The organism is Desulfosporosinus acidiphilus SJ4, from assembly GCF_000255115.2.
Classification (GTDB): Bacteria; Bacillota; Desulfitobacteriia; order Desulfitobacteriales; family Desulfitobacteriaceae; genus Desulfosporosinus; species Desulfosporosinus acidiphilus.
The window spans coordinates 749,728-865,070 of record NC_018068.1 but is presented as its reverse complement, the minus strand read 5'-3'; the positions used below and the strand labels follow the sequence as shown (position 1 = coordinate 865,070).

Below are 115,343 nucleotides of genomic sequence, written 5' to 3'. Positions count from 1 at the left end.
CTAACCTTTTTTTGATAAACTCGTTGATGCCTTCAATCTCACTGACTTCAATATATTTATCAGAACTGATTTTCATTTCCAAGGTTTTGGTATTTTTGTTTAAAACTACAGCTTCTACAATTGCAGTCTTGAGGTTGCCCCTTGTTTCATAATCGCTAAAAATTTCATTAATTGTCTTCATATCTATAACTCCTAATTTTCAACAGAAAATAGTCAGTGTAAATCAAAAAAAGATTGTTCATCAATCTCCAGTGAACTCGTTCAGCTAAAGCTGAACATCGGGGACCGCTCCCACTTATAGAAGTGTGAGTCTCACGATTGGATGAAAACGAATAATTGCCGCCTAAATACAGGATCGACAAGTGAACTAAATTACTCTCAGAATAATATTATACCAGTTGTTAGTGTTCTTTTCACCATCCAGAGCACTCTTGCCTACAGTCTTAAGACTACCTGTCTTTAGTCTATATCAATTCCTCTTAAGATATTGCATTGAAGGATTTTTCCACTTTTCCAAGGGCTTTGTCCAAAAATTTAAGGGACATTTCAGCCCTTCGCTAACTTTGTCCCTTAGATGGTCTTCAATATTCCAGCTATTCTTTCGCTAAGACTTTAATGAATATCTCGGCAATTCCCGGATCAAATTGTGTACCAGAGTTTTTCTCAATTTCTGCTAGGGCTTCTTCCTTGCTCAGAGCATTTCGATAAACCCTTTCACTAATCATAGCATCAAAGCTATCAGCAAGTGCAATAATTCTTGAAATCATCGGAATATTTTCGCCCATTAATCCCCTTGGGTAACCCTTACCATCCCAGCGTTCATGATGTGCCAAAATGCAATCCGCCAAATCTGACATTTCCTTTGAAGTACTTAATATTCTATAGCCAATCTCGGGGTGTCTCTTGATCTGGTCCCATTCAGTCTCTGTAGGTCTTCCGGGTTTGTTTAAGATACTTTCTTCGATGGCAATTTTTCCTATGTCATGAAGGAGGCCGGCGGCTTTTAGTTTACCGACTTCAGATTCAGAAAGGTTTAACTCCCTTCCAAGCATTTGACAAATTTGACTGACCCTTTTGGAATGTTGTTCCTCTCTTGGATTCTTTTCGTGCAGGGTATTAATAATTGTATTTATTAAATTACCCATCATTCCATTATTGGCAAGGACTTTATGTTTGTACATAGCATCTTCAGCTCTTTTTAGAACTTCGTGGATATTTACATTATTCTCCTCTTTGGTTTCCAAGCCAAAGGACATGCTCACCTGTATTGTGTTAATTTTTATCTTGGCAAACCGGTCATTAATCCTTTGGACGACCTGTTCGGCCTCTTCTTTTTTGGTTTTGGGAAGAAGGATAACAAATTCATCGCCTCCCCAACGAGCGACGATGTCATCTGCCTTACAAGACCTTTGGATGGCTTCTGCCGATTTCTTTAAAAGCTCATCCCCTTTATCGTGTCCAAAAGCATCATTAATGACTTTAAGGCCATTCACATCCCCAATAATAATTGAAAGGGGAAGATCTCCATTGATATCCAAGCGTTTGATTTCTTCTTCATAAAATCTTCGGTTATAAAGGCCCGTTAAAACATCATGATAACTTAAATAGTGATTTTCTTCTTCCCTTCTTTTGCGGTCAGTTATGTCGATCCCTACCCCGGCAAAATATTGCTTCCCATCAATAAAAATTGAACCGGCAGTAAAGTACATCGGTATTTTAGTCCCGTCCTTTTTCTGAAGATTTGCTTCAGCCTCGCCAAACCCGAACCGATTCGCCCTTTTGATTCCTTTGGCCACGGATGTTTGACTTGCTTTGTCTCCTTTATACCAATCTAATAACTTCATATGAGCCAACTCTTCAGAAGAATAGCCTGTCATTTCTTCATGTTGCCTGTTCCATCTCACTAAGTTGCTATTCTCATCGTAGAGGTATATCATCCCTGGAGCGCTGTTAAATAAGGCATCAGTTAATACCTTTTCCTTCTTCAGCTCATTCTCTGCCATGGTCTTCTCCATGATTTCTTCTTCCAAGATGGCATTCAATTCCTGAAGTTTTCTTGTACGTTCTCCGACCTTTCTTTCCAGTTCCTCATTTAATTTGAGAACTTCCTCCTCGGCCTTTTTGCGTTTGGCAATTTCCTCCTCCAGAATCGTATTTATTTCCTCTAACTCAGCATTATTGTCTTCAAGGGTCTGAACAGTCTCCTGCAGTTGTAGAGTTCTTTCTTCTATCTTTAATTCAAGATCATGATTAAGGTTTTTGATTTCCGTTTCAAAAATCTTCCGCCGGCCGATTTCCTGGATTAGTAAGAGATTTTGAGCCGCGTACATCGAAAGCTGATTGGCATGAAAGAAAAGGAAACGACAAATATTTTCAAACTGAAGTTTGGACATGCGTTTTACATCTTTTAGAGCATCCATAGACACTTCAGGTTTGACGCCAATTTCATCCGTGTATTTCATGAGATCTTCCATTGCTGCGTCCTCGTCAAGTACCTGACCTATCAGCCAATTAGCAATATGAATTCCGTCAACAATAATACTTGCTCCTGCATCAAGAAGACCTCCGCTCGAACACCGCCGTATTTTAGGCCCATCTTTTTGAGGACTTCCCATCATTGAATCTGATTTTCGACAATTGTTCAGTCCTTTTTCAGTGCTTCTTATAGCCAGACACAAGTTGCAAAAGCCACTTGGTTCCGTTATAGGTGTTCCATCAGGCTCAGTTATGAGTGAGGCCACACCAGTCGCCGCAGAAAACAAATCCTGAAGCTTCTGAATTTCGCGCAGGTCAAAGAGATTTGACAATTTATAAATGTTATGATCACAAGAAATAAATGGTTGAGCCATCTCCTTCACCTATCCTTATTTCATTAGTCGATTACATGTCAAACAGATCAAAGGACTAAGAAAGCAGTGAATCCAAGCGCTCTTTGTTCTAAGTTTTTTCACTTTATATTTCAATAAATTCGTTCTCATAAATTCCTGTTAGCAAAAGCGCATCAAAACTATATCGCTTATCTCTTCAACAAATAATTCTATCTTTCCTTTTATTTTAACAAATTATTTTAGAAATTTTTATATTAAGACAAATCATAATAACTTTTTCCTTTATAGGGCACTTTAGTATAAGAACAAAAACTTCAAGGAATGGATTAACCAAAAGGGTTAAAGATGATTTTTCAATCTCTTTAACCCTTTTGTAAATTTTGTCCCCAGATTCTTTTTTGAAAGCTCAAATATCAACTGTGACTTTCGTCAAGTCTAACGGTATGTTCCGGCAGCAGACATAGAGCGCCTAAGCACGCAAGATTTGAGAAAAGGAGCGGTCCGAGCAGTGGATTGCGATAGAGAATTCTTGCCCAGACTATACCCTGAGTTCCAGCCAAATCTCCAAAAACATGAAACCCAAAGCCTAATAAACCTACAAACAAATTAAAGGCCAAAACGGATAGGAGTATAGAGGTTTCGGTGTTGGTAAGTTGGGAAAAGGCTGCATAGAAACAAGCAATGGTGGCAAGCGAACCCGTTACTATGGGAATCAGGGTGTATCCCGGAATAAAAGCTAACCGAGCGTGATCTAAAAACGCAGCCAAAACCGCACCCAAAAAACCCAAACCAACCAGGACTAACAATTTAGAACGCCGAGATGGCCCTCGATAACGTTCACTTACCAAAGCGTAACTGGAAATCCCGGCAAAAGCTATAGGAGCCGCTACCGGAGATCCTTCAACCAATAGCTGATAAAGACTTTCACGATTGAAAGTGGCATTGCCTAAGATGTGAAAAATTGTACCCAAAACGCCAACGCAGACACCCAGCCACATCACAATTCTAAAGACTCGACTCACAAGATTATTAGATTTTAGGATGAGTTGAGTAAAAATCACTAAAACTGCCAGCGGCGTATAGATCAAGGGAATGAGCTCCCAGCGAAAAAAGTCGTTTTGCGAATGGGCAATTAAAACATCCACGCCTGTCAGTAAAAAGTTGATACCCATCATGCCAAGCAAGAGAGGAGTTTTATTGATAGAAGCTATCCGGATGAGACGATTCATCATTCTCAAATCCTCCTAGTGCTTTGCTTTTAAGGCGTCCGCTTTTGATTGCAGATCTACTAAGGCTTTCTCTTGCTCATAGATTCCATTCCAGTTTACATAGTCAGCTCCTCCCATGACAGCCCCGAATCTTGCTCTGCGGCCTTCATGATGCCACAATTCGAAATACTCAAAGTCGATGGGTGTGCCAAAAGGTTTAGTACCCAACAGTCCTGAGTTGCGCAGATCTTGGACAATTGATTTGCCCTTTTCAATATTCTGATTGCTAAGGGCAATGTTTTTTTCCGCCTTACTCATGACATCATCAATGAACGGTTGGGTGTGACAATTGAGGCATACCGAGTTCATTATCTGCTCGTGCGCTGCTCCGTCCTTGCGAACCGAAGCGATTTCAGGCGTCAGATTCCATTTAAGACGTTGACCGACGTCGTGTGTTCCTGGAACACTGCCAAAGGCCGACATATGACAGGTGGCACAAGTGGGGGCCGGAAAATCTTTGACCGTCAGGGTTCCTGGCGGAGCGTCCATATTGTATTTTGACTGGTTTGCTTGGTAGTAAGTCCCATGAGCCGATTCATTATAGATTTCAGCCTGAGGATGATCCGGACCTAAATGGCATTGTGCGCAAGTTTCTGGCTTGCGGGCCTGAGCAACATCAAATGTGTGTCTTAGATGACACTTTGTACAATCTCCAAAACTTCCGTCACCGTTCTTTTGACCAACGGCATGGCATACTTCGCAGGACTGTGCACTGGCGTCTTTGCCGATAAGATTATACACTGCATTAGCGTTTCCACCATTAAGTGGTTTGCCATTAGCGTCCAGCAGGTGATATTTAGCCAGTTCTTCGGGAGTAAAATTTTTGGCTCCCTGGACGGCATACCATGATTTGGCCGAATGATTGCTTGCTTCAAATTGTTTGACCTCTGTTGCGTGGCACTGGGCGCAATTATTCGGTGTCGGCTTGGCAATGATAGCCACATTATGATGTTCCGAAGTAAGGCTTTCTTGACCTTTAACGGCTTTGTGACAATCAAGACATAGAACGCCTCGGCCTGAGTGTTGACTGTCATGATATTGTTGAATGATACCCGGGTTTTCTTTTTGATGACATTCAACACATGCTTTGTTTTCTCCTGTAGCCACAACACTTAAAGCCGGCATACTCGTGCTTATTCCTTGTGGTCCGATGACAGAGTGATACACCAGGAATAACAAAGCACAAACTAAGACTGTACCCATCCCCAATAGGATAATCATACGTGATGTTGTTGACTTCATCTTTCTCTAAATCCTCTCCTCCTTATTTTTCATCAGCGACCGCTGACGAAGGATGAACAACCGTTAAAATTTTGTTTATATCTGTACAGTAAAAAATAACATTCTTCCTGGCTAAGCGAATTAAACTTCTATTCCGTGATATGTAATGCTTAAGTATGATATCTTAAGTATGATATCTTCAGTTTGAAATTTAATTCACTTATCAATAGACGATTAACCTTCAGATATAACGCTTATTAAACTCCTGCTCATCCCTAAGACTTAAAAGCTTATCCTATAAATATCACCTCACTCTTTTTGATGTTTAAACATTCGAAATTATTATATCGGAGTATCCATTCATTAAGTTGTGAGATGAATCACAGTTATACCCCATGATTCGAATAAAATGCGAAGTTTACAACTTTTTTAGAGCCTCGAGAACATACCCTTCGGGGACGGTCCTTTTGACTCATTTTTGTATCAAAAGGACCGTCCCCCTTGCACACACACACCCCATTGATTAATGCGCGGAATACAAAATAAACACCCTATTACAGAAAGCCGAACAATCGGGTTTTTCCGTCTGTGAGTGTTTTTAACAAATGATCGTGGGTTGGGATCAAGCCATTAAATTTTAGCTCGATAAAAAATGACTTATAAACGTTTACTAATATTAAAATTGTCGGCAAGTAAAAACCAGTTCTGAGGAAAAGAAGTGTCAAGAACCCAGTAACTTATGCCGCCGATATTATGGTTCTTGACTGTATTAAATTTGGCTTGAGCACTGCGGGGATCTTCAAACCAAACTTGATGATGTCGTCCTTGAGCATCGACATAATTATAGAATGGCGATTCCGAAGGTTGATCATAATGAATTGGAACTCCATACCGGATGGCCTGATGGACTGCATATTGTGGGCTGAAAGTTTCTGCTGATTGGCCTCGAACGTGTGGAAGTGTCCAGTCACGGGCATACGTTTGAAAACCCATAAATATTTTTTTCCGTGGGATTACACTTACAGCATAATCAAGTACACGGTTAATTTGATTTAAGGGAGATATGGCTTGAGGAGGGCCTAAGCGGTAGCCCCACTCATAAGTCATGAGCACAACAAAATCAGCTATCCTGCCATGGGCGGCATAATCATGAGCTTCATATAATAGCCCTCTCTGTTCCGCACTTGTTTTAGGAGCCAGAGCAGTTGAGACAAGATACCCTTCAGGATGCAAATGATTAACGGCATTTTCGACAAACTTGCTGTATAAGTCACGGTCTGTTTGCAAAACATTTTCAAAGTCAATATTCAAAATCTTATAGCCTTTTGTTTTCATGATATTTAGTACATTGGATAAAAGAATAGCTTGAATTCCTTGATCAGAAAGGATGGAATGCGCAACGTTTGAACCCAGAGTTTCTGAACTAAAATTACTGATTGACATCATGGGTACAATTTTTTGAGCATCAGCTTCCTGAATTAATGAACCGTCGTTTAGAGGGGCAAGGCCGCCATCGGACTGAACACCATAGGCAAATGGACAATAATATGTAAGATATTGTCCATAATTTCGCAGCGATTCCACCGTTATATCTCCGGATTGGTAGGAATAGGCATTTACTTCAATAGATGATTTGGACGTTCCAGGTATAATTAAGACCATGCCTGGATAGATGGCATTGGGGTTAGTCATATTATTCATATTCACGATACTTTGAATGGTTACACCGTAATTTCGGGATATTTTCCAAAGACTCTCACCGGATTTAACAATATGGGTTCTAGTAGGTACCGTTAAAACAGTTCCGGGATAAATATGCTCTGGATTCTTGATGTTATTTGCCGCTATTAATGCGGAAACGGTCGTACCTGATTTTTTGGCAATCTTCCAAAGCGTATCACCTGATTTTACGGTGTATGGCTGGGTGGAGGAAGGAATAATTAGGGCGAGTCCGCTCACTAAGTTATGATCTTGCAGGCCATTATACCGCATTAAATTTGTTGTACTTATTCCATAAGTAATTGCAATCCGATCTAAAGTTTCCCCATGCTGTACAACGTGAATTTGCATAGCTATCCTCCAGTTTTTGTACAGCATATGTGCCAATTGGATCTTAGGTGTATTGTTTCGGTATTTTCCGTTATTTAACACGACATCCTTATAGGACCTTTTTCCACTTCACTACCCCCATAACTCAAAAGCTTCATTTTCGATACTCTTCATATCATAAGCATTCATGTCCGCTAAATCGTGCTTCTTCCTGTTTCTATTCATCTAATTATTTTTAATACTTGATTCTTACTCTCTATGGTTTAATATTTGGATAATCTTTAAGCCGAGTTCTAATTCTAAGCGGTTTTGATTATCCTCCAGGTCGAGTCCGGTGACCTCTTTAATCCGTTCTAAACGATAGAGTAAGGTTTTGTAATGAATAAAAAGTGCTTTGGCGGCTTTACTTGAGTTGCCATTATACTCCAAAAAGACTTGCAGGCTCTTTAAAAGTTCCGTTTGATTCTGTTGATCATAGTCAAAAAGTTTTCTAAGCGCTTTTGGTAAAAACTCATCGAGATTATTAGTTTGACCAAATTTACAAAGCATTCGATAGACGCCGAGATCTTGAAACCAAGAAATAGCACCTTCCCCTTGTAGCATTTCTCCGTAAATGAGGGCATCCTGGGCTTCTTTGTAGCTTCTGGGAATTTCTTCGATTTCCGCTGCTTCGTTGCTTATGCCAATCCCAATCATAATTTTTTTCCATCGTTTCTTGGCGTTATTCTGAACTTCCCGTCCGGCCCTCTTAATCTCTTCGATGGTTTGGCTTGAGACTTTTACGGGCCATAAGACAATGATCGAGTCACCTTTATGTCCCAGAATAAAGTCCTTCATTCGCATCCTCATCACGTTCATGATCAAGGACTGTATTTCAGCTTTAATTCCTTGAAAAGCAATTTTATCCTGTTTGATTTTAGTATCAGCTAAACACTCATCCAGATATTTGAGGCTAAACAGTACAACAACAAATGGGTGATTAATGTCCAACTCCAAGAGATTAGCCCTTTCACGAATACCACTGACTTCAATTTCACCGCTGATAAGTTTCTCCACGAAATCATTACTGAATTTTTGTTCTACTTCCCGAACTGCAAAACGCCTGACCATCTCCAGAGTTACAACGGTCGTAGCTTGGTCCAAACAAATAAAATCCATCTCTCGCATAGGCTGATTAATTTCGGTCACAATCAGATAAGCTCTAACCTGACCTAAAGCTTGAATTGGTACAACGACTTGATAAACAGGTTCTTCCTTCAGATCACAGAACTTAATTCGATAAGAATTGAAGTTCTTGCTTAATAAATCTCCTTCATAAAAGGTGGTCATTCCTTCAAAATTATGGAATCTTTCATCCGTTGTATGCAAGCACTTTTTCTGATTGTCAAAAATACTCACTGGATTCTCAATCAATTCCGCTAAAGTCTTCGTAATCTTGGCCAATCCTTCGCATTGAAGAGCTAAGGCGGTAAACCGTTCCTGTATTTCTTTATAATATTTCAGTTCGATAACTTGCTTGTTAAAAAGCATCTCCATAGCCGGATACATAATATCAACATAGCGAACATTGCCTTCCAATTCAATGATAGGCAAATCGACCTCATCAGCGGTCTCTAGGATTTCCGACGGAATCTTGTCAACGAAGCGGCGAATTTTAATCGCCAGAGCACTGACACCTTTAGCTGCGAGATTTTGGATGAATTCACGATAGTTTACCTTTCCTCCCAGGGTAGAATATAAACTAGTAAGGAGCAATTCTCCACCCGCCAGCCAATCGACGATATCCGGGGCCTCCATGATCGTAACCCCTTTAACCGTATTCCTAAGCCCTTGAACACCTGCCACCACTTGTGACGTTCTCAGCGATTCGAGTTTGAGCAACTTTTCTACGGTTATTTCCACGTTCCCCCTCCTGTTGGTAAAATGAATGAAAGGAAGCCGTCTTAGCAGTCGACTTCCTCACAAATATATAACACTTTCTAATTGTTCTCAAATATCGTGCCTTTTTTGAAATTTGATCCTTTAAAGGCGAATTTCATCAGCAGATAGTAAGCAACCCCTGCAACCACGAGGCCAATTATCCACGCGAGGTCTACTTTCAAAAAGGCAGCCCCTGCTCCGATTAGCATTGCCAGGATAGCCGCCGGATTATAGCCGGAAAAGACGCCCTCTTTATTGTACAATTCGCTTATTTCTACTCGTTCTCTTCTTAGAATATAATATTCAATCAGCAAAATAGCTACAATGGGTCCCAAGAATGCAGAATAGATTAGAATGAACATATCCAGACCCTTGGCCGAAGAATCCTGAACAAGCACCCAGGGAAATGCACACAGCCCTAAAAGTCCAGTGATAACCACGGCAATTCTATATTTTAATTTAGTGAACAATTGAATAACATAGGTCGGAGTGACAATATTGGCAACCATGTTTGTAGCAACAGCACCAAGTACAATGAAAGCTGAAACAAATACGGTAATATAAGAATTATCAACGACGATGGCAAAGGCCTTGACAGGATTGGAGATCCCGGTTGCTGATGCCAGCATTGCACCAATGGTAATAACAAAACCGTAGGCAATCAAAATCGGTGAAAAATACAAGAAGCCCCGTTTCCCATCGCTAATACCTGATTTTAACTCTCTCGAATAATCAGCAGCACTTAAAAAGATACCTGCATAATTCCCCAGGAAAACCATAATGAAGGAAAAGAAAGGCAACCCCCATGACCCAGAAGCATGAACCCATTTTTGACTGACAACGCCATTATACTTTGTTACGAGAACACCAAACACATAAACCAAGGCGACCATAATAACTACAGAAGTCAGTGTTTCAACCCATTTAATAGCGTGGAATCCGTACATAGAAAGTACAATTTGCACCAATTGAAGGACAATAAAACAAATGACAACATTATTAAAGGCTCCGCCCGTAATAGCCTTGGCGATTTCGTTCAGGGCTGTACCGCCGATCCAGCTTTGCACACCGTACCAGACAACTGCGGGAATGCCGCGCAAAAGTGAGGTTGCAGTAGCTCCTTTTATACCAAAAGATAATCTTAGCTGCACTACATAGGGAATTCCCGTTCTATAACCAAGTCTGTCGTTTAAAGCGAATACCGTTGAAATAATAGCTATAGCAATAATGGCGGCTGCAAAGGTTTGGAAAATATTCAATGTTGCAGCTCCTGCAACAACTAGGCTTGCTCCAAGTGTCATATTGCCTAAGTTGACACCATCTCCAATCCACATAAACATATAAGGGATTGGGCCTACCATTCTTTCGGTCTGCGATTTCGGATTCAAGGCTACATCAGTATCTGCAGCCGAAGAAACCTGGGTTACGTTTGTTTCGAGGTTCCCTGAATTTGTAGACATTTTAACCTACTCCTCTTCTAAAGCGTTAGCCCTATTTATACGATCATTAAATTATACAAGGGGTTTTAAATGTTTGCCGATAGGTTTAGAAACGACTTTTCCATCTTTAAAAACAGTCTTCCCTCTAAGAATGGTTTGTGAAATTTTTCCGCGGAAAGTACTGCCCACATAAGGACTGACCTTATGTTTATAGAAGAGTTGTTCCGCATGAAGTGTAAACTCCTGATTTAGATCTACAAGTGCAAAGTCCCCGTCAAAACCTATAGCAATTTTTCCTTTGCCAGGAATTTTAAACACCTCATTAACATTTTGTCCTGTTAATTTGGCAATATCAACAAGAGGTACTTTTCGCTCATGATAGCCATGAGTAAGCAGTGACGATAACGTGGTTTGACAGGCGGAGATTCCTCCCCAAACCTTCAAAAACTCTCCGTCTTTCAGCTTGGGATCACAGGGCGAATGGTCGGAAGAGATAAAAGCGAACTCCCCATTTAACAATTTGGCCCACATTTTTGTTTGGTTTTGAGCATCGCGGATTGGAGGCGAACATTTGGCAACAGTCCCCATCCGTTCAACATCGTCATCGGTAAGAATTAGATAATGGCCGATGGTTTCACAGGAAACATCCACCCCTCTGTTCCTGGCCTGTGTTACTAACTCCACCGCTCTTGCAGTGCTTACATGGGCAATAATTAATTTGCAGCCCGTCTCCTCAGCAAAAGAAATCATTCTTGAAACATTTTCGATTTCTGTTATAGGTGAATGCGCTGCAAAATAATCCCGAACCGTTGTTTTATTGTTTGCCAGGGCTCGGGCAGTCAAGGCGCTCACAATCTCTGCGTTTTCACAATGAACCATTAAAGGATAACCGAGCTTGGCTAATTTCTCCATGCCGACCAGAGCCGTATAATCGTCCATCCTCTCAAACTCTTCAATTCCGCTGAAACAGGTAAAGGCCTTAAAACCAACCACACCGCATTCGGCAAGCTCTTCAAGCTTATCCAAGTTTTTGGGCGTAAGACCGCCCCAAAATCCATAGTCGACTAAAGAATCCCTCTGGGCAACAGCGAGCTTATTTTTAAAGTTTTTAGCATCCAACGTACAGGGGGTACAGTTCAGCGGCATATCAAAGTAAGCAACCCCTCCCCCCGCAGCTAAGGCGTTACTTCCGGTGGCAATAGTTTCCCACTCTGTTCTGCCTGGATCATTAAAATGAACATGTCCGTCAGTAGCTCCGGGGAAAACATATTTTCCCGCGGCATCAATCGTTTCCTTTGCCTCGCCGCTTATTTCTTCAGCGATTTCCACAATCTTTTCATCATTAACTGCAACATCTGCTTTCGTCACGCCCTCCGGGCAAACAAGCATCCCCTGCCGAATAATTAAATCAAAGCGCTTGCTCATACTTATCCCCCTCTCCTATTTTAATTTACTGACAAACTCACCAAAGCCTTTGGGCCCGACTATTTTTCCGTCTTTGGCTACCACTTGACCCCTTACAACTGTGCAGACGGGAAGTCCTTTTCCTTTTAAACCGACAAATGCAGAAATTTTATTGACATAATGCAAGGATTCCGGAGTTATTTCCCATTCCTTTTCCGGATCAAGAATAACCAGATCGGCATCAAATCCAACCTCTATTGCACCCTTTTTACCATAAATCCCGCAAACCTTTGCCGGACCTTCACTTAAACTCCGGGCCAGTAAGGTCGGATTATAGCCTCTCTTGACAACACCTTCGCTAAAGACGACCTGCATCACGTTTTGGATACCGCTAATGCCACCCCAGGCCCCGAATATCCCATGCTTTTCTTCACTTTTCTCACTCAATTCGCATGGTGAATGATCAGAAGCAACGCAAGATAAGGTCCCGTTATTGACATATTCCCACATTTCCTCCACAGCCGCCTTTTCCCTTAAAGGTGGCGCACATTTAAACAAACTCCCATTATTAATCACATCTTGGTCGGTAAACGTTAGATAATGTCCGCATGTTTCCGCCGTTACATCAATCCCTTCCTGTTGTGCCTCTTGAATGATTTTGGCAACTCGGGGATGGCTGACATGACAGATATGGGCTTTTGCTCCCAACTCCTTGGCAAGATCAATAATATTTTGGGTTGCTATTAATTCGGCAATAACCGGTCTGGAATTCAAAAAATCCTGCCAATCATTGTTTCCTTTACGTTGTGCTCTCTTCTCTTCCCACTTGATTATGGAATAGTCTTCACAATGAAAAGCGGCACGAGCATCAAAGGCTCTTAAAATTTCCAAAGCTTCTTTAGCTTGACCGATGCTGAGAGATACATAATCGGGAGATACCGGACCGATGAAAGATTTAAAGCCGATACAGCCTTTTTCATCCAGCTCTTTTAATTTATCGAAGTTATAATCAACTAATCCTCCCCAAAAGCAGTAGTCAACATAAGCATTCGCCGACACTGCTTGAATCTTTTTAGCAAAAATTTGAGCATCGGTCATTGCCGGTTCATTCTGCAGAGGCATATCAATGATCGTTGTGATGCCACCAACACCTGCCGCAGCAGTGCCATGAGCATAATCTTCTCTCCACAAGTAGCCAGGATCATTTAAATGAGCATGACTGTCTATCGCCCCTGGAAATATATAAGTTCCTTGAGCATCAATGACTTCTTTCCCTTCTAGGGGATTTCCTGATTCCACAATCGCTGCTATTTTTCCATTATTCACACCTATATTAGCTTCGATAACTCGATCAGTTTTGACGACCTTACCATTTTTTATAACTAGATCAAACATCGTCGAACCCCTCCATTTAACTAATCAAATCAAATAGTTTTATAAATACAATAGTTCATTAGGAAGATTACTCCGGTGGTTGCTAAATACCCCCTCCTTAATGTTGTTAGGTACAGTTTGAATAATGTACTACATCTAGAATATAATGAACATTTACATTTTTCATTATCCTACTATGCTAATCAAAAAGTGTTTTTATTATCCTAATTTACTAAAGACAAAAGTCTAAAAATATTAAAAAATAAAACTAGACTTAACATAAGCCAACCTAAGGAGTGACAAACGTGATTAATAAAGAGCGTCTGCTACATCGTTTAATTGAATTAGGAAAAATAGGAAGGAATCATTCTGGAGGCATAACTCGTCATGCCTTTACGCAGGAAGATAGATTGGCGAAAGACCTCGTTTCGACCTATATGCGAGAGGCAGGCTTGCAGGTGAGAGAAGATGCTGTAGGAAATGTGATTGGCCGCCGGGAAGGACGCAACCCAGATGCACCTATAGTTCTTACCGGCTCCCATATTGACTCTGTCTGCGACGGAGGAATTTACGATGGAGCTCTGGGCTTGCTCGGCGCTATTGAAGTTTTGCAGACACTGAACGAACAACACATTGAGACAGAGCATCCCGTCGAGGTTTATGCATTCAATGACGAAGAAGGTTCTCGTTTCAGTTTTAGCATGTTTGGAAGCAGGGGTGTCATCGGCAACCTAAGAAACAAAGATCTTGAGATGAAGGACAAAAATGGAATTACCGTTGCCGAAGCAATGAAGGCGCAAGGGTATGATCCTGACAAAATCAGCGAAGCAGACCGCTCTCAAGATTCCATCAAAGCATTCATTGAGCTTCACATTGAACAAGGAAAAGTCTTGGAGTCCAAGAACCTTTCGATTGGCATCGTCAGCGGCATTGTCAACGAACTTTGGCTAAAGTGTTCCGTCCTAGGTGAAGCAGGCCATGCAGGAGCTACACCCATGACCTTACGTCATGATGCTTTAGTTGCTGCTGCGGAGATGATTCAAATTGTTGAACGAGAAGCAAAATCCACAGGAACTACGGTAGCTACCGTAGGACGGCTCAATGTACAGCCGGGAGGTATCAACATTATTCCCGGAACCGTTGAATTCACCTTGGACCTCAGGGACACTTCCCAAGAGGTCAGCGATAATGTGGAAATGCGGATTTTTAAGGAGTTTGATAGAATCTGTAACGAAAGAGGTGTTAGTCTTAAAACTGAAATTCTGCAAAGAATTCCGCCTGCACCTTGTGCAGAAGAGTTTCAGGCTGCGGCCGAAAAGGCCTGTGAGACATCAGGACTCCCTTATTTTTCCCTACCCAGCGGAGCAGGTCATGACGCCATGCAGATGGTAAACATCTGCCCTATCGGTATGATTTTTGTACGTTCCAAAGACGGGATAAGTCACAATCCTGCGGAATGGAGCAGTTCGGATGATTGTGCAAAGGGAGTTAAGGTTCTGTACTATACCCTTCTGGATTTAGCAGTTAAAGTTAACTAAAAACATATAAATATTCCTCTTTTAGGGGAGTGGTCAAAACTTATGTTGACCACTCCCTTTATTTAGCCATCTGCCGTCATAATTATTCTTTTTAGTCATCAAAATCGATCTTACCAAGCAGTATGTTTGATTAAGGATCACTGAAATGGGTTGAAGTGATCCATATGGTTAAAATCATCTGAATTGTGTAATTAGGCAAAAACTAAAAGTGCCCCCATTATGCAAAAGATTTTAATAACCTTTCTTCATAACAGGAGCATATTAGTATAGTAGTCTGCTAAATTGTCAATTAAAGTTCGACATCCCTGTTGCAATCCTTGGAATAGATGTAGGTAAAGTTCGTCCTGCCCACACCATAGGCAGCTTGAGCCACATAAGGACCGAACCACATGAAATCATCTTTTTTAATCATAGACCAGTTGTCATCAAGAAGATAACAGCCTTCGCCTTCTAAAATATAGGCACCATGTTCCTGAACATGGGTCTCCACAAAAGGATGACATCCTCCGGGGGCAAAAGAGAGAATATGCATGTTCATGTCAAAATTGCGATCAACAGGAAGCAAATCTTTGATAAAGACGTTTTCCATCTCATCATAGATTTTGTATTCGATGTCATTGACATTTCCATAAAAGATATAAGGCCTCATGCCTTCACAAGGAATGTAGACTTGTTTATACAGAAGAACTTTCATGGGCTTTTCGGACGTATTCTTGAATTCCAGGCCTACTCCTGCCGGCGCATAAATATAGGCGCCATCCACTGCCTTATATTCTTGGCCGTCAACAGTATATCTACCTTCCCCTTCAAGGCAATAAATAAACGTTTCGATATTAGTCTGATTGCCGAATACCTTCGTTGTTCCGCCATTCTTTTCAGCCGTAATAACATATTGAACAAAACTAGCCCCCATTTTAGGTGAAGCGACAATACTGACTCGACAGCCTTCAATCCCCGGGATGACATTATTAACGAGTCCGTCGGGAGGAATCACGGCATATTTACCGTGTTTAACAACTGATCTTGTTGTTAGAATGTCTTTTGGGTAACCCATTTGCGACCACCCTTCCTTTCCTTATCCTCTATTTTTCTTTCTGTTTGCTATATAAAATCACAGCAATATACTCTAAATCGCAGTCCCCAATATTCTCAATGGAATGATAATCTCCGTCATTGCATTTCGTCATATCTCCAGGTCCTAGAATTTGTTCATTTCCGTTATCATTGACGAGGGCTTTCCCTTTCAGAATGTAATATGTTTCAAAATCCCCCACATGTTGATGTTTGCCGATTGATCCCCCTACGGGAATAATACTTACTCCAAAGAGCCTGCCTGTTCGATGGTTATCTTTATTCTCAAGAATATTGATGATTTTTATGGTGCCTTTTCCGCCTTTTAGGTTAGGGCTGTATTCAACCCCCAATTCTTCAGCTTTTTTAATCATAAACAATCCTCCGTTTTAATAAAGAGGTCGCCTGGTCGACCTCTTTATTTGCAATTTTATTCTAACTCATGTATTGTAATAATGCAATCTTTAATTTTGGCTTGAAGCTTTGCTATAATTATTTACAGAGACACTCGGCCAGTCCACTGATAGTACAAGAAAGGCTTGATAAAACAAATGGATAATCTCAACCCTATACATATTCCTGAAAATATGTTGCTGCTGAGAAGAAGGCTCATGCTTTCTCAAACTGAATTCATCCAAAAGTATTTTATGAACCAAGATGATAATAGGCCTCATCTCAGCATATCAAAACTGTCATCACTTGAAAAAAGATCGAGTAAGGACAGTGAATATTACACATCATTACTTGCACAAACCTTTGCTGTGGATCCAAAGTTATTTCAGCTCCCTCCAGATGATTTTGCCAAAAATATTGATGTTTTTCTCAACCCTCAACACTCAGTTCAGGAAAAGGCCTTATCCTACCTCACTCCAATTATTAGAAAACCAAGCCAAGTTGAAACTCTTGCTAATGCCATCAGCAACTTTTTGGAAGATCAAATCCTGGCAGGAGCTTTAAAACCTGGCGATAAGCTTCCCTCAGACCGCAATCTTGCAATCCAATTTAATGTCGGGCGAACTTCCATTCGCGAGGCCTTAAAAGTTTTAAACGTACTTGGACTCATCAATATTCTGCCCGGGCAAGGCACTTTTATTGCCTCAGATAGCTCGGATTTTTTTATGACTCCGCTATCTTGGACATTCTTCTTAGGCGATAAGAATATGGAGCATGTCATCTCAGTACGCAATGTTCTGGAAATTGAATCAGCTCGTCTGGCAGCTATTAATGCAACCCGGGAGGATTTACATGCTCTTAAGAAAATTTATCAAGAATCCAAAACCGCCTATGAAGAAAGCAATTTCCAGCACTTTCTTAATTTAGATCTTGATTTTCATCTTTCAATTGCGCAATGTTCTCATAATCCTATACTTTGTAATTTGCTTCAAACTTCGCGCAAACTCATCAAACATATAAGTAAAAGCGGGATGTTGAACTTAGATAATTTAAATGCCGTCTTTAAGGAACATAGCCTCATTTATGAAAACATCGCCAAGCATAATAATGAAGAAGCTGTTTTAGCGATGAACAACCATTTGGAAAACGCTAAAATAAGATATCGGGTCATTCACAACTGATGTTTTCATCTTATCATCGGGACGGACCAAGCCTTTCGAAACATCCCAGAAGAAAGGTCACAAAACAGTTGTCTGCACCGGAGCCATATAGTCCGGCAGTTCGCAGGCCTTTGAGGAACAGTCCAAGTTTTCGCACCAGAAGATATCTCCGCTTCATACTATGATTCTTACATACTCGGTAACCCTTAAAATAAATGATTATATTTGATTTCTTCAGGTATTAACTATTCCATTATATACTAATGTTATATACTATTGGCATATGCGATATACTAACCAATAACCTATATTAAGAAGGAGAGGTGTCATTTATATGCCTAATCCAAATATCAACCTAACCAATTTTGATTTCCGAGGGCCTAGTCCATTATCACTGTTCTTAGCATTTATCGTTCTGCTTATCGGCGGCTTAATTTGGCTTATAACGGGCTGGATCGGATGGATAGTCATTGGAGCTTTCGTTGCAATTTTAGTTGGTTATGGCGTAAAAGTTGCCAACCAGTGGGAAAAAGCTGTCATTCTTCGTCTCGGTAAATTTAGCCACCTTGCAGGACCAGGTTTATTTTTTGTCATCCCTATAATAGACTCAGTGAGTAACTGGATTGACCACCGTACAATCACTACAACGTTTAAGGCCGAACAAACCTTAACCAAAGATACAGTACCCGTTGACGTTGATGCTGTATTGTTTTGGACAGTTGTAGATGCTAAAAAAGCATCTCTGGAAGTGGCTCAATATAGGGATGCAGTTTTCTGGGCGGCACAAACGGCTTTAAGGGATGTTATAGGCCGTACTAACTTGGCAGAGATGCTTTCAGACAGGGAAAGAATTGATCGAGAACTCAAAGAGGTAATTGATAAGCGTACCGAACCATGGGGTGTTAATGTTAACGCAGTTGAAATTCGAGATGTCGTTTTGCCCTCAGGATTACAAGATGCGATGAGCCGGGAAGCTCAGGCTGAACGCGAACGCCGGGCAAGAATCATCCTGGGAACCGCTGAAACAGAAATTGCCGCTAAATTTGCAGAAGCCGCCAAATCTTATGAAAATAATCCCGTTGCCTTGCATCTACGGGCAATGAACATTTTGTACGAAGGAATCAAGGAAAAAGGTGCTATGGTAATCGTACCTTCTTCCATTGTAGAAACGATGGGCCTTGGGGCAGTAACCGGTTTAACAAGCCTGGCTTCAACTGTCAAACCTCCTAATGAGTGAAAGAAATGTTTAACACGCTCTAACTTTAGAACAAGCAGAATACGACGAAAGGGCATATCAGGAATACTCCGCCACCCGTACATAAACAATTAGTACTTAAAAAAGTTAGAACATAGTTAAACACTGAACATTCCCTATAAAAAGATATCCTATACTCGATATTATCCGGGTATAGGATGTTTTTCTATCTATATTAAGGGGCATGAACGTTCTAGATTTTACACTACTCGTTTTACTGATAATCCCTGCTATTTTTGAAGTAACTTGTTGGTAGTCTTACGATGACTGAAAGACCAACCTTAGAGGTTGGTCTTTTAATGTCCTGCCTAACTATGTTATGATCTAAGACATTGAGAATTTTATATAAACTAAGGGGATTAAGAATGGACAAAAATGATCTGGACAAACTCAGAAAAGAATTTAGGGCAGGCAATGACGGTCTTAAATTAAAGGAAATTTGCAGCGTTTACATCAAAAAAGACAACGCACAAATTCTTGGGGTAGAGACTGAATACTTCGAGCAAATGGACCAATTAAAACAGGAATTTTACCTGAAAGGATTTAAAAAGCTCATTACGGGTCAACTGGACAGTAAAATTTTTGAACTAAGTTTTGCGGATAACAAACTCGGTGAAAATCCCGAGCAGAAGATCCTATTTGAAGCCTTGCATTCGGATTTTAAAGAAGAAATTAGGCACATCGTGAAAAAAATCTTAGACCACAGTGAGTCCTACGAATCGGATTATATGATTTCATTTACCCGTGGCGAATTTTGGATTCCTGCAAAAAATGAAGTGGGCCCGGACGATGAAGCGAAAAACGATGTGGTGAATGTCTTTGAATTTATGATGGGTACAGTCAACCTGGTGACCAGCCCTAAACGAGCTTTAATGTTCGATTTTGAGGAGAAGAACTTTAGAGTCGATATCCCGATGAATGTCTATATCAATGCCGCATCGCCTGAAGAGGGGTTTGTTTTTCCTTCTCTCAGTGATGGATACGCGGATAGCAATAAGGTTATTTATTATACGAAGAAAGATAATCAACCCAGTGAAAGCTTTATTCACCACGTGCTGAATTGTGAAGTTGTCCCAACAGCTCAGGATGACAAAGAACGATTTTTAACAATTATCAAGGATGTTGCAGGAGATCAGGTTGAACCCGAAGTAATTGCCAATGTTTATGAACAGATTAATGAATGCATCACTGATGCCAGTGAAAACGGTGAAATTCCTACTCTTGGCGTCAAAGCAATTGAACAAATACTTGTTAAAAGCGGAATTGAAGATACACATAGATTAGAAAGTTCATTTCTGCAGAATACCGAAAAGACAAATTATGAATTTAAGGCAACCAACCTGCTGCCAAGCAGTAAAGTGATTGAAATAAAAAGCAGTGTCGCACAAATTAAGATTCGCCATGAGGAGCTAAAGCGCATCAAGCAAGTCAAGAAGAATGGGCGACAGTACTTACTCATTGAAATTGATGACCCTGCAATTCTGGAAGGCTTTGAATTAAGTACGGAAGAATTTTAAAACATTCCATTCTCGTTAGAAAGAAGTTTCTCCAATGATAAAAAGCATTGCTGATGCTATAACATAACGGATATACGACGTCAGGAATAATTTCTGTCATTTGACGTGGGTATTTATCAGACACAAACACCCTACGATTGAGTTTATCATAGGGTGTTTGTACTTATTTTCTATTTACGGGTTAATTTAATATGGTTTTCGCCTCAACGGACACCCTCTAAAGAGTGTCCGTTGATTCTCTTTAATAATACATAAAAAACGCCATACCATCAGTGTTTTGCACAGAATCGTTTGTTATGCTTCGCACGTGCAACACTTGTCCTCCGAAGGAACGGGCCTGATTATCGACGACATACGCATAATCCTCCCTTCCGGGATTAACCCAGCCCATGAACATATAGGTATGAGTCATCCCTTGAGTAAAGACAATATCTCCCGGCCTTAAATTCCCGATGTTTGTATCCTTTTTGAATTTTAATTGTGATAATAGATTGCTGAATTGGATGGTATTTGCCATTGAATTGCTTATATTAAAGCCTATTCTTCTCAAGGCTTCAGATTGGAAATAAACGCAGTTATTGCTGGTTATCCCGCCATGGAGTGCCACCGCTCTGTTGTAAACAGACACCTCATTATCTTGACTGAGCATGTAGTTATATAATTTATTTTCTACCGAGGAATGAAAACTACTATAGGGATAACTATATTTATACGTGTTAATATTGAACCAATAGTTTTCATTGGGTAAGGCATAAACAGGTAATCCTTCAAAATTCAATCTGGGGTCAACCGCCGTGATATTAAATAAAGGCGATTCGGCTTGGCCGTTCAACAGATTGGCAACGTTGCTTACGACCTCACTCGGTACCACAACCGGACCACCGAGAGCTGTAATCGTTGGGGCTATACCACTTTTATGCAGCTGTGATAAATACGCAGCAATACGATCAGGCACTAATGGTGTAGTTGGGTCGATCAGCAAAATCGGGTCACCATTTTGGCTTGCTAATACAGTACCAGACAAAGCATCCGGGTAATTTAGGCCTGATGCAATATAGATATTCTTTGGGCTGGCAGCCAATTGGCTATACTCCAGAGAGGCCGTATCAAATCTTGTTTGGCCTGCAAATCGTGTAATTGTACTGGTTTTAGGCAATAGCGATCTGATTTCAGCTTCAACTTCACTGGATACAACTGCAATACCTCCAGAAATATAAACCTGGGTTGGCTGTTTGTTTTTGAGGTAATCCTGTACTCCTTTTGATAAAGCAGACGTTTGCGTCAAGAGAATAGGAGAATTAGTATAACTTGCAAAACTGGCAACGCCTAAGGCATCGGGAAAATTTTCGCCATTGGCAATATAAACTGCACTGCTTGTTGTGTTTAATTCATTGACGGCCAGAAGGTTGGTGTCATACCTATCGTTACCGCCAAGTCGTTTCACACTATAACCTTTGCTCGTTAAATTCGTGTCAAAATCAGGACCGATAACAGCTTGTCCACCGATGATGTATACCGTACCGTTTGCTTGTAAATGAGCACTAATATAATCCAAAGCTTCGGTTGACGTTTGAGTATGAGTATTGACTAATAAGATTGGAGCATTTAAGTTATGAGCCAAGACACTGGCTGATAGTGCATCAGAGAAACCGTTTCCTGAAGCTAAAACAACATTACTAACAGTTTGATTAGAAAACTGGTTGGCAATAGAAGTGGAAGTTTCGTATTGATTTGTACCATAGAGGCGAGGATTGATACTGACATCGGCCAGAGATGGAGCTGCTTGGGTTGAAATCAAGAGCGTCACTAACATAGGTACAATGGTTAAACGAATCAATTTAAAATGCTTCATCTCCGCCTCCTCCTAAGTTATATATTTTTTTGCCCACTTTTACACAAGTGGAGTTTTAGTGTATCACATACTGCAATAACTTTTAACCGCAAAATCTTTCCATATTTGGACACCAAAAAAGATTGGTCCCAATTTTCGTTATTGAAAATCGAGACCTATTTCAAGTTTAGAAAAGTCCTTTGGTTGTGTTAGCTAAGTTTTAAAAGTCTCACCTTATCAGCAAATGCTAAATATTATTGTAAATTTTGTTCCTTTTGCATTTGAATGAAGTTTTATGATTGCGTTATGTTTTTTTACAATGTTATAACATACTGCTAACCCTAGGCCAGTCCCATTCTCTTTAGTTGTAAAGAATGGAGTCCCTATTTTATCTAGAACTTCAGGTTCAATTCCTATACCTTCATCTTGAATTTCTAACATAACGTTATTAGCCTGCTGATAAGTGCTAATAGTTAAATTGCCGCCGTTTGGCATAGCTTCACATCCGTTTTTGGTAATGTTTAGAATGATCTGGCATAATTCCTTTTCGTCTAAAAGAATTTTAGGTATATCCTGTAAATCCATCCTTAAATTCTGTTCAAAAGATAGATTCGCCTCAATTAATGGCGATAATTTCAAAATAATTTCGTTCAATGACTTTTTCTGCAATACAATAACTTTGTCTTTTGCTAATGAAAGGAATTGTTCAATTATTCCATTGGCTCTATCGAGCTCCGAGATCATTAACTCAAAATAATTATATTCTTTTTTATGATGTTCTTTGTTGCCAAGTAATTGTAAGAAACCACGAACCGTAGTCATTGGATTTCTTATTTCGTGTGCCATACCTCCTGCCATTTGTCCAATAAGATTGAATTGCTGAAGTCGATTGACTTCCTTTTGTTTCTGAATTAAATCATTTGATCTTGCTTCAACCATCTCTTCTAGTTTTAATTTATACAATATATCTCTTTGCATCAGTTTCGAAATAGTTGTTGCCATAAAACCTGAGAGTATTGCAATTAAAGTTGAATTAAGTATATGTCCCTGCCTTATTTCCGGGTCATTTTGTGTTATTAATATTAAAATTAGTAATACGGCATACGTTTGGCTATATAAAAAAATTATAAACTTAGGATTCATATAAAGATAACTAGCGATAAAGAAACAACTTAGGACATAAAGGGTAATTTCTCCATGTATTTCTTGGTCTATACTTCCAGAAACATAAGCGCAAAAATTCACAATAAAAATTATAAACGAGTAACTATAAATATTATAAAAAACTTCTTTATCTTTATTTCTTATTGTTTTATATACAAGGAAATAGAATAAAACTCCTACCAATAGGATAATATGGGATTGAAATAAAGCAATATATGCACGTTTATATACCCATTTACCAAATATCTTATTTAAATAATCTGTTAAAAAAAGCAAAACCGAAAGTGTTATTAGTATTAATGAAATATTTCGTACTCTTTCGGCATTTTGGACGCTAAGTTTTTTCATTATTTGCCTTTTTCGTTTCTCTAAAAAATCGTTTATCATTTCATGAGCTATTTCCATTATCTTATGCCCAAATCCCTTCTGGTGATATTGCCCAGCGAAGAAACTATGTAAAATCGCTAATTTTATATTTACTTAATGATATCAATATACTTTTAAAAAATAGAAGCTGCTTTTTTTCGCAGCGTTTAGTATTTTCTATGTATTTAACAATGTTAGTTGAAAAAGCGAGAATTTTTTAATTTTGTCAACCCTTCCAGGATTCTTTCTCAAATTGACATAGCCACTATAATTTACACATTAACATAAATATGTAGAAAAACTAATCTAAATGTGTCGAATCAGTAAATAGTTTTTGTAATAAATAATAATTTTTGGCGGAAAATTCTCGATATATCTGAATTGGCCTCTATTTACTAATAATAACAAGCTCTCCGCCAGTTCGGACCTCTCAGAAACTCTACTTTCAATAGCCAACATCTTATTCCACAGATTAGAAAATAGATTTATAGTTATCCTGAGCATCATGGTTACACCCAGAGTTAAATTAACATCGAAAAAATTGTCATAACGTATGATGATAGCAAATTTGATTCGGTGGCCTGGCTGTCATCAGTTATACCGGAAGGCCCATAGTTTTGCGTCCTTGACTTTCGTCCAAGCTTGCTATTATTGTTACTGTTATTAATTTAGGCCGATCGTTCTATTCTGTTAGTTCTTTCGCCCTAATGTATATTATAATAGTCCAGTTAAAAGTTCTTAGCTAGTAGCAAAAGTCACAAATTTATCGTGCCATTCGCACATAAAAGGTGATATTGGCACTGTTATATTATACACTCGGGCACACGATAAAAGTCATAAAAAAAGAGGCTTCTCAAAAGTTCAGTGAACTCATGGGAAACCTCTAATATTTTGAATCTGGATTCCAACTAGTTTTGAGTTGAGAAGTTATCTAAAGTTAATATTCCTCCCTAACCCCAAATTCTGCAGATTCTACCCATTCTTCGGCACGACTTATATGTGAAATCAGTTGATCAATAATTGAGTAATGCCCTTCCTCTTCCTTTATCAAATACTCAAACAATGATTTCGATTCATCATCTGTTGCTTTGGCTAAATAATCTTGATAAAGATTGATACTATCTTTTTCATTCTTTAATGCTGTCCGATAAACTTCTAGTTGATTAACAATTTGTTTGTTGAGATCAAAGTTATCAAAGACGTTTTTAGCTTTCGACAGTAACTCGCTATCGTTTAACTTATAGGGAAGCTTGTGTTCTTTATTCTGCAGAATCTGGGCATGCATTTTTTCATCTTTAGCTAACATAAGAAATACTATGTCCAACCCATTTTCATGATTGATTTTAGCTTGTTCAGTGTAAAAGGTCTCTCCATCGAGTTCCATTTTGATGGCAAATGTCAAAATATCCATATAGCTCCGCCTCTTTCTCCTTAAATTAAAAATATTCTAGTTGATTTGCCTTATGTCCATTGAATCCGCACTGCTACCGCAGTGGCCGTTTCAAATCTTATTTTTTGAATTATAACAAAGAAAAATTACATTATTATGACATTCTTCTTATATTTATGATTTGTCATTTTAACAGAAAGAGTCCTCTCGCAAGTTCAGTGAACTCATGAGAGGACTCCGTAAGAACACTTAATAATGGCAACTAAATGGTAAAAGCTCTGATCTCTTCAAGTCTGTAATCCTTGCTACGCAAGAGTCTCAGGCCTTTTTACATCATGCCGCCATATCCCAATAGGTAGGAACATCTTTCATTGGGTAGTAAGAAGTGGATTAAATCGAGGAAATTCAAGACTTTTTCTATTTTGAGTTTTATTGGATTGCGTTACCAAAATGTTACCACACTTTGGTTTAATGTGATTCGATGAGTAATCTTCCACCAATAAGGCTAAGCAATAATACCGCACGTCATTTCTTAAGATCATCTCAGTCTCTGCGAAAAAGGCCGCGATCATCCTTAAAATAGGACCCTAAGATCTAATGAGATAACCTTGTATTAATGTCAAAACGCTGGAATAACTTGTCTTTTAACATAGATTTAAAGAGTACTTCATGATCAAGTAATATTAAGAGCTTAAAATACATGTAAATCACTAATACACAAACTTACGAAGGGTGAAATATGTAACAAGGGGTGTGTGCAGATGAACCTCATTAGAAATTGGACAATAAGATCTAAGATTCTATCTATAATTATTCTGACTGGTTTATTTATGATAGGATCGAATATATTGATTTACATAATAATGTTAAAGCAAATATCGAATTGACACAACATATGGGCTGCGCCCCTGAGTTTTCCGCTTTAGATTCTCCCACAAGGGAAAGAAAAAGGGAACTCTATTGTTTCCCTTTCCCCTGTGGCAGAATCCAATTAAGGCGCTCCGGTTGCTCTCCAGCAGAGCCGTTCCCTCCAAAATTGGCAAGAGCCATTTATATTCTAACCAAATTGTTAAACGTAGAGTCTTGTTATTTAGTAAAGCAGGCAACTCTAATACCTACTCAGTTCACACACAACTGTTTCTTCCTTTATACCATGACCTCATTAACTTATTACGTATGTATGACAGCTTAGCCGCTTAATCTAATTTAGGCCAATTCATCCAACCACTGATAATATTCAATTTCCAACTCCCCTACGGTAAACTTATTTCTTGCATCCATTAATTCAGGGTTAGTTTCGCATTTATCAGCATCGCGAAGTAGTACTATTCTGATCGGTGCATCCATCAGTCTTTCCCCCCCAGATGACTCAACAGTATTTCTTAATAATTTTTTCTATACGACTTACACTTAAATGACGGAATAGCCAAGAATTGAATTTGCTTGAAAAAGTAAGCCGAAAGAACCTTTATCAAAAATCAAAAAGCCTCGCTATTACTTCTACGCAGAATTGAGCCATATTATTCTCCTAATTCGAAAAAGACTGCCATAAGGCAGTCTTTCGCTTGTTACCTGGCGATGACCTAATTTCCCAGGGGCTATGCCCCAAGTATGCTCGGCCCTGGAGGTCTTAACTTCCGTGTTCGGTATGGGAACGGGTGGAACCCCTCCGGCATGATCACCAGATCTCTGAGATTTTCAGTTTTCTTTTACAGAACCCTGCTCTCTCAAAACCACATAGAGTCTTCTTTCTAGTTTCGTCTTCTCTTCTTCGGAAACACTGAGCCACGTTCCTATCGTAGTTCAATTAGGTCAAGCCCTCGACCGATTAGTACCGGTCAGCTCCACACCTCACGGTGCTTCCACATCCGGCCTATCAACCTGATCTTCCTTCAGGGGTCTTACCAGCTCTCACTGTGGGAAATCTCATCTTGAGGCCGGTTTCGCGCTTAGATGCTTTCAGCGCTTATCCGATCCGAATATAGCCACCCAGCTGTGCCTCTGGCGAGACAACTGGTACACCAGTGATTCGTCCATCCCGGTCCTCTCGTACTAGGGACAGATCCTCTCAAATTTCCTGCGCCTGCGACGGATAGGGACCGAACTGTCTCACGACGTTCTGAACCCAGCTCACGTACCGCTTTAATGGGCGAACAGCCCAACCCTTGGGACCTACTACAGCCCCAGGATGCGATGAGCCGACATCGAGGTGCCAAACCTCCCCGTCGATATGGACTCTTGGGGGAGATAAGCCTGTTATCCCCAGGGTAGCTTTTATCCGTTGAGCGATGGCCCTTCCACTCGGTACCACCGGATCACTAAGCCCGACTTTCGTCCCTGCTCGACTTGTAGGTCTCGCAGTCAAGCTCCCTTTTGCCTTTACACTCTGCGCGCGATTTCCAACCGCGCTGAGGGAACCTTTGGGCGCCTCCGTTACTCTTTAGGAGGCGACCGCCCCAGTCAAACTGCCCGCCTGATACTGTCCTAATCCCCGATTCAGGGGACCTAGTTAGAACTTCAGTACAAAAAGAGTGGTATCCCACCGGCGACTCCACCAAGGCTGGCGCCCTAGCTTCTCTGTCTCCCACCTATCCTGTACATTTTATACCAAAATCCAATGTCAAGCTGCAGTAAAGCTCCATGGGGTCTTTCTGTCCTGTCGCAGGTAACCCGCATCTTCACGGGTATTACAATTTCGCCGAGTCCCTCGTTGAGACAGTGTCCAGATCGTTACACCTTTCGTGCGGGTCAGAACTTACCTGACAAGGAATTTCGCTACCTTAGGACCGTTATAGTTACGGCCGCCGTTTACTGGGGCTTCAATTCAAAGCTTCGCCTTGCGACTAACCTCTCCTCTTAACCTTCCAGCACCGGGCAGGTGTCAGCCCCTATACTTCTCCTTGCGGATTCGCAGGGACCTGTGTTTTTGTTAAACAGTCGCCTGGACCTTTTCTCTGCGGCTCACCTTGCAGTGAGCGCCCCTTCTCCCGAAGTTACGGGGCCATTTTGCCGAGTTCCTTAACGAGGGTTTTCTCGCGCGCCTTAGGTTTCTCACCCCATCTACCTGTGTCGGTTTGCGGTACGGGCACCCAGTCACTCACTAGAGGATTTTCTTGACAGCTTGGAGTCGGTTACTTCGCTACTATGTTTCGCTCCCCATCACGTCTCAGAGTTATCGCAGGGCGGATTTGCCTACCCTACCTCCTACTCGCTTGGGCGTGCTCGACCAACGGCACGCTTAACCTATCCTTCTGTGTCTCCCCATTGTTAATAACGCTTCTCGGTGGTACTGGAATCTCAACCAGTTGTCCATCACCTACGCCTTTCGGCCTCGGCTTAGGTCCCGACTTACCCTGGGCGGACGAGCCTTCCCCAGGAAACCTTAGATTTTCGGCGGACAAGATTCTCACTTGTCTTTTCGCATACTCATACCGGCATTCTCACTTCTAAACACTCCACCATTCCTTACAGAATGACTTCCCTGCATTTAGAACGCTCCCCTACCCCTGCACGTAAACGTGCAAGCCATAGCTTCGGTGATACACTTGAGCCCCGTTACATTTTCGGCGCAGAACCACTCGACCAGTGAGCTATTACGCACTCTTTAAATGGTGGCTGCTTCTGAGCCAACATCCTGGTTGTCTGTGCAGTTCCACATCCTTTCCCACTTAGTGTATACTTTGGGACCTTAGCTGATGGTCTGGGCTGTTTCCCTTTTGACTATGAATCTTATCACCCACAGTCTGACTCCCAATCTTAACACCATGGCATTCGGAGTTTGATAAGGTTCGGTAACCTGGTAAGGCCCCTAGCCTATTCAGTGCTCTACCGCCATGGTTCATCAATTGAGGCTAGCCCTAAAGCTATTTCGGGGAGAACCAGCTATCTCCGTGTTCGATTGGTATTTCACCCCTACCCACAGCTCATCCCCTGCCTTTTCAACGACAGTGAGTTCGGGCCTCCAGTGGGTTTTACCCCACCTTCACCCTGGCCATGGGTAGATCACACGGTTTCGGGTCTACAGCATGCAACTCGTCGCCCTTTTCAGACTCGCTTTCGCTTCGGCTCCGGCTCTTCGCCTTAACCTCGCTGCATACCGTAACTCGCCGGTTCATTCTACAAAAGGCACGCCACTACACCGAAGTGCTGTGACTGCTTGTAAGCGTACGGTTTCAGGTTCTTTTTCACTCCTCTTCCGAGGTGCTTTTCACCTTTCCCTCACGGTACTGGTTCACTATCGGTCGCTAAGTAGTATTTAGCCTTGGGAGGTGGTCCTCCCTGCTTCCCACGGGGTTTCACGTGTCCCGCGGTACTCAGGATTCCCTCACAGCACTCTGCTCTTTCGCTTACAGGAGTGTTACCTTCTTTGCTCGACCTTTCCAGATCTCTTCAGCTAGAACATTGTGCCTAAAAGAGGGTCCTACAACCCCAATCCCCGAAGGGATTGGTTTGGGCTCTTCCCGTTTCGCTCGCCGCTACTCAGGGAATCGATGATTCTTTCTCTTCCTCCGGGTACTTAGATGTTTCAGTTCCCCGGGTTGTCTTCGGCAGCCTATGTATTCAACTGCAGATCACCGGATATGACTCCGGTGGGGTTGCCCCATTCGGGTATCCACGGATCAAAGCCTGCTTACGACTCCCCGTGGCATTTCGCTGTTAACCGCGCCCTTCTTCGACTCTTAGCGCCTAGGCATCCACCGTACGCCCTTAGTAGCTTGACCTAAAATCTATACTACGTTAGGGTTTCTCAAAACATTCGTTTTATGGATCAATCGATGACTCGATCCATCACATGACACTCGTTTTGAGGTGATGTTTCCTTTGACTTACTAGAAATTATTTCTCTATGCAGTTTTCAAAGAACAGATTATTATTTAATTACTTAAGTCCTTCGACTTAGTGGATTGTTAGTTTAGCATTGCTGCTTAAACTTTCAATCTGTAATTATTGGTAATTTACATTACCTTTGAGATCCCTTTGATGGTCTCTCAAAACTAAACAACAGCTTTGCCAATGAGTTTGCCGATCCCTCGGCTGAGTCTTGCGACTCTTTTTGATCTCTTATTAAAAACTTAAGTATAACCTTCGTTTTCTTCTAAGAGCATCGACCCATAGGATGTTCGTTTAAAGCCTAAGCTCTAAACCGTTCTCCTTAGAAAGGAGGTGATCCAGCCGCACCTTCCGATACGGCTACCTTGTTACGACTTCACCCCAATTATCGGCCCCACCTTCGACGGCTAGCTCCCTTGCGGGTTACCTCACCGGCTTCGGGTGTTGCAGACTTTCGTGGTGTGACGGGCGGTGTGTACAAGGCCCGGGAACGTATTCACCGCAGTATGCTGACCTGCGATTACTAGCGATTCCGACTTCATGCAGGCGAGTTGCAGCCTGCAATCCGAACTGAGACCGGCTTTCTCGGATTGGCTTCACCTCGCGGCTTCGCTTCCGTCTGTACCGGCCATTGTAGCACGTGTGTAGCCCAGGACATAAGGGGCATGATGATTTGACGTCATCCCCACCTTCCTCCGGTTTGTCACCGGCAGTCTATCTAGAGTGCTCAACCTTACTTGTTAGCAACTAAATACAGGGGTTGCGCTCGTTGCGGGACTTAACCCAACATCTCACGACACGAGCTGACGACAACCATGCACCACCTGTCTCTCTGCTCCCCGAAGGGCACCTCCCTATTTCTAGAGAGTTCAGAGGATGTCAAGCCCTGGTAAGGTTCTTCGCGTTGCGTCGAATTAAACCACATGCTCCACCGCTTGTGCGGGCCCCCGTCAATTCCTTTGAGTTTCAACCTTGCGGCCGTACTCCCCAGGCGGAGTGCTTATTGTGTTAACTCCGGCACAGGAGGGGTCGATACCCCCTACACCTAGCACTCATCGTTTACGGCGTGGACTACCAGGGTATCTAATCCTGTTTGCTCCCCACGCTTTCGCGCCTCAGCGTCAGTTACAGTCCAGAAAGTCGCCTTCGCCACTGGTGTTCCTCCACATATCTACGCATTTCACCGCTACACGTGGAATTCCACTTTCCTCTCCTGTCCTCAAGATACCCAGTTTCCGATGCACTCTCAGGGTTGAGCCCTGATCTTTCACACCGGACTTAAATACCCGCCTACGCGCCCTTTACGCCCAATAATTCCGGACAACGCTCGCCCCCTACGTATTACCGCGGCTGCTGGCACGTAGTTAGCCGGGGCTTCCTCCTTAGGTACCGTCATGTCTCCTCCATATTCCTGAAGAGACCGTTCTTCCCTAAAGACAGTACTTTACAATCCGAAGACCTTCATCATACACGCGGCGTTGCTCCGTCAGACTTTCGTCCATTGCGGAAGATTCCCCACTGCTGCCTCCCGTAGGAGTCTGGGCCGTGTCTCAGTCCCAGTGTGGCCGTTCACCCTCTCAGGCCGGCTACTGATCGTCGCCTTGGTAGGCCTTTACCCCACCAACCAGCTAATCAGACGCGGGTCCATCCATAAGCGATAGCATTTTCAGAGGCCATCTTTCCTTAAAAAGCGATGCCGCTTCTTAAGCGTATCCGGTATTAGCCCTCGTTTCCAAGAGTTGTCCCGGTTTTATGGGCAGGTTACCCACGCGTTACTCACCCGTCCGCCACTAAAAACTTCGTAAAGTAAACTTAACGAAATTCTCCGTTCGACTTGCATGTGTTAGGCACGCCGCCAGCGTTCGTCCTGAGCCAGGATCAAACTCTCCAAAAAAGTTATTCAACTTCTTCGTAAGAAGATGATTTCTTGCTCATGATTTCATGATTCTTTTGAAACTCTTGCGAGTTTCTCTCATTGGCTGTCCTTGTTGTTTAGTTTTCAAAGACCATTTCTAGTTTCGGCTGTTTGAGGCCGGAACTGTATCTTAGCATTTTCAACTCTCGTTGTCAATAGCCAACTTTAAACATTTTAATTATTATCTTTAATTAATCGTTTGGCCAAATTTGACCAAAATACATATTAGCATGTTCGACTAATCTTGTCAACAGCTATATTTTAAAGGTTAGAAATCGCTTCGCCGTTTTGGCGCTTAGTTAGAATATCACAAATTAGGTTGTTATGTCTACTGTTAATTTCAACCATAAAATATGTATTAGAAAATATCACAGAACTCAGATAGCCTATGCTGCGCTTATTTCGATATGTTCGACTTCTTCTCTCATCCACTAAATCTTTTCAATTTCTACATAGTAGTTTCAATTGACTTTAGCTGATTAGATAAAGATACTCCCGGCCTTAATTACGAAACAAATATTCTCTATCAGCTCGAAAGGACTTTATCATTTTAATAGAATAAATATGTCCTGTAATAAGGACTCGTAAACCATACATCTTGCTTTCGTCAGAATTTATCTTTTGCATTGAAATTATGTTACCGGAAAGTAATCCGGCCCACATACCAGTACCGGTTGTCTGATTCGGAGTCCACTCGTCGACTTCTATCGTAAATTTTATTACTTGTTTCGAGATTAACGTGCCACTTATTACCCTGATAAGGGGCAGGAAGGGCCACCATCCGGTAACCTCACACACAAGTCACGCTACTCGACCCCCAGCTAGACTTTAAATCAGGGCAACTATTTCTTCTTGAGCTTAGAGGGGGTATTAATTATGCACGATATTATCTCCAATTAATTTCAGTAATTCAGTTGAAACCAAATAAAAAACTACCACTATCAAAGAGATTATAATCTCCTTCATGATTCTTCTGAGACTTTTAAATTTAGCCAGTTTTATAATCAAGAATATGGGTATAGAGAAATAGGTTAGTAAAATGACGCTAAAAATTAGAGCTTTGAATATCATATGGATTACCTCTTTAATAGATGTAACGCATCCCCCCACCTTCCCGTTATCCGATAGGTAAGAACATCCATCCTGCATGACTGCAAGACACCCTACTTTAACCAGCAGATAGGCTTTATATCATGAGTTTACCTTACCTGGAGCCGGTTGAAGCGACCTACGTCTCTGGGAACCCAAGCTTTATGATAATGAACAGTTACGAAAAGGGTTCCCGGCGCGGTTTCTATTTCATCGAAGGTATGGTCAGGGTATACTGCCAGCACCATTGTTACGTGTGATGTACCATAAAATACTGAATTACCTGGCTCTGGGGCCGTGCAGTTTCGGATCAACCTGCCAGTGTCGCTAAAGAATACCTTTTGATTTTCTACCCGCCGATCAAAATAAGGGGTTGACGGATTGTTGCCAACGAAAGCTGCGTCCTATACATTAAAAATATGGCAGAGAGATCCGCAAGAGAAATAATTTTCACCAAGCTAAGTTTATCACAGCGAATATTTCTTCTTGTGTTACAAGGGGGTGCGATGAGCTTGGGTATCAACTCAACGGTAACTCAAGGCAGAGTAAACATCCCGAAATTCCCATCTCACTTATGTTCTAAATAGTAATTAATCAAATCAAGTGATGGTGGTTGTTTCTTCAACTGTCTAAGCATCGTTATTACTTGACCTCGATGGTATGTGGAATGATTAATTACATGAAGCATTTGCTTCCACAATTCTAAAGAATATGGTATCCCTTTGAGATTTTTATAACTTATTTCTTCCATCAAATTCTCTTCTTTTAAAGAGTCCAAATAAGAATTCAACAGTTTCCCAAAATCACTCCATCGTTTACTCAATGCATCAGCCGTGAGAAAATTATTAGCATTTAATAAAGATCTTCCTTGTTCTCCCATCCAGCGTGATAGCCACAATTCTTCGGCTCCTAAAATATGTACCATCGTATCTCTTACTGAACTAAAACTACTTGATAAGTCTCGGATAAACTCTTCATTTTCTAATTGCCTTATCCCATCCAGTAGCTTAAAATTGGCCCAGTCGTCATATTTATAAAGATCAATTAATTGACTCTTACTAATCATTGGATTGCCTCCTCTTAAATTGAAATTCCTTTTTATATAAAACATCCATGTCATCGCATCCCCCAAGCTTCCATTTCAGTGAGCGCCTTTGGATAGGTAAGGACTGCCCGTGGCATTGGCTGTAAGTGGCTCCTTTAGCTAGAAGGCCCACCATCCGGCAACTTCACACACAAGTCACGCCACTTGACCCCCAGTTAGCCTTAATAAAAGCGGCTATAAAAGCGGCTATTTCGCCTTGAAGTTGTGGCGCTGAGGTGCGATGGGCATTGTTATTGAGAACTCAGAACAATAACTAATATCATAAGATAAAACAAAAAAGAGAATAATTCCGCCGATAAAAATAAGAAAAGAATAAATAACACCTTCGTTATCCCCACACACAAAACTCGACAAATGACTGCTGGACGAGCTTTATTAAAGGCGACTTTATAAAGTTAACAGGGCGCAATCAAATGGGGTTTACGCTTCTTGATTCCATAAAATTCCTCACATTCCTGCAAATCTTACCATCTTATTCTAAAAAATTTCAAAAGCCGAAGCGCTAATCATGCCTCGGCAATTTCATATGCCTGATATTAATAATGTCCATCCATGGTATTCAGTGGAGTTCTACTCTTTCTCTTGTTTGTCATATAATTCCTCGTCTTTGTCCTTAGGCAGACTTATCTCATAGTCTGTAACAACTGTAGCAGTGAATCATTGTCTACTTATCCGCTTCTATACTCCCAATTAAAGAGTGCCTTTACAAGCACAATAGTTGAGCAATGTTTTCACCAAGTATTCTATCCTTTACGTAATTATCGTTAGTTACTCTTTCAATTGTTTCCCTGGCCAATAATGGATCACCATAAGGAGCGTCTGAACTAAAAAGCGTTCGTTCCGGTATTTCCTTTATTGCTAGTGAAACAACGAGAATTGAAAACGTTCCGGAGAGATCCAAATATAGATTTCGAATTTCTTTTGCAAGTTTAATTGTTTCCAACCAGTTTGCACCACCTAAATGTCCTAAAATGACTGGTGTCTTAGGATACTTTTTAGCGAGCGCAGCAATGCTTTTAATATCATCCAATGTTAGGGGCGAAAAGGTATGAATCCATAAAGGAAGGTACCCAAATTCCACGTCTGCAGCAAAAACAGGCTCAAGTAAATGCATTTGGCCTGAAGTCAGCGTGAATTCACCAAGGCCTCGAAACTTATTGGCAATAATATTATCCTCGATCCAGCATGCGGTTTGCTCTTGTGATAATCCAAGTTGGACTGACCCAAACCCAATGAACTTAGTTGGATTTTCTGCAATTACCTTCACTTGTTCCTTAATGGACTTGATCCTAGCATCAAGTGGGTTTCTTTTTCCCGATATAATCTCATTGAGAATACCCATTTCCTTTTCAAAAGAATCGAGATCAAATGCAATTTCAGGATGAACTGTCGTTGAAAATAATATGGTTTTTTCTATGCCGGTTTCACTCATCATAGACAATTGCTTTTCTGATGGAAGAATCACATGTTGGTGGCTGTCAATTATCATGGCAGGTTACCGCCCTTTCTAAGAGGTTAAAATTATGTTTCCACGTAATTAGAAATACGTTGATAGAGTTGCAACCGTAACTTTTGTAATATTTCAATCTGATTCTCGACTTCTGCCAATTTTGATTGATAAGCCTTAATAGCCTTTTCACAAAGAGGTTTTTGATCGGATATTGATACAGGGCAATCAATTATATGCGCAATTTCGTTGCTGCTAAGACCCAGCCCTAAATAGAGCTGGATCAGCTTAACTCGGTCCACTGCAGATTCTTGAAAGTCACGATAGCCATTTTCCAATCGCTCTGATCTCAAAATTCCTTTTGCCTCATAATAACGCAAAGAGCGAACACTAACTCCTGTCAGAGCGGATAATTTGCTAATGTTCAATTCAGAGCTACCTCCCTTCTGTATGTCATTATAAAGTATGACATTGATGTGAATGTCAAGTTTTAAATCAGAAAAGTTGCTAGTTCAGGTTTGAAAGTTATTCCAATACCGGAAACGGCTGAGAAAGAATTATTGAATCCGTTATGACTTACTTCTTACAGCTTACTCTTTAATTAATAACTAACCAATCATAAAGCACACCAATTTCAAACTTTCGTTTAAATTGGTGTGCTTCACTTTTAACACTATAATGTCTAAACTCGTTCATTTTAAATTGTTCACTGTACCTCAACATCGTTCGCGCATAAATATTTCCCATCGGGAGTTAAATAACTTATCTGCAAAAGGGGAACGTTATCATCTTTGCCAGGCACAAATACTCTCTCGTGCAAACCATCATCAACTACTTTTTTACCAGTGATGCTGATTGATTTGCCAATCATTCCCCAGTACCAATATTCTTTATCGGGACAGCTTTTTATCCTTGCTCTCACGGCGATCTCCCCTTTGTTTTTGTAACGAGCGTTTATTTTCAAGAAGTGCCGGAAAAAAATCAGCTAAAATATTAGTTTTTTTGGGCGTTCTCTGATTTTTCTATTGTCATCTCTTGATACTTGTCTAAAGCTTCATCCAGTCTTTGGCTTGCAGATATTACCTCTGGATCCGTATAAGATTTGCCCTCTTTTATCTTTATCAAATTCGCTCGTAATTCTTCGATTTGCTTTATCAGATCTGATATCTCAGACATATTTTAATCCTCCGTTATAATACATTTTAACCTAAATCTTTTAATGTACTCTGTGCATTCCGTGAAGAATTTGTTAAACCAAATAATAGCAAAGACCCCTTACAAATAAACGTAAGGAGTCTTTTATGAAGTGAATATATAATTTGCCCGAAAACTATTGTCGTAAATATAATAACTGCCAATTATGAATCTTCAAACTGGCAGTTCACAAAACCCAAAATAACTGTCATCTCTAAAAAAATAAGCTATTTGCTAATTACGCTTTCCATTTGCATTGAGAGTCTTAATGATAAATCAATTGTCATTTGTTTTCGCGTCCTAGCTCCACCGAACATCCGATACATCCAAAATAGTGTCATTCCGATAGAGATAAAGATAAACTCCATTTTTCCGGTAAATATACCAAGAACTAATACAAAAATTACGGCAAGTTCCTAAAAGAAGAAATTAAACAAACTTATTTAAACCAACCACTCCTGGATCTGAGACAAATCGAACACCTACTTGGGGATATGCAATAAAGAGAAGATTTACTTCCACCATATCATACTGGATAGTTATGTAATTGTCCTCCTAGTTAAAGAAGCGACCATTTTTCTGGTTAGGGAGAAATGATCGCTTCTTTTATCATTCTTTTATCAATGATTTAATAGCTTTAGGGTCAAACTTATTAGTTATAATATATGATTTATCAGCGTCCTTGGTATGGTTATCTAACTCAAATATGTCGATGTAACCTTCATCATAGAGAGTTAATCCGAACCTTATAATTCCGTTAGTTTTAATTGCTACCCTATACGGAATAGCCATTCTATCAGGAAGCTCTGTCTCTCTTAACTTCATTTGAGATAAGAAGTTTATAATGGATTCTACTTGGCTTGGGTCTTTTAATTCGACTGTATCGTCTTTAACACTCTTATTAGATGTTCTTATAATTTCGATTGAACTTACTTTCTCCCCATTCAATTTGTCCAATACTGCCGCCTTAAATGTAGTGTTTTTAGGCAAATTAACAGTAATTACCAAAACAACAACAATAGCTAATGTTATTTCATAAACAATCTTATAACCCTTTTTCATAGAGGCCCCCTTTAAAAGATTCTGAATTCACCTTTATTTTACTCCTTGAGTCCGATAAAAGACACTTGCGTTAAGTCCCCTCGTTTAACAAGCGCTAGGGGACTTCTGTTAATTATCATCTCAATCCATGAATTGAAACAATTCCTCTACCGAAACCATAAAAACTTTAGCAATATCCATTGCCATTTTTAACGAAGGATTGTATTTGCCGTTTTCTAAATGCCCAATCGTTTCCCTTCGAACTCCTATCAGTTGGGCAAGTTCCTCTTGTTTCATATTATTTTTTGCCCTATATTCTTTAATTTTTGTTATCAACTTTGGCATATTAATTACCTCGGATATCATAAAAGAGAAAAATTGCGAGATTCAAAATATACATAGCTACAAAAATAAATACTAAATTCAACAAGGAAATTACCACGGACGTCTTAAACCATAAAGCATAAAACATAACTAAGCCAATCGCACACAGTGTAATACTATAAGATAAATTACCCGCCTTTAATTGGTTAAACCTTGCCATTTCATCTCTAGGTTCACAGTCTTTACGATTAGTATAGAAGAGTATGCTAAGAAAAAACACAATAGGTATGAAAGCAATAATCTTAGTCAACATATCGTGTTGACCACGCATTATGATTTCCCCACTAAATAGTATAACTACAGATTGAGATATCGTTCGCATAATAATTTTCTTGCGCAAACTCAATTTAGAGCTCATTTTAGCGCCCTCCTAATGATATATATTTGTAACTTCATGTTATAAATATATATCATTAGGAGGGCTTTGTAAATAACTTATACCGTTTAATCATCCACTAGGAATTCTCACTCTGAGTCCTATAACGAATATTATGACAATAGCACCAATTATTATAGCTCTAGTGCTATTTTTTATTGAGTTTAGGATCTCTATTTCCTACTCCAAAAGCTAATCCATACACCACTCCAAAAGCTATAGCGTTAACAAAACTACTTTTGTATGGAAATAAATTATCTTTTGTCATAAAAAATACAGTCAGAATTCCTATGCTACAGACTAAACCTACAAATTCTTTTCCTTTCGGTATCAAACTCCTAATTTTTAGTCCTAGAAAATAAGCTGTTGCAAAAGAGATTATCACGCTAATTAAATTTATTACAAAAGGCAACTTTCCTCCCCCTTTCTTTATCATTCAGTTGGGTGCTATTATCAGTTAATTTTTAATCCCCAACTAATGTTAACATCAAACGTTTGGCGTGGTTCCGGATCAGGAGCCATATAATCTAAAACGGCTACATAATCTCCTTTTTTATAGATAAATTCCTTAGCTCCGTAATCCTTTCCCCAAATTGTAACGGACTTTTCCTTGTAAAATTGCCACCCGTTCTTAGCGAATTGTTCGTTATAATATTGATAGATTTCAGTCATGGTTAAAGCACTGTTATAATTATTTTCTACTAATGCATGGTCAGATTTATGACCATCTGAAGTTCCGATGAATGTAGCTCCAGGTAGGGGTTCTATCTTATCGAGTTCAACTCTAAGTTCTTTTTGAATTAAAGCTGCTGCTGGGTCTTTAACAGCTTCATCATGAAGCATATAACTCATCCCCACCAATCCTACAATCGTTGAGAAAATAAGATATTTCTTGTAAAAACCCAAAAAACGCAAAATAATCGTCCTCCTACTAAGATTAGGATGATCAAAATTATTCGATATTAAAGGTATTCTTACCTTTATTTTACTTCTTGGGAGAAAAAATAATTTCCTTCTTCGTTTTTACAGATGTATTTTAGGATATTAATATTATTCTTTTTGACACAAATGAAATTTTAGGTTAAAATTGCCTCAAAAGCGCCAGAGCGCCAGAGCCCCAGTGCCTTTTCGCGAGAGTTCAGAGAGCCAGTGCGCCATAAATTTTTAGAGGGCCATAGAGCCCCACATTTTTCTCATAGGGATAAGTGTGGGGTTTTTCTGCTTTTTAGAGCCCCGAATAAAAGAAGGAATGAAAACGTATGACTGGTCACTGTTTTAAGAGAGGTAATTCCTGGACATATGTAATCGACGTTGAAATTAACCCTAAAACAGGCAGACGCAAAAGAACATCAAAAGGAGGGTTCAAAACCAAAAAAGAAGCACAAATTGCTCTAGCAAAGCTTCAATTAGACCTTTCTAACAACACGTATATTGATGAGTCTGATATTATATTTAAGGATTTTGCCCAAGAATGGTTGGATTTGTATCAAAGTTCCGGCAAAGTTAAAATTAGTACTGTCCGAGTACGGACTCTTGAAATAAACAATTTGATGCCCTATTTTGCGCATTGCAAAATGTCCAGCATAACTAAGAAAATGTATCAATATGCACTAAGTGATCTATATAAACGATTTTCGAATACAACCCTTGAGGGAATCCATTCCACCGGCAGAATGATCTTCAAGAAAGCCGTTGAACTTGACATTATCAAAAATGACCCTACTCAATACGCGGTAGTTCCAAAGCGCAAGAAAACGGTTGAAGAACTTGGAGAAGCTAGGGAGACGATTAAGTATCTTGAAAAAGAAGAGCTCGCTCACTATTTGGATAAATGTAAAGAAGTCGGGAAACCTCAGGATTATGAGATTTTTACCTTACTAGCTTATACAGGCATGAGGGTCGGCGAGCTGTGTGCGCTTAAATGGCGTGATATTGATTTTGAAGGATGTACCATCAATATCACAAAGACCTATTATAATCCCGATAATAACACCGTTAAATATCAACTCCTTCACCCAAAACCGAAACTTCAGTTCGTTGTATTGAGCTAGATCCAGAAGTTCTGGCAGATTTAAAAAAGCTAAAATCCTGGCAGAAGGAACTTCGGATGAAGTTTTGCAGCTCTTACCAAGATAAAGATTTCGTTTTCGTCAATTATGATCGATTTGCTGGTTACCCGTTACTTATTAAAACTATTGAGATTCGTATGAGGCAGTTGTTAAAGGCCGCTGGATTTAAGATAACTTTAACACCTCATTCTTTACGTCATACACACACATCTCACCTCGCAGAAGCCGGAGTGGGGCTGGAGGAGATCATGCGGCGGCTCGGTCACAAAAATGACGATACAACTCGATACGTCTATATGCATGTTACCAAGTCCATGAAAAAAGAGTCCTCTCGCAAGTTCAGTGAACTCATGAGAGGACTCCGTAAAAACACTTTATAATTTATGGCAACAAAATGGCAACACAGCTGATCTTCAAAGTCTGGAATCCTTGCTACGCAAGGGTCTCAGGCTTTTTTTACATCATGCCGCCCATTCCACCCATGCCACCCATTCCGCCCATACCAGCCATAGCGCCAGCGCCATTGTCTTTAGCAGGCAGGTCAGACACTAAGCATTCAGTGGTGAGCAGCATAGCAGCGATGGAACCAGCGTTTTGCAGAGCAGAACGTGTAACTTTAGCCGGATCCACAATACCGGCTGCGATCATATCTTCATAAACTTCGGTAACGGCATTGAAACCGGTTCCTCTATTGGAAGAACGAACTTTCTCAACCACAACTGAGCCTTCTTGGCCGGCATTGTTGGCGATTTGACGCAGGGGCTCTTCCAGAGCGCGGCGAATGATCATAACTCCGGTTGCTTCATCGCCGGTGAGTTCAAGTTTGTCTAAAGCGTTGATAGCATCGATTAAGGTTGTTCCGCCGCCGGCAACAATACCTTCTTCAACGGCAGCACGAGTAGCTGCTAAAGCGTCTTCGATGCGAAGTTTCTTTTCTTTCATTTCGGTTTCGGTGGCTGCACCGACTTGAATCACTGCAACACCGCCGGATAATTTTGCCAGACGCTCTTGAAGCTTTTCACGGTCAAAATCCGAAGTGGTTTCATCAATTTGTCTCTTGATTGCTTCAACACGTTTCTTAATGTCTTCCACATTTCCTGAACCTTCCACAATGGTGGATGCTTCTTTGGTAATGCGAACTTGACGTGTGCGGCCAAGCATATCAACGGTTGTGTTTTCCAGTTTTAAGCCGAGATCTTCGGTAATAACGGTTCCGCCGGTAAGTACAGCAATATCTTCTAACATAGCTTTACGACGATCACCAAATCCAGGTGCTTTAACACCAACACAGACAAAGGTTCCTTTTAACTTGTTGACAATAAGGGTGGCTAAAGCTTCCCCATCAATGTCTTCAGCAATAATTAGCAGTTGGCGTCCGGCTTGTACTACTTTTTCAAGGACAGGCAGAATGTCTTGAATGGAGCTGATTTTCTTATCGGTAATTAAGATGTAAGGTTCATTGAGCACGGCTTCCATTTTTTCAGTATCGGTAACCATATAGGCTGAGATGTAACCACGGTCAAATTGCATTCCTTCAACAACTTCCAACTCAGTTGTCATGCCCTTTGCTTCTTCAACAGTGATAACTCCGTCTTTACCTACTTTTTCCATTGCTTCAGCAATCAGACTGCCGATATTTTTATCGCTGGCAGAAATAGAAGCAACTTGGGCAATTGCTTCGCTTGTTTCCACAAGTTTAGCATTTGATTTAATATCTGCAACAACAAGTTCAATGGCTTGCTCAATTCCGCGCTTAATTCCCATAGGATTTGCACCGGCAGCAACATTCTTTAAACCTTCTCTGATAATAGCTTGCGCTAATACTGTTGCGGTTGTTGTTCCATCCCCGGCTACATCATTAGTTTTGGTGGCGACTTCTTTAACAAGCTGAGCACCCATATTTTCGAATGGATCTTCGAGCTCAATGTCACGAGCAATGGTAACACCGTCGTTGGTGATTAAGGGAGATCCGAATTTCTTATCTAATACAACATTACGGCCTTTAGGTCCGAGGGTAACACGAACAGCTTCTGCGAGAGCATTGACACCACGCTCTAAAGCATGTCGAGCATCTTGATTAAAAACGATTTGCTTTGCCACGTTATTCACTCCTTAAATAATTATTACCATTTAATTAAACAAGAATTAATTAGCCAAGAACGGCTAAGATATCTGCTTCTTTTAAAATCAGGTATTCTTCACCATCATACTTAACTTCAGTACCGGCGTACTTGGAATAAATGACTTTATCGCCCGGTTTAACATCAAGGGCAATACGAGTCCCTTTTTCCATTTTGCCAGGTCCTACAGCTACAACTTCGCCTTCTTGCGGTTTTTCTTTTGCCGTATCCGGCATAATGATTCCGCTCTTTGTTTTTTCTTCCATCGGGAGTGCTTTAATAATCACCCGATCTGCGAGAGGTTTAATGTTCATGAAGAAAAGACCCTCCTTAATGTTATTGTTATTTTATAATTTGTTAGCACTCGGCTTTATTGAGTGCTAACAATATCACTATAATAATATGCAAGGGGACAGCGGAAAGCAACCCCCTTATATGGCGTAATTTGCCCTTGTACCTTAATTATATCTCATTTACTCTCATTTTCTATACAAGGCTTTTGATTATATCCGCTAAGGGCCTCTCCCCTAAGCCTTTAAATCACTAAAGTCTATAATTTCCACATTACTACTATTTTATTCATCTATACTTCCAAAATTAGCTTTGCCTGACGCTGAGCAATTTCCTCAAGCATAGGTCCAAGCGCTTCTTCGATTTTCTTGTCTTTTAAGTTAAGAAGGTAGATCTTAGTTTTGCCAATTTTTAAATTACTGTCGAGATGTTCCTTCTCAGTAAGCAGATTTTCCCTTAACAAATAACGAATAAACTCTTTCACTTGAGGAATAGACCGGCCCAGCAGCTCGGACAAGGCTGCCCTTGCCTTTGTTGAAGCAACATAAGGCAAGCGAATTTGCAGAGTTCCGATAATTTGAATTCCGCGAACTAAATCCTTCTCTGGCAGATATTCAGTTTCCGGATTCTCATGATGCACCCATTCCAGGAGATCGTCCCCTTCACAATAGGGCTGTAGAGAATGATGAACACTGCCGCCAACCCCTACAACCTTCACTTCTTTCCCCCAGGCTCTGATTTTGCGTAATAGAGAGAGAAAATCTCCGTCACCTGTAATCAGTAAAAATAGATCAAAGGTTGCTGTCCGGGTAAGCAATATTTCTTGGGCTTCCAGCATCAACTCTAAATCCGCTGCGTTGTGGCGCAATCCCGTACTAGAGTAATTGTTTTTACTAAATACGTGTCTTGTAAAGACATTCGTTTTCTCGAAGGTCGTTTGAGTCCGCCAAAACTCCTCGCGATCAAAATTTGCGTACAAGTAGATGGCTTGTAAATCCATATCATTCTTCTTGGCATAAACCTGAAGATATTGCACTAATTGTTCCGGAGTCAATTCATGGCCTCGTTCAAGTAAACCCGTCCAGATATTTTCGTAATCAACAAACGCAATGGCTTTAATCATTGTTGTCATCACCTTTCAAGCCACGTCTATGATATCATACGCTAAACTCTGGACAAGAGTGACAAGCAGAGCTCTCTATGGAAAACTCGGTAATGCCCGAAGGCCGCGCATCGGCAAAAGAGTCTGATAGTATGCCAAGGGACTTCCACAACTATGTGAAAGCCCCTTGATTCTGAATCTATTCCGGCTTAACGGGAGTCGCACATTCACTGGTTTCACCCTTGAGAATTTGGATACCATGCGGTAAGGATGGGGAAATCACTGAGAAACATTCACGAACCGCCTTAGGACTTCCCGGCATATTTATAATAAGGGTCTGTTTTCTGAGAACAGCCACAGCTCTGCTTAACATCGCCTTGGGGGTCACCTTTAAGCTTTCCTGGCGCATCACTTCTGCTATACCGGGCACTAATCGATCAGCGACTGCTAACGTTGCCTCTGGCGTGACATCGCGGAGAGAAAACCCTGTGCCCCCCGTGGTTAATATCAGATCCAGCTTAATTTCATCCGTCCACAAACGCATGGTACTTTCCAAAAGACGTTGATCATCGGGAAGCACTGTATATTCAGCAACTTCCCATCCCATCTCTTGAACCAACTCTTTAAGAGCAGGACCGGAGAGATCTTCTCGTTCTCCACGGGAACCTTTATCACTTGCCGTTATTATTCCAACCCGAACCATTATTCTATCACCTCAATAGTATCGCCTACTCGAACCACTCCGCCTTCCAGTAAACGAATAAAAATCCCTTCCTTCGGCATCACACAATCTCCGGCTTGATAAAAAATCGCGCATTTCGAGTGACATTCCTTGCCAATTTGCGTTACTTCACCAATACTTGTGGCACCAATTCTTAGCTTTGTTCCAATGGGTAGAGTACATAATTCTAACCCTTCCGTCGTCAAGTTCTCGGCGAAATCTCCCGGACCAACATCTAACCCTTTGTCTTGCATCGTTTTAATACTTTCCATTGCCAGCAAACTGACCATGCGATGCCAATTTCCGCCGTGAGCATCCCCTTCCAGGCCAAAATTCACTTTCAAGATACCTTCACCTATATTTTTTTTGCGCATTCCTTTTCGTTCACTAATACATACAGCAACGATTTTACCCATATATGGCGCCTCATTTCTTTTAGATCGATCTTTCTTACCTTCAATAACAACGAAACCCGTAAGATTGATTAAATCCTTATCCTCTAAATGGATCTTTAAACCATCGTTTAACCATCTTTGATAATTCTCAGTCTCTAATTATTTTCGCAAATATGACCTTGTGCCATCGTTTCGTTTCACGTTTACCGTACATAGTGACCGCTTTTTCCGCCCTGTTTTTCTACCAGATAAATTTCTCCAATGGTCATAGATTTATCAATGGCTTTACACATATCATAGATAGTCAGTGCGGCGACACTGACAGCAGTGAGCGCTTCCATCTCCACTCCTGTTTTTCCTTGAACTTTAACGATGGCCTCAATCTCAACTTCTCCAGGGTCTTTCAAATGAAAGCTTAGTTTTGCCCCGGTAATGCCTAAAGGATGGCACATAGGGATTAGCTGCGAGGTCTGTTTGGCCGCCATGATTCCTGCCACTTGCGCAACTGCTAAGACATCTCCTTTGGCAATACGTCCGGCGCGAATACGTTCTAAGGTATCCTGCTGCATTAAAACATTGCCATGAGCCACGGCAACACGGGAAGTTTCTGCTTTATCACTGATATCGACCATGCGAGCACGGCCTTGTTCATCAAAATGCGTTAAATCCTCCATTTTCTAACCTCCGATTTGGGACATAATGCGATGGCCCTGCAAAGCTTCTTCATTCATACGATGCTCCGCTGGCTTATACCAAACTGCCTGTGCAAAAATATCCAACAGTTCTTGATCTGAACTTCCATTTCGCAATCCTTCAAGTAAATCAATTTCCCGTTCATTATGCAAACAAGGCCTTAGTTTGCCGTCAGGGGTTAAACGTATTCTATTACAAGTATTACAAAAATGTCGGCTCAAAGCACTAATAAACCCTATACTACCCTTATAGTCATCCGGCCGAAAATATTCGGCTGGTCCCCCGCCTGGGACTTCCTTAGTAGGAATATACTGTTTAACTCCTAACAATTCTTTCATTTCTTGGATAGAAACGAAATCACTTCGTCGTTCCGAACTTGTGCCAATGGGCATGAGTTCGATAAAACGGATATGAATCGGATATTGCTTAGCGAGGGTTAAAAAGCCGGGCAATTCTTGTGTATTAAAATCACGAACAACCACAACATTAACTTTTACAGGGTTCAAGCCTGCTTCAAGCGAACGGAAGATGCCCTGAATCACCTTAGAAACATCTCCGCCACGGGTAATCTCGGCAAACCGCTCGGGATTCATTGTATCAAGACTAATATTCACGCGTTGAACTCCCGCCGCTTTTAAACCAAAAGCCATCTCTGGAAGAAGGAGTCCGTTGGTAGTAAGCATTAAATCATCGACCCCAGGAATTTGTGCTCCTTTCCCAAGAAACTCCAGAATACCTTTACGAACTAGAGGTTCTCCCCCGGTAATACGAAAACGATGGAAGCCAAGCTGCGTACTAATCCTCATGATACGGAGGATTTCTTCATAGCTAAGGATATTCTCATGAGGCATCCAAGCTACACCCTCACTTGGCATGCAGTATTTACAACGGAGATTACAACGGTCAGTTATGGAAATCCTCAGATAATTTATTTGCCTGCGAAATTGATCCTGCATAAAATCCCCCTTTTCATGCTGTACCCGTTCATGGTTTTAGAGACACTTAGCCAATCCACACTACAGGAGTATGCATAATGAACTGCGGTGTGGTGAGCAAGCTCGTGAACTTATCGTCCATGAACAGTATCTGCCTTGCACACTTATGCTAGAGGACGAAGACACTGTCTTCGCACGTATTAACCCTTCTTGCGGTATACTGCCAAAAGTTTACTTTCCTCTAGCACAAAAAAACTTGGCCGGCGCAAGTATAGTTTGCGCTGCAATTGCCAAGTTGTTCTTAAATACACGGTCTGTAAATAACCGGGGGATTACTTCCTCCTGTTCAACAGACTCCTTTCCAATAGGAGATATTACAGTTTCCCGCAATACCCGAGTGTCTAAGACACTTGTCTGGTCGCCATAGCCTTGCCTTAGGAAAACCAGCTTCGGAGCATTCAATTGTTAATTAGTTTGTATCGTTGTAACCATTTATTATGTATTCATTCGAGATATGATTTCAAAATTCCTTTATCAATATCCATAAAAACGCTATTATTTCGACATTAAAAAAAGATTTTGGTTTTTCTAAAAATAATGTAAACTAGGAGGTAGAAGGTATGAGGAGGTTGACATGAAAAACGAAATAGTGACTTATACCATATTAAAAGCAAAAGGACTGCAGCTCGAACAGGTTGAAGACTGCGTGGTTCAAGAAATTCCCTTAACTATTCACTTTAATCGAGAAGAAATCGCTACTTTATTATGCTCCCCTTCACAAATTGAAGAACTCACCCTGGGTTTTTTGCTAAATGAAGGTTTTATTCGAGTTCCTGAGGACATTTCTGAAATTCGTCAAGATCCTAAGGACCATTTAGTTTGGGTAGAGGGGAAACCTTGTCTTTTGCAAAAGGAACTAATGACCAAACGTTTTGTATCGGCTTGCTGTGGAAAAAGCCGAGCTTCATTTTGCTTTGCCAACGACGCACTGATGGTAAAGCCTCTTACCTCAAAACACAGTATCACGCTTACAGAAGCCTATGGTTATACCGCTTTTTTGCAGTCTCCCCTTCCGCTTTTTCAAGCAACGGGAGGAATTCATAGCGGCGGTGTGGGGTATCAAGGCCAAGTGGTTTTAACGAGTTATGACATCGGGCGGCATAATGTTTTTGATAAACTTAATGGCAGTGCCTTTCGTTCTGGTTTACAACTGGATAACCATGTTATTTTTTTTAGCGGGCGAGTATCTTCGGAAATTCTTCTTAAAGTCGCCAAAATGAAGGTTCCTATTCTTATTGCCCGCGGAGCGCCAACTGATATGGCTATATCCCAGGCGTCAGCCTTAAACATCACCATTATTGGCTTTGCCCGGGAGCAACGTCTGAATATTTATACTTGTCCTGAGCGAATTATGGTTTAAGGATTTCGGACCAATCCTCAGGAGTATTCACATTGCAAAACACCTGGCTTAAATCAGAAAAACCTTTAAGCTCAATTTCATCCACATATTTGACAGAGTAATCCTGAAACAGATCCCTAATCTTGAGGCGTCCGGCCTCAAGATTTTTTATAATCCCAGGGAGACAGCTCCGATTATAAAAAGCGTGAAGCGGATGAATTACCGGACCGATCCGGGGAACTACTATGTCATAATCCGATGCCCAACGAAACAGAAAACGAATCAGCTCTATTTGCAGAAACGGCATATCACAGGCAACAAAAAAAACAGATTTAAAGGTAGCGGCCTTCAAACCCTGATATAGTCCTGCCAGAGGTCCTTGATCACGTAGTTCATCTTGGATGACGGGGAAATTATATCTCTTGTAAAGTTCCTGATCATTACTGCTAATCAGTACTTCGGAAAATACCGCATCTAAAACTTCTATAGCACGCCCCGCAAGAGGCTTGCCATCATATTCCAGGAAGGCCTTATTCCTTTTCATGCGTGAACTTTTTCCTCCCGCCAATAAAATTCCTGTGGCCTCTAGCTTGGGTTGTGGTCTTTTCATGCCAAGGTCTGTCACTGATTAAAAACCTCCACTTATCTAACCTACTTTTCTAAAGAATCATCATAACGTATGTTTTCATAAATCGGTAATTTAATGAACTCGTTCAGCTAAAGCTGAACATCGGGGCTTCAGATGGGGACTCAATAAGGGTGCTGCCAAGTTCCGGTACAGCCCCACTTAAAAACTGTATAAACTTCATTTTTATTCGTTAAGGAATTAGATTAAAGAGAACTTAGCAGGCGGCAGGTTAATCCCTCTTATGTTAGATAAAGAAAACTTAGCTGGCGCTAAGCCTCTGGCGAAAGCGGCAGGTTAGTTGCACTTATGCCAGAGGACGAAGACACTGTCTTCGCACGTATAAACTCTTCTTGCAGTATTTAACCAAAAGTTATACTTTCTGATAGTAGGACAAAGACACTGTCTTCACACGTATTAGCCTTACTTGCAAAAGGATTTCCTAAACTGCCAGCCCTTTAATACCTTACAATATACTAGTTCAAACTCCTTATGTCACGTAGTAAACCAGACTTAACGTGATCATTGATTCAAAGAGAAAACTTCTAATATGGTCAATCCTTACAAAGAAACAGAGCCTTCGAACATCGAAGACCCTGTTTTCATTCATTTATTAAAGTTTTGAAACCTTTACTCCGCAAACCTTGTACTCATACGTCTTGGTGACTTTATCGTAGGCTCCGTTGGTTAGAACGTTGGTCGGCGACTCCGTATAATGAAGTGTCATAAATATCATACCCAAAGGTACACGTTCTGTTACCTTAACCTTCGTGTTCAGCTCACCCCGACGAGAGGCCACCTTGACAACTTCACCGTCACTTATTCCCAGTTGCTTGGCATCAGCAGGGTTAAGCTCTGCCAACTCTTCCGGAGAGTTTTTAACTAACCCTTCTGAACTTTGAGTAAACACATTGTAAAGGGAAAGTTTCCGCCCCGTACTAAGCAATAATGGGTATTCTGCGTCAGGCTGTTCTTTAGGTGGTTGATTTTCACAGGGAACGAAAAGTCCTTTGCCCCTATTAAATTTTCCTTCATGCAAGAACTTAGTTCCAGGGTGCTCCATACTGGGAACCGGCCATTGCAGTCCTTGGGTACCCAGTCGGGCATAAGAAATACCGGCAAATTGAGGAGTGAGCTGAGCAATTTCATCCATAACCTCTGCCGCGGAAGAATAGGGGAATGGATAACCCATCCGATTGGCAAGTTCACAGATAATTTCCCCATCAGTCTTGGCGTTCCCCAAGGGTTTAATGGCCTGATTAACCATTTGGACCCTGCGCTCTGTATTGGTAACGGTTCCTGTCTTTTCTGCGTAACTTGCCCCCGGCAAAACAACGTCAGCCAGCAGAGCAGTTTCCGATAAGAAAATTTCCTGCACCACAAGGAAATCCAGAGCTTTTAAACCTTTGCGTACATGGTTGGCATCCGCATCCGTCATTACAGGATCTTCACCCATAACATAAAGAGCACGCAGTTGTTTGCTCACTGCAGCCTCAAACATATCCGGAATCATAAAACCAGGATTCGGGTCGAGGGGAACTCCCCAAGCGGCTTCAAATTTAGCCCGAACCTCCGGGTTACTGACTTGCTGATACCCCGGATATACGTTGGGCAGAGCTCCCATATCGCAGGCGCCTTGAACGTTATTTTGCCCGCGCAGCGGATTGACCCCAGTTGATTCCCTGCCTATATTTCCGGTCAGCATAGCAAGGTTTGCTAAACTCATTACATTATCTGTACCGCAAGAGTGTTCTGTAATCCCTAACGTATAGAAAATCTGCGCCCGTTCAGCCGTTGCATACATTCTTGCAGCTTCAACGAGTTGTTCTACCGGCACACCGGTAATCTGACTGGTAAATTCAGGTGTATAGTTCTGAACAGTTTCTTTAAGCTTTTCAAACCCTTCGGTCCGTGTATCAATGAAGGCACGATTTTCCCAGCCATTAGCGATAATAATATTCATAATCCCGTTAATCAGGGCGATATCAGTTCCCGGGCGAAGTCTCAGCCATATATCTGAGCACTCTGCCAAATCAATACAGCGAGGATCGGCAACAATGAGTTTTGCACCCTTGGCCAATGCCTGCTTCATCTTGGTTCCAATTACCGGATGAGCCTCCGTTGCATTTGAACCAATTACGAACATACACTTAGTATTTGGAATCTCATTGATTGAATTTGTCATAGCACCTGATCCGAATGAAGTGGCCAGACCGGCCACAGTGGGAGCGTGTCAGGTCCTGGCGCAGTGATCAACATTATTGGTTCCGATCACCGCGCGCATGAATTTTTGCATTAAATAATTTTCTTCATTGGTACAATGAGCTGAACTCAAGGCTGCCAGTGAATTAGGTCCGTAGGTATCCTTAATTTCACGGAACTTCGAAGCAACCAAATCTAAAGCTTCATCCCAATCCGCTGGAACCAGGACTCCGTCCTTTCTAATCAAAGGTGTTGTTACACGTCTGGAGCTATAAATCATGTCCATCCCAAAACGGCCTTTGACGCAAAGGGCTTTGCCATTGACAGGAGCCTGCGGGTTCGAGGTTACCCCAATAACCTTTCCGTCTTTGACATTTAGGTCAAAGTTGCAGCCCACCCCACAGAAGGGGCATGTGGTTTGAACTTTTGTAATTTCCCAGGGACGACCTTTCCCAACCATTTGTTTTTCGGTCAGTGCACCCACCGGGCAGACTGAGACACAAGAACCGCAGAAATCGCATTCAGACTCCTGCAAAGGAAGATTAAACTCAGGACCCACTTGAGTATTAAAACCACGGAAGGAAAAATCCAACCTGCTTTTCCCTTGGATTTCGGAACAAGCCTTGATACATTTTCCGCATAAGATACATTTATTCGGATCTCTTATAATAAAAGGATTTGCATCATCCACAGGGAGACTACGCTTTTCCCCTTCGAATACCTCACCTTTTACTCCATACTCGTAAGCAAATTCAGCTAACGAACAATTTCCCATTTTTTCGCATGTCATACAGTCTAAGGGATGATTAGCAACCAATAGCTCTAAAATCATTTTGCGGGCTGCCCGGACTTTGGCATTTTGAGTCTCGATTTTCATTCCCTGGGTCGCTTGGGTGACACAAGAAGGAGGAAGATTTCTCATTCCTTCAATTTGAACCACACATAAACGGCAAGCCCCGGCAGGGGTAAGCTCCGGATCATGACACAAAGTTGGAATCGGAATATTATTCATGCGACAGGCTTCAAGCACAGTCGTCCCCTTGGGAACACTGACTTCACGGCCGTCAATAGTAATTGTAAGCCACTCCAAAGTGTTTCACTCCTCTCAGTTTGTCCATCATCTTGAAAGCGCAACTCTGGGTCTATGAACGACTGACAGCCCCAAACTTGCATTTATCCATACAGGTCCCACACTTAATGCACTCATCTTGATTAATGACATAGGGTGTGTTTTTGTCTCCTTTGATACAGCTAACCGGACAGTTCTTAGCACAAAGACTGCATTTTTTACACTTCTCGGCATCAATTGAATAGCTCAGAAGAGCGGAGCAAACGTGTGCCGGACACTTATGCTCTAAGATATGGGCTTCAAACTCATGCCTGAAATATTTGAGAGTTGCCAAGACAGGATTGGGAGCGTTTTGACCTAACCCGCAAAGAGAAGTTTCTTTAATCGTTAAGGCGAGATTCTCCAGAGTATCAAGATCTTCCAGTTTCCCTTTTCCCTTGGTGATTTTATCCAAGATGTCATACATCCGCTTATTTCCCTCACGGCAAGGAGTACATTTCCCGCAAGATTCTTTCTGTGAAAAATTCACAAAGAAGCGGGCAATGTCAACCATACAGGTTGTCTCATCCATGATGACAAGTCCTCCCGAACCCACCATCGCTCCCGCATTGGTCAATGTTTCATAATCTACGGAGAGATCGAGCATGTCTGTAGGCAAACATCCACCTGAAGGGCCTCCGATTTGAACAGCCTTGAACTCTTTGTTGTTCTGGATTCCTCCCCCGATATCGAAAATGATCTCCCGCAGCGTTGTTCCCATGGGGACCTCAACCAGACCTGTATTATTCACTTTTCCTGTGAGAGCGAAAATTTTTGTCCCCTTGCTCTTTTCCGTTCCGAACTGCGCATACCATTCTGCTCCATGACGAATGATGTGCGGAATATTCGACCAGGTTTCCACGTTATTAATATTCGTTGGTTTTCCCCATAAACCACTCACTGCAGGGAACGGCGGGCGAACACGGGGCATTCCGCGCTTACCCTCAATGGAAGCCATAAGAGCTGTTTCTTCACCACAAACGAAGGCTCCAGCCCCGGCAAATACTTTCAAATGGAAATTGAAACCGGAATTAAGAATATTATCTCCCAGGAAACCAGCTTCTTCAGCTTGCTTAATAGCGATTTCCAGGTGTTTAATGGCTAATGGATATTCAGCACGGCAATAAACATACCCCTCATCTACACCCATGGCATAAGCACCAATGAGCATTCCTTCAATGACGGAATGGGGATCACCTTCCAGAACACTCCGATCCATAAAGGCTCCCGGGTCTCCTTCATCAGCATTGCAAATAATATATTTTTTGTCACTGGGCGTTTGTTGGCAGAAGCTCCACTTTAAACCTGTCGGGAAACCTGCACCGCCGCGTCCTCGCAATCCTGATTTTTTAACTTCCTCAATAACATCATTCGGTTTCATCTCTTTGAGCACTTTTTCTAATGCTTTGTAACCCTCTCGAGCCGTGTAATCGCCGATGCGCTGAGGGTCAATAACTCCGCAATTCTTAAGGACAATTCGATGTTGTTTGGCAAAAAACCGTATGTCGGACATTTTAGTAATGGGTTGCTGAGTTTCCGTATCTAACAACAATAGTCGCTCAACACGCTCACCCTTCATAATATCCGAAGCAACAATTTCCGCAATATCTTCTCCTTGAACACGAGTATAAAGAACATGTTGAGGTTCAATAACGAGAGTTGGTCCCTTTTCGCAAAATCCTTGGCACCCGGTGCCGACAATACTAACAGTGTCTTCGAGTCCTTGACGCTTTATTTCGTCTTTTAAAATATCTATGATTGGAAGTGCTCCCGACGAGGCGCAACCCGTTCCGGCACAAACCAGAATCTTTTGATTCTCAGCCATCCCTTTATCCCCCTACTCGTATTTGGCTAATATCCCGGCAATCTTTTCCGGCAGCAATCGCCCATGAACCTCATTATTTATGGATATTACCGGCGCGAGTCCACACGCCCCAATACAGGCCACAATTTCTAAGGTGAAGCGTCCGTCTTCCGTTGTTGCCCCATCTTTAATTTTCAATTCCTTTTCCAGAGTTTCTAAGACTTTGGCTCCTCCGCGGACATGACAGGCCGTTCCCATACAAACATTAATCAGATTACGTCCTACCGGAGTTAAGCGAAATTGAGCATAAAATGTGACCACACCATATATTCTAGCTAACGGTATACGTGTTGCTTTGCTAATGTGTTTTAGAACGTGGGCAGGCAAGTACCCATAGACTTCCTGAGCTGCCTGTAAAATCGGAATCAGAGGTCCCTTTTCACTTCGATGCTTGGCAATAATTTCATCTAATTTGATCTCTTTAGGATCGATAAGATCCTCACACGCAGTGCACAAGTAAATACCCCCTATTACTCCCTAGATTCAAAATGATAAACATTTTTTTCAGTAATTAACATGGTCATTTGAACATCATGCTCAGCCACAGGGACTTCATCAACGACTTGACATTCAAACGCTATGGCAATCCTGGGCACAGTCGGCTTAAGCCGCTCGAAAAAGCGATCATAGAAGCCCCCTCCATATCCCACACGATTTCCCCGGAGATCGAAACCGGCACCAGGCACAAGGATTAAATCAATCTCAGAAGGTTCTATTTCGTCAAGGTTCAATTTAGGCTCTCGTATTCCCCAGCGCCCTGGTTCAAGATCCATTCTAAGATTGCGTACTTCAATTGGCAGAAGCGTCCCTCGAGGCGCACATCGTGGCAAGATAAGTCGTTTCGGCATTGCCAAGGTAATTTCAGCTAAATCCGTTGTCTCTACTTCATCGCGAAAGTTAAGAAAGAGCATAACGGCTTGAGCTCGCTTATACTCAGGCAAAGCTAAAATCTTCTCCTGAATAAGCCGGCTCTTGTGATGTCTCTCTTTCTCCCCCATACCTGCGCGCTGAGCTAAACAGCATTTGCGGCTGATACCTTTTTGTAATAACTTCTCCTCACTCATCTCTAGTACTGCCTTTCGGTAAAATCACATGTTTATTAGAAATATTCGCTCAACAGCGGCAAACTCCTTCTTCCGATTATAATTTTTATTATGTATAGTTAGAATTTTTCAACATCTTTTGTACCGAAATATTTAATCAAATAACTATGACTCAATACTACATGACTTTTTAAAAAAACGATGAATTTCTACATTAATCAGATAATCTTGCGAAACAAGGACAGAATTAAAACTTTTAGCTAAACTAAACCTTTATGTTTTTCTTTAGTTAGAAATTCTTTTCATTGTTTCGAACTTATTTTCATTTTTTCAATTTGCTTAGTCATGTTTTGCTAAAGATTTAAACTTAATTGACACACATCCTTATCCACAGCTTACTAGTCAGCTTTACCGCCTTGTAGGAAAAGTTATCAACACTATCCACAGGGCCTGTGGGTAACTTTATCCGAATTGTCCACGCTAACCACAAATCCCTGAAACCGCTGTCTATAGTTATCTACAGACTTATACACATTATCCACAAATTATCCTTATCCACAACGAGTCGTTACTCAAAAAAGTTAATTTTTAAAAGAATACGAAACAAAGCGAGAAAACCTAACTTCCTCGCTTTGTTTCGTCGAATTCATTTTCATTTAAACCACAATAATGACTATATTGACTTTAAATTTAATCCCGGAACTGCATTCAGCGTCCAAGGAGCAAAATCTCCCTCTAAAAAGTGGTAATAACCCGCCGTAGCAATCATTGCTCCATTGTCGGTGCATAAAATTGGCGAGGGATATACCAGCCGCACCTTCCGTTGCGATAATTCATAGTCAAGTGTTTCCCTTAATAATCGATTGGCTGCCACGCCGCCTGCTAAGAGCAGCGTTTTTACTCCTGTCTGTTCAAGAGCTGTTAAGGCCTTGTGAACTAAAACATCTACCACCGCTTGCTGAAACGATGCAGCCAAATCAGGGACATTCAAAGTTTCCCCCTTCATCCGGGCAGAATTCAAGGTATTTAAAACGGCTGATTTCATTCCGCTAAAACTAAAATCTAAACTTCCGGGTTCCAACATTGCTCGCGGAAACTTAAAAGCTTGTTCATTGCCGCCCCGAGAAGTATTCTGGATCTGCGGCCCTCCCGGATAGCCTAAACCTAAAGCTCGGGCCACTTTATCCAGGGCCTCACCTGCAGCATCGTCCCGAGTATACCCTAAGACACGGTACTTGCCATGATCTTCAAATAAAATTAGATGGGTATGCCCTCCTGATACTAAAAGGGCTGCCAGAGGAAATTTGATGTCGTGGTGTTCAAGAAAGTTTGCGTAGATATGCCCTTCTAAGTGGTTTATCCCCAGCAAGGGTATTCCGGCGGCATAAGCCATAGCCTTGGCACCGGAAACCCCTACTAAAAGAGAACCAACGAGTCCGGGGCCATAGGTTACGGCAATTGCCGTAAGATCTGTAAAACCAACGCCGGCCTCAGCTAAAGTCTGCTCTACAACCGGTTGGATGTGAAGGCTATGTTCCCGGGAGGCGATTTCCGGCACCACACCTCCATACTTCTGATGTGTCTTAATTTGGGAAGAAATAATATGGCTGCGCAGATCGACTCCATCAACTAAAACAGCGGCAGAGGTTTCATCACAGCTCGTTTCAATGCCTAAAATAGTAACCTGCTTCTTCTGGCTCACCGTCATATGTCTTCCTCCCTTCCCAATTCCGCCCACATGATCAGGGCATCTTCGCCGGTATCGGCATAATATCCTTTGCGGACCCCTGCTGCGGCGAAACCCATCCGCTTATATAATTCTTGGGCCGGGTAATTAGAGACGCGTACTTCCAGCGTCATCCGTTCCATGCCTAGCTCCGCCATCTCTTTCATAATAGAGCGCATTAAAAATTCTCCCCATCGCTGGCCGCGATAGTCAGGGGAAATAGCAATGTTGGTAATATGTCCCTCATCAAGAATAAACCATAGACCCATATACCCTATCACTCGCCCATTCAACTCCAAACAACGATACTGGGCATATTCGTTGTCTTTAAGTTCCGCTGCAAAAGCCTGCAAGGACCAAGGCGTTGTAAAGGAGGCATGTTCAATTTCCATAATGGCTTCCAGATCCTCCAAGAGCATCGGACGCACTAATCCTTTATTCATGCGTCTCTCCTTTGCGTGCCCGCTCTTTTTTGGCCCAGTTGACTTCTGCCTCCGAAAAGCGAATATAGTAGGGCTCTACTTTTTCGCCTGCTCCAACTTCTTGCCAGCGTCTCCACACTTCCCGAGCGGCATAGGCACCTCTCGGCAAGCTTATATAATCCGGCATGACCCTTGCTCTTTCGCCCAATACGGCCTCTATTTGTTGTTTTGCCTTTCCGGCAGCATCTCCCACAAAACAAATCGGTCGATTTAGATCTTTTAATTGCTCCAACCATTCTCCGGTTGTCAGGGCTTGGGGAGAGGTTAAACACTCCGCCTCTTCCTTCTCCTTGGTCCAGCAATACCGAGCCGTATACCACTCATTCTTTCGGGCATCCAAAATAGGCACAATGTCTTCCTCTCTGCCCCAGCCGGCCCAGGCGAGAGCATCAAGGGACAGTATCCCTATCAGCGGTAAATTCAAGACTTGTGCTAAACCTTGAGCCGTGGCGATACCAATTCTAATACCGGTAAATGAACCCGGACCTCTTACAACCCCTATGAGTTCCAATTCAGAAAGTTTCCAGTCAGCAGCTGTAAAGAGTTGATCCAGCATGGGTATTATTCTCTCCGAATGGGTCTTCGTGGTGTGCAGAAAACCCTCGGCAATAAGCTTCCCATCTTCGGCTAAGGCAATAGAACTTACTTTCGTGGTTGTATCAATGGTCAAATATTTCATTGGGACCCTCCGAGCTTCTCCCTAGAGTAAATCAAATCCATAATCCGCTGTTCCCAATCATTTTCAGCACTGTGAAAGATAATCTCCCTGGGTTGCTCGCCGCTCCCCAAGATCTTAATGTCCAGACGATTTTCGGGCAAATAATCCTCAGCAATTTCCGGCCATTCAATCAGACAAATGGCATCCTCTGTGAATGACTCCTCAACACCGATAACTTCCGCTTCTTGTGGGTGCTGAAGACGGTAGAGATCCATATGCACTAACCGAATCTTTTTTCCTTGACACTGCCCTTCGTATTCATGAATTAAGGTGAACGTAGGACTGGTCATGGGTCCAGTGACTCCTAACCCTTCACCAATTCCTTGGGCCAAGGCCGTTTTTCCTGCTCCCAAATCTCCAATTAAGGCAAGGACATCACCAGGCAGCAAGCGCTCTCCTAAGCATTTTCCCCAATTTCGAGTTTGTTCAACAGTCTCACTCGTTACTTTACAATCCATCATTGGCTTCAGCTCTCTTCGCTTCCGGGCAGACAAGTTTCCCATCAATAATGACATAGAGAGGACGAGCTGCCAATTGAAAGGGATGCTCACTCCAAACAACTAAATCGGCGTCCTTCCCAACTTCCAAAGAACCGATGCGGTCTGAGACACCGAGAATTTCCGCTGCATTTATAGTAATAGCTCGAAGAGCATCCTCTTTGTCCATCCCGGCCTTATGGGCAAAGGCTGCGCAGAGGGGAAGCTGTTCGATGGGGGTTACCGAGTGATCCGTCATAATTGCGACTTTTACTCCGGCTTTGGCCAGAACCCCCGGCGTTTTAAAGGATTTATCCTTCAACTCAACTTTTGAGCGATTCGTCAAAAGTGGTCCGACTACAGCCGGGTACCCCAATTCGGCAAGTTCTTCGGCAATTTTGTGACCTTCAGTGCAATGTTCAATGACTAAATCAACATCGAACTCACGGGCAATACGAATGGCGGTCATAATATCATCTGCCCGATGGGCATGGGCACGCAAGGGGATTTCTTTCCGGATGACCTTGAGGAGAGTTTCTAAACCCAAATCTCTCTCAGGCAATTTATCCGGATCCTTTTTCCCATCCTCTAGTTTATCCCTATACACCTGGGCATCCACTAAGGCTTGACGCAGGAGTGCTGCTGTTCCCATACGGGTCATGGGCATTTTCTTCTGCTCGCCGTAAACCATTTTAGGATTCTCGCCAAAGGCAATTTTTAACCCGGCGGGATCACGGACAACCATTTTATCTACAATTTTTCCTGCTGTCTTCATGACAACTCCCGTTCCGCCGATAACATTCCCGCTGCCGGGGCCGGTAAATACAGCTGTGACCCCGCCTAATCGAGCATCGCGAAATCCCTCATCTTCAGGATTAATTCCATCGATAGCCCGCATATCCGGAGTCACTGGGTCTGTCATTTCATTAAAGTCCTCACCTTCCCAGCGATAGATCTCCTCTCCAATGCCTACATGGCAATGAGCATCAATCATGCCGGGCAAAACGAGACAACCGGAAGCATCAATAACCTCCGCATCCTCAGGAACATCCAGCACTTCTCCCAGCGCTGCGATTTTTGAGCCCTCAATTAAAATATCACCTGAGAAATCAGGCCCTGCCATCGTATAAATTCGACCGTTCTTTATTAGAAGTTTCCTCATCCTTTTTGCTCCTCCAATTTAATAATAATATCCCAATCAAAACAAATCCCCCGCCAATCCATTGAACCGGAGTAGGAAATTCTCTTAAAAAAATTGCAGCTAAAACAAACGTCATAGGCAATTCAAACGTGCTCAAAATGGCTGCATAATCAGAGCCAAGTCGCTTGATCCCCACTAAAATCATATAGAAGGGAATAATTGAAGCGACAGTCGCCAGCAGAAGACCGACTTCCCAAGTCTTTATATTCTGCCAAGGGATACCCGTAACCTCTCCTTTTGAGACCACGAACAAAGAAACGGCACATACCCATTGGCTATAACACATCGCTGTCAGAGGTGCTACTTCTGCCAAAACAACGTCTCCCACGAGATTGAAAACGGCATAAGCCACGGCAGCGGCCAAGCCTAACAAGATACCGGCCCAATCCATTGTACTTAGACCCGAGAAAACGCCGCTTGCCAGTGTCGTGCCGCCCATGGTCAAGAAGAAGGCAGTCATTTCCTTCTTCCCAATCTTCTTATGCCAAATAAAGGCACCTGCAGCCAAAACTACTGCCGGATAGAGATAAAGCAGAAGTATGGCCACGGAAACTTGCAGAAACATAAGAGCATAGGCATACAACAGGCTTGTTCCCATAGCTCCAACAACACCTTGCAAAGCAAGCCAGTAAAACATCCGACCTGAAATCTTAAAAACTTCCCGTTTAAAGAAGACAACATAACAAAAAAGGATAAGGGATGCTACCCATGACTGCAGAGCAATCACTTGAATCGGTCCAAGTCCAAGCTGATAGGCGTCTTTCAGCAAGATAGACATGCAGGCATAACCTGTCCCCGCCGTCAGGACAGCACCCACTCCCTGCCAATATTGAATTTGAACCTTCCGCACGTTAGCTGACCCTCATTTCTCACGAAGCTGCCCAAAGGCATCTATAGTTTTCCTGATTTATCCGGATTCAACCCAGATATTCAGGCCAGAGACGCATTAGGCAGTAGGTCTCTCATAGAAAGGCTTACCCGCTCTCTCCCCTTATCAATACCCAGAACACGAACTTTTACGATATCTCCAACCGCTACCACTTCCATCGGATGCTTAATATACTTATCACTTAACTGAGAAATATGGACAAGCCCATCGTGCTTAACCCCTATATCAACAAAGGCTCCAAAGTCTACAACATTGCGGACGGTTCCTTCTAAAATCATACCTTCCTTAAGATCCTCTAAATGAGTGACATCCCGCCTCAGCAAGGGACGCGGCAAGTCCTCCCGCGGGTCCCGCCCCGGCCTCTGCAGGGCATCTAAAATATCGCGCACCGTCGGTACCCCGGCACCAAATTCTTCGGCCAACTCACTGAGATCTAGCTTAGCGAGCTTTTGCCGAACGTCAATAAGCAGATCTTTCAAGTCTTGGGGTGTGTGGCCAATCTTTCTTAAAATACTTTCCGCCAATTGATAGGATTCGGGATGAACCGGAGTATTTTCCAGCGGATTGTCTCCATCCGGCAGACGGATAAACCCGGCACATTGAACATAAGTTTGGGCGCCAAGACGTGGTATTTTTTTTAGTTGATCCCGGGATTTAAATTTCCCGTGTTCCTCCCGCCAGGCAACAATGTTTTTAGCCACAGCTGGTTTTAGGCCGGCTACGTATTGGAGCAAGGAAGCTGATGCGGTATTGAGATCAACGCCCACCGCGTTCACACAGGTTTCCACGACCCCATGGAGGGATTCCTCCAACCGTTTAGGCTGAACATCATGTTGATATTGACCCACGCCAACTGCTTTTGGTTCAATCTTAACCAGCTCAGCCAAAGGATCTTGAAGCCGTCTGGCAATGGAGACAGCACTCCGCAGAGAAAGGTCAAACTCAGGGAATTCTTCGCCGGCTAATTTAGAAGCAGAATAGACAGAAGCTCCTGCTTCACTGACCAAAATAAATTCGGAGGCTAACCCCTCTTCCTGAATCATTTCCGCCACAACTTCTTCTGTTTCCCTTGAAGCAGTTCCATTGCCTATGGCAATAATATCTACAGCAAATTCTGCCATCGCCTTTTTTAAGGTTACTTTTGATTCTTCCCTCTGGTTTTTGCCTGAATGAGGATAGATTACTCCTACCTTGAGAAGTTTCCCTGTCTCATCCACCACAGCCCACTTACACCCAGTCCTGAACCCCGGGTCGAGTCCTAAAACTATCTTCCCTCTCACGGGTGGCTGAAGCAGGAGCTGCCGAAGGTTAGCTGCGAATACTTTAATTGCCTGTTCCTCCGCTTGAGCCGAAAGCTCGGCACGTATCTCTCTTTCAATAGAAGGTTGAAGTAAACGTTTATAGGAATCAAGGGCAGCCCTTTGAACATATTCGGCACAAGGTCCCGTCTTAACATAACGAACATCGATAAGTCGTTGGATCGGTTCTATAGGGACATCAATTTTAACGTTCAAAAACTCTTCTATCTCTCCACGATTCAAGGCTAGAATTCGATGGGGCGGAATCTTACGCACCGGCTCGCAGAAGTCATAATACATTTCGTAGGAAGAGCGTTCATTACCCTTCTTAGTCGTGGCTGCAGCCGCCACATCGGCAATTCGCCATGTTTCCTCGCGTATTCGTTTGCGCAAAGCAGCATCATCGGCGATAATTTCGGCGATGATATCCATGGCACCATTCAAGGCATCTTCCACTGTCATAACCTCTAACTCGGGGTTCAGAAACTTCCCTGCCTCCCCTTGAGGGTCAACATGCAGCCCAAGATTTTGAAGGAGCAGCCATAAAGCCAAAGGTTCCAAACCTTTCTCCTTAGCAACAGTGGCCCTTGTTCGGCGTTTTTGTTTATACGGCCGATATAGGTCTTCCACATCCTGAAGTACCGACGCAGCAGTAATTTGCGCAGACAGTTCCTCGGTGAGTTTTCCCTGTTCATCGATGAGGCGCAAAACCTCCACCTTTCTCTGTTCCAAACGGCGCAAATAGTCTAACCGATCTACAATATTACGCAGGACATTTTCATCAAGCTCCCCAGTGACTTCCTTACGGTAACGAGCAATAAAGGGGATCGTATTTCCCCCATCTAATAAGTTGACTGCTTCTTGTACTTGAGTTTGCTTTAACCCAAGTTCTTTAGCAATAACTTGATTGAAATCCAAGACAGTTCCTCCCCAATAATATAAGGCCAAACTTAATTGACTTTAATGTTTTTTATTATACCACTATTTTATCCATCTCATGGAAATTCAACCCAGTCTGTTCTTCAAAAACTCTTGGATACGCCGGACAGCTTCTTCTAAAATGCCGTCTTCTTGAACCATAGCCAGCCGTACATAACCTTCGCCATGATCTCCGAAAGCCCTTCCCGGAACAACAATGACACCCGCTTCCCGTGCTAACTCCCTGGCAAAGGTTACTGAATCCTGCTTCGTCGGAACCTGAGCCCAAATAAACATAGAACCCTGAGGCAGAGGCATTTTCCAGCCTGCACGAGCACACCCCTCTACCAAAATATCTCTTCGTCTCTGATAAGCCCGCCGGTTTTCTTCAATGGAACTCTCGGGTAAACTGAGCGCAGCAGCACCCATCGTCAGGACTGGGCCAAACACTCCATAGTCAATATTGGATTTAAGTTGTGCAAGGGCTCCAATAGCTTCAGAATTTCCCACTGCAAAACCCAAACGCACTCCCGCCAAATTATAGGTCTTAGAAAGAGAATGAAATTCAATACCCACTTCTTTAGCACCGCGAGCTTGCAAAAAGCTTACGGGCCTGAACCCATCAAAAGCCAATTCAGAATAAGCGGCATCGTGGCAAATAAGAAGATTATAGGTTTTGGCAAATTCCACAACCTCTTCGAAGAAAGACAAGGAGGCCACGGCAGCCGTTGGATTATTCGGGTAGTTAAGGAACATAAGTTTGGCTCTTTGGGCCAAGTCCGGATTAATTTCTTGAAGGTTTGGCAAGAAACCATTCTTCTCCAGCAGCGGAATTGCTGCCTTCTCTCCACCTGCCAGTAATAGGCCCGCTGTGTATATAGGATAACCAGGGTCGGGAATTAAAGCCAAATCACCCGGGTCAATATAGGTCAAAAAGATATGTGCCAAACCATCCTGAGAACCCATTAAAGGCAGAACTTCAGAATCCGGATCTAAGTAAACATCAAAACGTTCCCGATACCACTGAGCACAGGCCTTGCGAAATTCCCCCGTCCCGCGGGTCAGAGTATAGCCATATTGCGTATCCTCCAAAACTGCACGGCTGAGAATCTGGCGAAGTTCTTCAGCCGGAGCCCGATCAGGACTTCCAATACTCAGGTTGATTAATGATTTGCCCTCTTGTTCCAGCGTCTTTTTTAAATTGTCCATTTCTGTAAAAACTGAGGCCCCCAGCCCAGATAATCGTTTTGCGGGCATATCATCACTCCATTCTCTCACTTCGTTTACTTCAAATGAAGGTAACTTATTTTCTAATTATAAAAGAGCAAACCCCCATGCCGGTGCCTCACGCAACCATTGTGGGCTTTACCGCCTCTCCATGAAATGAGTTCACTCTCGTGGGCAACTCTTAAAATTCCCAACCTCTTGCTATTGTACCATGTTTATCTTTTTGCGGCGAGAAGACACCCACCTTCTATAAGAAAATGCCCCAGCCGAAAAACAGCGGGGGCATTTAGGAGTCTAATTAGTAAGTCTTTCCACAGCCCGTGTCCTTACACCCTTGTGAGGAGGTTTTTGGGGAATAAACCGTTCAGCAATTGCTGAATAACGGGGCTTCAGATGTGGACTCTACCCCACCTGAAGTTTACGAAGGACCCACCCCCGCTTATAGATGTGTGGGGGTCTCAAAAACCGAATCAAAGCAATCACGTTATTTCTTAATAACTTCAGGCTCACCGTAGTTTACGCCGAAAGTATCTACCGTCACGCTCTTCATCACTTGAGCAGTCAAAGGCTTATTAATCGTCTGGTCTTGCGGGGTATTTACGATTTTATCGACTTCATCCATCCCGCTGGTTACTTTGCCGAAGGCTGCATAATCACCATCCAAACTTGGGGCCGCTGCTACCATAATAAAGAATTGTGAACCCGCGGAATTTGGATCTTGAGTCCTTGCCATGGAAAGAACTCCCCGGGTATGCTTTAAATCATTTTTAAAACCGTTGTTTGTAAATTCTCCTTTAATACTATACCCCGGACCGCCGGTTCCATTACCGCTGGGATCTCCTCCTTGAATCATGAACCCTGGGATAACTCTATGAAAGGTTAAACCATTATAAAAACCCTTTTTCACCAGGGAAATAAAGTTCTTTACCGTGTTGGGCGCAATGTTCGGATAGAGTTCAGCTTTAATAATCCCTCCGTCTGCCATTGTAATGGTCACCAAAGGATTGTTTTTATCCGTTGTTGGCGGCGTAGGTGCAGGAGAAGACGCAGAGTTTGGGGTAGTTTGACTGTTATTTGCCGATCCCTTGGGGGCCGAATTGTTCGTCTGTGTTCCACAGCCAAGAATCACAAAAATCACCATAAGTACACTGAGAAGTAAGCTTAGTCTTTGAACCTTTTTCATGCGAAATCGTCCTCCAAAAATTATTAGCCTTTCTTTTGCCCGCATAAGCTATTCATGCCAGTGAGGCAACTCTTACATAATCCTAGCATATCCTCACGAAAATACCAAATTAGACTTCTAATATATACATCTGCGAAGTTACATTTATGTAGAGAACGAAGACACTGTCATCGCACGTATTAACTCATCTTGAGCATTTAATCGGAGATTATATTTTCCACCCCAAAAAACGCACCGAGCACTAAAGACCTCAAAGGAAGGTAGCTTCGCCCACAAGAGTGAACCCATTTCATGGAGAGGCGGTAATGCCTACAAAGGTTGCGTGAAGCAGCGGAGCCGTGGTCCCCTTTCGCCGTCCGTGGCTTCGGGGACACTCGGCCAATCCACACTGCAGGAGTCTGCGTAATCAGTTGCAGTGTGGCGATAAGCTCGTCCGCTTATCGTCATGGCCAGCGGTTCACATCAGGTACTGCCCTGAAGTTCGACGTAGCTCCCGCGCAACCGAGTGGGCTAGCCTCGGAAACCATTAGTCTAAATTCTTCTTGAATTTCTTCGAAGCAACTGCCAGCAAAATCACGGCGAATAAGCAGAGGGTCAGAGTATCTTGCCAAAGAAACTGTAAACCCACCCCTTTGAGAAAAATACCCCTGACAATCTCTAAAAAATACGTTAAGGGAAGCAAACCGCCCATTAACTGCAGCAGCTTGGGCATAGTCTCTCTCGGAAAGACAAAACCGGATAAAAGAATAGAGGGCAAGATTAAGATAAAGGTCATCTGCATGGCTTGGAGCTGTGTTTTAGAAATACTGGAAATGAGCAGTCCAATAGCCAGAATCGTAAACAAGAAGATTGTCGATAACAGAACAAGCAAAGGAATGCTTCCCACAGGGACAACTCCGAACCAATAGATACCTGTTGCCAAAATCAAGGTCAGCGAAATAAACCCGATCAAAACAAAAGGCAAGAGTTTGCCTAAAAGCAGTTCCAGAGAGCGTATAGGGGTTACCACCAACTGTTCCATAGTACCACGCTCTTTCTCCCGCACAATGGAGAAGGAGGTTAACATAGCAATCACGTTTTGCAGGATCAGACCAATTAAGGCCGGTATATTAAAATTCCTTGATTTCATATCCGGGTTGTACCAGACTCTTGTCTCAACATCCAGGGGCAATGCCGTCCCTCCCGAGTTCCCCATGGCGACCAGCCGTTTGCTTTGTAATTCCAGAGATTTATTCAATCCCAGCATTTGCACTGCCGACGTAACTGCCCGGGCAATCGTTGGATCAGAACCATCAACAAGGACCTGAACCGAGGCCTGCCGTTGCCCCTGTAAATGTCTTCCAAAATCCGGAGGGATAATCACGGCGGCACGAGCTTTGCCGCTGTCTAAATAATTTTCAATCTGCCCATATCCGGAAGCATAATAATCAGGATCCATGTATTGAGTATTCCGTACCGACGCTACAAAATCTCTGCTGTCTTGAGTCTGGGACTGATCCCAAACAACCGTCGGAAGGTGCTCAACGTCAGTATTTACAGCATAACCAAACAAGAGAAGCATACCGAGAGGCATGGCAATAGCCATAATTAAACTGGCTCGATCCCGCAGGATGTGGATGAATTCCTTTTTTAATACTGCTAGAAAACGGGTCCGGGAAAATCTTAGCATCAGCCCTCCCCTCCCTTTCTAGCCGCAATATTGCGAGGATCCTCCGAAGCTTCATGTTCTACATAATAAATAAAAAGGTCATCTAAGCTATCTTTACCTTCTCTCTCCTTCATTTCCTCCGGGGAACCGAAAGCAATCAAACGTCCATAAAATACAAAACCCAGGTAATCACAGGAGGCTGCTTCATCCATATAGTGGGTGCTGACCAAAATAGTCATGCCTTCATGGGCCAACTGACGTATAATATCCCAAAAAATCCGCCGGGAGACAGGATCTACCCCGGCAGTTGGTTCATCCAAAACCAACAATTGGGGATTATGCAGCAAAGCGCAGGCTAAAGCCACTCGCTGCTTCCAACCACCGGAAAGAGAAGAAACTAACTGGGAGGTTCTTTCACGCAGACCAATTCGCTCGATGACCCGATCTTTCTGAGCAGCAGCCTCTTTTCCACGCAAGTTATACACTCCTGCATAAAAATCAAGATTTTCTTTGACGGTTAAATCATCGTAGAGACTAAACTTCTGGGACATATAACCGATTCGCTGCTTAATTTCCTCAGGCTGACTCTTGACATCGTAACCCAGCACTGTCGCCTTCCCGTCAGTGGGAACCAGAACTCCGCATACCATACGAATAGTGGTCGTCTTGCCAGCCCCATTAGGTCCCACAAAGCCCATAATGGCACCATAAGGGATTTGAAACGTAACACCTTGAACAGCCGTATAGGCACCAAATCGCTTACTTAAACCTTGGCAATCGATTGCTAGATTCATCGTTAGTCACTCCTCTAATCCAAGGTTACATCTGCAGGCATCCCAGCCTTCAATTGGTCTTTCCCTTGGGTAATGCTGATTTTGACTGCATAAACGGTGGTTGTCCGTTCTTCCTTAGTCTGGACATCTTTGGGCGTGAATTCAGCCTGAGTACTGATATACTGAATTTGGCCTTTGAACGTTTTATTAGGGTACGAATCCACCGCAATGCCTACCGTCCCGCCTATTTTCACCTTGTTAAGTTTTGCCTCAGGGACGTAAATTTTAATCCATAAATCATTGGGATTGAGAACGGTAATCAGCGTTGTCCCTGGATTAACGACCTGCCCCTGCTCAACTTCCTTATAGAGCACTTGGCCATTGGCCGGACTCGTTATCGTAAGTTTGCTTAGATTTAGTTCCGCCGCTTTGACTGATTGAGCTGCAATATCTACCGCCGCTTTTTGAGCCTGAATTGTCGGCTGAGTATAGCCGGCCTGGGCTTGATCCAAACTGGCCTGAGCCGCATTTACATTGGCTTGAGCCGCATCATACTGAGCCTTGATGGTATCATATTGGTTTTGCTGGGTATCCAAAGCCTGTTTGCTTAGAGCTCCGCTTTTGTATAGTTGTTGGTCATTAGCCAGATTATTTTGGGCCAATTGAAGACTGGGGGCTAAGGCTGCAACATTGTCATTGGCCTGTGCCAATACCGATTCAAGCCGGCGAAGTTCTTCGGCCCGCGTTCCCCCCAGCAAGTCATCGAGTTTGGCCTGGGCCTGAGTTTGTTGACTCTGGGCAGTCTGCAGAGAAATTTTTGCCTGGCTGTCATCAAGCTTAGCTATCACATCTCCGGCCTTGATCATCTGACCTTCCTCTACCTTCAGATCAATGACCTTACCCCCCAGCTCTGGCTGCACCGGGATTTCTGTTCCTTCAATGGTACCGGAATAAACGTCTTGAGTTTTAGAATGATTAAAATATGAATTTCCCCATACTGAACCCGCAATTATCCCTAAAACCACAATAACAGCCAACACTTTTTTCTTCATCGCTATTCCTCCTGACTCCAAGTTTAGGTCTTCCTTTCTTTTGCTGATAAATATCCGCAGGGTTCTTTAACTTCTTTAATTTATTTAATTTGTTTAACGTGTTAATCCATGCAAAAAAAGCTCAGAAATGTGGTCGGCTGCCTCTTCAAGAGTCTTCTCAGGCGCTATATCAGGGAAAAGATAATTGAAAACCCCATAAAACATAGCCATTCCCATAAAACTTCGCATGGTTGGTATGAAGGGCAAGGGCTTGAATATACCTTGAGCGATTCCTTTATCAAACCATGGTTTGATGACCCTCATCCCTGGGCCCAGAATACCTTGAAACAAAGCTTCCCTCACTTCGGAATGATACTGGGCTTCTGCGAACATCAAGCGGAATAACCCGACATTTTCTTGAATCAGTTCTAAGCGATTCCTCAGAAAACTGCGAAAAAAGTCTTCAGGACTGCTATCTCTTTTTTCCTTGTCCAGGACAACCAGACCTTCAATAATTTTCGGCTCCAAAACGGCTGTCAGCAAATCTTTCTTCGTTGCAAAATGCCGGAAGATCGTTCCTTCAGCAACTCCGGCTTGGCGAGCAATCTCTGCAGTAGTAGAACCTTTATAGCCATTTTCAGAAAATACTTTAAGGGCCGCTTGCAGAATATCTTGGCGCCGTTCTTCCACAGTTTTCTTAATGCGAAGGTTTGGGTTTTTACTCATAGTTACTCTCCTTTAGAAATTTAAACGCAACTATACGAAATTTTATATTATTGTCTCCCACCAACGAGCGCTAAAAACACAAAGATAAATTAATTATCTTAATCAATAATGAGTGATTACTCACTTATTTTTAAATATATCTTATCATGTTTACTCTACATGTCAACCAAAAGATAGTTCACTCCAGTCTTAATTTAAGTCTTAATTTAGGTCTTAATTCAGATTTCAATTTTTAAGTCCTAATTTTTTAAGCATATCTTCCAGGGAGACTGTGATGAGTGTGGAGTACAAAATAGAAGTGAAATAGAAATGAGAGTAGAAGTAGACCTAAAAAGTGTGAAACTAAAATATAATTTATAAATATCTAGCATATTGTGAAATAAATCGCTATTATTAAATATAGTGCTGATAAGTGCATTGTTTTGCCTGCCAAACCACTTAAGATGAAGAAAATGATTAAGGATGGTGATACTTACGCTTCGCTATAAAACATTATTAATAAGTCTCCTCTGCTTCCTCTTTCTTGTTAGTTCAACAATCCTGACGGGTTGCTCTGCAACCCCGACCACAAACAATACTGCAGCAAAAAAACCTCAGGCAATCAATGCGTCTTACGTAAGCCGGCCTATTAATATTCCTTCCATTGTCGCCAAGAATCAAAAACTTTTTGAAAAAGAGTTCGCCAAAGACGGGATAAAATTCCAATGGCATGATCTATCAGACCCAAGCAACCAGCTTGAAGCTCTTGCCTCCAAATCCCTTGATTTCGCCAACAGCTTAAACTATGTATCGGTGATTTTGGCAAAAGCCAATGGGAATGACCTTAAAATCATTTCCTCCTATTCCAGATTTCCCAAAGGTATCAGCCTTGTTGTGAACCCACGGGAAAATATTCAAGCCATCCAAGACCTCAAAGGGAAAAAAATTGCCCTGCAAAAAGGAACCATGCTGCATGAAATGCTAATCCGGGCCCTTAATCAGGCAAATTTGAAAGCTCAAGATCTTGAAATCGTTGATATGGATTCTACTGCAGGAGCCGCTGCTCTGGCCGCAGGTCAAGTTGATGCAACAATACTCCCCGAACCTCTCCTGTCCAAAGCTGTCGCTTCCGGCAAGGCTAAAAAAATGATCTCAGCCGAAGGGCTAATTCCAGGCTTATCTGTTATTGCCGTACGCAGTGATTTTGCAGCTGCTTACCCGGACATCGTAAAACGCTATTTAGCCGTTCACAAAGCTTCTCTTGATTGGAGCCAAACCCATCTCGACGAAGCCTTGACTCTTGCTGCCAGTCAAAATAAGATGAAACTGCAAGCAGTCAAGGCTCTTTACCCTGAATTTTCCTTCGACATGAGTCTTGATCAAGTTAAGAGCGACTTGTTAAAATCTGCAGCCTTTTTACAAAGTGAAGGTATGATCAAACCAAACGTAGATCTTAACAAACTTGTGGACGATTTAGTTGATCCGAACTTTCTTCCTGCTAAGTAGAGTCATTATGCCCACAGTCTAGAGGAGTCAACCAGTTATGACGAGATTCTTAAAGAGAACCTATAGGGGTTTGCTGCTACCCCTTGTCCTTATTCTTGTTTGGGAAATACTAAATTACTTGGGCTTGGTTAACGCTTACCTTCTTCCCCCTCCTTCAGGCATTATTGACCGGCTTTTTTCCCTTGCCCATAACGGGGAATTATTAAAAAATTTAAGTGCCAGCTTATATCGCGTTGGCTGCGGTTTTGGTCTGGCGATCTGTCTTGCTCTGCCTTTAGGGTTTTTATTAGGCCTGGCACGTAAAGCCCAGGGATACTTATCTCCCTTCTTAACCTTTTTACAGCAGATACCGGCAATTGCCTGGATACCCATGTTTATTCTTTGGCTGGGCATTGATGAAGCCTCTAAAATAACCATTATTACATACTCCGGCTTTTTTCCCATCTTTTTAAATACCATGCACGGGATCTCTAACACGGACCCTAAGCTGAAAGAAGCGGCTTCCACCTTCGGTCTTTCACCAGGGCAGATTATTATCAGAGTCTATCTTCCTTCTGCTGCGCCTTCCATCTTTATTGGGATGAGGCTTGGTCTCAGCTTTTGTTGGCGTTCCCTGGTAGCTGCTGAGCTTCTGGGGGCTTCCAAAGGAATTGGTTACCTTATTCAGGAGGGACGAGAGCTGGCTCAGCCAGATCTAATGATTGCCGGAGTCTTAGTCATTGGACTCACGGGACTGGTCCTGGATTTTTTCTTTCGGCGTCTCGAGAAAATGATCTTGCCCTGGCGAGAAACATTTGAAGCAGATGAGGTACCCAAATGGCAGCCTTTCTAGAACTCAAGGACATTTGCAAAAATCTTCCAATAGGTCGTGAGCCCGTTCAGGTTTTAAAGAATATTAGCTTCGAGGTTGCCGCGGGCGAACTAGTCTGCATTATCGGCAAAAGCGGTTGTGGAAAGACCACTCTCCTCAAGACTATTGCCGGTCTGGAAAAACAAACTTCGGGACAAATTCTTCTTAGTGGTCAGGCTCTTAACGGCCCCGGGCGGGATCGGGGAATGATATTTCAAGAACCCCGCCTCTTTCCCTGGCTGACCTTAGAGGATAATATTGCTTTCGGTCTTAAAGGACATGTCTCTAAAGCAGCACGTCACAAAACCGTTACCGGCCTCCTGGAAATAGTAGGCCTAAAGGATTATGCCAAGGCTTGGCCCGGCCAATTATCGGGCGGCATGGCTCAAAGAGCCGCTATTGCCCGCGCCCTAGCGGTAGATCCCAAGATTTTATTGTTAGACGAGCCTTTTGCCGCCCTCGATGCTCTGACTCGCTCAAAACTTCAGAAGGATTTTCTTGATCTGTGGCAAAACACCCTTAAAACTTGTATCCACGTTACTCATGATCTGGATGAAGCTTTAACCCTAGGTCAGAGAATTATTATCCTGCACTCAAATCCCGGAAGAATAGTAGACATTATTTCGCTTCCGCTTCCCTATCCCCGCTCTCCGGAGGACCCGGAGCTTAAGTCCGTAAAAAAGCGATTATTATCCTTGTTTGTTGACTAGGCAAAAGGATTAATCATTAGCCACTCTGCCTAAAAGAACCACGAAAGATATAAAAATAATAAACAATTCATTAGATAAAGCAGATCAAAAGATAAAGCAACCAACGAAAGGCTTACGCCATAGTTGGTTGCTTTATTTTATCCATCTAAACTCCGCACCCCTTTACACTGGAGGTACTCCTTCAATTTCTTCGGCGGGGATAGAGCCCCCAATCGAAGCCCCCGGGTTCAGATTCAGCTTTAGATTTAGCATTGGCCGAGCAAGTTTACTGCTTAGGAAGTTCTAAAACGGCACCCCTGTTTCCCGAGGTAACCATACCGGCATAGCGAGCGAGGAAACCTGTCGTTATTTTTGGTTTTCTCGGCACCCATTTTGCTCTGCGCTTTGCCAGTTCATCATCACTAAGCTTAACATCAATTTTATTAGACATTATATCGATCTGGATAATATCCCCATCCTCAATCAGTGCAATGTTGCCTCCAACGGCGGCTTCAGGAGAAACATGACCGATTGCGGCACCTCGTGTTGCGCCACTGAAACGACCGTCGGTAATCAAGGCAACGCTTTCCCCAAGTCCGCTTCCCATAATGGCGGAGGTAGGATTTAACATTTCCCGCATTCCCGGACCGCCCTTAGGACCTTCATAGCGAATCACGACAACATCGCCGGGCACAATTTTGCCGGTAGTAATGGCCGTCATAGCATCTTCTTCACAATCAAAGACTTTGGCAGGGCCTTCATGTTTTAACATATCCGGAGCCACAGCAGAACGTTTTACAACGCAGGAATCAGGAGCCAGGTTTCCTTTTAGGACTGCGATTCCTCCTGTTTGGCTGTAGGGATTCTCAGCAGGTCTAATGACGTTCGTATTTTTATTGAGACAACCGGCAATATTTTCTCCAACGGTTTTCCCAGTACAGGTCATTAAATCTGTTTTGAGCAAACCTAGTTTGTTGACTTCATTCATTACTGCATAAATGCCGCCAGCCTCGTGCAGATCTTCAATGTAGGTATGGCCGGCAGGTGCGAGATGACAGAGATTCGGTGTTTTGTCACTGATTCCATTAGCGATATCCACATTTAATTCAATACCACATTCGTGGGCAATTGCCGGAAGATGCAGCATGCTATTTGTGCTGCAGCCCAGAGCCATATCTAAGGTTAATGCATTTCTAAAGGCATCTTCAGTCATGATATCCCGCGGACGAATATTTTTCTTCAGCAATTCCATAATCTGCATTCCCGCATATTTGGCAAGTTGAATCCTTTCGGAATAAACCGCCGGGATCGTCCCGTTACCTCGAAGACCCATTCCTAAAACTTCCGTTAAGCAGTTCATGCTGTTAGCAGTATACATACCTGAACAGGAACCACACGTAGGGCAAGCCTTATTTTCATATTCCGATAATTTTTCTTTCGTAATTTTTCCGGCTTGGAACTCGCTGACAGCCTCCGAAACGCTGGAAAAACTCGTTTTTTGTCCATCTACAATGCCAGCCAGCATCGGTCCGCCGCTGACAAAGATCGTTGGTATATTCAGCCGTGCTGCAGCCATTAACAAACCGGGAACATTCTTATCGCAGTTGGGAACCATAACCAGAGCGTCAAAGGCATGGGCCAGGGTCATGGCTTCCGTAGAATCGGCAATTAATTCTCTTGTAACGAGGGAATACTTCATGCCTTGATGCCCCATGGCAAGTCCGTCACATACCGCAATTGCCGGAAAAACAAGAGGAGTTCCTCCTGCCATAGCGACACCGATCTTAACTGCATCCACTATTTTGTCTAAATTCATATGCCCAGGAACAATATCATTTTTAGAACTGACAATCCCAATTAAGGGCCTTTCCATTTCCTCATTTGTTAAACCCAAAGCATGAAACAAGGCTCGATGGGGTACAGTAGTGGTTACAGCATCGCTATTCATTTTAAACACCTCTCAAGATAATTTGTATGATAACATTATACATTGCGTGATGTCTTATGTCTATCATCGAAATAATACTTCTTTAATTTTCTTGAGAAACTATCAACGCCTAAACTGCTAATCTTCCAGGAATCCAAACCCTCTCATGGCATGAATGATATGCAGTTTCATGGCAGTCTTTGCCCCTTCCGCATCACGTGCTGATAAAAACTCCATGATCATCCGGTGATCATTTAAAGTATTGCGGATCATTTCTTCATTGCTGTCCGATAAGGGAACCCCTTTATTGATCGCTTGATAAAGGACCGGCATCAGTTGATTCATAAACTCATTATGAGTCGCTTTGGCAATAGACTGGTGAAATGCCTGCTCCACATCCGTTCGATCTTCTTGATTGATGATCTGTTCTTCCACTAACTTTCCATAATACAAAATTCTTTCGAGCTCTTTATCTGTCGCTCTCTTAGCAGCATAATAGGCTGATTGGGGTTCAAATATAAGACGCATTTCATATAGATCTTTAACATCAGGTTTAAAGGAGGAAAGCTCCTTTAGCCCAAAAGCCATGGTTAATTCCCGGTTATCCTTTACATACGTCCCTTTTCCCCGAAATATTTCCAATACATTATGAGCAATTAAGATGCGGATTGCCTCGCGCAAGGTAGTTCGGCTCACTTCTAATCTCGCTGCAAGCTCATTTTCATTGGGAAGTTTATCTCCTGCCGAAAACTTTTTATCAATTGTAATCATTGCCAGTATATCTTCCGCAACATTTTCTGCCAGGCTTCTGCCTTCTCTAACCATATGTCTGCCTCCTTCCAGAAAAATCCCTTCGATTACGGGACAAAATCTTTATAAAAATAGAAATTATCACTATCAGACCGTTAATTGAAATGCTGCCAAGTAAAATCTACCGACAATATACCTATCGGGTCTTCGGCGGCAACCCAGTTTAACTCCGTAGACGCTTCCGGTTTTCTAAAACAAACCAAATTGCTGTAATGCCCAAAAGCACGACATATAGACGGCCTTACATTATGAATGCCGCAAATATCTTTATCGAGATCATAGAAAATGCAGGTTCCAAAATACCGCTGTTGATTTTTCAACTCAAATCGTTTATTTTCCGGCATTAATTTAAGAACTCTTCTTATGGAATCAAGCTCATGTTTTGTAATGGGTACCGGACCGCAGCACAATCCTCTGCACTCTTGACATGGTAGGCTATTCATATCTAAAAAACCACCTAACTATTTCAAATCAAACTTTATTGTTATTAAGGTTATCAATATCATTTTCCATGAAAATCTAAGGCCGGTACCATAAGAAAAGGCACTTTATTAATAATTAAAGAAATAAATATATGACGAATTTCCTTTTTTGTCAATAATAATGAATGTATCCTAACCAGATCGCATTATTTGCATTATTTCTGATTCTCTGATTTCATCCTTTTAAATAATTCCTTAACAGGTATATCGAATACAAATATCGATCGCAAACAATTTTACAATACAGCGATAATTAGCAGGATATTTTCGATATTTGTAGAAAGTAAAATTTAAGTATCATTCCAAGCCAAGACCTTAGATAATAATCAAGGAAGCGCTGCCAAGCTGAAACTGATATCAAGATTTTAGATAATAAAATTAATTGGAGGTATTAAAAGCCATGAGTTTCTCTATCAACAAAAGTGTAACCTATGTCGGAAAAATCGATTGGGAATTAAAAAAGTTTCACGGTGATGAGCTCTCTACTCATCATGGTTCGAGTTACAATTCTTATCTTGTCCGTGATGAAAAGATCGCTCTCATCGATAGTGTTTGGGCACCTTTTGCTAAAGAGTTTGTCTCAAATTTAAAAAAAGAAATCGATTTAAAAACCATTGACTACATCATTATCAATCACGGCGAACCCGATCACAGCGGGGCGTTGCCGGAATTAATGAGGGAAATACCGGATACACCTATCTATTGTACTGCTAATGCCATTAAATCCTTAAAAGGCCAGTACCATCAGGAATGGAATTTCATACCGGTTAAAACAGGTGATAAACTAAGTCTTGGATCAAAAGAATTTATTTTTATTGAGGCAAGAATGCTTCATTGGCCGGACACGATGTTTTCTTACTTAACCGGCGACAATATTCTTTTCAGCAATGACGGCTTTGGTCAGCATCTCGCTTCGGAACACATGTTCAACGACTTAGTTGATCAAGGCGATCTTTATCACGAAGCGCTTAAGTATTATGCCAATATCTTAACTCCCTTTAATTCATTTGTAGAGAAAAAAATTAATGAAATCTTAAGCTTGAATTTGCCTGTTGACATGATCTGCCCAAGTCATGGCGTTATCTGGAGAGATAATCCATTACAAATGGTGAATAAGTACATGGAATGGGCTAAAAATTATCAAGAAAATCAAATCAGTATCATCTACGATACAATGTGGAACAGCACCCGCCAAATGGCAGAAAATATTGCCGCTGGAATTAGACAAAGCGATCCAGACGTTACCGTAAAATTATTTAACTCCAATTCTAATCATACTGACAAAAATGACATCATAACAGAAGTCTTCAAATCCAAGGCTATCCTTGTTGGCTCTCCGACGATCAATAAGGGAATTTCCTATGCTGTGGCTGGAATCCTGGAAATGATTAAAGGACTGGCCTTTAAAAACAAAAAAGCTGCTGCTTTTGGCAGTTATGGCTGGAGCGGAGAGGGAAATAAACTTATCTCCGCTGAATTGGAACACGGCGGATTTGAAATAATCAACGAGGGACTGAAAGTGCTTTGGAACCCCGATGACGAAAGCCTCATTAAATGCCGAGAATTTGGCCAGACCATTGGAGAAGCCCTTAAATAATTAAAAGCGAAAAAGGGGGACGGTCCTTTTGACACATTTTTTGTGTCAAAAAGACCGTCCCCCCATTTTATTGGAACTTAATTGTAATATCCACGATTTCAGGCGTATTTCCCAAGCGAACAGGCGGTCCCCAGGTTCCATAACCTGAGGAAACTATGAGTTGAAAGTTTCCCTTCCTAAGGTAGCCCCAATCGTCTTCAAAAATCCGACGGGTTATTAGACGGATAGGAAATAGCTGCCCGGCATGAGTGTGGCCTGACAACTGTAGGTCAACTCCCTGCCTAACTGGTTCCTCCAATTGAAGCGGCTGATGATCCATGACAATAATAGGCAGGGAATGGTTAACTCCTTGAAGCAACGTCTGTAAATTTTCCCTCTGAGCCCTATTATAACGGGATCCGGAGCGATCATCTCTGCCAACCAGATAAAAACTTCCGTTAATTTCTTGATAGCTGTCTTTCAACACTTGCACACCTGCGGCACTTAAATATTTCATTGCCTCTTCAACATTTCCTCCGATATATTCATGGTTGCCTAATACAGCAAAAGCACCGTAGCGGGATTTTAAGTTTTTAAACGTCTCCATCATTTCTTGCTTATTAACGGCTTCAACATTTTCATCGAAGACATCTCCTGCAAACAACACCAAGTCCGGATTTAATTGGTTGATCATCCCAACCATCTTCGTGAGGTAATTGTTATGGATTATTGTTCCCAGATGGATATCCGAAACCATTACCACATGCAATTGTTTTAAGGGTCCCGCTTTCTTGCCAATCGTAATGTCATAATGATTAACCCGCGGATTCCTGGCATTCCAAGCACCATAACCTACAATTCCAAGCACCAAAATGAAGATCGCCAATCCGAAGCCAGGGTTTATGCCTTGTCTAAGGGGAGCAAGATGAATAAAATGGTTTATGAGACGCAATAGGTCAACTGCCAAAATCATGAACAAAAAGTAGAACATAAAGGCCATCCAATATGCCCCAACAAGGTTTAGCCCTTCGTATACAGCTTGGGGAAGGAACTTTTGCATAGAACGAGCAATTAAATATGACAATGAGATCATGCCAAAGACAATCCAGTAAACTTTTAGAGAACTATATGGGATATAGCTGAATAAAGCCTGCCAGCCGCGCAAACCAATATAGAAATTGATTCCCCCATATACTGCCAAAAATATTACCCCGATTAAAATATAAAATGGATTAGCCATTCGACACTTACCACCCCCGATTTTATAACTATACCACATGGTTGAAATTAAATGAACAAGCACAAAAACCATGTGATTTAATATCTATGCAAACTTGTCTCAGTCATGTTATTATTAGAATAGACTAATTATTAGAAATACAAGGCTCCTTTCCTGCTCTACAACTTCTCGCAATTCTTGACTTCAGAGGCACTTATAATCAACCCTTCTCTCAGTGAAGGGTTTTTACTTTTCAAAAAGCCCGCTCATCGCGTTATGTGACATTGAAATGCTATTCTTGGTACTGTAACGGGGGTCAAAAAATGATTATTCTCTTGGGAGAATCTGTATTAACACGTGAGATCAATACGCAGCTAATGGCCAGAAAACTTGAAGTTGTACGAAGGCAAAATTGGACCGCAGAAACCTGCATATCTTCTCCTCCTGCACTAGTGATTGACGCGAGCCACCCATCTATGAGTACTAAATTCGCTTCTTGTCGGAGTTGGTGCGAGGAAATGAAGATTCCTTATATTCGATTGGAAAGACCTGAAACCAAAATTCCTTCCAGCCCCTTAATTTTTCCCGTTTTTGATTGGGAAGAAGCTTTACTCCGGCTTGAACAACGCATTGAGTTCTTACGCGTTCAAAAAAAACACCTGCTAACGGTTTTCATAACAACGGGAAGCCATCAACTGCAGACGATTACGAAAAGTTCCTTTGCCAACTCAGTGCGCCTTGTGGCCAGAATCTTACCTGACGGACGTTTGGTGCAAAAATGTCAGGAGGCCGGTTTGCACCCCCGGGATATCGTTGCTATGCAAGGACCCTTTTCCAAAGAAATTAACAAAGCCCTCTTTAAGTTTTACGGAGCAGATATCATACTGACCAGAGACAGCGGCCTTGCCGGAGGAACAGACACAAAAATTTCTGCAGCTTTGGAACTTGGATTAGAAATTGTACTTGTTAGAAAAGCTAAAACGAATAATGGATTAACGGTAAACAGTCCTCAAGAATTACTAGCCTGGATAGATCAAAAGTTTTCAGGTACGCCCTCGATGACAATTTAAAACTTAAGTTTAGAAGCATAACCCCAAAACAGGTGCAATAAACCAAAGACGTTGCCATTTCACTACTATAGTGAGTGACAACGTCTTTTTTAATAATTAGGTACAACCCCAAACTTCAATGAATTTAAAATTTAAGCTAGCGGTTTTCTAAATCTTGTTTTCTGCTTTGAAATTCAGCAGAATCGATTTCACCTCGAGCATAACGTTCACGCAAGATATCTATGCCGCTATTGTAATTGCCATATTCTCGAGAATGAACTCTCGATTTGCTGTGGCGAAAGAAATAAACAGCCAAGATAATTATTCCGATTCCAAAAATTAACGGCATAAAGAACCCCATCATTCCAATCCCATAGCCGCCATATCCGCCATATCCATAACCGTTTCCCCAACCGCCCATCATGTGTCCCCAGCCACCCATCATCTGAATTCCTCCTTAAAATGAATTGGTAATAGTTTATAATAGCAGAAAACAGATCCTTTATTTTTTTTCAAGCGAAACAGTCTGTTTGCGTCCCAGCAGAGCTTCTTTACGTTCTAAATATTCTTCACGCTGTATCTCGCCGCGTGCATAGCGTTGATCCAAAATATCTAAAGGACTTTGGCTGTGAGTAAAAGATTTTCCGCTAAACAATACTCCAGAATTCGATTCTCTATAAATCAGATAGATAACAATAATTATGACAATAAAACCAAACATCATCGCAAATCCTCCTTGTCTATTAGACTTAATCTTTAGTAATTAATCCTCTTTCTTTAGTAATAAACCTCTTTAGTAATTTAATGCTTTTTTGTTGATAAGATTATCTTGCCCAATTTTTACCCTTTAACTACCAAGCTGTAGCGGAAAGATCCTCAGCTTTTAGCAATTAATTTTAGTAATTAAGCTTATCTGCCCACCTCCAACTGCAGAATAGATCATTATTTAAAAGACTTTGTACATTTAGTATCTTCATCTGAATTCAGTGTAACCTTCTGATACGATAATCTCATGAAAAACTTATGAATTTCTTGTGAATAACAGGAGGTAGTTTAACTTCGGGTTGTTTCATTTGACAATACCATTATTATGATCTAAACTATTTGAGAGCTGACATTGAGATCGCGTTTAATGACGCATCCAAAAATGGGAAAAATGCCTGTTATGGACCGCAAGTTAATAACTTGTGAGGCAGGTATTTTTCAAAAAATGAGAGGGAAAGCCATGCTTTCCCTCTTATTTTATTTAGCAGAATCCCTTATTTAGTAATTTACTCCTGATTTCTAGCGGCATGCCCCTATGAATCCACTGAATATAGCGCAGCTATTCTTATCAGTTTCTGGCAGGCTTTCAGGATGCCACTGTACTCCGAGACAAAATTTAGCCTCTATCTTTTCTATGCCTTCGATAATACCATCTGTTGCCGCGGCATTCTGTAGAAATCCCGGAGGAACTTCTTTAACGGCTTGGTGATGAAGACTATTAACCTCAATATTCGTTTCTTTCACCAGGGTAAAAAGCAGAGAGTCCTTCCTTAGGTCAATTCTATGCCATGTATTTTGACGCGGTGCAGTTTGTTTATGTTGGATTGATTCAAGATACTGACCTGGAATGTCTTGATATATCTTTCCGCCGGCCGCAACGGCTAAAACCTGAATCCCTCTGCAAATAGCTAAAAGGGGCAGATTTTTCTGCAAAGCATAGTCAGTCAGCAGCAGTTCGCTCAAATCTCTTTCAGGAAAACAAGCTCCAATACCTTGCAGAGGGTCTTCTTTTAAATAAACTGGGGAGATATCCCCTCCTCCGGATAATAATAGTCCGTCAACAAAATCTAATGCCTCTAGGCTCTCTTCCTTGCTTCTAACCGGGGGCAAAATCACCGGGATCCCTCCCGCTTTTCTTATACTGTCAACATAGAGGGCCCGAGGATATGTCTTCAGTTCTTCAGAATAATGTGCAGCAGTAATCCCAATTACCGGTCGTCTTCCCATCATTCTATGCTCCTCTCTAAGAATACAAAAACAGCGTCGGTTAATAGCCGCTACGCTGCCTCGTGTTCAAACTATTTATCTGTGTATGATTAAATATCAGCCAACCCTAGACTAATCTCAATGGCTTGGTCCACCCTAAGCATTACTTCCTCATCAAGAACTGTCACCTTTTCCTTCAGGCGACTTTTATCGATGGTTCGGATTTGTTCGGTAAGAATGACGGAGTCTCTTTCTAAACCGCTACGTCGGGCTCTAACTTCAACATGTGTAGGTAACTTTGCTTTTGCAATTTGTGATGTAATCGCAGCAATGATTGTGGTTGGACTGAATTGATTCCCTATGTCGTTTTGAATCACGAGGACCGGACGAGTTCCTCCCTGTTCTGAGCCGACAACGGGGTTTAGTTCTGCATAATAAATTTCCCCGCGTTTTATGATCATCTCCGACACTCCACCATCGTTTCTTCATAATACTCTAATACTTCTTGTTCTGTTAAGAAAAGTTCTCTGGCAATCGACAAATTGAGTTGCGCCATTTCAAGATATCCTTTGCGCATTTGTTCATGAATTCCTTTTTTGCGACGCTCGTGAAGAATGCTGTTGAGTGCTTCTCGGATAAATTCACTGCGATTGCGTTTTTCCACCGTGACGATTCCGTCCACTTCTGCAAGCAAACTTTCCGGCAAACTGATCATAATCCGCTTACTCTCTGCCACATTAGCACCCCCAAGTCTTTTAGCCAAAGCTATACTCTATTATAGACAATAATACAAAAAAGTGTCAATGAACTTGAAGAGTAAATTAGCTAAATCACCTCTAAAACAGCACTATTTGGGCATGTAAATAATGGTAACTCATAGCGCCAGGCTATTTTTAATGTTTAATCGTTGACTTCATAGATAGTATACCAGTATAGCATGCATGATATACTCATTTTTGTTAGATTTGGATAATCTCTTGAATCTTATGCTTGCTTTAAAAGCTTATTGACCATCGCGTCATGAGCAAGTATTTCTAAATGGTCATCAAGGTCCTGCAAAGGAGTGTCGAAACCGCGCCTTTCTAGAGCAAGTTCTAACAAGAAATCTGTAAGATGGGGATTCTTTGGCAAGAGAGGACCATGCAGATAGGAACCGAAAACATTGCGATACCGGACTCCTTCTACTCTGTCCTGATCATTGTTGCCATGACCCACCAATACTTTCCCCAAGGGGGTAACACCTTCACCGAGATATGTTTTTCCCGAGTGATTTTCGAAACCGACCAACGTTTTAATTTTCCGCTTGGCATACGTCTCCGCAGAATCTTCTATTTCACCCCTCAAAGTGCTTGGGTCTAAATCAACAACAACATTTCCAATTAAACGTTTTGTGCCCGCAATTGTCCACAGGTCCAGAATACCTAATCCGGGGATTTTCTCGCCATTAGCTATTTGGTAGTAATTCCCCAGCATTTGATACCCACCGCAAATTGCTAAAACTACCAGGCCATTTTCAATAGCTGCACGGAGCTCATTTTCCCGACGCATCAAATCTTGGACAAGCAGCCCTTGCTCCCGGTCCGATCCGCCGCCAAGGAAGAGTATGTCAATTGCCGAAATATCCAGATCTTCCCCTAGAGAGACTTTCTGAATTTCTGGTATAATCCCCCGCCAGCGACAACGTGCAGCTAAGGCTAAAATATTTCCCCGATCTCCATAAAGATCAAGCAAATCGGGATATAAATGACAAATCGTCAGCCTCATGTCCTCGCCCCCTCTCCATAGCTTTTATCCTTTATAGCAGCATGGCTTGCGTTCTTTTGCAATTCTTCCAAAACTTCGCGTGTGGAGAAGAGCAGCGTGTATGTAGGCAAAATAAAAACTCTTTCCCCTCCCAGGCGATCTCTTTGCAGCAAATTGAGGGCGGTAGAAACGGTGGGTTCCAGTACAAGCTTTTCCTCTGGAATACCCGCATATTTAAGCCTCAGAGCCATGTCCTCTGCGCGAAGCCCATAACAAATCACCTGTTGAATCTGCTCCTCCCGCAGGCCAAAACGTTCAAAGTCCACATCCCAAAGCCAAGAAATATCCCTTCCATCGGCAGCTAAATCATTAATTCCTATCATCACGCGCACCGGCTTGTCCACGCTAAGAATTGTTTGAATGACTTGATTAAACCCTGTCGGATTTTTTACAAGAGTTAAGGTAACCTCTCCTTCCTTAAGATTAAAACGTTCCATACGTCCGGCTTGGGGAATAAACTCCCGCAAACCTTTTACAATCAGACTATCCTCGACTCCAAGCTGACGAGCCGCTGTCAGAGCTGCCAAAGCATTATAGAGATTATAATAACCTTGTAATGAAGTGGCAAAGTGAGTATTACCCACTTGAAAATTCAGCAAACCATCCTCAGCAAGCACGTTTTGCGCCAAAACAGCAGGCTCCGGACGATGGAATCCGCATCCCTGGCAGCTATAGACTCCTAATTGTCCATAATGAAAAAGCGAATACACAAGTTCCCTGCCACATGCAGGACAAAACTTAGCCTCTCGAGTTTCAGTACTCTCGCGACAACTATCAGGTGTGGATTCTACACCATAATAGCAGGATTGCAGACCATTCGAACCAAACTGAGCCACTAGGGGGTCATCCGCATTCAGTACAAGCAGGGTCTCAGGAGATAATGATTCCTTTACTAAACGTACAGTAGTATCTAATTCACCATATCTATCGAGTTGATCTCGGAAGAAATTAGTGATAATAGCCAAAGTAGGAGTAACTTGATTACAAAACTTAGGCACAGTGGCCTCATCAACTTCCAGCAAAGCTAGTTTTGTACGGGAAGAGCCATTCCAAGAGGTTGTTTGCAGCAGGGCGCCGCTGATACCTGTAACAAGATTTGCCCCTGCCTGATTAAAAGCAAAGGATTTTCCGGCAACTCGTAAAATATTCGCCAAGAGATTAGCTGTCGTTGTTTTACCATTGGTGCCGGTGACTATTGCGATTCCTTCCGAAAAGGAGGCAGATAAATGTTTCATGATATCCGGGTCAATCCATTGGGCAATTTTCCCCGGTAACGTTGTTCCTTTTCTCCCGCTGACTTGCAGCCCTATTGTGATGAGTTTACCCACCCATAAAGCAACCCAAAAACGCCATGTTCGTTTCATAATTACTCCTTTAATTGTTGTCCTATCCATTTTAGCACGCTTATTTGTATTATCAACCAAAATGATGTTTCACCAAACATTTTCAATGAAGCTTATCGCATCTTAGGCTTTGCCTCACTGGAACACTCTAAGTTTCTGTAGCTATGTTCTAAATCAAAAAGAATTTGTAACAAACACAAATGAGTTTGCTGCAAATTCCTAATCCCCAATTCCCGAACATTTTACGATCGGTGTTTTTCCTATAACCATCACGCAAGCATATTCTTTTGAAAGTCCATATCTTGCCCATCCATTCGGGTACCTTTCTGTTAGGTAACTTTTGCATAAGTTTAGTATTATTCTCGGATGGTTTAAAACTCTTTAAAATGCTTTAAAGCCATTTATGCTCTGGTTCACTAACATATCTAATAATGGTCCTAAAACAAAGCTAAGGAAAAGCCGGAATCCTTCCGCTAAAACTAAGGTCACGCCAAAACGCAGGAGAATCCTGCCAAACCGGGATGTGGAGCGCCGTAAGATTCCATCATAATCCAGGACTCCTGCAGCTCCCCAGCCGAGCATCAGACAAACTATAAAAAAAGCATAACTCATGCAAGTCGTCAGATCCAAATAGGCCATGGCACTCCCCCCTTGCCAGAACTTATGAGCCTGCTAAGAATTTTATACCGAAGAATACCTCATTCAGGCAAAAACATTACAGAACTTATTCCTTAGTTTTGTTTTTAACTTGCTTAAGATAATTAACCGGGTCAAAATCCTCCTTAAGCAATTGTTCCTGAAATTCCCGAACGTCTATTTCCTTTTCCATGAGTGCTGAGATTGTCCCGGCACTCTCCACTTTATTCAGAGCAATATACCCTACAATCCGTCCCTCTCGCAGGACCAGCTTGCGATAATCCCGCGGAATCGTGGTATCAATTAGTTCGGTAAACCCCTCTCCCTCGGGTTTTAATATTCCGGCAGTAATCATCGGTAAATCAAAGAAACCGATGGAATTCATCGCAAAGCTGCCGGAATAAGACCGAACTAATCCGCTCATATTCAAACCTGCGTTAAAGCCTTGTTTATAAGCATTGGCCAAGAGAGGAAAGACACGCCACTGTCGATATATAGTGTCATAACCTTCAGCAACGTTCCCTGCCGCATAGACATCCATTACACTGGTTGCCATATGTTCGTTGACAAGAATCCCTCGATTCACTTGAATCTGCGTATCGTTAACTAAATCAATATTGGGATTTACACCAAGGGCAAGCACTACTTGTTCACATTTCAGGGTTGTTCCGTCCTGAAATGCTATACCGGATACTCTCCCTTTCCTTCCTAAAATTTCCTTCACTCTGGTTTGCAGATAAAACTTTATTCCATGATCCTCCAAAGTTTTTTGCACCAAAGCTGCCGCAGGCTCGTCAAGGATTGAGTTTAAAACCTGATTGGCAAGTTCAACAACGGTTACTTCGACTCCGCACTTAATCAGAGCCTCTGCAGCCTTCAATCCAGTAAGGCCTGCGCCGATAACCAGCACGCGTTTCCCCGGTTTTAAGACCTTTTCTAAACCCAGGATGTCATCCCATTTAACGAAAGTATGAACCCCCCTTAGGTCACAGCCGGACATCTCAGGCACAATAGGTTTACCCCCTGTAGCCAGCATCAAGCGATCATAAGGGATCGTTTCCCCCGATTCCAACACGACCGATTTATCTTCAAGTCTTAAGGAGCTGACCCGTTCACCTAACCTCGGAATAATATCCAAACGCTTATAATAATCTTTGGGACGATAGTACATTTTCGTCACCGGCAGCGTCCCCGAAAGATAATAGGAAATCAGAGGCCGGGAATAAGTATGGTAAGACTCATCTGATATTAAGGTAATCTTGCCTTTTGTATCTGCACTGCGAATCCCCTCAACAGTCCCGATAGCTGCCGTCGAATTTCCCACTACAACATAATTCATTCACCCTTCACCCCCTCTTTCCCCCAAAGACTCATCAGTAAAGATGAGTGCCGGTAAATCCTAATCTTCTATTCCTATTAATCAGAATCGACATCTATGCCAGAAAAATAAAATCCCCCAAACCAATTTTAAGTCTGGGGGAGAATTTACGAAACACCTAGGCGGGTTACTCCGCAATATTAATCTATAATTGAGCAATTAGTTTGGCGATTGAGCATTAGTTTGGTCCGCGATCGCCCGGATGTGCGTTGCTAAAACAAAATCCCCTATAGGACGCTTTTACCCATGAGATATTTATCTACTTCCCGGGCCGCAAGCTTACCTTCTTGGATAGCCCAAACAATAAGGCTCTGGCCTCTTCTCATATCCCCTGCCGCAAAAACCTTCTCCACATTGGTTTCAAACACTTCATAGTCCGCTTTTATATTACTCCTGAAATCTCTCTCCAGCTTCAGCTCATTGGGTATGGTGTCTTCCGGACCTAAAAAGCCCATGGCCAGGAGAACTAAATCGGCTTTCCACACTTTTTCGCTGCCAGGAACTTCTTGTGGAATCATTCTTCCGGAAGCATTCTTAACCCAATTAATTTCTACGGTATGAACTTCTTTAACCTCGCCCTGCTCATTACCCACGATTTTCTTAGTGGAGATAAGATAATTTCTCGGATCCCTGCCATAGAGATTAATGGCCTCTTCCTGGCCGTAGTCAACTTTTAATTTTAGCGGCCATTCCGGCCAAGGATTTGTTTCTTCCCTGCGTTTTTCAGGAGGTTCAGGCATAATTTCAAATTGATGCACACTCTTACAGCCATGACGCAGGGAAGTGGCAACACAGTCTGTTCCAGTATCCCCTCCGCCTATAATAATCACATCTTTGTCTTTAGCACTAATATAGCTGCCATCTTTTAACTTAGAATCAAGCAGGCTTTTAGTATTAGCTTTCAAAAAATCCACCGCATAATAAACACCTTTAAGGTCTTTTCCCTCAACCTCAAGTCCTCGCGCTTTAGTCGCTCCGGCACACAAGATAACCGCATCGTAGCCGTTCACCAGTTCCTGTGCAGGTATATCCTTGCCTACCTCAGTATTTAACATGAATTGAATACCTGAAGCTTTCATGAGATCAAGGCGTCTTTCCACAACTTGTTTCTCAAGTTTCATGTTGGGTATTCCGTACATCATCAGTCCGCCGGCTCTGTCACTTCTTTCATAGACGGTTACATCGTGACCTACGGCTTTCAGATAATAGGCTGCCGACAACCCCGCCGGGCCTGAGCCGACTATAGCAATTTTCTTTCCTGTCTTTTGGGCCTTTTTGGGTAGGACCCAGCCTTCAGCGAAAGCTTTTTCAATAATCTCATATTCAATACTGTTAATCGTTACAGGGTCCATAATATAACCTTCCGTACAAGCACCTTCACAGGGGGCCGGGCAGACTCTTGAGGTGAATTCCGGGAAAGGACTGGTTCTAGTCAGCCTTTTATAGGCTTCCTCCCATTGTCCTTTATAAACCAGCTCATTCCACTCAGGAATAAGATTATGCAGGGGGCAGCCTGAAGCCATGCCGTTTAACAGAACTCCGCCCTGACAGAAAGGAACTCCGCAGTTCATACAGCGTGCACCCTGAGTTTTCACAACCTCTGGGTCCTGAGGGAGTCTCATTTCATCCCAATCTAGCATTCTATCTTCAGGAGAACGTTTCTTGGGATTTATTCTTTCAAACTCTAAAAATCCAGTTGCTTTTCCCATTGTAAGTCCCACCTTAATCCTATAGTCCTTTAATTTTTAAAATGCTCTTCGAAGGCCGCCATCAAGGCTTCTTCACCGCTTAAGCCTGTCTTGTGAGCCTTATCAATGTTTTGAAGCATACGTTTATAATCTTTAGGAATTACTTTAGTGAATCTCTGTGAGTAATTCGACCAGTCATTAAGAACTTTCTTACCCAAAGGACTGTCGGTGTATTCAACATGTTTTTCAATCATGTCCTTGATTTCATTCGTTTCTTCAGGAGATTCGATGGTTTCCAATAACACCATTGACTTATTGCAGTATATTTCGTCAAAGTCCAGAATATATGCTACCCCGCCGGACATTCCAGCAGCAAAGTTTCTTCCTGTTTTGCCCAAGATAACGACTTTACCGCCTGTCATATATTCGCAGCCATGATCACCCACACCCTCAACAACTGCTTTGGCTCCACTGTTTCTGACACAGAATCTTTCCCCGGCTATTCCATTGATATAGGCTTCTCCCGAAGTGGCACCATAGAAAGCTACATTGCCGATGAGGATATTTTTTTCCGGCTCAAAGTCAGAACTTCTGGGAGGATAGACGATAATTTTACCGCCGGAAAGTCCTTTTCCCAGATAGTCGTTGGCATCCCCCTCCAACTCTAAAGACATCCCTTTGGGGATAAAGGCTCCGAAACTTTGTCCGGCCGAACCTACGAAAGTCAGCTTGATTGTATCCTCCGGCAGACCATTCTCACCGTATCTCTTAGAGATTTCGCTTCCTACAATAGTTCCAACGACGCGGTCGACATTATCGATCTTTAGTTTGGCCCGGATGGACTTCTGGTTTTCTAAAGCTGGTTTACACATTCTGAGCAGCTTTTTCATATCCATTGATTTTTCCAGCAGATGATTTTGTTTCTGAGAGTTAAACCGTCCGACATCAGCCCCTGCATAAGGTTGATAAAGAATTTGGGACAGATCAAGATTAGAGGCTTTCCAATTTTTAATCGTCTCTTTCGTCTTAAGCCTGTCCGTTCGCCCAACCATTTCATCGACAGTTCTAAAGCCCAGTTTAGCCATTATTTCACGCATTTCTTGGGCGACAAAGCGCATAAAGTTTTCAACATATTCAGGTTTGCCGTTAAAGTTCTTCCTTAAGGTTTTATCTTGGGTAGCTATCCCAACCGGACAGGTGTTAAGGTTGCAAACCCTCATCATGACACACCCTATGGCAATAAGAGGTGTCGTCGAGAAGCCGTATTCTTCAGCACCCAGCATCGCTGCGATGACGACATCCCTGCCCGAGAGTAATTTTCCATCGGTCTCGACAACAACTCTGTCTCTTAGCTTATTGAGCACTAACGTTTGATGAGTCTCAGCGAGCCCAAGTTCCCAGGGAAGACCGGCATTTCTAATACTGGTTCGAGGTGAGGCTCCGGTCCCTCCATCATAGCCGCTGATCAGAATGACATCTGCTTTCCCTTTCGCCACTCCCGCGGCAATGGTTCCTACCCCGACTTCAGAAACAAGCTTGACACTAATCCGTGCTTCTTTGTTGGCATTCTTTAAATCATGGATAAGCTCCGCCAAATCTTCAATGGAATAAATATCATGATGGGGCGGCGGCGAAATAAGATCAACGCCCGGTGTTGAATGGCGGACCTTGGCTATTTCCGGATACACTTTGCGTCCTGGGAGTTGACCGCCTTCTCCGGGTTTTGCTCCTTGAGCCATCTTGATCTGAATTTCTTTGGCATTTACCAAATAGTTGCTGGTTACTCCGAAACGTCCTGAGGCTACTTGTTTGATAGCACTGTTCTTGGAATCGCCATTGGGCATCACCGTAAACCGTTCAAGATCCTCTCCACCTTCACCGGTGTTGCTTTTCCCGCTCAGTCTATTCATGGCAATAGCTAAACACTCGTGAGCCTCTTTACTGATAGAGCCGTAGGACATTGCCCCGGTCTTAAATCGTTTGACAATAGAATCTACGGATTCAACATCTTCGATGGGAATGGTATCTCCCGCATTAATCTTAAAATCGAGGAGGTTTCTTAAGGTATAAATACCCTCCTCGTTAATTTTCCTGGAGAAATCTTTATAAAGAGAGAAATTCCCTTCCCTGCAGGCTTTTTGCAGCATATAGATCGTTTCAGGATTATAAAGATGGATTTCCCCTTCATCCTTGCATTGGAAGTACCCGCCAACTTCAAGGGTATCTGTATAGGGGGAATTTTCAAGATAAGCACTGTCATGGCGCATTTGATTTTCTAAGGCAATTTCCTCCAGACCTATCCCTTCAATTCTTGAAGGAGTCGAGGTAAAGTACTTTTCGATAAGTTCCTTTTTCAGACCTACTGCCTCAAAAATCTGTGCTCCGTGATAACTTCGCATCGTCGATATACCCATCTTGGTGAGTACTTTAAGAATTCCTTTGACAGACGCTTTAATATAGTTCTTTTTAGCTTCTTCGTAGCTCAATCCTTCCAACAAGTCCCTCGCCGCAAGATCCTTCAAAGTCTCATAAGCAAGATAGGGATTGACCGCTGTGACGCCATACCCAATAAGGGCACAGAAATGGTGGACTTCTCTTGGTTCACCTGATTCGAGAACAATTCCAATGTTGGTCCTGATTTCTTTTCTAATCATATGGTGGTGAAGTCCAGAAGAAGCCAAGAGAGCCGGAATCGCAGCGAATTCCTTGGAGACACCCCGGTCAGAGAGAATAATAATATTCGCGCCTTCACTGATTGCCTGATCAGCTTTGCGAAAAACTCTGTCCAAAGCCTTTTCCATAGATTTGGGGCCTCCGGAAACATTATACAGGATCGAAATAGTTACGGATTTCAATTTATCATTGTCCAGATATTTAATCGTATTGAGTTGTTCATTGGTTAAGATGGGATACTCCAGAGCCAAACTGGCGGATTTTCTCTGGTCCGGATCTAATAAATTTCCAGTATCTCCAAGCAGAATACTGCTGGAAGTAATGATCTCTTCTCGTATGCCGTCAATCGGCGGATTGGTGACCTGGGCAAATAACTGTTTGAAATAAAGATACAGCATTTGTGGTTTCTCCGACAGCACTGCCAGCGGGGAATCCATGCCCATAGCTCCAACGGGATCGACACCTTGTATCGCCATAGGTTCGATAGTTTTAATAATATCTTCGAAGGTGTAGCCAAAAGCTTTCTGCAGTTTAATTAAGTCTTCCGCAGTGATTTCTTCTTCGTCAGCTTTTACTGCAGGCAGCTCCTTGAGATGGACGATATGCCGCTGATTCCATTCTGCATAAGGATGTAGGGAAGCGACACTTCCTTTGATTTCTTCATCAGAGATAATCCTCTTCGCCTCAGTATCAATAAGCAGCATCTTGCCAGGCTCCAAGCGGCCTTTATATTTTACATTCTCAGGTTTTATATCGATAACTCCCACTTCAGAAGCCAAGACAACCTTGTCATCCTTTGTCACATAATACCGTGAAGGGCGAAGTCCATTTCTATCGAGCACCCCGCCAATGACAACACCATCGGTGAAAGCCATAGCGGCGGGACCATCCCAAGGTTCCATCAAAAAGTCATTAAATTTATAAAAGTTCTTTTTATCTTCAGGCATTAACTCATTCTTTTCCCAAGGTTCCGGGATCATCATCATGATCGCATGAGGAAGGGATCTGCCGGTAAGGTGAAGAAACTCAAGGCTATTGTCAAACATCGCCGAGTCACTGCCGGATTCATCAATAATAGGAAATACCTTTGTAAGATCCTCAAAAAGCGGAGAATCAATGCACTTTTGTCTCGCCTTCATCCAGTTCACATTGCCACGTATGGTGTTAATTTCACCGTTGTGAACAAGATACCGGTTAGGATGGGCTCTCTCCCAACTTGGAAACGTATTGGTGCTGAATCTAGAGTGAACCATCGCCAAAGCGGAGGTAAAATCCAGATCGGAGAGATCAAGATAGAAGTTCCTGAGTTGTTCTGCAGTAAGCATTCCTTTATAAACAATGGTCTTCGAAGAAAGACTGGAGATATAGAAAGTACCGCCCTTATCCTCACACATCGGTACGATAACTTTTTCTGCTCGTTTTCTAATAACATAAAGTTTTCTTTCGAAATCCATTTGATTCTTGAGATTGGTATTCTTGGCAATAAAGACCTGTATAAACCTAGGCATCACCGCCTTGGCTCCTTCACCGATAGTGGTTTTATCGATGGGAACTTCTCTCCAGCCTAAGATTCTTTGACCTTCCTCCAAAACAATTTTTTCGAAGGTCTCCATTTGCGTTTTTCTAAAATCCTCATACTTATGGGCAAATATCATACCTACGCCGTAGCTGCCCTTTTCTGGCAAATCAAAGCCCAGAACTTCACACTCTCTTTTAAAGAAATCATGAGGTATCTGAATCATGATTCCGGCGCCATCGCCAGTATTTTCATCGGCTCCGCTGGCCCCTCTGTGACTCAAATTTTCTAGGACTGTTAAGGCCTCATCGATAATAGTATGAGATTTCTCTCCATTAATATGAACGACAAATCCCATTCCGCATGCATCACGTTCCTGTGCCGGATCATAAAGTCCTTGCTTATTCGGTAATCCAAAATTTTGCATAATAACCACCCTTTATGGACTTCAGTTTGTTTGGTGTAAATCTTGACATGAATGGCTTTAAGAATAACTAACTTCACAACATTATAGCGTATTTTTAGTTTTTGATCTCAACATTTCCTTCTGTAATTAATTGTCATATTTGACTGACATTACAAAAGCAAATTTTCTCATACACTCAATTAATCATTACAGTTATTGAAAAATATATTTGTACTATATAACAATTTCTTCTGAGTGTAATTTATATTTTAACATACTTAAGTCGTTAAATAACCATTAATATAAATGTATTATGTATTTTTTTAAAACTTTGTTTTTCAATACGAAATAGCACTCTTCTTGCAGTTCACATCCGGATGTTATACTTTCTTCTAAATATTAAAAGGCGTGCTGCCGCACGCGTTCAGAGTAGTTATCCGGAGTTCGCAATTTGTATGCCTTGCTTAGCAATAAAAAAACAGCAACCTTGCTAGACAAGGTTGCCCAACCCCATTCGTTCCAGACGCTCTATCTGAAGCATGGATGATTATACCCCTGGAATCATCCACGTGAAGACATACGCTTGAAGCCAGACAAGAATTCCCATAAGAATTGCAAGGGCTATACTGTGTAAAAAGACTTTCCGGAAAATAACTCCAATGGCATTAACCGCTTCAACAGGGCTGGAGTAACAGGCTACAGTGGCGACCGTGATACTCTGTGCGTCAATCATTTTTCCCATAACACCGCCGGTACTGTTCGCAGTAACCATTAACAGCGGATTTAATCCTAACTGCTGTGCCGTAATCTGTTGCAGACCCCCAAACAAAGAGTTTGAAGCCGTGTCGCTTCCGGTTAAGAAAACACCCAACCAACCAATCATTACTGCAAAGAACGGATACATTGCTCCTGTTTTTGCGAAGGCCAAAGCTAATATTGCATCGGTTCCTGCATATCGTGTCATGTAACTCAAACCAAGGACTAAGGAAATTACAGTAAGAGGTATTTTTAAACGAGTAATTGTTGTAACGAGAATTTTCTTCCACTGTGCCAGAGTCACTCTCAGGAATATCGTACCAGAGAGAAGAGCCGCTATTAGAATACCGGTTCCTGCCATCGTAATAAAATTAAAAGAATAAGTGGCTGCTTCTCCCACTTTTGCCACATCCGTCGGAGAAACGGGCGCAGTTCGGAAGACCAAACCATGTAAATATGGCACTTTGAAACTAGGATTGAAAAGGCTGTTTAAGAAAGTCTTTACGCTCGGAACACCCCAAAGTGCAACAAAAATCGCCAATAGAACCCAGGGCATCCAGGCTTGTATTAACACTGGCCATGTGTATTTAGGAATTATTTTTGATTTCACAACCTTTGTGCCATCCAATCGAGCATAGGCCATTTCATTCGTAATAATATTCTTAGGTTTCCAAACCTTTAAGAATAAAGAGGTGACAATAATACTAACAATTCCTGCCCCAATATCTACAAGCATTGTCATGCCGGCTTCGGCCATTAGAAACTGAGTGGCTGCAAAGGAAGCACCCGTTACGAAAATTGCAGGCCAAACTTCCCAGACGTCCTTCCATTTCCCTTTTTCCATCAAGACTAAGGTTGCCACACACCAAAATGGTATTATGATTGAGAAAAACGGTAATTGTCTGCCCGCCATCTGAGTGATAAGGGCGTCCGGAATTTTCGTCAGCCCTGCAAGCGTGAGAACCGGAGTTCCAATTGCCCCCCATGCTACCGGTGCGGTATTGGCAATCAAGCATATGACTGCAGCAGTCAATGGTCTAAATCCTAATCCTACCATAATTGCCCCGGCCACTGCCACCGGAGTTCCGAACCCAGATGCTCCTTCAATAAAAGCTCCAAAACTAAAAGCAACAAGCAGGGCTTGTAAGCGTCGATCCGCAGTAATACCGGCAATTGAATCTTTAACAATTTCGAACTTACCCGTAATAACCGTCATAGTGTAAAGAAAAATTGCGCCAAAAACGATCCAGCCGATCGGAAATAAACCACTCATCACACCTAGCCCAAATGCTGCTGCAGCAGATGTTGCGGGCATTTTCATAATAAAAACACAGATAAGAAATGCTACAAAAGCTGCAATAGCTGCTGCATAAGGTGCATAGATTCCCAATAATTTCTTGCCGTCTTTACTTTTATGAGGGTGCAGCGCTAAGAAATACAAAAGTGTTAAAATTGGTAAAGCCGCACAAAATACCGACAACCAAAAACTCCCTGCAGGATTATAATTTTGCAAGTACTTCAATTATATACCCCCTTTCAAAATTTAAAATTTCTCCCAAGTTCCCCTTTGGATAGTCCCTTTTTATCACCCCTTTTTTAAATTATTTAAAAGTTTTTTAAATATTCAATAAAATATAGTTATGCCAAAGCAAGTATACAACCAAAAGTTATGCTTACCGATAATATAAAAACAGACAGCCACGCTGTCTGTAAGATTTTCTAAATTAGTATAGTATTTTAGCAATCACTAACGTGATAACAATAAATGTTGCACTGAGGGCTCCCAACCAGTTGAAAATGTGTTCTCTCTTCCGAAAGGCTGCCCATTCATCGTCCTCTATTAGAGGCTCATTGGGTTTCGACATTTCCATACCCTCCTCAAATTTTCATTTCTTACCTAACCTTCAATCTATTTATATCTATACTGTATGCTTCTCTTCTTTCTCCATACCCTCCCAATCAGTTAGCCAATAATAAGACTTTATAATTCAGAAGAATTGTCGCTGGTGACAAGCATTGAGGGATATACTTTCTTAAAGTACAAAAAGACCTGTTGCAAAGTACATAAGAGCCCCCATTAAATAAACCCTGCATAAATAGTGGTTTAAAATCATCCACATATATGCAGGGTTTTATTTATAAAAACGCATAAGTAGTCATTAAGCAACGTTCCTTTTAACGTTTAATTTTTAAATTAAACATTATAGCAATTACAATTCGCAGCTTCCAACCATTGAAATCATAACATCATTTATTTTGGAAACTTTGTCATCGTTCGTAAGAACGATTAGGTAATCTCCAGGGTAAATCACTGTATCCCCTTTGGGAATGATTTCTTCTTCTCCACGTTTGACGGACACCAGCAAGCAATGAGCCGGCCATTTAATCTCTTTAATTTGTTTGCCGTCCAGCATTGATCCCATGCACACGGCGAATTCCAAGATAGCTTTAGTCTTTCCGCTGCCTATGGGGGCCAGCGTTCCCTGTTTGTGCAAAAACCTTTCTAATAAGGACTCATAAATAGGTTTAGAACCTAAAAAGTCCGCTACGATATAAGCTGAAATACATACAACGGACAAGGAAAGCAAATGAGTAAATGAACCCGTCATTTCTGTAATCAATATCGTTCCAGTAATCGGGGCCCTGACGATTGCTGTGAAATAACCAGCCATAGCAAGAATAATAAAGTTATTAACATACGTGTTATTAATGCCAAAAAGATGAACAATTACAATTCCGTAGATATTTCCAATGATTGCACCGATGGCCAGAAGCGGGAGGAAAATTCCGCCCGGTGCCCCTGAACCGTAACAAATCATGGTGAAGAAAAATTTAACAACGATCAGAATTAAAAGGAGCTTTAAAGTAAAATTACCCTGGGTTACGAGGGAGGTAATCAACTCATGACCCCCTCCTAAAACCTGAGGTAAGAAAAGCCCCAAGACTATGGAAACCATTAAAGGAATAACTACCCAAAATGTTTTTGGCAGCCATCGTTGCCTGGCATATAAATCCTGGGTCTTTAACAGCGTTGTATTAAAAGCGACCCCTAAAACACCAATAATAATTCCCAGGATAATAATGAACAAATAATAGCGCAAAGGAAAGTCGTGGAGGTTGGCAAAATTCAATACCGGCTTTAAACCAAAAAATTCACTGGTGATAAAGTCAGCGGATAAGGCGGCAGACAATGCCGACAGAAGGACAAGAGGTGAAAAGTTCTTGTGAACCTCTTCCAAAGCAAACATTACTCCGGCCAAAGGTGCACCAAAAGCAGCAGCAAGCCCTGCGCTTGCTCCACTTGTTATGAGATATTTCTCTTCTATATTAATTCGTTTTAGTATCTTGCTAAATCCTTGACCGACTGCAGCTCCTAGTTGAACGGACGGGCCTTCCCTGCCCATAGAAAGGCCGGCTCCGATGGCTAAAACTCCACCCAGGAATTTGCCGAGAATAACCTTCCACCAGGTCATGGATAATTTTCTCAATAAAACCCCTTCCACCTGGGGAATACCACTGCCGCTGATCATCGGTTCATGTTGAACCATTAAGCCAACAATGAGACCTATCAGAATCAGCACTCCCACCCAAGGCAGAAGAAGGATCGGTCTGGCACTGATCAAATTATAAATTTGAGTTAGTAAAAGTCCGGCCTGTTCAAGAGTGAAACGGTACAATACTATGATTAAGCCCGTGATAATGCCAATACCCAAGCCTTCATAGACTAATTTCAATCTGAAACTACTCCAATGGAAGAGGGTATTATGAGTATTATGCTTGTTGTCAGTCATGCTTAGTTTCCCCCATAAATTACGCCGTCAAAAAGTCCGCTGCTAATCGTTTCCAATTGGCTCCAGATAAATCCTGGGGACTCGCTGGGAAATCCCACAAGTAATTTCATAACTAATAGTTCCAAGCCATTCGGCCATCTCAGTGGCAGTAATCTGCTCGTAGCCATCTTTCCCCAGAATTGTAACCACATCGCCAACTTTTACGCCTGGGATTTTAGTCACATCAAGCATTGTCTGATCCATACAAATCCGGCCGATCATCGTCGAACGCCGCCCATGAATCAGCATTTCGCCATAATTGGAAAGTGCTCTGCGCAATCCATCGGCATATCCCAAAGGAATTGTTGCAACAGCCGTTGGGTAGGCCGCCTGAAACGTACGCCCATAACTCACCGTTTCTCCCGTTTTAATCTTTTTAAAATGAGAAACCTTCGCTTTCCAAGACATTACCGGTTCCAAGCCAACCTGAGCTCCCACTTGAGACGATGGAACCAGCCCATATAAACCGATGCCGGGACGTACAAGTTCAAAATGTGCTTCCGGAAACTGCAAAATGGCTGCAGTGTTTGCAGCGTGCCGAATAGGAATTTTCAGTCCCGCTTTCTTGAGCTTTTCAAAGAGAATTTCAAAACGTTTAAGCTGCTGCCGAGCGAAAGTGAGATCTTTTTGATCAGCTGTGGCAAAATGGGTAAAAATGCCTTCAATAAACAAGCTTGGCAAAGACCCAATTTTCACTATTTCAGAAACATCAGTATCACGGAAGCCTATGCGGCTCATTCCTGTATCAATCTTCAAGTGCAGCCTCGCTCTTCGGCCAAGTTTAACAGCCGCTTCTGAAAGAGCACGTGCCTGAGAAAAATTAAAAATTGCCGGTATTATATCCTCTTTAACATAGGTATCCCACTGATCAATTTCCGGGGCACCAATAACCATGATGTCCAGCTTTGGAAATGCCGCCTTTAATTCTAAAGCCTCTTGTAAAAGTGCCACACCAAAGCGCTTTGCCCCACAGTTCATCAGGGTCTTAACCACCGGGATAATACCATGCCCATAAGCATCCGCCTTGACAATGGGCATCATTTCACTTTGTGTATACGCCTGAAGCTTGTAATAATTGTCTTTTAAAGCTTGCAAATTAACTTCAGCCCAAGCCTGTCGCACCATAGTTCTCCTCCCTTTTCTCTCTTAGGACATCTTCAATTCTAAAGAGTGCCGCACTTTCGGCAGCTGATCCGCTACCTCAGAAGCCAAAAAACCTGACCAACCATGATTTTTGGCAAGATCATCCGCGGATTTTCCGTGCAGATAAACCCCTAAGCAAGCCGCTTCCAGAGGTGATACCCCTTGAGCCAGCCAAGCCAGAATGCTCCCGGTCAGAACATCCCCCGTACCTCCCGTCCCAAGTCCGGGATTTCCGGTGGGATTAAAAAAGGCCCGCCCATCCGGTGAAGCAACAATTGTCACTGAACCTTTAAGTACCACAACCGCTTCCCACTCTGCAGCTTTGGTCAGAGCTAAATCCAAGCGGTTTCGCTCGACGTCAAAAACAGTGCATTGGCAAAGTCTAGCCATCTCTCCGGGATGCGGGGTCAGCAGCAGCGGTCCCCGTCCGTTTCTGGCCTCAAACAAACTGGGGTCTTCGGATAATAAATTCAAGGCATCGGCATCCAAAATAATGGGGCAGTTCATCGTTCTTAATACTTCCTCGAGAACAACCGCGAATTCAAAATTTTGAGCAAGACCAGGCCCGATGGCTATAGCCTGTGCTTTTTCCGCTTGCTTTAAGATGACCGGCCAAGATTCTTCGTTTAGATAATCCACTCCAGGGGCAGCCCAAACCGTTGCTTCGGTGAGACCGGCATCCACATCCTGCGCAATTCCTAGAGGTGTAACTATTTGCAGTAATCCGATTCCGCTGCGCAAAGCTCCCCGTCCGGCCAGAACCGCAGCTCCGCTCATTCCTTTTGATCCGGCAATGAGAACTCCTTTGCCATGAGTCCCCTTGTGTCCTTTTAATTCACGGACCGGAAGCATTTCTCTTATTCTATCATCTGTCAAAACATATGTAGAGATGCCTGGGTCTTCCAGAAATGCTTTGGGAATCGAAATCGGGTCAACAGAGACCCGTCCGCAATAAGCGGGGCCTTCTCCTAAAAAAAGGCCCCATTTAGGAAGGCCGAAAGTTACCGTTGTTTGAGCACGGATTGCCGTACGATAAACATTGCCGGTATCGGCTTCTACTCCACTGGGAATATCAACAGCTATGACACAGGCAGAAGCATTGTTTACCTCATTGACATAGTCTTCAATCAAACTCGGTAAAGTTCCTCTCATCCCAATGCCATAAAGAGCATCTATAATAACATCGGCTTGAGCCAAGGCATAACGTGCTATGAGCCGTTGCTTTTCTCCCTCTATAGCAAAGAGCTTCCCCGATGTTCCTTGGAAAAGCCGGCAATTCAGGGCGGCATCTCCTTTAAGTTCCTCTGCCTTGGCAAACAATAAAACCGATACATCCATTCCCAGCAGCACTAAATGACGAGCTGCCGCCAAACCATCCCCGCCGTTATTGCCCTTGCCCGCCAGAATGACAGCTCTTAGCCCAGATAAATTTCCTTCATTCGGCGCAAGGCAGCGGCGAACTTCCTCAACTACAGCCCAAGCCGCATTCTCCATCAAGAGCAAACTTGGTATACCATAGTCCCGAATAGCTCGTTCTTCGATCTTACGCATTTGTTCAACGTTTACTACACGCACGTTTCCCACCCCGCTATACCATTCGGCTAACTTAAAATCGCAAAAGCTATGGCCTGTGTCTGGTTATGGGATAAGCTCACACGAACTTGCGAGCCCCCTCTTTCTTTCAACTGAATCTCAGCTTGGGAACTAAGAAGGACAAGAGGTTCTCCGCTTTGACTTGTGATGATTTCCACATCATGCCAGGACATGCCGCGCAGCCCCGTTCCCATCGCTTTAAGAACTGCCTCTTTGGCAGCAAACCGTGCCGCATAGCTTTGCATTCCCCTGCCGCTTAGGCTTTCCAGCTCCCGCCTTGTAAAAAGCCGTTCCGCTAACCCAGGCTGCCTTGCCAAAGCAGCCGCCACTCGTTCGATTTCAATAATATCCACACCAGGAAACATGTTTCTACTCCATATCACAAAATTAGCTGTTGTAATCTCATTTGCCCTTCGGCTGATCCAGCCGCCAATAAGACATCCTCACCGCGCAAGACAAAACTGGCCTCAGGAGAAAATTGCTCCGATCCATCCCGCACCACCGCAATAACTGTAGTCCCCGTGCGTTCGCGTATCCTTAACTCACGCAAGGTTTTTCCTACAGCCGGAGAATTCTTACCAACTTCGATTTCACCTACATCCAACCAACGAGACATAATCCGGTCTACATAACCTTGCAGTTTATTAAGGTGACTTTCTATTTTTAAATCATTTTCCCGCCTCTGATCCATCAATTTCTTAAGATCTTCGAGAAAGATTTGAATTTCTCCTTTTTGATTGAAGGATTTAACAAATTTTTCCGCCATCGCTTTGGACGTTACCGTGATACCTACCCCTTGATTGACAATGACAACACCGACATTTTGCAAAATAGCAATGGCTCTGCGGACAGTTTCCGGAGAAACGTTATAACGACCTGCCAGCGTAGAGCGGCCATGAATTTTTTCTCCTTCGTGATATTCTCCCATCATAATAGCGTGAGCTATGTCCATTGCTATCTCCTGATAACGAGCTTGTTCCAAATTCTTTCAACCCCTTAATCTATATAATCTATTATAACATAGCCAACTTCAGTAGGCATCATGCTCTTGACTACTAACAACTTAAATGATACTATTGAGTTGTTAGTTAGGCACGCTTTAATTTCTGCCAAATAAACTACAGGGAGGGAATCTTGATGGCAGTACAACTCTATGGAGAATTGGATACTAACCGACAGTTTTCATTGCGGCGAGCATCTGAACTCAAACAAAAGATCGTGCCTTATCTCGAAAAGTGCCTCACGATCCCCACAGGTTTTTTGAATGCTGCGCTGATCCAAAAACGTCGTGAACACATCTTAAACTATTTTAATGCCACGCTTCAGGATTGGGAGGATTGGCACTGGCAGCTAAAGCATCGTGTTCAAAGTGCAAACGATTTAAAAGCCTTATTCCCTCAATTATCTGCTGAACAATGTGCAGAAGTTGAACATATAGGAAGGAGCTTCCGTTGGGCTATATCTCCTTACTATCTTAGTCTTATGGATATTACTGAACCTTCCGATCCTATTCGTCTCCAGGGATTACCTTCCCTTGCGGAACTCAGCGACGATTTCGGAGAGGAAGATCCTATGGGCGAAGCTCTTACCAATCCTGCACCTTGTATTACCCGGAGATATCCGGACCGTTTAATTATTAATGTCACTAACATGTGTGCCATGTATTGCCGCCATTGCCAACGGCGTCGAAATATAGGTGAAACAGACTTACACGCTAAGATGACGGACTTAAAAACCGCTCTTGATTATATTCGAGCCAACCCGGAAATCCGAGATGTCTTAGTGACCGGAGGGGACGCCTTACTTTTAAATGATCATACTCTGGACTGGCTTCTTAGCGAACTTCATTCTATCCCTCATGTGGAGATCAAACGCCTGGGTACTCGAGTCCCTGTGACCTTACCCATGCGTATCAACGACCATTTATGTTCTATCTTAGCAAAGTATCCTCCCATCTATATCAACACGCAGTTTAATCATCCTCAGGAAATCACCGAAGATGCTAAGAAGGCTGCTGATAAACTGATTGCCTCCGGTGTGGTCTTGGGAAATCAGGCTGTTTTGCTCAAAGGTATCAATCATCAGCCGGAAATCATGAAAAAACTGAATCAAGAACTCTTGAAAATCCGAATTCGACCTTACTATATTTTTCATGCTAAGAATGTCAAAGGAACGCGTCATTTTGTGCCTAGTATAAAAGAGGGCCTTGAGGTCATGAAGCATTTACGAGGGTATACTTCAGGCCTTGCCGTGCCAACCTATATCATCAATGCCCCGAACGGAGGAGGCAAAACCCCTATCCTGCCTCAATATCTTGTCTCTCTCAAGGAGAACCAAGCCCTTTTGAAAACTTGGGAAGACAAACTTGTCCAATATGAAACCCCCTAGAAACGCCCAAAACTTATGTAAATAACGTTAGAAAATTATGAGAGGAGCATCTGTACCATGAATGAACGCCTTAACAATGAAGAAATTCTTCAGCGGATCCTTAAAACGAATTCAGATGTGCAGCGTTACTTGGACTTAGCTCCCAGCTATAAACCGCCTTTAAAAGACAATAAAGCAAAAGAAACCTCACTGAGTCAAATACTGCCTGTAAAATTTCTGAGAACAGCTCATAGGCCTTGAGTTGTCCTTAGACTGTATCTCTTCTTTCCTCTGCTGCTAGGTAATCCCTCGGGATTACCTTTTGTTTTTGAAACCTTTTCCCCTGCCAAGTATCGCGCCGAATTAACTCTGCATCGATGGCATTGAGTACCTCCCATTTTTTTCGACTCCAGAGTGGCCCAATTAAATCATCAGGAGGCCCGTCTCCAGTTAGGCGATGAATTATCATCTCAGGAGGCAAGATTTCTAACATATCAACCACAAGAGAAACATAATCTTCTTTCGTCATCAGTTCAAAGGGATGATTTCGATAAAAACTTGCTAGAGGCGTTCCCTTTAACACATGCAGCAAATGAATCTTTAGCCCTTGTAGAGGCAAATGAGCTGCCGCCAAGGCGGTTTCAATCATTTCCTCCCGCGACTCACCGGGCAGGCCCAGAATAATATGGGCACAAACTCGAATCCCTCTTGCTTGCAATTGGTCAAGCCCACGCAGGAATTGGGCATAATCATGTCCACGTGCAATCCTTTCCAAGGAACGATCATGAATACTTTGCAGCCCTAATTCAACCCACAAATAGGTCCTCCGATTCAGCTCTTCTAAGTAATCTAATACCTCCTCAGGAAGGCAATCCGGTCTTGTGGAAATGGATAATCCAACCACTCCCTCTTCTAAAAGCGAGGCTTCGTAAACTTCTCGCAAACGTTCAACCGGGGCATAAGTATTGGTAAAGGCCTGAAAATAAGCCAAATACTTAGCCTTGGGCCATTTTTTCTTCATTCGTTCCTTTACTTCGCAGAACTGGTGATGGATTGATAACTCCTGCCTGCCCGCGAAATCGCCGGACCCCCGTTCACTGCAATAGATGCATCCTTGCCGTCCTAAAGTTCCATCTCGATTAGGGCAAGTGAATCCGGCGTCTAAAGATATTTTAAAAATTTTTTCGCCAAATCTTTGACGCAAATGTTCATTAAAGGTAAAGTACCGTTTCTTCTGCATAACAATCCCAGCTTCAATCTTAATAAGTTCGAGTCTTTTCAATTTGAATTATTCAGGGGCGGGAACCTTCAAGTTCTAAAAGTCTTTGCTTAATATCTAAACCTCCCGCATACCCCGTTAAACTTCCATTTTTACCGATAACCCGATGGCAAGGGACAATGATACCGATGGGATTACAATGATTGGCCATCCCAACAGCTCTTTGCCCCTTGGGATTTCCCAGGTTTACCGCAAGCTCACCATAACTTCTTGTTTCTCCGTAAGGAATACGGCGAAGTTCTTCCCAAACCTTCTGCTGAAAAGGTGTTCCTTGTGAATGAATTGGAATTGTAAAATCCCGGCGATTCCCCTCAAAGTACTCCTTCAGCTCTTGAATTGCCCTGCTGTTCGGCTCACGCCTGCGTGTCAGAAAGGATTTGGGAAACCAACGCGAAACCCAAGTGCGAAGCTCTTGTTCCTCCGTCTCAGAAGAACCAAGACTCAGCCAACAAACCCCCTCCTCTGACGAGGCGATGGTCAATTCCGTCTCAAGATCTTTAATCGTAACTTTTTTGGTCCAAAATGAAATAGTATGAGCCTTCCAGAGATCTGAAACAGAAAACTTTTTCAGCTCGCCGTCTTGATAAAACTCCAGCAAATTTTTGTCATTTTCCAAACGAGTATCTATATCTTCCGGGACTTTCCATTTGGGTCCTGATTCGCGGTAAAGAGGCATAAGTTCTTGAAAAGGCATCATTACTCTATAAATAAAAGCAGTTAATCCCCGTGTCAAAGGCTCTTCGGACAGTAAAAAGGGTTTGATTCGTTCATCGAGAGGTTCTACCAAGTGGGGGGCATTCAGAGCCATTTGCCCGATACCCCACAGAACTCCGTCTCTTAAGCTTTCATCCTCAAGAAGTCCTGACAACATCCAATTAAATTTTCCGCAGGTTACCGGGCAGTGGGCTATAATACTGCCGATGGCTTCTGAAGAATTCCAAGCCGTCCCACCTGATTCCTCATTGAGCATCCAAAAATACCGTCGAAGGATTTCCACTGCAAAGTTTCGATCTTCCTGCTCAAGAGCATGAGCTACAACACCTATACCCTCAACCGCTCGCCAAAACATAAGCCCATCTTTAACATAAATCCTCGCCATAAGCTTTCGCAGGACATTTCTATTCTCCTTAGCTAAACTAATAAGCTGCTCCCAGTCCCGGCTTTCCAAGGCATGTTCTAAATCTCTCTTGGTAGTCATTGGACACCTTCTCTCACATCTATATTCTTATCCCCATCTCATCGCATTTTTGTACTTTTACTTGAAATTCATCTTATCATAAGTGAATTAAGAATAAAACTAATCCAAATCAGGAAAAATCAGGCGTCCTAAAAGCGCCTACTTCATTTATCCACTGTCAAAATTATAGGCTTTCTCGAACCCTGAACGGTAAACTCGTTCAGTTAAAGCTGAACTTCGGTGCTCCGGCGAATATGTCCTGTGGACAATTTCACCGAATGCGCCTAGCTAATAACACCATTCTATCGCGCTGAAGGATGGACTCTGCCCCACTGAAACATGGTATGGGAATCACTCCCACTTGTAAAAAAGAGAGTCTAAAATAAAAGAAGCGGCTTCCACAGCCGCTCCAGCTACAACTTTAACTTCAAACAATAACTTAGCCTTTAATTTCTTTATACTTGTCCCAATAGCCTGATTCCGTGAGGACTTCTCCGCCGATACCCATGTTGCTGTATTCATGCTCATCAAGGGTTACCGTAAACGCTGCCATCGGTATTCCTAACGCCTGAGAAGCCGCTTGGCTCATCCCATGTATCAAACTTCTCTTCTGATCCATAGTTAAAACCGGTCCATCAAAATTAATCATTGGCATTGCTAATCACCTCCGCAAAAATCTTTCATGCTTTAATAAAATTCCCGATTAAGACTAAAAACATGTAGCCAATTATAAACTTTTCGATTTTTGTTCAAACTATAATCCAGAAGAAGGAAATACCCTGCCCTCGTCGAATAGCTTTTATTAGTCAATTATTAGTCAATTATTAGTCAAATTCATCTTTTTGGCGGAGAAAACATATTTCGTAATAAATCAGGAATCGTAGTGAATAAAATCCTAAATAAAATAGTTATTAAAGGCCATAAAGGTCGGATCTAAAGAAAACTTGGCGGGTGTCTGCCTAGTTGCACAAAACAGGTCCTCTTTGGTCTTTTTTAAGTTTCTACCTTATTAAAATTTATATATTTCTTAGAAACCTCGAAAATATCCAAGCGAAAGGAGATTGTCATGGACATTAATTATCGCCCTATTGGAACCATTCATACTCCTTATTTTGCCTTTAATGCCCCCCATCATTCCAGCCCCGATGCCCCGGGGGATTTCTGGATTACATTAAATCCTGAGTATGCAAGCGCACTGAAATCATTGGATAATTTCAATTATATCTATGTCCTTTATCATCTTGATCAGGTTAACTCTCCGGCAGATTTACTGACCCACTCTCCTTGGGCACCGGAACTTGAAATTGGACTCTTTGCCAGCCGTTCCCCTAAAAGGCCAAATCCCATTGGTCTTAGCATTGTAAAGGTCAAAGAGATTCAGGGCAACGAGATTATTATTTCGGGAATTGACGCCTATAATGGGACTCCCCTGCTCGATATAAAACCCTATATTCATTTCCGGGACAGCCTTGAGGAGGCCAACAACGGCTGGTTTGATACCCTCCCGGATAAAGAACATATAATTGCCCATGCCCTTGGCCGCCCTCACGAACATGATGAAGATGAACATGGTCACAAACACCATCATACACATGAGCATGAGCATGAGCATAGTCATGACTTTACTCATGCCCACAGTCATGAGCAAAACCATAAACCATCCCTTGGACATCAACACTTAAACAAACATCATTATCACCTGCGGGATGAACATAATGATTAATTAAGCTTCTATGCTTGTGAATTTATCAAACTTGCCGCAGGGCAGGGCGGTCTCTTCCCGCCATCCCGATAGTCTCCGGTGGAGAGTATCGCACTTGTTTGGCTCCAGAGACACTCGGCCAATCCACACTGCAGGTGTATGCGTAATGAGTTGCAGTGTGGCGATAAGCTCGTCCGCTTATCGTCATGGCCAGCGGTCTCTTCCCGCCGTCCTTGACGGCTGCCTGATCGTCACATGGTAGCTGATAGTACAAAAAGCGCCGACAGTTTCACGTTTTCTTATGATTTAAACGACCTCATGATCCAAATCTGCTCCGCTGAACTGGCTGTTATACAGGTCAGCATAAAATCCCTTCTGAGCCAGCAGCTCTTCGTGATTACCCATTTCAATAATTCTTCCCTTATTCATGACGAGGATCATGTTGGCATCTCGAATGGTTGACAGTCTATGGGCAATAACAAAACTCGTCCTTCCCTTCATTAGTTCCGTCATAGCCTTTTGTATATAAACCTCTGTTCTGGAGTCAACACTGCTCGTGGCCTCATCGAGAATCAAAATTGCAGGATCTGCAAGAATTGCCCGGGCAATGGTAAGCAGTTGCTTTTGTCCTTGAGAAATATTAGAAGCTTCTTCATTTAAAACGGTATTGTAGCCATCAGGTAACGTTTTAATGAAATGATCAGCATGGGCCGCTTTTGCTGCGCTTATCACTTCCTCCTCAGTTACCCCTTCTCGCCCATAGGCAATATTCTCAAAGATGCTCCCATTAAACAGCCAGGTGTCTTGGAGCACCATCCCAAAGATATTGCGAAGTTCTCCGCGTTTAATATCGCGAATATCCACACCATCCACCGTGATTTTGCCTTCATCCACATCATAAAAGCGCATAAGCAAATTTACTAACGTTGTTTTACCTGCACCGGTGGGCCCAACTATGGCTATGGTATTTCCCTGACGGACATCAATATTCATGTTCGTGATTAAAGGTTCTTGCACCTTATAGCTAAAGTTAACATTTTCAAAACTCACATTTCCTTTAGGAAATGGTATTACTTTTGCATCATCACGATCCGAAAGCTCTTCAGCTTCGTCTAATAATTCAAAGACACGTTCAGCCGAAGCTGCCGTTGATTGAATGATATTAGCTATATTGGCAGTTTGAACAATCGGCATCGTAAACTGACGGGAGTATTGAATAAAAGCTTGAATATCTCCGATGTTGATTCGCCCATGGGTGACAAAAATCCCCCCAACAACGCTGACTAATACATAACCGAGGTTACTGACAAATCTCATCAAAGGCATGATAATTCCGGAGATAAATTGTGCTTTCCAACCCGCGTTATAGAGTCTGCCATTGATTTCCTTAAAGGTCTCAATGGATTTGCTCTCATGTCCAAAGGCTTTGATGATAATATGGCCAGTAAACATTTCTTCTACATGACCATTCAGCTCTCCTAAAGACTTTTGTTGGGCGGCGAAAAACTTTTGAGAGTGTTTAGCAATCATAGTAGTGACTAATATATAAAGCGGAAGTGTCAAAATAACGATAAGCGTAAGCAGAGGACTAATCGTCAGCATCATGACGATTACACCCATGATGGTTACAATGGAAGTAATAAGCTGAGTGAGGCTTTGCTGCAAGGTATTGGCGATATTGTCAACATCGTTAGTCACACGGCTTAAGATTTCTCCATGGGTCCGGGCATCAAAAAACTTCAGCGGCAGCCGAGAAAGCTTATCGTCAACTTCTTTGCGCAAATTATACACGATTTTCTGAGCAACGCCGGCCATAATGTATTGTTGTGCATAACTGAACAAAGAACTCAAAAGATAGAGACCTACTAAAGTCAGCACGATTCGCCAAATCGAGGCGAAGTCAATTCCCGCGCCGGTTGAGGCTATTTTCCTCATAATTCCTTCATACAATATTGTCGTTGCCTGCCCCATAATTTTCGGTCCCATAATACTAAAGACCGTGCTAAGAACAGCAAACACAAAAACGACAATGAGTTTTATTCTTTGGGGCCTTAGATAGCGCAAAAGCCTATGCAACGTTCCTTTGAAATTTTTGGCTTTCTCTATAGGTCTCCCGATGCTTCCGGCCGGTCCACCTGGTCTGCCGCCCATGGGCCCCGGAGGTCTTGTCATATCTCGTTCTTTACTCATGCTAATTCTCCCTCTGAAAGCTGTGAAGCAACAATTTCATGGTAAACCTCACAGGTCGATAACAATTCTCGATGAGTTCCTATCCCGGCGATCTGCCCATCATCAAGCACAATGATCCTATCTGCATCCATAACGGTGGCCACTCTTTGGGCAATAATAAACACGGTAGCCGCTGATATTTCCGGTTTCAAGGCCGCTCTTAACTTAGCATCCGTTTTGAAGTCCAAGGCCGAAAAACTATCATCGAAGATATAAATTTCCGGTTTTTTTACTAAAGCACGGGCAATGGAAAGACGTTGCTTCTGTCCCCCCGAAACATTTGTCCCCCCTTGAGCAATGATATGGTCAAATCCTTCTTCCATCCCTGCCACAAAATCCATCGCTTGGGCAATCTGAGCCGCATGTTCCACCTCTTCCAGGGAAGCATCCTCTTTGCCATATCGGATATTGTCGGCGATTGTCCCTGAAAAAAGCACAGACTTTTGGGGAACAAACCCAATCTTTGCTCTCAAATGTTCTTGACTGATTTCTCGGACATCAACTCCGTCAACTAAAACACGACCGCTCCCAACATCATAAAAGCGGGCAATTAAATTAACTAGCGTTGATTTCCCGGAACCTGTCCCTCCGATAATTGCCGTGATCTCTCCCGGGCCGGCACTAAAACTGATTTCCTTGAGGGCAGGTTGTTCCGCTCCCGGGTATCTGAAAGAAACATTCTCAAAGTCAACAAACCCTTTTTTTAAAGGTACGACCTTCGTCTGAAGCGCATCCTTAACCCCAACCTCCGTTTCCAAAACCTCGTTAATCCTGGCAGCGGAGGCTTGGGCACGAGGTACTGTAACAAATAACATCGTCATCATCAAAAAAGAAAACAGAATTTGCGTCGTATATTGAATAAAAGCCATCAGGGAACCCACTTGCATCTCGCCGTTATTAATACGAATCCCGCCAAACCATATGATCCCAATCGTTGTGAAATTCATAATCAACATCATCATCGGCATGAGCACAGCCATTATTTTATTAACTTTCACGGCATTGTTCATAAGATCCAAATTCGCTTCATCAAACCTTTTCTTTTCTTTTTCAATTCGATTAAAAGCCCTTATAACACGGATACCCGTCAAATTTTCTCGTAGAACAAGATTGAGTTTATCAAGTTTTATTTGCATAAGCTTAAAAAGAGGTATGCCTCTGGACAGGACAATCCCGATCACTGTAAACAGCGCCGGTACTGATACTAAGAGAACCCAGGTTAAACCGGGATCTTCATGGATCGCCATAAAAATCCCCCCCAGGCAAGTAAGGGGTGCACTGACCATCATGCTTAATATTAATACGGAGACCTGCTGTACTTGATTTACGTCATTAGTAGTTCTTGTAATGAGAGTTGCTGTACCAAGCTTATCAAATTCCTGCAGGGAAAAGCTCTGAACTTTAGCAAAGATCTTTTCACGCAGGATCCTGCCAAACCCTACTGCAGTTTTGGCAGAGAGGAAATTGGCAATAATGGCGCATAAAGTTCCTCCGGCAGCAATTAAAAGCATATGACCGCCGATTTGCAAAATATAGCCTATGTCATTATTGACAATCCCATGATCGACTATGTCCGCCATTAAGGTCGGCAAGTAAAGATCAGAAAGCACCTGTACAAAAAGGAACAAGAAAACACCGCAAATATAGGGTGAGAATTGTCTTAAAAATTTATATAATTTTACCATGAGCTTCTCCTACCTCATACCATTCTCTGGATTCCAGCTTTGAACTGGGTTAATTATTAAGCATCGTTTTTAAAAGTTCCAACCCCTCAATGATTTTAGCCTGGTCGTCTGAGGAGGCTTTACTTAAGGTGCAAGCGATTTTTTTGAGTATCAATTGATGGTAATGCTCGTGCATTTCTGAAAATTTCGGCGAAACACTGACATATACAACCCTTCTGTCTTGCTCACTTCGGTTTCTTACCACAAGTCCCATGTTTTCCAGACGATCCACAATACCTGAAACCGTACTATTTGATAGGCTAAGCTTCCCGCTTAGATCAGTGATCTTAATAGTATTTTCCTTACTTAAGATCCCCATGACCATCATCTGAGTCACAGTCATTCCCTTTTCTTCAAAGATGTTCCCTATATTGTGTCTGAAAAGAACCATGATCTCATGAAACAACTTAGCAATTTCGTAACTTTGATTTGAATTATCCATAATTCTACTTCCTTCGATTTTATTTCGTCCGCGTAAATTACGTCATCGAATATTTCGTTTACGAAATAATATTAGTCGGTTCATTAAGTTTTGTCAATACCCTACTCTTTAGAGTGGCCTTTGCTTCAAAGATACTCGGCGAAGCGGCTAAAAAAACAAAGGACGGGGTTCGTCCTTTGTTCCGGGGAAACTAATGTTTAGGGGGCTGCGGCTGGTTATATTGAGGATTGTTGCGGGTGTGGTCCATATAACCCGGTTTTACCTCCCGTGGTCCGTTGGGCTGAGGATCTTTTCCGTATTGGGCCGGTCCGCCATACTTTTCATTAGGATTTTCTTCATAAGAAAACCCATTTCCTTGATTCCATGGACCGCGGCTATCGCCTTGTCCGGTGGACATGTTCATATATTTTTTCGAGAAATCCGAATCTCTGAAGTCCTTGTTAACTCCGGAACCCTTAAGAGTTTCTAAGGCCTGCATAAATGAGAAGTTATGGGATTCTTCCCGGCTTAAAAGGAACCGGATCATGTCTTTGACGCCGGCATCATCGGTCTGTTGAAGGAGACGTTCATAAATCAGTTTAGCCCGAAGTTCCGCTCCGGCATTGGATGAAAGATCTGTATAAAGGTCTCCCGTGGAATTGACAAAGTTAGCGGTCCACGGAACGCCGGCGGAATTTACCAGTAAAGGTCCTCCTCCCAGCAAAGCCATATGATTGGCAGCAAAGTCTTTGGGAATATTGTCAACAGGTCCGATGAGCATCCCCAGGGCTTCTCCTACCATCTCCAAATGGCTTAATTCTTCAGCTGCAATGTCCTGCAGCAAATCCCTTATTTTAGGATCGTTACAACCTAAACTTTGAGAGAAATACTGCATCGCGGCTTTAAGTTCGCCATTGCCGCCCCCAAACTGTTCCAACAACAGGACCGCATATCGAGGATCAGGCTGATCGACATGAACCGTGTATTCCATATCTTTGACATGTTTAAACACCCAAATAACCTCCTTGCTTCAACACAATAACTTTTCCAAGCTATTATCTCCTCGAATTTTACGTATTATCCCGTAAATTGCTAAAACTTATGGGATTATCCCTCTTGACTGTCTTTTAAGTTCCTTGCTATACTTTTGGTAATATATGATAATATAACTTATATTTTTTTCGGTTGGGGTAAACTTCGCGAAAGCGGGGGACGCTAAAGTCATGGATCTAAGGCTTAAAGCAAATGCTTGCCAGCGCAGGAAAGCTAAGATCGCCAGACTACAAGATGAACTTCTCTGGGGAGAGTAGTACTATGGACTACTCTCCCCTTTTATATTTCTAAGCGAATCTTGGGAACATTATGATTTAGAGAAGCTTGGAGGCGTGTCGATGCTCATTTGGATTGCAGCAAGTATATTTCTACTTAGCTATTTTTTGATCATCCTCGAAAAGTTTCCCCGTGCAGTTATTGCAATTTCCGGTGCCTCATTGATGATTATTCTGGGGGTGCTCACACAAGATAAAGCTGTCAAACATATTGATTGGAATACTTTAGGGTTATTAATCGGGATGATGCTCATCGTTGATCTTACCCGCAGATCAGGTATCTTTTCCTTTCTGGCTGTTTGGGTCAGCAAAAAAGTCAAAGGAAATCCTGCGATGCTTTTGATTTCCTTGTCCCTTCTCACGGGTATCTTGTCCGCTCTTTTAGATAACGTTACAACAGTTTTGTTAATTGTCCCAATTACTTTATCAATTGCTGACGAACTGGAAGTTGATCCTATTCCTTTTCTCTTTTGCCAAATCCTGATGAGTAATATCGGAGGCACAGCGACTCTGATCGGGGACCCGCCCAACATTATGATCGCCGGGCAAACAGGCCTCAGCTTCCTGGATTTTATTATAAATCTTCTTCCCATAATCCTTATCATTATTGTGGCGACTTTATCAGTTTTATATTTGTTTTATCGCCGCAAGCTAACCACCGGCGAGGATTTAAAACACAAACTAATGATGCAGAACGAATGGGAACAGATAAAAGACTTTTCCTTGCTCAAAAAATGTTTGGTCATCTTGGGCCTTGTGATTTTAGCTTTTTCCCTCCATTCCCTCCTTCACTTAGAAACTGCAACCATTGCCCTAAGCGGAGCCATGCTGTTAATGCTCTGGACCCATGAAGAGCCGGAGGATATATTCCTGGCTGTCGAATGGCCAACCCTCTTTTTCTTCGCCGGCTTATTTGTGCTTGTGGGAGGACTCGTGGAAACCGGAATCCTTGACTATCTGGCAAAAGGGAGCATGAGTTTAACCGGGGGAAATCCCCTTTTAACAACCCTTTCAATTTTAATAATATCCGCACTGCTTTCTTCATTTCTCGATAATATTCCCTATGTGGCCACCATGATCCCCCTAATCCAAAAATTAGCTGAGCTTAGTCATCTTACCCCAGCTCAAACTCAACCTCTATGGTGGGCCTTAGCCTTAGGAGCTTGTCTCGGCGGAAACGGTACCTTAGTAGGGGCCTCAGCTAACCTCATCGTGGCAGGAATTGCTGTAAAGAACGGCCTCAAAATCCGCTATATCCAATTTTTTAAAGTAGGTTTTCCTATGATGCTTCTCAGCATTATTATCTCCGCCGGATACCTGGTCCTCCGCTATTACTAGACTCAAGTCTCACTTGAATTCGCCAAAAATCTTTAAGCCGCATTTTGGACAATTACCATCCTTTAAGCGGTTGACAAGGGTTGGTTCACGGAGGATGACAGGTTCGCTGCATTTTGGGCAGAAGGTTGTGCTTCCACCGCTGACATTACCGAGATAGACATAAGGAAGCCATTCCTTGGCAACCTTAAAAAGCTGGTCTAAAGTTTTTCGTTCCGTTGCAGGGAGTGAGAGCCGGTAAGCTGGGTGGTATCGGCTTAGATGCCAGGCAAGGGGAGTATTAAGGTCATAAAGCCAGCGGGATAATCCGGCCATCTCCTCAGGATCATCATTGGCCCCAGGAATGACTAGGGTCGTAATTTCTAAATGAACGCGCCCGGCTAAGCGCTCCACGTTTTCTAAGACCCAGCTTAATTTGCCTCCGCAGTAATGACGGTAAAATTCCTCAGAAAAACCTTTAATATCAATATTAACTGCATCGAGCCAAGGGATTAATTCTTCAAGGAAGCGTCCGGAGATGATCCCATTACTGACCAAAACCACTTTTCCCCCTTGAGCGCGAATAAGGGGCGCCGTATCTCTGATCATTTCAAACCACATGCTTGGCTCGGAATAAGTAAAACATAACCCCAAGGAATTTTTGGCCCGTAAAGCAAGCTCAGCAGAACTCACTCTTTGCCCTGATTGACGTTGCTGAGATATTTCGTGATTTTGACAAAATGAGCAGCTTAAATTACAGCCAAACCCTCCTACGGAAAAGATCCAAGACCCAGGATAAAAATGGTAGAGCGGTTTTTTCTCAATGGGGTCAAGATTCCAGGCAGCAGCTTCGCCGTAAGTGAGAGAGACGATCTCGCCTCCCCGGTTTTCGCGAGTATGGCATCGCCCAGCTTGCCCTGGCTGCAGAAGACAATGTTGAGGGCACAGAAGGCAGCTAGCACTGGAGGATTCCCGACTTAGGTTACTCATAATGTCTCACAACCTCGAAGCGCCAGAGATCTGCCTCTTCCCGGGGCGAAATTCCGGCTTTTTGTTTCGCGATGCTTATTTGCTCGGAGACGGTATCAACACCTTCCAAATGCGGAAGCAAGAGCCCGCTTTTCCCTCCTCTGCGTACAACAACACCATAGCGCCAAGGGTCCAATTCTTCCGGTTCGGATATTTTCTCCAGATCACCTAAAACATCCACAGTGATCGTTAAACTCTCCAATTCCTCAATCTCCACCGGCCAAAAACGTGGATCTTCTGTCCCTGCTGCAACCGCATTATGCTTAATTTCTAAAGCTAGATTCTCTTGCCACGGTGTTGTAGTTCCGATACATCCGCGCAATTGCCCATTCTGCTTCAGAGTCACAAAGCATCCCCCGCGCTGAAAAAATTCAGGTTCCTGCGGGAAATCTGCAAGTTTAAGTTCCTCATGCTTCAAATGGGCCTGAAGACAACGCCTGGCCCAACGGGGCAGGGGAGAGGAATGATACAAATCAGCCACTAAATATCCAACGCCAAAGGGTCCCTCATAAGACAGC

At 42.5% G+C, this 115,343-nt stretch carries 98 protein-coding genes, 3 rRNA genes and 3 riboswitches (2 of these 104 only partly in view); of the genes, 16 read left to right on the top strand and 85 right to left on the bottom strand.

Going from position 1 to position 115,343, the window contains the following annotated elements:
* The 9 genes from polC to allB (DESACI_RS03975) all read right to left on the bottom strand — a co-directional run.
* A protein-coding gene (gene polC / locus DESACI_RS04015; RefSeq protein ID WP_014825889.1) for a DNA polymerase III subunit alpha crosses the window boundary here: on the bottom strand, positions 1–181 show its 5' end (the start). 4,154 nt of this gene lie to the left of the window's left edge; 181 of the gene's 4,335 nt are visible here — the first part of the coding sequence; its start codon is at positions 179–181; its stop codon lies off the left edge, out of view.
* A 412-nt stretch (positions 182–593) separates the two neighbouring features.
* On the bottom strand, positions 594–2,849 hold the full coding sequence (locus tag DESACI_RS04010) for a PocR ligand-binding domain-containing protein (protein WP_014825888.1): 2,256 nt from the start codon (positions 2,847–2,849) through the stop codon (positions 594–596).
* Positions 2,850–3,241: 392 nt separating this feature from the next.
* Positions 3,242–4,060 (bottom strand): hypothetical protein, encoded by an 819-nt coding sequence (locus DESACI_RS04005; protein WP_014825887.1) that lies wholly within the window; start codon positions 4,058–4,060, stop codon positions 3,242–3,244.
* A gap of 12 nt (positions 4,061–4,072) precedes the next feature.
* Entirely contained in the window at positions 4,073–5,338 is a 1,266-nt protein-coding gene (locus DESACI_RS04000) for a multiheme c-type cytochrome (RefSeq protein WP_014825886.1), read from the bottom strand.
* 636 nt (positions 5,339–5,974) lie between these two features.
* Complete coding sequence (locus tag DESACI_RS03995; RefSeq protein WP_014825885.1) at positions 5,975–7,387, bottom strand: LysM peptidoglycan-binding domain-containing protein; 1,413 nt, start codon at positions 7,385–7,387, stop codon at positions 5,975–5,977.
* Between the two features lie 228 nt (positions 7,388–7,615).
* A complete protein-coding gene (locus DESACI_RS03990; RefSeq protein ID WP_014825884.1) occupies positions 7,616–9,268 on the bottom strand; it encodes a PucR family transcriptional regulator in 1,653 nt (550 codons plus the stop codon).
* A 77-nt stretch (positions 9,269–9,345) separates the two neighbouring features.
* Positions 9,346–10,746, bottom strand: a complete 1,401-nt coding sequence (locus DESACI_RS03985) for an NCS1 family transporter (protein WP_014825883.1) — start codon at positions 10,744–10,746, stop codon at positions 9,346–9,348.
* 51 nt (positions 10,747–10,797) lie between these two features.
* Positions 10,798–12,150 (bottom strand): allantoinase AllB, encoded by a 1,353-nt coding sequence (gene allB / locus DESACI_RS03980; protein WP_014825882.1) that lies wholly within the window; start codon positions 12,148–12,150, stop codon positions 10,798–10,800.
* 15 nt (positions 12,151–12,165) lie between these two features.
* A complete protein-coding gene (gene allB, locus DESACI_RS03975) occupies positions 12,166–13,524 on the bottom strand; it encodes an allantoinase AllB (protein WP_014825881.1) in 1,359 nt (452 codons plus the stop codon).
* A gap of 284 nt (positions 13,525–13,808) precedes the next feature.
* Here allB (DESACI_RS03975) and DESACI_RS03970 point away from each other — a divergent pair, with 284 nt between their 5' ends.
* Positions 13,809–15,041, top strand: a complete 1,233-nt coding sequence (locus tag DESACI_RS03970) for a Zn-dependent hydrolase (RefSeq protein ID WP_014825880.1) — start codon at positions 13,809–13,811, stop codon at positions 15,039–15,041.
* Positions 15,042–15,330: 289 nt separating this feature from the next.
* On the opposite strand, the gene allE is transcribed toward DESACI_RS03970, so the two are convergent.
* Together allE and DESACI_RS03960 are read right to left on the bottom strand one after the other, a co-directional pair.
* Positions 15,331–16,095: a (S)-ureidoglycine aminohydrolase gene (gene allE / locus DESACI_RS03965; protein ID WP_014825879.1), complete on the bottom strand. Its 765-nt coding sequence runs from the start codon at positions 16,093–16,095 to the stop codon at positions 15,331–15,333.
* Between the two features lie 28 nt (positions 16,096–16,123).
* Positions 16,124–16,486, bottom strand: a complete 363-nt coding sequence (locus tag DESACI_RS03960; RefSeq protein ID WP_014825878.1) for a cupin domain-containing protein — start codon at positions 16,484–16,486, stop codon at positions 16,124–16,126.
* A gap of 177 nt (positions 16,487–16,663) precedes the next feature.
* On the opposite strand from DESACI_RS03960, the gene DESACI_RS03955 reads away from it, so the two are divergent.
* From DESACI_RS03955 to DESACI_RS03945, 3 genes are all read left to right on the top strand, one after another.
* Complete coding sequence (locus DESACI_RS03955; RefSeq protein WP_014825877.1) at positions 16,664–17,686, top strand: FadR/GntR family transcriptional regulator; 1,023 nt, start codon at positions 16,664–16,666, stop codon at positions 17,684–17,686.
* 313 nt (positions 17,687–17,999) lie between these two features.
* Positions 18,000–18,902, top strand: coding sequence for a slipin family protein (locus DESACI_RS03950; protein ID WP_014825876.1), 903 nt, complete (start codon positions 18,000–18,002; stop codon positions 18,900–18,902).
* A gap of 383 nt (positions 18,903–19,285) precedes the next feature.
* Complete coding sequence (locus DESACI_RS03945; RefSeq protein ID WP_014825875.1) at positions 19,286–20,437, top strand: DUF4317 domain-containing protein; 1,152 nt, start codon at positions 19,286–19,288, stop codon at positions 20,435–20,437.
* Between the two features lie 241 nt (positions 20,438–20,678).
* On the opposite strand, the gene DESACI_RS22955 is transcribed toward DESACI_RS03945, so the two are convergent.
* The 17 genes from DESACI_RS22955 to DESACI_RS03855 form a co-directional block, all read right to left on the bottom strand.
* Positions 20,679–22,289, bottom strand: a complete 1,611-nt coding sequence (locus tag DESACI_RS22955) for a cell wall-binding repeat-containing protein (RefSeq protein WP_014825874.1) — start codon at positions 22,287–22,289, stop codon at positions 20,679–20,681.
* Between the two features lie 216 nt (positions 22,290–22,505).
* A complete protein-coding gene (locus tag DESACI_RS03935) occupies positions 22,506–23,837 on the bottom strand; it encodes an ATP-binding protein (protein WP_014825873.1) in 1,332 nt (443 codons plus the stop codon).
* A gap of 533 nt (positions 23,838–24,370) precedes the next feature.
* Positions 24,371–24,455, bottom strand: a riboswitch (cyclic di-GMP riboswitch).
* A gap of 280 nt (positions 24,456–24,735) precedes the next feature.
* The gene (locus tag DESACI_RS03930; protein ID WP_014825872.1) at positions 24,736–25,209 is read right to left on the bottom strand and encodes a ferritin-like domain-containing protein; all 474 of its coding nucleotides are present in this window, start codon (positions 25,207–25,209) and stop codon (positions 24,736–24,738) included.
* A gap of 1,185 nt (positions 25,210–26,394) precedes the next feature.
* A complete protein-coding gene (locus tag DESACI_RS24735) occupies positions 26,395–26,535 on the bottom strand; it encodes a hypothetical protein (protein WP_014825871.1) in 141 nt (46 codons plus the stop codon).
* Between the two features lie 223 nt (positions 26,536–26,758).
* Positions 26,759–26,874 (bottom strand): 5S ribosomal RNA (gene rrf / locus DESACI_RS03925).
* 122 nt (positions 26,875–26,996) lie between these two features.
* Positions 26,997–29,909, bottom strand: a 23S ribosomal RNA gene (locus tag DESACI_RS03920).
* 435 nt (positions 29,910–30,344) lie between these two features.
* Positions 30,345–31,912: ribosomal RNA gene (locus DESACI_RS03915) — 16S ribosomal RNA — on the bottom strand.
* Together the 16S, 23S and 5S rRNA genes form the textbook arrangement of a ribosomal RNA operon.
* Positions 31,913–33,590: 1,678 nt before the next feature.
* Positions 33,591–34,088 carry a DinB family protein gene (locus DESACI_RS03900; RefSeq protein WP_014825868.1) on the bottom strand — a complete coding sequence of 166 codons (498 nt, stop codon included), beginning with the start codon at positions 34,086–34,088 and terminating at the stop codon, positions 33,591–33,593.
* 742 nt (positions 34,089–34,830) lie between these two features.
* Positions 34,831–35,616: an amidohydrolase family protein gene (locus DESACI_RS03895; protein ID WP_014825867.1), complete on the bottom strand. Its 786-nt coding sequence runs from the start codon at positions 35,614–35,616 to the stop codon at positions 34,831–34,833.
* Positions 35,617–35,648: 32 nt separating this feature from the next.
* Positions 35,649–36,002, bottom strand: coding sequence for a MerR family transcriptional regulator (locus DESACI_RS03890; protein WP_014825866.1), 354 nt, complete (start codon positions 36,000–36,002; stop codon positions 35,649–35,651).
* Positions 36,003–36,280: 278 nt separating this feature from the next.
* A complete protein-coding gene (locus DESACI_RS03885) occupies positions 36,281–36,496 on the bottom strand; it encodes a hypothetical protein (protein ID WP_014825865.1) in 216 nt (71 codons plus the stop codon).
* A gap of 71 nt (positions 36,497–36,567) precedes the next feature.
* Positions 36,568–36,750, bottom strand: coding sequence for an aspartyl-phosphate phosphatase Spo0E family protein (locus tag DESACI_RS03880; protein ID WP_014825864.1), 183 nt, complete (start codon positions 36,748–36,750; stop codon positions 36,568–36,570).
* Between the two features lie 627 nt (positions 36,751–37,377).
* A complete protein-coding gene (locus tag DESACI_RS03875) occupies positions 37,378–37,830 on the bottom strand; it encodes a hypothetical protein (protein WP_014825863.1) in 453 nt (150 codons plus the stop codon).
* Positions 37,831–37,950: 120 nt separating this feature from the next.
* Positions 37,951–38,154: a helix-turn-helix transcriptional regulator gene (locus DESACI_RS03870; RefSeq protein WP_014825862.1), complete on the bottom strand. Its 204-nt coding sequence runs from the start codon at positions 38,152–38,154 to the stop codon at positions 37,951–37,953.
* A 1-nt stretch (position 38,155) separates the two neighbouring features.
* Positions 38,156–38,551, bottom strand: a complete 396-nt coding sequence (locus DESACI_RS03865) for a hypothetical protein (protein ID WP_014825861.1) — start codon at positions 38,549–38,551, stop codon at positions 38,156–38,158.
* Positions 38,552–38,717: 166 nt separating this feature from the next.
* Complete coding sequence (locus DESACI_RS03860) at positions 38,718–38,981, bottom strand: hypothetical protein (RefSeq protein WP_014825860.1); 264 nt, start codon at positions 38,979–38,981, stop codon at positions 38,718–38,720.
* A gap of 41 nt (positions 38,982–39,022) precedes the next feature.
* A complete protein-coding gene (locus DESACI_RS03855; protein ID WP_014825859.1) occupies positions 39,023–39,484 on the bottom strand; it encodes a hypothetical protein in 462 nt (153 codons plus the stop codon).
* Between the two features lie 344 nt (positions 39,485–39,828).
* On the opposite strand from DESACI_RS03855, the gene DESACI_RS03850 reads away from it, so the two are divergent.
* Positions 39,829–40,620, top strand: coding sequence for a site-specific integrase (locus DESACI_RS03850; protein ID WP_202947863.1), 792 nt, complete (start codon positions 39,829–39,831; stop codon positions 40,618–40,620).
* A 56-nt stretch (positions 40,621–40,676) separates the two neighbouring features.
* Positions 40,677–41,018, top strand: a complete 342-nt coding sequence (locus tag DESACI_RS24880) for a tyrosine-type recombinase/integrase (RefSeq protein WP_202947862.1) — start codon at positions 40,677–40,679, stop codon at positions 41,016–41,018.
* A 76-nt stretch (positions 41,019–41,094) separates the two neighbouring features.
* Here the strand turns inward: DESACI_RS24880 and groL are convergent, their stop codons facing one another.
* From groL to moaA, 7 genes are all read right to left on the bottom strand, one after another.
* On the bottom strand, positions 41,095–42,738 hold the full coding sequence (gene groL / locus DESACI_RS03845) for a chaperonin GroEL (RefSeq protein WP_014825858.1): 1,644 nt from the start codon (positions 42,736–42,738) through the stop codon (positions 41,095–41,097).
* 49 nt (positions 42,739–42,787) lie between these two features.
* Positions 42,788–43,072 (bottom strand): co-chaperone GroES, encoded by a 285-nt coding sequence (gene groES, locus DESACI_RS03840; protein WP_014825857.1) that lies wholly within the window; start codon positions 43,070–43,072, stop codon positions 42,788–42,790.
* A 269-nt stretch (positions 43,073–43,341) separates the two neighbouring features.
* Complete coding sequence (locus tag DESACI_RS03835; protein WP_041276251.1) at positions 43,342–44,169, bottom strand: NYN domain-containing protein; 828 nt, start codon at positions 44,167–44,169, stop codon at positions 43,342–43,344.
* 181 nt (positions 44,170–44,350) lie between these two features.
* Positions 44,351–44,854 carry a molybdopterin adenylyltransferase gene (mog, locus tag DESACI_RS03830; RefSeq protein ID WP_014825855.1) on the bottom strand — a complete coding sequence of 168 codons (504 nt, stop codon included), beginning with the start codon at positions 44,852–44,854 and terminating at the stop codon, positions 44,351–44,353.
* Entirely contained in the window at positions 44,854–45,288 is a 435-nt protein-coding gene (locus tag DESACI_RS03825; protein WP_014825854.1) for an MOSC domain-containing protein, read from the bottom strand. The genes mog and DESACI_RS03825 overlap by 1 nt, the downstream gene beginning before the upstream one ends.
* 182 nt (positions 45,289–45,470) lie before the next feature.
* Positions 45,471–45,941, bottom strand: a complete 471-nt coding sequence (moaC, locus tag DESACI_RS03820) for a cyclic pyranopterin monophosphate synthase MoaC (protein WP_014825853.1) — start codon at positions 45,939–45,941, stop codon at positions 45,471–45,473.
* A 3-nt stretch (positions 45,942–45,944) separates the two neighbouring features.
* Positions 45,945–46,916: a GTP 3',8-cyclase MoaA gene (moaA, locus tag DESACI_RS03815; RefSeq protein ID WP_014825852.1), complete on the bottom strand. Its 972-nt coding sequence runs from the start codon at positions 46,914–46,916 to the stop codon at positions 45,945–45,947.
* A gap of 315 nt (positions 46,917–47,231) precedes the next feature.
* A riboswitch (molybdenum cofactor riboswitch) is annotated at positions 47,232–47,362 on the bottom strand.
* 167 nt (positions 47,363–47,529) lie between these two features.
* Between moaA and fdhD the strand changes: the two genes are divergently transcribed.
* Entirely contained in the window at positions 47,530–48,315 is a 786-nt protein-coding gene (gene fdhD / locus DESACI_RS03810) for a formate dehydrogenase accessory sulfurtransferase FdhD (protein ID WP_014825851.1), read from the top strand.
* Here the strand turns inward: fdhD and mobA are convergent.
* The 18 genes from mobA to DESACI_RS03715 all read right to left on the bottom strand — a co-directional run bounded on the left by mobA (position 48,305) and on the right by DESACI_RS03715 (position 69,432).
* Entirely contained in the window at positions 48,305–48,919 is a 615-nt protein-coding gene (mobA, locus tag DESACI_RS03805; protein ID WP_014825850.1) for a molybdenum cofactor guanylyltransferase, read from the bottom strand. The genes fdhD and mobA overlap by 11 nt on opposite strands.
* A 613-nt stretch (positions 48,920–49,532) precedes the next feature.
* Entirely contained in the window at positions 49,533–52,211 is a 2,679-nt protein-coding gene (gene fdhF, locus DESACI_RS23405) for a formate dehydrogenase subunit alpha (RefSeq protein ID WP_014825849.1), read from the bottom strand.
* A 52-nt stretch (positions 52,212–52,263) separates the two neighbouring features.
* Positions 52,264–54,054: an NADH-quinone oxidoreductase subunit NuoF gene (gene nuoF, locus DESACI_RS03790; RefSeq protein WP_014825848.1), complete on the bottom strand. Its 1,791-nt coding sequence runs from the start codon at positions 54,052–54,054 to the stop codon at positions 52,264–52,266.
* A gap of 12 nt (positions 54,055–54,066) precedes the next feature.
* On the bottom strand, positions 54,067–54,549 hold the full coding sequence (gene nuoE, locus DESACI_RS03785) for an NADH-quinone oxidoreductase subunit NuoE (protein WP_014825847.1): 483 nt from the start codon (positions 54,547–54,549) through the stop codon (positions 54,067–54,069).
* Between the two features lie 14 nt (positions 54,550–54,563).
* On the bottom strand, positions 54,564–55,157 hold the full coding sequence (locus DESACI_RS03780) for a 5-formyltetrahydrofolate cyclo-ligase (protein WP_014825846.1): 594 nt from the start codon (positions 55,155–55,157) through the stop codon (positions 54,564–54,566).
* A gap of 652 nt (positions 55,158–55,809) precedes the next feature.
* Positions 55,810–56,844: a tRNA (adenosine(37)-N6)-threonylcarbamoyltransferase complex transferase subunit TsaD gene (gene tsaD / locus DESACI_RS03775; RefSeq protein WP_014825845.1), complete on the bottom strand. Its 1,035-nt coding sequence runs from the start codon at positions 56,842–56,844 to the stop codon at positions 55,810–55,812.
* Positions 56,841–57,305, bottom strand: coding sequence for a ribosomal protein S18-alanine N-acetyltransferase (gene rimI, locus DESACI_RS03770; RefSeq protein WP_014825844.1), 465 nt, complete (start codon positions 57,303–57,305; stop codon positions 56,841–56,843). Before rimI ends, tsaD begins: the two co-directional genes overlap by 4 nt.
* Positions 57,298–58,023, bottom strand: coding sequence for a tRNA (adenosine(37)-N6)-threonylcarbamoyltransferase complex dimerization subunit type 1 TsaB (gene tsaB, locus DESACI_RS03765; RefSeq protein WP_014825843.1), 726 nt, complete (start codon positions 58,021–58,023; stop codon positions 57,298–57,300). The genes rimI and tsaB overlap by 8 nt, the downstream gene beginning before the upstream one ends.
* Positions 58,020–58,520 carry a tRNA (adenosine(37)-N6)-threonylcarbamoyltransferase complex ATPase subunit type 1 TsaE gene (gene tsaE, locus DESACI_RS03760; RefSeq protein ID WP_041276249.1) on the bottom strand — a complete coding sequence of 167 codons (501 nt, stop codon included), beginning with the start codon at positions 58,518–58,520 and terminating at the stop codon, positions 58,020–58,022. Before tsaE ends, tsaB begins: the two co-directional genes overlap by 4 nt.
* Entirely contained in the window at positions 58,510–59,700 is a 1,191-nt protein-coding gene (locus DESACI_RS03755) for an amidohydrolase (RefSeq protein WP_014825841.1), read from the bottom strand. The genes tsaE and DESACI_RS03755 overlap by 11 nt, the downstream gene beginning before the upstream one ends.
* The gene (locus tag DESACI_RS03750; RefSeq protein ID WP_014825840.1) at positions 59,648–60,589 is read right to left on the bottom strand and encodes a DMT family transporter; all 942 of its coding nucleotides are present in this window, start codon (positions 60,587–60,589) and stop codon (positions 59,648–59,650) included. Before DESACI_RS03750 ends, DESACI_RS03755 begins: the two co-directional genes overlap by 53 nt.
* 80 nt (positions 60,590–60,669) lie before the next feature.
* Positions 60,670–62,844, bottom strand: coding sequence for a Tex family protein (locus DESACI_RS03745; RefSeq protein WP_014825839.1), 2,175 nt, complete (start codon positions 62,842–62,844; stop codon positions 60,670–60,672).
* Positions 62,845–62,931: 87 nt separating this feature from the next.
* The gene (locus DESACI_RS03740) at positions 62,932–64,101 is read right to left on the bottom strand and encodes an aminotransferase class I/II-fold pyridoxal phosphate-dependent enzyme (RefSeq protein ID WP_014825838.1); all 1,170 of its coding nucleotides are present in this window, start codon (positions 64,099–64,101) and stop codon (positions 62,932–62,934) included.
* Between the two features lie 454 nt (positions 64,102–64,555).
* A complete protein-coding gene (locus DESACI_RS03735; RefSeq protein ID WP_014825837.1) occupies positions 64,556–65,254 on the bottom strand; it encodes a peptidylprolyl isomerase in 699 nt (232 codons plus the stop codon).
* A 526-nt stretch (positions 65,255–65,780) separates the two neighbouring features.
* A complete protein-coding gene (locus tag DESACI_RS03730; protein WP_014825836.1) occupies positions 65,781–66,923 on the bottom strand; it encodes an ABC transporter permease in 1,143 nt (380 codons plus the stop codon).
* Complete coding sequence (locus DESACI_RS03725; RefSeq protein ID WP_014825835.1) at positions 66,923–67,696, bottom strand: ABC transporter ATP-binding protein; 774 nt, start codon at positions 67,694–67,696, stop codon at positions 66,923–66,925. The genes DESACI_RS03730 and DESACI_RS03725 overlap by 1 nt, the downstream gene beginning before the upstream one ends.
* Before the next feature lie 14 nt (positions 67,697–67,710).
* The gene (locus DESACI_RS03720) at positions 67,711–68,727 is read right to left on the bottom strand and encodes an HlyD family secretion protein (RefSeq protein ID WP_014825834.1); all 1,017 of its coding nucleotides are present in this window, start codon (positions 68,725–68,727) and stop codon (positions 67,711–67,713) included.
* A 93-nt stretch (positions 68,728–68,820) separates the two neighbouring features.
* Positions 68,821–69,432 (bottom strand): TetR/AcrR family transcriptional regulator, encoded by a 612-nt coding sequence (locus DESACI_RS03715; RefSeq protein WP_014825833.1) that lies wholly within the window; start codon positions 69,430–69,432, stop codon positions 68,821–68,823.
* 462 nt (positions 69,433–69,894) lie between these two features.
* Between DESACI_RS03715 and DESACI_RS03710 the strand changes: the two genes are divergently transcribed.
* Genes DESACI_RS03710 through DESACI_RS03700 form a run of 3 tightly spaced genes read left to right on the top strand, consistent with a single transcriptional unit; the run spans position 69,895 to position 72,477 of the window.
* Positions 69,895–70,917, top strand: coding sequence for an ABC transporter substrate-binding protein (locus tag DESACI_RS03710; protein WP_014825832.1), 1,023 nt, complete (start codon positions 69,895–69,897; stop codon positions 70,915–70,917).
* Positions 70,918–70,954: 37 nt separating this feature from the next.
* Entirely contained in the window at positions 70,955–71,749 is a 795-nt protein-coding gene (locus tag DESACI_RS03705; protein WP_014825831.1) for an ABC transporter permease, read from the top strand.
* Complete coding sequence (locus DESACI_RS03700) at positions 71,734–72,477, top strand: ABC transporter ATP-binding protein (RefSeq protein WP_014825830.1); 744 nt, start codon at positions 71,734–71,736, stop codon at positions 72,475–72,477. The genes DESACI_RS03705 and DESACI_RS03700 overlap by 16 nt, the downstream gene beginning before the upstream one ends.
* Before the next feature lie 265 nt (positions 72,478–72,742).
* On the opposite strand, the gene ilvD is transcribed toward DESACI_RS03700, so the two are convergent.
* From ilvD to DESACI_RS03685, 3 genes are all read right to left on the bottom strand, one after another.
* Complete coding sequence (ilvD, locus tag DESACI_RS03695) at positions 72,743–74,404, bottom strand: dihydroxy-acid dehydratase (RefSeq protein ID WP_014825829.1); 1,662 nt, start codon at positions 74,402–74,404, stop codon at positions 72,743–72,745.
* A gap of 117 nt (positions 74,405–74,521) precedes the next feature.
* Entirely contained in the window at positions 74,522–75,208 is a 687-nt protein-coding gene (locus DESACI_RS03690) for a FadR/GntR family transcriptional regulator (RefSeq protein WP_014825828.1), read from the bottom strand.
* Positions 75,209–75,288: 80 nt separating this feature from the next.
* The gene (locus tag DESACI_RS03685) at positions 75,289–75,636 is read right to left on the bottom strand and encodes a YkgJ family cysteine cluster protein (protein WP_014825827.1); all 348 of its coding nucleotides are present in this window, start codon (positions 75,634–75,636) and stop codon (positions 75,289–75,291) included.
* Between the two features lie 439 nt (positions 75,637–76,075).
* Here DESACI_RS03685 and DESACI_RS03680 point away from each other — a divergent pair, with 439 nt between their 5' ends.
* On the top strand, positions 76,076–77,272 hold the full coding sequence (locus tag DESACI_RS03680; protein WP_014825826.1) for an anaerobic nitric oxide reductase flavorubredoxin: 1,197 nt from the start codon (positions 76,076–76,078) through the stop codon (positions 77,270–77,272).
* A gap of 67 nt (positions 77,273–77,339) precedes the next feature.
* Here DESACI_RS03680 and DESACI_RS03675 read toward each other — a convergent pair whose 3' ends face one another.
* Positions 77,340–78,491, bottom strand: a complete 1,152-nt coding sequence (locus DESACI_RS03675) for a metallophosphoesterase (protein WP_014825825.1) — start codon at positions 78,489–78,491, stop codon at positions 77,340–77,342.
* 302 nt (positions 78,492–78,793) lie between these two features.
* Here DESACI_RS03675 and DESACI_RS03670 point away from each other — a divergent pair, with 302 nt between their 5' ends.
* Positions 78,794–79,540, top strand: coding sequence for a precorrin-6A/cobalt-precorrin-6A reductase (locus DESACI_RS03670; RefSeq protein ID WP_014825824.1), 747 nt, complete (start codon positions 78,794–78,796; stop codon positions 79,538–79,540).
* A gap of 136 nt (positions 79,541–79,676) precedes the next feature.
* Here the strand turns inward: DESACI_RS03670 and DESACI_RS03665 are convergent, their stop codons facing one another.
* The 18 genes from DESACI_RS03665 to DESACI_RS03585 all read right to left on the bottom strand — a co-directional run bounded on the left by DESACI_RS03665 (position 79,677) and on the right by DESACI_RS03585 (position 101,237).
* A complete protein-coding gene (locus tag DESACI_RS03665; protein ID WP_014825823.1) occupies positions 79,677–79,961 on the bottom strand; it encodes an SHOCT domain-containing protein in 285 nt (94 codons plus the stop codon).
* Between the two features lie 60 nt (positions 79,962–80,021).
* Positions 80,022–80,243, bottom strand: a complete 222-nt coding sequence (locus DESACI_RS03660) for an SHOCT domain-containing protein (protein WP_014825822.1) — start codon at positions 80,241–80,243, stop codon at positions 80,022–80,024.
* 560 nt (positions 80,244–80,803) lie between these two features.
* Positions 80,804–81,511 (bottom strand): gamma-glutamyl-gamma-aminobutyrate hydrolase family protein, encoded by a 708-nt coding sequence (locus DESACI_RS03655; protein WP_014825821.1) that lies wholly within the window; start codon positions 81,509–81,511, stop codon positions 80,804–80,806.
* Between the two features lie 89 nt (positions 81,512–81,600).
* Positions 81,601–81,951, bottom strand: a complete 351-nt coding sequence (locus DESACI_RS03650) for a type II toxin-antitoxin system PemK/MazF family toxin (RefSeq protein ID WP_014825820.1) — start codon at positions 81,949–81,951, stop codon at positions 81,601–81,603.
* The gene (locus DESACI_RS03645; protein WP_014825819.1) at positions 81,948–82,226 is read right to left on the bottom strand and encodes a CopG family ribbon-helix-helix protein; all 279 of its coding nucleotides are present in this window, start codon (positions 82,224–82,226) and stop codon (positions 81,948–81,950) included. The genes DESACI_RS03650 and DESACI_RS03645 overlap by 4 nt, the downstream gene beginning before the upstream one ends.
* A 248-nt stretch (positions 82,227–82,474) precedes the next feature.
* Positions 82,475–83,254 carry a type 1 glutamine amidotransferase gene (locus DESACI_RS03640; protein WP_014825818.1) on the bottom strand — a complete coding sequence of 260 codons (780 nt, stop codon included), beginning with the start codon at positions 83,252–83,254 and terminating at the stop codon, positions 82,475–82,477.
* A complete protein-coding gene (locus DESACI_RS03635; protein WP_014825817.1) occupies positions 83,251–84,657 on the bottom strand; it encodes a Mur ligase family protein in 1,407 nt (468 codons plus the stop codon). Before DESACI_RS03635 ends, DESACI_RS03640 begins: the two co-directional genes overlap by 4 nt.
* A 360-nt stretch (positions 84,658–85,017) precedes the next feature.
* Complete coding sequence (locus tag DESACI_RS03630; protein WP_014825816.1) at positions 85,018–85,275, bottom strand: hypothetical protein; 258 nt, start codon at positions 85,273–85,275, stop codon at positions 85,018–85,020.
* Between the two features lie 85 nt (positions 85,276–85,360).
* Positions 85,361–86,611, bottom strand: coding sequence for an NAD(P)/FAD-dependent oxidoreductase (locus tag DESACI_RS03625; RefSeq protein WP_014825815.1), 1,251 nt, complete (start codon positions 86,609–86,611; stop codon positions 85,361–85,363).
* Positions 86,612–86,877: 266 nt separating this feature from the next.
* Positions 86,878–88,359 carry a glutamate synthase subunit beta gene (locus DESACI_RS03620; RefSeq protein WP_014825814.1) on the bottom strand — a complete coding sequence of 494 codons (1,482 nt, stop codon included), beginning with the start codon at positions 88,357–88,359 and terminating at the stop codon, positions 86,878–86,880.
* Positions 88,360–88,388: 29 nt separating this feature from the next.
* On the bottom strand, positions 88,389–92,954 hold the full coding sequence (gene gltB / locus DESACI_RS03615) for a glutamate synthase large subunit (RefSeq protein ID WP_014825813.1): 4,566 nt from the start codon (positions 92,952–92,954) through the stop codon (positions 88,389–88,391).
* Between the two features lie 526 nt (positions 92,955–93,480).
* Positions 93,481–95,211, bottom strand: coding sequence for an L-lactate permease (locus DESACI_RS03610; RefSeq protein ID WP_014825812.1), 1,731 nt, complete (start codon positions 95,209–95,211; stop codon positions 93,481–93,483).
* A 202-nt stretch (positions 95,212–95,413) separates the two neighbouring features.
* Positions 95,414–95,554, bottom strand: a complete 141-nt coding sequence (locus tag DESACI_RS24420; RefSeq protein WP_014825811.1) for a hypothetical protein — start codon at positions 95,552–95,554, stop codon at positions 95,414–95,416.
* 345 nt (positions 95,555–95,899) lie between these two features.
* Positions 95,900–97,480, bottom strand: coding sequence for a ClC family H(+)/Cl(-) exchange transporter (locus tag DESACI_RS03605; RefSeq protein ID WP_014825810.1), 1,581 nt, complete (start codon positions 97,478–97,480; stop codon positions 95,900–95,902).
* 42 nt (positions 97,481–97,522) lie between these two features.
* Entirely contained in the window at positions 97,523–98,644 is a 1,122-nt protein-coding gene (alr, locus tag DESACI_RS03600; RefSeq protein WP_014825809.1) for an alanine racemase, read from the bottom strand.
* Positions 98,645–98,665: 21 nt separating this feature from the next.
* Positions 98,666–100,237, bottom strand: a complete 1,572-nt coding sequence (locus DESACI_RS03595) for a bifunctional ADP-dependent NAD(P)H-hydrate dehydratase/NAD(P)H-hydrate epimerase (RefSeq protein WP_014825808.1) — start codon at positions 100,235–100,237, stop codon at positions 98,666–98,668.
* Positions 100,238–100,263: 26 nt separating this feature from the next.
* The gene (locus DESACI_RS03590; RefSeq protein ID WP_014825807.1) at positions 100,264–100,620 is read right to left on the bottom strand and encodes a holo-ACP synthase; all 357 of its coding nucleotides are present in this window, start codon (positions 100,618–100,620) and stop codon (positions 100,264–100,266) included.
* Between the two features lie 14 nt (positions 100,621–100,634).
* Entirely contained in the window at positions 100,635–101,237 is a 603-nt protein-coding gene (locus DESACI_RS03585; protein WP_014825806.1) for a GntR family transcriptional regulator, read from the bottom strand.
* Between the two features lie 155 nt (positions 101,238–101,392).
* Here DESACI_RS03585 and eam point away from each other — a divergent pair, with 155 nt between their 5' ends.
* A complete protein-coding gene (gene eam, locus DESACI_RS03580) occupies positions 101,393–102,643 on the top strand; it encodes a glutamate 2,3-aminomutase (RefSeq protein WP_014825805.1) in 1,251 nt (416 codons plus the stop codon).
* Positions 102,644–102,700: 57 nt separating this feature from the next.
* A complete protein-coding gene (locus tag DESACI_RS03575; RefSeq protein WP_014825804.1) occupies positions 102,701–102,883 on the top strand; it encodes a hypothetical protein in 183 nt (60 codons plus the stop codon).
* Between the two features lie 7 nt (positions 102,884–102,890).
* Here the strand turns inward: DESACI_RS03575 and mnmL are convergent, their stop codons facing one another.
* From mnmL to DESACI_RS03560, 3 genes are all read right to left on the bottom strand, one after another.
* The gene (mnmL, locus tag DESACI_RS03570; protein WP_014825803.1) at positions 102,891–103,862 is read right to left on the bottom strand and encodes a tRNA modification radical SAM protein MnmL/YtqA; all 972 of its coding nucleotides are present in this window, start codon (positions 103,860–103,862) and stop codon (positions 102,891–102,893) included.
* Positions 103,863–103,914: 52 nt separating this feature from the next.
* Positions 103,915–105,099, bottom strand: coding sequence for a DVU0298 family protein (locus tag DESACI_RS03565; RefSeq protein WP_014825802.1), 1,185 nt, complete (start codon positions 105,097–105,099; stop codon positions 103,915–103,917).
* 418 nt (positions 105,100–105,517) lie between these two features.
* Positions 105,518–105,733, bottom strand: coding sequence for a tautomerase family protein (locus tag DESACI_RS03560; RefSeq protein ID WP_014825801.1), 216 nt, complete (start codon positions 105,731–105,733; stop codon positions 105,518–105,520).
* A 411-nt stretch (positions 105,734–106,144) separates the two neighbouring features.
* On the opposite strand from DESACI_RS03560, the gene tsaA reads away from it, so the two are divergent.
* Positions 106,145–106,801, top strand: a complete 657-nt coding sequence (gene tsaA / locus DESACI_RS03555; protein ID WP_014825800.1) for a tRNA (N6-threonylcarbamoyladenosine(37)-N6)-methyltransferase TrmO — start codon at positions 106,145–106,147, stop codon at positions 106,799–106,801.
* Positions 106,802–106,826: 25 nt separating this feature from the next.
* Here tsaA and DESACI_RS24100 read toward each other — a convergent pair whose 3' ends face one another.
* From DESACI_RS24100 to DESACI_RS03535, 5 genes are all read right to left on the bottom strand, one after another.
* On the bottom strand, positions 106,827–107,054 hold the full coding sequence (locus DESACI_RS24100; RefSeq protein ID WP_148271262.1) for a hypothetical protein: 228 nt from the start codon (positions 107,052–107,054) through the stop codon (positions 106,827–106,829).
* A gap of 32 nt (positions 107,055–107,086) precedes the next feature.
* A complete protein-coding gene (locus DESACI_RS03550; protein WP_014825799.1) occupies positions 107,087–108,970 on the bottom strand; it encodes an ABC transporter ATP-binding protein in 1,884 nt (627 codons plus the stop codon).
* The gene (locus DESACI_RS03545; RefSeq protein ID WP_014825798.1) at positions 108,967–110,694 is read right to left on the bottom strand and encodes an ABC transporter ATP-binding protein; all 1,728 of its coding nucleotides are present in this window, start codon (positions 110,692–110,694) and stop codon (positions 108,967–108,969) included. Before DESACI_RS03545 ends, DESACI_RS03550 begins: the two co-directional genes overlap by 4 nt.
* A gap of 49 nt (positions 110,695–110,743) precedes the next feature.
* Positions 110,744–111,175: a MarR family winged helix-turn-helix transcriptional regulator gene (locus DESACI_RS03540; RefSeq protein ID WP_014825797.1), complete on the bottom strand. Its 432-nt coding sequence runs from the start codon at positions 111,173–111,175 to the stop codon at positions 110,744–110,746.
* Positions 111,176–111,365: 190 nt separating this feature from the next.
* Positions 111,366–112,166 (bottom strand): manganese catalase family protein, encoded by an 801-nt coding sequence (locus DESACI_RS03535; protein WP_014825796.1) that lies wholly within the window; start codon positions 112,164–112,166, stop codon positions 111,366–111,368.
* A gap of 167 nt (positions 112,167–112,333) precedes the next feature.
* A riboswitch (cyclic di-GMP riboswitch) is annotated at positions 112,334–112,442 on the top strand.
* Positions 112,443–112,488: 46 nt separating this feature from the next.
* On the opposite strand from DESACI_RS03535, the gene DESACI_RS03530 reads away from it, so the two are divergent.
* Positions 112,489–113,820, top strand: coding sequence for an ArsB/NhaD family transporter (locus DESACI_RS03530; RefSeq protein ID WP_282434167.1), 1,332 nt, complete (start codon positions 112,489–112,491; stop codon positions 113,818–113,820).
* Positions 113,821–113,829: 9 nt separating this feature from the next.
* Here DESACI_RS03530 and amrS read toward each other — a convergent pair whose 3' ends face one another.
* Both amrS and amrA read right to left on the bottom strand, forming a co-directional pair.
* On the bottom strand, positions 113,830–114,786 hold the full coding sequence (amrS, locus tag DESACI_RS03525; RefSeq protein ID WP_014825794.1) for an AmmeMemoRadiSam system radical SAM enzyme: 957 nt from the start codon (positions 114,784–114,786) through the stop codon (positions 113,830–113,832).
* Positions 114,779–115,343, bottom strand: the end of a protein-coding gene (amrA, locus tag DESACI_RS03520) for an AmmeMemoRadiSam system protein A (protein ID WP_014825793.1). Its footprint extends 698 nt past the window's final position; the window shows 565 of its 1,263 coding nt (coding positions 699–1,263); the start codon falls outside the window, past its right edge — the gene reads right to left on this strand; the stop codon is at positions 114,779–114,781. The genes amrS and amrA overlap by 8 nt, the downstream gene beginning before the upstream one ends.

What these genes read in the sequence shown, in the direction of transcription:
- DESACI_RS04010 (WP_014825888.1), bottom strand. Translation starts at nt 2,849, where the DNA reads ATGGCTCAACCATTTATTTCTTGTGATCATAACATTTATAAATTGTCA.
- DESACI_RS04005 (WP_014825887.1), bottom strand. Translation starts at nt 4,060, where the DNA reads ATGATGAATCGTCTCATCCGGATAGCTTCTATCAATAAAACTCCTCTC.
- DESACI_RS04000 (WP_014825886.1), bottom strand. Translation starts at nt 5,338, where the DNA reads ATGAAGTCAACAACATCACGTATGATTATCCTATTGGGGATGGGTACA.
- DESACI_RS03995 (WP_014825885.1), bottom strand. Translation starts at nt 7,387, where the DNA reads ATGCAAATTCACGTTGTACAGCATGGGGAAACTTTAGATCGGATTGCA.
- DESACI_RS03985 (WP_014825883.1), bottom strand. Translation starts at nt 10,746, where the DNA reads ATGTCTACAAATTCAGGGAACCTCGAAACAAACGTAACCCAGGTTTCT.
- allB (WP_014825882.1), bottom strand. Translation starts at nt 12,150, where the DNA reads ATGAGCAAGCGCTTTGATTTAATTATTCGGCAGGGGATGCTTGTTTGC.
- allB (WP_014825881.1), bottom strand. Translation starts at nt 13,524, where the DNA reads ATGTTTGATCTAGTTATAAAAAATGGTAAGGTCGTCAAAACTGATCGA.
- allE (WP_014825879.1), bottom strand. Translation starts at nt 16,095, where the DNA reads ATGGGTTACCCAAAAGACATTCTAACAACAAGATCAGTTGTTAAACAC.
- DESACI_RS03960 (WP_014825878.1), bottom strand. Translation starts at nt 16,486, where the DNA reads ATGATTAAAAAAGCTGAAGAATTGGGGGTTGAATACAGCCCTAACCTA.
- DESACI_RS03955 (WP_014825877.1), top strand. Translation starts at nt 16,664, where the DNA reads ATGGATAATCTCAACCCTATACATATTCCTGAAAATATGTTGCTGCTG.
- DESACI_RS03950 (WP_014825876.1), top strand. Translation starts at nt 18,000, where the DNA reads ATGCCTAATCCAAATATCAACCTAACCAATTTTGATTTCCGAGGGCCT.
- DESACI_RS03945 (WP_014825875.1), top strand. Translation starts at nt 19,286, where the DNA reads ATGGACAAAAATGATCTGGACAAACTCAGAAAAGAATTTAGGGCAGGC.
- DESACI_RS22955 (WP_014825874.1), bottom strand. Translation starts at nt 22,289, where the DNA reads ATGAAGCATTTTAAATTGATTCGTTTAACCATTGTACCTATGTTAGTG.
- DESACI_RS03935 (WP_014825873.1), bottom strand. Translation starts at nt 23,837, where the DNA reads ATGGAAATAGCTCATGAAATGATAAACGATTTTTTAGAGAAACGAAAA.
- DESACI_RS03930 (WP_014825872.1), bottom strand. Translation starts at nt 25,209, where the DNA reads ATGGATATTTTGACATTTGCCATCAAAATGGAACTCGATGGAGAGACC.
- DESACI_RS24735 (WP_014825871.1), bottom strand. Translation starts at nt 26,535, where the DNA reads ATGGATGCACCGATCAGAATAGTACTACTTCGCGATGCTGATAAATGC.
- DESACI_RS03900 (WP_014825868.1), bottom strand. Translation starts at nt 34,088, where the DNA reads ATGATTAGTAAGAGTCAATTAATTGATCTTTATAAATATGACGACTGG.
- DESACI_RS03895 (WP_014825867.1), bottom strand. Translation starts at nt 35,616, where the DNA reads ATGATAATTGACAGCCACCAACATGTGATTCTTCCATCAGAAAAGCAA.
- DESACI_RS03880 (WP_014825864.1), bottom strand. Translation starts at nt 36,750, where the DNA reads ATGTCTGAGATATCAGATCTGATAAAGCAAATCGAAGAATTACGAGCG.
- DESACI_RS03875 (WP_014825863.1), bottom strand. Translation starts at nt 37,830, where the DNA reads ATGAAAAAGGGTTATAAGATTGTTTATGAAATAACATTAGCTATTGTT.
- DESACI_RS03870 (WP_014825862.1), bottom strand. Translation starts at nt 38,154, where the DNA reads ATGCCAAAGTTGATAACAAAAATTAAAGAATATAGGGCAAAAAATAAT.
- DESACI_RS03865 (WP_014825861.1), bottom strand. Translation starts at nt 38,551, where the DNA reads ATGAGCTCTAAATTGAGTTTGCGCAAGAAAATTATTATGCGAACGATA.
- DESACI_RS03850 (WP_202947863.1), top strand. Translation starts at nt 39,829, where the DNA reads ATGACTGGTCACTGTTTTAAGAGAGGTAATTCCTGGACATATGTAATC.
- DESACI_RS24880 (WP_202947862.1), top strand. Translation starts at nt 40,677, where the DNA reads ATGAAGTTTTGCAGCTCTTACCAAGATAAAGATTTCGTTTTCGTCAAT.
- groES (WP_014825857.1), bottom strand. Translation starts at nt 43,072, where the DNA reads ATGAACATTAAACCTCTCGCAGATCGGGTGATTATTAAAGCACTCCCG.
- mog (WP_014825855.1), bottom strand. Translation starts at nt 44,854, where the DNA reads ATGGTTCGGGTTGGAATAATAACGGCAAGTGATAAAGGTTCCCGTGGA.
- DESACI_RS03825 (WP_014825854.1), bottom strand. Translation starts at nt 45,288, where the DNA reads ATGGGTAAAATCGTTGCTGTATGTATTAGTGAACGAAAAGGAATGCGC.
- moaC (WP_014825853.1), bottom strand. Translation starts at nt 45,941, where the DNA reads ATGGAGGATTTAACGCATTTTGATGAACAAGGCCGTGCTCGCATGGTC.
- moaA (WP_014825852.1), bottom strand. Translation starts at nt 46,916, where the DNA reads ATGCAGGATCAATTTCGCAGGCAAATAAATTATCTGAGGATTTCCATA.
- fdhD (WP_014825851.1), top strand. Translation starts at nt 47,530, where the DNA reads ATGAAAAACGAAATAGTGACTTATACCATATTAAAAGCAAAAGGACTG.
- nuoF (WP_014825848.1), bottom strand. Translation starts at nt 54,054, where the DNA reads ATGGCTGAGAATCAAAAGATTCTGGTTTGTGCCGGAACGGGTTGCGCC.
- DESACI_RS03780 (WP_014825846.1), bottom strand. Translation starts at nt 55,157, where the DNA reads ATGAGTGAGGAGAAGTTATTACAAAAAGGTATCAGCCGCAAATGCTGT.
- tsaD (WP_014825845.1), bottom strand. Translation starts at nt 56,844, where the DNA reads ATGACGGTGAGCCAGAAGAAGCAGGTTACTATTTTAGGCATTGAAACG.
- rimI (WP_014825844.1), bottom strand. Translation starts at nt 57,305, where the DNA reads ATGAATAAAGGATTAGTGCGTCCGATGCTCTTGGAGGATCTGGAAGCC.
- tsaB (WP_014825843.1), bottom strand. Translation starts at nt 58,023, where the DNA reads ATGAAATATTTGACCATTGATACAACCACGAAAGTAAGTTCTATTGCC.
- tsaE (WP_041276249.1), bottom strand. Translation starts at nt 58,520, where the DNA reads ATGGATTGTAAAGTAACGAGTGAGACTGTTGAACAAACTCGAAATTGG.
- DESACI_RS03755 (WP_014825841.1), bottom strand. Translation starts at nt 59,700, where the DNA reads ATGAGGAAACTTCTAATAAAGAACGGTCGAATTTATACGATGGCAGGG.
- DESACI_RS03740 (WP_014825838.1), bottom strand. Translation starts at nt 64,101, where the DNA reads ATGCCCGCAAAACGATTATCTGGGCTGGGGGCCTCAGTTTTTACAGAA.
- DESACI_RS03735 (WP_014825837.1), bottom strand. Translation starts at nt 65,254, where the DNA reads ATGAAAAAGGTTCAAAGACTAAGCTTACTTCTCAGTGTACTTATGGTG.
- DESACI_RS03730 (WP_014825836.1), bottom strand. Translation starts at nt 66,923, where the DNA reads ATGCTAAGATTTTCCCGGACCCGTTTTCTAGCAGTATTAAAAAAGGAA.
- DESACI_RS03725 (WP_014825835.1), bottom strand. Translation starts at nt 67,696, where the DNA reads ATGAATCTAGCAATCGATTGCCAAGGTTTAAGTAAGCGATTTGGTGCC.
- DESACI_RS03720 (WP_014825834.1), bottom strand. Translation starts at nt 68,727, where the DNA reads ATGAAGAAAAAAGTGTTGGCTGTTATTGTGGTTTTAGGGATAATTGCG.
- DESACI_RS03715 (WP_014825833.1), bottom strand. Translation starts at nt 69,432, where the DNA reads ATGAGTAAAAACCCAAACCTTCGCATTAAGAAAACTGTGGAAGAACGG.
- DESACI_RS03710 (WP_014825832.1), top strand. Translation starts at nt 69,895, where the DNA reads ATGGTGATACTTACGCTTCGCTATAAAACATTATTAATAAGTCTCCTC.
- DESACI_RS03705 (WP_014825831.1), top strand. Translation starts at nt 70,955, where the DNA reads ATGACGAGATTCTTAAAGAGAACCTATAGGGGTTTGCTGCTACCCCTT.
- DESACI_RS03700 (WP_014825830.1), top strand. Translation starts at nt 71,734, where the DNA reads ATGGCAGCCTTTCTAGAACTCAAGGACATTTGCAAAAATCTTCCAATA.
- ilvD (WP_014825829.1), bottom strand. Translation starts at nt 74,404, where the DNA reads ATGAATAGCGATGCTGTAACCACTACTGTACCCCATCGAGCCTTGTTT.
- DESACI_RS03690 (WP_014825828.1), bottom strand. Translation starts at nt 75,208, where the DNA reads ATGGTTAGAGAAGGCAGAAGCCTGGCAGAAAATGTTGCGGAAGATATA.
- DESACI_RS03685 (WP_014825827.1), bottom strand. Translation starts at nt 75,636, where the DNA reads ATGAATAGCCTACCATGTCAAGAGTGCAGAGGATTGTGCTGCGGTCCG.
- DESACI_RS03680 (WP_014825826.1), top strand. Translation starts at nt 76,076, where the DNA reads ATGAGTTTCTCTATCAACAAAAGTGTAACCTATGTCGGAAAAATCGAT.
- DESACI_RS03675 (WP_014825825.1), bottom strand. Translation starts at nt 78,491, where the DNA reads ATGGCTAATCCATTTTATATTTTAATCGGGGTAATATTTTTGGCAGTA.
- DESACI_RS03670 (WP_014825824.1), top strand. Translation starts at nt 78,794, where the DNA reads ATGATTATTCTCTTGGGAGAATCTGTATTAACACGTGAGATCAATACG.
- DESACI_RS03665 (WP_014825823.1), bottom strand. Translation starts at nt 79,961, where the DNA reads ATGGGTGGCTGGGGACACATGATGGGCGGTTGGGGAAACGGTTATGGA.
- DESACI_RS03660 (WP_014825822.1), bottom strand. Translation starts at nt 80,243, where the DNA reads ATGATGTTTGGTTTTATTGTCATAATTATTGTTATCTATCTGATTTAT.
- DESACI_RS03655 (WP_014825821.1), bottom strand. Translation starts at nt 81,511, where the DNA reads ATGGGAAGACGACCGGTAATTGGGATTACTGCTGCACATTATTCTGAA.
- DESACI_RS03650 (WP_014825820.1), bottom strand. Translation starts at nt 81,951, where the DNA reads ATGATCATAAAACGCGGGGAAATTTATTATGCAGAACTAAACCCCGTT.
- DESACI_RS03640 (WP_014825818.1), bottom strand. Translation starts at nt 83,254, where the DNA reads ATGAGGCTGACGATTTGTCATTTATATCCCGATTTGCTTGATCTTTAT.
- DESACI_RS03635 (WP_014825817.1), bottom strand. Translation starts at nt 84,657, where the DNA reads ATGAAACGAACATGGCGTTTTTGGGTTGCTTTATGGGTGGGTAAACTC.
- DESACI_RS03630 (WP_014825816.1), bottom strand. Translation starts at nt 85,275, where the DNA reads ATGGCCTATTTGGATCTGACGACTTGCATGAGTTATGCTTTTTTTATA.
- DESACI_RS03625 (WP_014825815.1), bottom strand. Translation starts at nt 86,611, where the DNA reads ATGAATTATGTTGTAGTGGGAAATTCGACGGCAGCTATCGGGACTGTT.
- DESACI_RS03620 (WP_014825814.1), bottom strand. Translation starts at nt 88,359, where the DNA reads ATGGGAAAAGCAACTGGATTTTTAGAGTTTGAAAGAATAAATCCCAAG.
- gltB (WP_014825813.1), bottom strand. Translation starts at nt 92,954, where the DNA reads ATGCAAAATTTTGGATTACCGAATAAGCAAGGACTTTATGATCCGGCA.
- DESACI_RS24420 (WP_014825811.1), bottom strand. Translation starts at nt 95,554, where the DNA reads ATGTCGAAACCCAATGAGCCTCTAATAGAGGACGATGAATGGGCAGCC.
- DESACI_RS03605 (WP_014825810.1), bottom strand. Translation starts at nt 97,480, where the DNA reads ATGACTGACAACAAGCATAATACTCATAATACCCTCTTCCATTGGAGT.
- alr (WP_014825809.1), bottom strand. Translation starts at nt 98,644, where the DNA reads ATGGTGCGACAGGCTTGGGCTGAAGTTAATTTGCAAGCTTTAAAAGAC.
- DESACI_RS03590 (WP_014825807.1), bottom strand. Translation starts at nt 100,620, where the DNA reads ATGTTTCCTGGTGTGGATATTATTGAAATCGAACGAGTGGCGGCTGCT.
- eam (WP_014825805.1), top strand. Translation starts at nt 101,393, where the DNA reads ATGGCAGTACAACTCTATGGAGAATTGGATACTAACCGACAGTTTTCA.
- DESACI_RS03575 (WP_014825804.1), top strand. Translation starts at nt 102,701, where the DNA reads ATGAATGAACGCCTTAACAATGAAGAAATTCTTCAGCGGATCCTTAAA.
- mnmL (WP_014825803.1), bottom strand. Translation starts at nt 103,862, where the DNA reads ATGCAGAAGAAACGGTACTTTACCTTTAATGAACATTTGCGTCAAAGA.
- DESACI_RS03565 (WP_014825802.1), bottom strand. Translation starts at nt 105,099, where the DNA reads ATGACTACCAAGAGAGATTTAGAACATGCCTTGGAAAGCCGGGACTGG.
- DESACI_RS03560 (WP_014825801.1), bottom strand. Translation starts at nt 105,733, where the DNA reads ATGCCAATGATTAATTTTGATGGACCGGTTTTAACTATGGATCAGAAG.
- tsaA (WP_014825800.1), top strand. Translation starts at nt 106,145, where the DNA reads ATGGACATTAATTATCGCCCTATTGGAACCATTCATACTCCTTATTTT.
- DESACI_RS03550 (WP_014825799.1), bottom strand. Translation starts at nt 108,970, where the DNA reads ATGAGTAAAGAACGAGATATGACAAGACCTCCGGGGCCCATGGGCGGC.
- DESACI_RS03545 (WP_014825798.1), bottom strand. Translation starts at nt 110,694, where the DNA reads ATGGTAAAATTATATAAATTTTTAAGACAATTCTCACCCTATATTTGC.
- DESACI_RS03540 (WP_014825797.1), bottom strand. Translation starts at nt 111,175, where the DNA reads ATGGATAATTCAAATCAAAGTTACGAAATTGCTAAGTTGTTTCATGAG.
- amrS (WP_014825794.1), bottom strand. Translation starts at nt 114,786, where the DNA reads ATGAGTAACCTAAGTCGGGAATCCTCCAGTGCTAGCTGCCTTCTGTGC.